The following is a 113,856-nucleotide window of genomic DNA, read 5'->3' as shown; positions in this document are numbered from 1 at the left end:
GCCTTCGGTGAAGGCAGGAACTTTAAAAAAAACTTGCAAACCCCTGTGTCAGAGACCGTGAGGGGGAAATGTCCTGATTTTGGGTGATTGAAGTATTTTGAGAGTGCTGAATCAGCGTCCTTTCTTTTGTGTCGACTCAGACAAGGTGATTTGGGAGAACTAGAGGATAAGAATCAGTGAAATGCAGCCTTTAAATACCCGATTTTTTTGGCATCAGACAAACCGATCCTTTGAAACCGTGTTTCTGAGAAAGTTATACTTTTCATGGGTTTCCTTCAGTGCCTGAAAGAATATGCGTGTGACCTGTCGTTGGTTGAAACGGAATGATCTATTTTTGGTCCTGCAGACCAGGTGGTAGGGTAATACTGTTTGAATGACTCTCAGAGGACGTCCCAGGCATGAGTGTTTGCATAGATGTTGCCAAAGTGCTCTGATACCAGATTCTCGGGATATTGACCATGACGCTTAAGACCACCTCATGAAACCCTCTACAACGACCACGGCCGCTGCCACGAAGGCATCCCGCAAACGGCTCGGTGTGATCCAGGGGCTGACTGCATACCTCGTATGGGGCGCCTTCCCCATATATTTCAAGGCGGTGGCATCCGTGCCCGCGTCCGAGGTGTTGGTCCACCGGATCATCTGGTCGTCGGTGCTCCTCCTTGCCTTCGTGATCATCACCGGGAGGATCAAAGAGTTCTCCGCCATTATCACCAACGGCCGATCGGTTGCCATCCTCTTTGCCGCCACCTTGTCCCTGTCTAGCGGCTGGCTCGTTTTTATCAAGGCGGTGGCCGACGACAGGGTCCTGGAGGCCAGCCTCGGGTACTACATCACCCCCCTGGTCAGCATTTTCCTGGGTTTCGTGTTCCTGCGGGAAAAGCTTTCGGTCCGGCAGACGCTCAGCGTTGCCCTGGCGGTGGCAGGGGTTGTTCTGCAGGCGGTCATGGTCGGCCGCCTGCCCATGGAATCCCTGATCCTGGCAGTGACCTTCGCTTTTTACGGCCTGGTCCGAAAGACTGTCAGGGTCCCTGCGGTGACCGGGTTAACGGTACAGATGCTCCTCATAAGCCCGCTGGCCCTGGCGTTTTCAGGCTTTGTCATGGTTCGAGGCGAGATGGTTTTCCTGTCCGGGGTTCCGGGGATGGACGCACTCCTCGTCCTGGCTGGAGCGGTGACCGTCACGCCCCTGCTCTTCCACGCCGCGGCCCTGCAACACCTTCGTCTGTCTACCCTTGGCTTTATGCAGTACATCTTTCCCACGGTATACTTTCTCCTGGCAGTATTCCTTTACGGTGAACCGTTCACCCCTGCCCACCTGGTGAGCTTCGGTTTTATATGGGCCGGGCTGCTGCTTTACTCCTACGATTCTTTAAACACCATGCGCTCCATTCCCTTCGCAACGGGGGCCGTTGAGGAACCGGAGGGATTCGAAATTTGAGAACTGATGGGATCAGACGGGACTAACTAGTAGCAGTAGGAGTAGTAGTAAAACCAATGGTGCCTTAACTGTTACTACTACTATCCCGCATTATTCATGATGCAAATGAGATGTCAGCTAACTGTGTGGCAATTAAAGATAAATGGGAATGGCGCTATAAGCATCATGAATTAGGCGGGGTTGAGCGGACATAGTCAGGAGAGGAATTTTTCGTTCCGGCAAGGCGACTGTGGAGTGAGCGCGGAGGCATACTTTAGTATTCCGCACAAGCGAACGACTCAGCAACGCCGCCGGAACGGAAAAGAACCTCGTGAATAGTCCGGGCTAGCCCTTCCTACTACTGCTACTAATACTTATACTAGTCTTTGCTCTGACACCGGCTACTTGAGCGAAGTAGATAACCAGATAACATAAAAGAAACAGGAGAATCCGGGATGATCGATATCTTCACCACCGGCGGCACTATCGACAAGGTCTACTTTGACGAAAAGAGCGATTATGAAGTCGGCGGTCCGCAGATTACCGAACTGCTGCATGATGCCAACCTGACGCTTGACTTCCGGGTGACTTCGCTGCTGCGCAAGGACAGCCTGGAGATGACCAACGACGACCGGCAACAGATCCGCGATGCGATCGAAGCCAGCGATGCCGAAGGGATCGTCGTCACCCATGGGACCGATACCATGATCGAAACAGGCAGGCGTCTGCAGGGGATCGCCGGGAAGACCATCGTGCTGACCGGCGCCATGCAGCCGGCCCGCTTTCGCAGTACCGATGCCATTTTCAATGTCGCCAGCGCCATCACCGCCGCGCAGACCTTGCCGCCGGGTGTCTATATTGCCATGAACGGGCGAATCTTCGATCCGCTCAGGTTGCGAAAAAATGTGGAGCTGAACCGTTTTGAAGAGCTCTGAAAGCTTCGTATGAAACCTTGGGATCGTTTCCTGGTGTTAAAAGTTTTGAAGGGGAAAGGTTAAAGGATAAGGGAAAAAAGAAAATAATAGTGCTTAGTACAATGTACTAAGTGATAAGTGATCGGTTTCTTCTTATCTCTTGGCACTTATCTCTTGGGACCTGGTCCATCCCCCTTTCTCCTTTTACCTTTTGCCTTTAACCTTTTTTAGTTAAAGAATCTGGCTCAGGAACAGCTTGGTCCGCTCCTGCTGCGGGTTGTCGAAGAAATCGTGCGGTTTGTTCTGCTCGATGATCTGCCCTTCGTCCATGAACAGCACCCGGTCGGCGACGCTCTTGGCGAAGCCCATTTCGTGGGTCACCACCAGCATGGTCATCCCCTCCTCGGCGAGGTCGATCATTACGTCGAGGACCTCCTTGATCATTTCCGGGTCGAGGGCGCTGGTGACCTCGTCGAACAGCATCACCCGCGGGCTCATGCAGAGGCTCCGGGCGATGGCGACGCGCTGCTGCTGGCCCCCGGAGAGTTGTCCCGGGTATTTCTTCGCCTGCTCGGGGATCTTGACCTTCTCCAGGTACATCATCGCCGTCTCTTCGGCCTCCTTCTTCGGCGTTTTGCGCACCCAGATGGGCCCCAGGGTCAGGTTATCAAGGATGGTCAGGTGGGGAAAGAGGTTGAAATGCTGGAACACCATGCCCACCTCGGCGCGCACCTTCTCGATGTTCTTGATGTCTTTAGTCAACTCGATGCCGTCAACGATTATCCGGCCTCGCTGATGCTCCTCAAGGCGGTTGATGCAGCGGATCAAGGTTGATTTGCCGGAGCCCGAGGGGCCGCAAATGACGATCCGCTCCTTCTCCTGCACCTGCAAGTTGATGTCGGCCAGGACGTGGAACTCACCGTACCATTTGTGCATGTCGACGATCTCGATGATCGGTCGGTCGGTGGTCGATGGGGTTTGCTTGATCCTTTTGTCAGTCATAGGTTGTCTCGTCTTAAAAATCAGTGGCCGGTATCCAGAGTTTTTTCAAGTGTGCGGCTGTAGCTCGACATAGCGTAACAGAAGATGAAGTAAAGCACCGCCAGAAAAAGGTAGGCCTCGGTGGAGGAACCCATCCATTTCGGGTTCGAGAGAGTAACCTTGGTCGTCTTGAGCACATCGTAGAGGGCGATGATGACCACCAGCGAGGTGTCCTTGAAGGCCGAGATGAGGATGCCGACACTCGGCGGAATGACGATCTTCAGCGCCTGGGGAAGGATGACCTTACCCATTGCCTGGCCGTAGTTGAGGCCGAGAGAGTCGGCCGCCTCGTACTGCCCTTTGGGGATCGCCTGCAGCCCGCCGCGGACCACCTCGGCGATGTAGGCGGCGGTAAAGAGGATGATCGCCACCTGGGCGCGAAGCACCTTGTCGATGTTGACCCCTTCCGGGAGAAAGAGCGGGAACATGATCGATGACATGAACAGCATCGAGATCAACGGCACGCCGCGGATCAGCTCTATGTAGAGCACGCACAGCGACTTGATCGCCGGCAGCTTCGAGCGGCGGCCAAGCGCCAACAGGATGCCGAGGGGGTAAGCGCCGACCATGCCGAACAGCGACAACATCAGGGTCAGCGGCAGGCCGCTCCACTGTGCCGCCTCGACCACCGGCAGACCCAGCCCGCCGTGCATCAGCCAGCCCATCACCACTAGTCCGATGGTCCAGATCGGGAACAGCGCGCGGTTCCAGCTTCTGCGGTTCTGCGTATAGAAGACCAGGGCGAACAGCAGGATCATCGCCGTGAACGGACGCCAATGCTGGTCCTCGGGGAAAAAGCCGAAGAAAATGAAGCGGGCGTTGGCCGGAATGATCGACCAGCAGGCCCCTTCGATATCACGGCAGGCGTCTGCGCTGCTTAACCAGAGGCTGTCGACGAAGGCCCACTTGAACAGGGGCGGAACGGTCAGGTAGAGTCCGTAGAGGGCGAGCAGGGTGAGCAGAGAGTTGAACCAGCCGTTAAACAGGTTCTGGCGGATCCAGCCGAGCACACCGACCTCGGTGACCGGCGGCTTCAGGTATTCTCTGGTTGTTGTGGAGTTGGGTTGTCTCATCCTCTCACCTCTCCACCAGGGCCATTTTCTTGTTGTACAAGTTCATGAACAACGAGGTCGAAAGGCTGAAGCAGAGGTAGACCAACATGATCAGCGCCACCCCTTCGATCGCCTGGCCGGTCTGATTGATGGTGGTGTTGGCAACTGAGACGAAATCGGCGAAGCCGATGGCGATGGCCAGCGAACTGTTCTTGATCAGGTTGAGCATCTGGCTGGTCAAAGGCGGGATGATCACCCGCAGCGCCTGCGGCATCACCACCTGGTACAGCACCTGTCCCTGGCGCAGGCCGATGGACATGGCTGCCTCGATCTGCCCGCGGGTGACCGACTGGATGCCGGCGCGGACGATCTCAGCGACAAAGGCCGAAGTGTAGAGCACAAGCCCGAGCAACAGGGCGCTGAACTCCGGGGTGACAGACAGCCCGCCCTGGAAATTGAAACCGCGCAGCACCGGCACGTCGAGTGCTGTCGGGGCACCGAAGGCCAGCCAGACCAGCGCCGGCAGCAGCAGGCAGAGGCTCAAGCCGCCGCGCACCACCGGAAAGCTCTTGCCGGTCAGGTGCTGACGCCTCTTTGCCCAGCGGGCCAGCAGCCACCAGAGTGCCAGTGCGACAAACAGGGCGACCAGCATCGGCAGGTGGGCGGAGTGGCTCGCGGGAACCGCCAGTATCAGCCCGCGGTTGCATAGGAAAATTCCGGGCAGCGGGTTAAGTGCCTGGCCCGGCGATGGAAAAGATTCGTAAAAGATCGCGTACCAGAAGAACAGCTGCAGCAACACCGGGATGTTCTGCATCACCTCGATGAAACCCGCCGCCAGCCGCGACACCAGCCAGTTGTGCGAAAGCCGGGCAATACCGATGAACACCCCCAGAATAATCGTCAGGATGATACCGATGAACGACACCTTGAGGGTGTTCAGGGCTCCGGCCAGCAGGGCCTTGCCGTAGGTGTCGGCGGCCGAGTATTCGATCAACGACTCGCCAATTTCGAAGCCGGATTCGGTCTGCAGAAAACCGAAACCGGTGGCGATGGACTGGCGCTTCAGGTTGGCCTGGGTGTTGGAAAAAAGGATGTAGCCGATGCCAAAGACCAGCAGCAGGGCGACAATCTGAAAGACCATCGCCCGCTTCTCCGGATCGCGCCAGAACGGCACGGTACTCGGCATGAGATCTGCGTCTGGACTGGCAGCTTTACTCATGTTGCTTTACTTCGTTTCTGAGGCTAGGCCGTGGCGCCGAAGGGCGCAGCGAAAGGAAAAAGGTGATATGCCTGTGTCGGCACCTCACCCGGTTGTTATACAGCGCTTACTTGAAGGGCGGGGAATACATCAGGCCGCCATTGGTCCACAGGGCATTAAGGCCGCGCTCAAGGCCGAGGGTGGTGTTCGGGCCGACGTTGCGCTCAAAGATCTCGCCGTAGTTGCCGACCTGCTTGATGATGTTGTAGGCCCATTTCTCGTCCAGGCCGAGGGCCTTGCCGTTGCCCGGGGTGACGCCGAGGAAACGCATGACGACGGGGTCCTGGCTCTTGAGCTTCTCGTCGACGTTCTTCGAGGTGATGCCGAGCTCTTCAGCGTTGATCAGGGCCAGCACGGTGAAGTCGACGATATCGCGGTACTGGTCGTCACCGTGGCGTACGACCGGGGCCAGCGGCTCCTTGGAGATGATCTCCGGCAGGATGGCGTAATCCTTCGGGTTCGGGGCCACGGCGCGGGTGCCGGCCAGCTGGGAGGCATCCGAGGTCAACACATCGCAGCGGCCGGCGAAGAAGGTCTTGGCCAACTCGGTGGTCGACTCGATGACCACCGGTTTCCACTGCATCTTGTTGTAGCGGAAGTAGTCGGCGACGTTCTGCTCGGTGGTGGTGCCGGGGAGGACACAGACGGTCGCACCGTCGAGCTCCCTGGCACTCTTCACACCGAGTTTTTTCGGCACCATGAAGCCCTGACCGTCGTAGTAGTTGACCTGCACGAAGTTCAGGCCAAGATCGGTTTCGCGGCCCAGGGTGCGGGTGGCGTTGCGGGTCAGCAGGTCGATCTCGCCGGTCTGCAGGGCGGTGAAGCGCTGCTGAGCGGTCAGCGGGGTGAACTTGACCTTGCTGGCGTCGCCAAAAATCGCCGCTGCGACGGCGCGGGCGGTGTCAACGTCCAGCCCTTTCCAGATCCCCTTTGCGTCCGGCATGCCGAAGCCGAAGACGCCGCCGTTGACGCCGGCCTGGATAAAGCCTTTCTTGCGCACGGCATCGAGATCCTTGCCGGCATAGGCGAGGCTGCACGACAGCAGCAACAGGCTAATAACAATGGACAGCAGTTTGACCGGTTTCATCTTTGTATCCTCCTTTAAATATGCTTGGGAAGTTTGGACCCACCATAAACAAAACCTCCCGTAAAATAATCCATGCGGTTCTCTGGCAACCTCCGGTGAGGTGGGGTCCGGTCCAGGGATCCAAGTTTGATGACTTCGCAAAAAGTCATCAATGCGCCCCGCGCGGGGCGCCCAAATCAATGACTCACTCCGTAAGTCATTGATTTGCAAGGAAAGGGAAAACGACGCTTTTCCCTTTCCTTGGAGCGAAAAGTTCCGGATTGAACTTTTTGCGACTCTATCAAGTTTAGTCTATTTTAAAACAACTTTTAAAAACCTCCGACCAGGTTATACAGAACAGCCCCATGATCTATTTGCTGCGGTTTGGCATATTTAAGGAAGATTGGCAAACGAGCCTAATAGAACAGTGTTTGTTAATTTAAGATTAGGGCAGCCGTTTGTCATTGTCAAACTTAAGTTTAGCTCTCAGGGAACCAAGGTGCCAGGGCGGCATTGAATTATTGGGGGCAGGGCGGGAATTTTGCAATAGGCTCAGGAACGTCAGGAATTGACAGTTTCCAGGTCTGGCCCCGTTAATCCTTCAGATAACGCGAAGAGCGAAAGGATAAAAGCCCATGAAAGAACCCACGCTGCGGAAGTGGCATCGTAATATCGGGGCATGTATCGCCCCCCTGGTATTAATCCAGGCCTTAAGTGGTTTTTTCCTGAGTTTCGAATGGCTGGCCGGGCTTCACACAATGGCTGGCCGGCTCCTGCCGGAAGCGTCTCCACTGGTGCAATTCCGGGATTGGGTGGCTGTCGGTGTGCACTACGGTAGAGGGAAGCTTGGAGCACTCTACCACGCACTGCTCGGACTGGGTCTGATATGGATTGCGTCCTCAGGCCTGTGGATCTTCTTCCGGATTCGGGCGCGCATGAAGAAGTTTTGAGCTCTTTTTTGATCTTATTAAAGCGCATCTGGAGGCCAGGCATATGGATTACAAAATACATCAGGTGGACGCTGGTGTGGAATTTAAAGTCTGTTCCGAGTGTGGTTACAAGGACGGTTTCCATAGCATGTTCAAGAATGGAGATGATTCCATGAAGTGGCTTTTCATTTGCCCTTCCTGCCACCAGGTTTTTGACATAGGGTTTAAAGTCAAAGGTTAAAAGCAGGTCGTTTTCAAAAGTCCCGGCCAATCATGAGATCGCATCACAGGGTTACAGGTTCTGTTTTTGGGGAAAGCAGGAACCTTGAAAGGTAAGATGCGTTCCCAGGATGACCGGGCTTTGTGGCTGGCGAACAGGACGCAAAGCTGAAGGCTTCACTCGACGGGAGAGAAACATGGCATTTGAGACTCTGAACCGGTGCTTCGGGAGGAGCTTTTCCGACCAGGGCGAGAATAAGGCGATCAGTTTCTACAGGGGTGATACACTGGAAACGGAAGTTTCCTTCCGGGATCTCGAAGAGGATTCCAACCGGATCGCCAACAGTTTCCTGGGCATGGGTATCGCTCCCGGTGACCGGGTCATCCTCTACCTCGACAAATCACTCATTTTCCTCGCAGCGTATCTTGCACTGCTGAAGATGGGCGCCATCGCGGTCCCCCTGAACCCGGGCTTTAAGGATTCGGAGATGGACTATCTGCTGCAGGACTCTGACGCTGGCCTGGTCCTGTGCGGAACCTTTCAGGAGGCCACGGTCAGGACTGTCGATCCTAAGGCGCGGACACTGGCCGTCGATACCGAAAGGCCGTACCAGGAACTGGATCTGTTCAGAACTGCCTCTGAAAAGGATCCCGGAATTGCCCTCCTGCCGGAGGATCCCGCGCTCATCATCTACACATCGGGAACTACCGGCATGCCCAAGGGAGCTGTCCTGACCCACGGTAACTTGGTCCACGACGCCCGGAACATTATTGATATATGGGAGATCAACGCATCGGACGTCCTGTGCCACGCTCTACCCCTCTTCCATGTTCACGGCCTTTGCTTTGCCCTGCACGCGGCCTTCATGACCGGGTCCCGGGTGATCATGCCGGACAGGTTCTCGGCCGGTGGTGTCGTGGATCACCTCGCAAGGAAAGAGGAAGGTCGTGCCTGTTCCGTGTTCATGGCGGTTCCCCAGATGTATGTCAAGCTGATGGACTGGATCGGAGACGATAAACTCGATTTTGAGCATGTCCGGCTCTGGACATCGGGTTCCGCGCCCCTTCCCGTAAACGACTTTAAAAGGATCAAGCGCACATTCGGCAGAGAACCTGTGGAGCGGGAGGGTATGTCTGAGACGGGAATGAACTTTTCCAACCCGTACCGGGGAGTTAAAAAGCCGGGTTCCATCGGTCTGCCCCTCCCCGGGCTCAAAGCGAGGATCGTGGATCCGGAGACCTTCCGGGATGCGGATCAGGGCCAGGAAGGTGAGCTGTGGCTCATGGGGCCGTCCATTACACCCGGGTACTGGCGCAAGCCCGGGGAGACAGCCGAGGCGTTTGTGGACGGCTGGTTCCGTTCGGGGGACCTGGGGAAGGTGGACGAGGACGGGTACTTTTATATCACTGACCGCCTGAAGCACATTATCATCTCCGGCGGTGAGAACATCTCACCCAGGGAGATCCAGGGGATCATCAACAAACTTGAAGGTGTCGCGGAGTCCGCCGTCGTGGGTGTGCCTGATGAGCAGTGGGGCGAAAAAGTCGTCGTAGCGGTGGTCGTCAGCGAGGGAGGGAAGCTGAGTGAAGATGAGATCCGGGCTTATTGCAAGCAGCATCTCCACGACTGGAAATGCCCCAAGGATATCCTTTTCCTTCGGGAACTGCCCAGAAACACCATGGGAAAGGTGCTCAACGAAGAGATCAAGGGGTTGTTCATTCATGGGGACCCAAGACCCTAGACCCTAGACCCAGGACCCCAGACTTTTACACCCTCTTCACCGCCTCAATAGTCGCCGAGATCACCGCGTCAGCGACGGCCATTTTTGAGCCCCACCTTTCAACGAGTGTCCGGCTCCGGTCCGTGGGAGTGATCGTCACATCCTCGAAACCGGCCTCTTCGAGCAAATGCCTCGTCTCGTCAACCGTTGACGCGCCTCCGATGCATGCACCGATGAGTTCCAGATCGCTCCTTAGTTCCTCCGGCAGGTCACTAACCGTGAGGATGTCGGAGATGGCCAGGCGTCCCCCCGCCTTCAGGACACGGTGCGCTTCCCGGAATACGGCCTCCTTTTCCGGTGAGAGGTTGATAACGCAGTTGGACATGATGACATCAACCGATCCATCGGCCACGGGCAGATGCTCGATCTCTCCGAGCCTGAACTCCACGTTCCCCGCTCCCATCTTTTCAGCGTTTGCCCTGGCCTTTGATACCATGTCGGGGGTCATATCCACACCGATGACGCGTCCTGTCTTCCCCACCTTCTTCGCGGCCAGAAAACAATCGATGCCGCCACCACTGCCAAGGTCGAGGACGGTCTGCCCCTCCTGGAGGGAGGCGATGGCCACCGGGTTGCCGCACCCAAGGCCCATGTCGGCTCCTTCAGGAAGCCGGGAGAGCTCATGGGTCGCATATCCCATGATTTCGGAGATCCCCTCAGGTGCAGTCCCGCTTGTCCCTGTCACGGTGCCGTCGCCACAGCACGAGACGTCCGGGGTGCAGCACGTGCCGCTTCCCTGGGCGATCTTACCGTAGCGCTCACTCACGTGCTGCCTGATGGATTCCTTGCTGTTTTCTGCCTTTCCCTTTCCCATGACCGTACCTCCCTTTCATATTGCTTCTATAATTCTAAAAATATCGAAATAGTGGTTAAAAAAAAGCTCCGCCGCTTTACTTTTCCGGAACAAAGAAAATCCTGAGACCTGCCAGGGTCTCTTCGTCGACGCGGCATTGGATCCTCTGGCCGTTGCGCTCCACCTTGATCAACCCCGCTCTTCGAAGCTCCTTGATGTGGTGGGAGATGGTAGAGGGGACGATGCCGAGGGCTTTTCCCACTTCCCCGACGCAGGCGTAATTCGGATCGTCAAGGTCCTTTTCCAGTAACTCCGTGGGAACCGGGCGGCAGCAAAGATCGTAAAGGCGCAGGAAGATCCTCAACCTGTTGGGGTTGGAGAGGGCCTTGAACTTCTCCGCGAGATCGTCGATCTGTTTATTGGTAATATTCGACATATTTCGAACTATAATAGTTCCACGCGCCCTTGTCAAGTCCGGAAATGGAGCATTTGCTCCCTGGTGTCATACGGCAGAAGGTTAAAAAGTAAGACCCCAGGTTTCCTTGTGGTTCAACCATTTCCAGAAACGCCCCTCGAGGGTGCGGGCGCGACGGTAACCTCCGGCTGCCCATTTTCCACCAGTTTCTCCTTGATAAAGCCGCTGGTTATCATTTCGTCGATAAAAAGGTCCAGATACTGCCTGCCGATCCCTCGACCTATGGGAACGCCCACGGCCTGCCTGATCAGCATGAAATGGCCATCGATCAAACGGACCTCACGATTGGATTCGGCGAACTGCTGCAGGCCGTATCTCACACCGGCGGCAGCTTCCAGCTTTTTCTCGAGGAAGAGGTCCACGGCTCCGGGTGTCGTCGGAACACGGACGAGCTGGGCGTGCTGCAAGGTTCTGGACAGGTAAAGGTCATAAGCGGCGTTGGCGCCGACGGCTATGCGAACGCCCGGCTGGTCGAAATCCTCATTTTTCTGATAGGGCGAATTGCGCGGCACCATGTAGCTGCCCTCTATGACAACGTATGGCTCCGTAAAGGCGATCTTAAGGGCGCGTTTGGGGTCGATGGCCAGAAAAGCGATGTCCCATTCGTCGTTCTTCAGAGCCTCAGAAACCTTTCCCGCGGACTCGTAGGTCACATATTCGAGGGGGAGGCCCAGGCGGGAGGCAAGCTCTTTGGCAAGCTCCACCGACACGCCCCTGGGTTCGCCGGTGGCGGGACTGGGCTGGACCAATACGGCGTTGCCGAAGTTAATAGCTGCTCTGAGCGTCCCACCGGGAGCAAGATCCTCGACGACCGCCTTAATGGAAAGTCCCGCGCTTTTCATGTTCATCATTTTCTCTCCCCGGGTTAATGGAACTACAGGATAAAGGTTAAAGGATAAAGGATAAAGTGGAAGATCCTGAGCGGTAAACTGTGGGGTCAAAGCCCAGATTCTCCAGAGGACCCGAGGGGAGGGATGAGGCACATCTTCCCGGGGAAGGCTAAATACCGGGAAGACTGGTGGAAAGTATATCCGCCTTCGCGTAAAGCTTCGTCGGACGAGAAATAAAAAGTGGAAGGCGATCTCTTTCCACCTTCCACTTGCCACTTAGCTTTTCCTTCAACCTGGTCAGACGACCTTGCACTGCAGGTCGGTCAGGCCATCGACATGTCCTACCAGTTGATCTCCCCGCTTGACAGGGCCGACACCGGAGGGAGTACCGGACTGGATCAGGTCTCCGGGTGCAAGGGTGAACAGGCCGGACAGGTAGGAGATCATCTCGGGAACCTTCCAGATCATGTGGTTCAGATCACCTTGCTGACGCATTTCGCCGTTTATCTTCAGCCAGATGGCGCCGTCCGTCGGGTGCCCTATTTCACTGGCAGGCACAAGTTCAGAGGCCGGGGCGGAATGATCAAAGGCCTTGCCGATCTCCCACGGGTGCCTTTTTTCCTTGCAATCGGCCTGCAGGTCACGTCGCGTCATATCAAGGCTGACGCCATATCCCCAGACATGGTCCAGTGCCGTCTCGATCGGGATGTTATAGCCGCCCTTATGGAGGGCAACGATCATTTCGATCTCATGGTGGACATCGCTGGACATGCCCGGATAGGGAAAATCAGCCCCATCAGTCAGAAGGTTGTCGGGGTTTTTCTGGAAAAAGAACGGAACTTGCCGGTCAGGGTCACCACCCATTTCGATGGTATGGGCGGCATAGTTGCGGCCGACACAGTAAACACGGCGAACGGGAAACCGTTCGTCGGAACCACGGATGGGCAGACTTGTCGTCGCTGGCGGTTCGATGACGTACCTGGTCATTATAGACCTCCAATTTTTGAGTTAGATCGTTGTTCGTTAATGTTAAGGAACTCTCACGACTTCACAGGTTCCTGAATGTTTAACGCTGTGCGGCGTAATACGCCACCTTTCTCTCCAGGTGGGAGAGAAACTCGGCAATAGTAAAAGAGATGCTGAACAGAACGATCAACACCGCCCAGAAGTGTTTCATCAGGAACTGCCCTGAATAGAGCTCAAACAGCGCACCAAACCCGACAATGGAGATCAGTAGTTGACCGATGATGACGCCCTTTACCCCACGGATAAATCCGATACGTACGCCGCTTAAGATCTCGGGAAGCGCCGCCCAAAAATAAACTTTTACAAAAGCATCCTTTGGAGTGGCTCCAAAGGAATGCGCCATTTCTATCAGCGACCGGTTAATGTGCATGACACCGGCACGTGAGTTCAGGACGATGATCCAGATCGCAAACATCGTCGTCGTTAAGATAATGGCTTTCATACCAAATCCGAATAGCACCATCATCACGGGCACCAATGCGGTCAGGGGTGCACTGAGAAACATATTCACCCACGGCAGCAGCAGCTCGTCGATGAGACGACTCTTCCCCATCAGGATGCCAACCGGAACGCCAATTACGATGGCCAGGAAAGTCCCGGCAAAGAAAGCGTATCCGGTTTCGGTAAGCGCTTTTAAAAACACCGGTGTCGTGCCGATCTCCATCAATGTCGAAAAGATAGCTGACAGCGGCGGGAGAAAGAAAGTCAATTCAAGTCGGCCGACGATTTCCCACAGGATCCCCCACAGGATCAACGACGTTATCGAGGGTAGCTGGTAACCTGAAATTTTCATTGGATTGCCTTATTCCACGTAGGTGCGAAGGGAAGCCCATATGCGGTCGACGATGTCGAGATACTCCGAATCCCGCCGGATGCTATCGGCATCCTTGTGCCTGAACCCCTCCGGCCTGATGATTTCCGAAACGCGGCTCGGGCGAGGTAATAAAATGGCGACCTGGTCTGAGACATAGACAGCTTCCTCGATGGAATGGGTGACAAAGATGAACGTCTTGTTCTCATGCTTGACCAGGTTAAGGAGGTCTTCCTGGAATTTGCGCCGGGTCTGCTCATCCACGGCCGCGAACGGCTCATCCATCAGCAAAACCTGCGCATCGACGCTCAGGGCCCGGGCGAGACCCACCCGTTGGCGCATGCCGCCCGACAATTGATGGGGATGCTTGTTCTCAAACCCTTTCAAACCGACATCGGTGATATATTTTTCGGCGATCGCCTCGCGTTCTGATTTGGCAACACCACGCAGCTCCAGTCCGAATGCGACATTGCGCAATACAGTGGCCCAGGGTAACAGGGCAAAATCCTGAAACACAAAGGCGCGATCGGGCCCCGGGCCGGTAACGGGGTGACCATTGACCGTGATCTCACCGCTGTCAGCAGACAAAAGTCCGGCTATGATCTTCAACAAGGTCGTCTTGCCGCACCCGGAGGGGCCAAGGAGTGATGTGAGTTGTCCCCGGGGAAAGTCGAGGGACAGGTCCCTCAAGGCCATGACATCGCCGTAGCTCTTGTAGACATCACGGACCGTCACCGCATGATCGTTATCATTTGTATTATGGCTCATCACTTACTTGTTACCTTTCATTACTTACCTGTTGCCGGTCCTTGTTACTCAGAGGCATAAACGTGCTTTGCGCCTTTGAAGAGAAAATTCTCAACTCGTTCCAAAACGTTCAGGAAAACCACGGCCAGAAGGATAATCGACATGATCGCGGCATACATGCTGGGATAGTCGGCAATGGAACGGCTGTAGGTGATAATGTCGCCGACGCCGGTGGGGGTGATTTTCAGCTCGGCCAGTATGGCACCGATAAATCCTGCCGACACGCCGAGGCGCAATCCGGCAAATATAATGGGTGACGCGGCGGGAAGTATGATCTTAAAAATAATGTCTCGTCTCGTCCCCAGGAATGCCTGGGCCATTTCAATAATTGATACAGGCGTATTGCGAACGGCACCACCGGTGTTGAGGACGATAACCGGCATCGCCATGATAATAACCACGGCCACCTTCGATGTCAGACCGATACCATAGATCATGACCAGAAGAGGGATGAGCGCTGCCAGGGGCGCCGTCTGCATAACGACAAAGATCGGTGAAAGCAGCCAGTCGGACATGCGGCTGAGGCCTATCGCCAAACCGATCCCGACACCCACGAAAGAGGAGATCAAAACACCTACGATAAGGGGCTTGAGGGTTTCAAAATAAGCCACAAACATTGTGCCGTTCTTCAGGAGTGTCCAGAAGGCGGCTATCGTTTCATGGAATGTCGGGAAGGCATAACTCACCGGAATGCTCCCGGCGATTTCCCATGAACCAAGCACGATGCAAGCCGAAAGGAATGTTAAAAGGTAGGAGCGATAGCGCATCATAAGTTGTTTACCTGGGACGGAATAGTAAAAGTTTACAAGCAGCGGGATAGAAAAATAAAGGCGCTGCCGGCAGTGGAGAAGGTTCCTCCACCACCGGCAGCACGACGGAAGGTTACTTCATTGCCCGAATCAGCGGGTCCATGTACCAGAAATCTTCAACCTTCAAACTGGCCGGGTCACCGGTAAGCTGCCCTGCCCTCGAATACCAATCCATATCAGCCAGGGCGGCCTTTTTGCCACCACCGTTAGGATCGTACAGGCCACCCGCGATGGCATCGGCATAAAATCCGTCCATCCCGGCGAGAACTTCTTTCGGCAGTTGTCCGATGGGACCGTTGGGGTTGGTTTCACGTCGAATGATGGTGGGGTCCTTTTGCATATCCTGGTAAACGCTTAAAAGAGCCTTGACAAAGATATCCACGTCATTGGCGTTGGCTTTGATCCAGTTGATATTGGCAAACAGGGCCTCATCGCTGGCATCGACTTCAAACATCGGAAGCACGTTGAATTTATCACCCGTCTGCTCGACGAGCTTGTTCTTGTTTCCGAGGTCGACGATGGTCAGGTCTGTCTGGCCTGCCATCAGCGCCACGATCCGGTTCTGTGAGCCGGGTACATAGGAGCGCTGGCCGAACTTGATACCCGCGCGGTCTTCGATCACATTGGCGATGGAGTCAGTGCCGCCGCCGCGCGAATGCAGCATGATCGGCGCACCGTTCAGATCCTTCAGTGACGAGTATTTCTTCGACGACACCGGGAAAAACTTCAACTTGGACAGCTGAAAGATGATCCGAACGGGAGCCTTGGATCTCTGCATTGCCGCATAAGGCGTACCGAAACCGATATCCATCTGGCCGCCCAGGACCGCCTGAATAGCCAACTCCTCGTCGGCGAAAGCCGTCCACTCGTAGTCAAGCCCCATAGCCTTGGCTCGGTCAAGCGCGAGGAAGAACGCGGCGACTTCATCGGATGGTGTTTCGGCTAATGCAATGCGTATCATTCCGGCATATGCGTTACCGGCGAATATCGCCACCACCAGTAAAAGTGACGCAAACACCACACCAAATTTTTTGGAAAAAAGTCTCATCATTTACCTCCTCCTTGTTTTCGGTTTTTCACCATGGCCGATCGATATCTCCCGGTTTTGTCAGACCTGCGAATGTCCGACATTAGACCTTCAGCCGGCGAATGAGTCCTAATATATAATAAAGGTTCCTGAATGCCCGGTTTTGATTCCCTACTTGTCAGGTAGAAATATCCAGGGAGAGCGATATTACCTAACTTTCAACCAATTGTAAATTGGTTTTAGGATTTTAAATGATTGGTTAAAAAATTTTTACAGATTGGTTTAATATGTGATAATGGTTTATCCTTATTGAATAGCGGAGGTATGAGATCATGAAGGGCAGTGTAGAGAGCGCATTAACGCAACTGAAAGCCTGGCTCGCGCAGTCAGATTTACCATCCGACGGCCGCTTGCCGCCTGAGCGTGAGCTATGCGCACTGCTGGGTGTTTCACGAGGTGTATTGCGCAAAGCTCTGGCGACGCTCGAACAAGATGGTGAACTTTGGCGGCAGGTCGGTAAAGGGACCTTCATCGGAACTCGTTCCGTTGAAAAATCTTTGTCGATCTCTACCATTGCGGAAGGATCGAATCCACTGGAAGTCATGGAGGCGCGTTTGTTGATAGAGTCGATGCTGGCACGTGAAGCCACTGTCCATGCGACCGGGGCTCATCTTGCAGAAATGCGCAGCTGTACCCGTATCCAACGCGAGGCCAAAACATGGCGACAATATGAAAACGCCGACAACCGACTTCACCGTACGGTAGCCGAAGCCACGGGAAATACGGTCCTGTTGGCTCTGTTTGACCAGTTAAATGCTATACGCCGGGCCATCGTCTGGGGCCGCCTGCGCGATAAACCGGACCACCCGCCTGCCGATCACAAAAGTTTCGTGCAGCATGAGGCCCTGGTGCGCGCTATCAGTGAACGTGATCAAGAGGGAGCGTACCAGGCCATGCACGATCACCTTATGACTGTGCAAGAGAAGCTGCTCGGGACTCGCTCTGCGGAAGGTCGGGAATTGTGAGTGAATGGGATCAGGTCCAACGTTGACAGGGTCGCAAAAAGTCCCTAATGGGCTTTTTGCTCCTCGGAAAGGGAAAAGCGTCGTTTTCCCTTTCCTTAAATGCTCCATTCTCACCCCCCTGGGACCTTAAAACCCCCTCAGGTGTTAAACCATTCTCCAGGGATCTTAAGGTCAGACCCCAATGAAAATATGCCAGGTTCATCAAGAGAGGCGGGGCGCTGACCGCCCCGCCCCGGATTTCGTTTTAAAGGCCCATGCAGTTGGCGTAGAAGGTCACAGTAGCGGGCCAGTCGGAGAAGATGCCGATGATACCCACGTCCTTGGCAAGCACGTCGAGGGCCGTGAACATGTCCCCGTCGTTGTCAATGACGTCGGTTATGGAATTGTAGTAAAATCCGCCTCCAGTTTTCAGGAACCCTGATCGCTCCAGGGTCCATGTGATGATGTCGAGCCCGGCGTCCCTGGCGTACATGGCGTACACCGAGGGAACGATCTGGTCGTCCCCGTCAAGGTTCAGCAGGATGTTCATGGGGGGGGCGATGATCTTCACGCCCATGTCCACGAGCTCGTCCATGGAGGGGTCCCAGGTGGTGGGGTCGGTCTGGTCAAATGCGGGGTCGCCGTAGCGGCCGTCGAGGAAAACCGCCTGCTTCCCGAATTTGGGCTCTGCAGCAAGCCAGTATTCCACGTCAAAGAGGTTAAAGGACTGGGCGAAGACCTTCTTCGGCGACACCCCTGCATCCTTGTACTCGTCGATCATCTGCTGGGCGTACTCCTCCTGGGTGTAGTCGCCCTCGTAGGGCATGGCGACGCCGGGAGACTTTAACTCCGGCGTGAATTTCACGCCAAGACTACTGAACAGTTCGATGCTCTCCGCATGGGTCATGAGCGTGCCGTCCGTTGAGTACAGGTCGGTACGGTAGTTCGGGGTGGCGTCCATGTACTCTTCCACGGTCGTGCCCCAGGGGTTACCAGCGTCCATTTTGCCCTTTAAACTTTTGAATTCCGCCAGGGTCAGGTCGGAGGTACAGCACATGACCTTGGCCGGTATGGTGCCATCGGAGGGCGTAAAGGGTACGCTGCACTTGTCTGCCAGATCCGTGGCCAGGATGTTGGTGGTCGTGTGCAGGTCGCACTGGGAATGGCGGCACACCAGTTCACGGTCCTTGGTGAAGGTGACGTCGCACTCCACGATGCCGGCTCCCATGCGGGCGGCGGCTACATAGGATTCGCGGGTGTGCTCCGGGAACTGCAGGGCGGCCCCACGGTGGCCGATGGAAAAGTCCGTTCTCTTGAAAGGCCCTTCGGTGCACTGCTTAAGGGTCTCCTTCAGGGGACCCTCGTCCATGTCCTGGACGAGGAAGAAGGGGCGCGGTCCTAACTGGACACTGTGCCCCTGCGTGTTGTTCCAGCCGAAGGCGTTCCCCTTCGGGTCACCGGCTTCGGAAGGGACCACAGCCGCCGCCGATACCAGGACGATCAGGACTGCGGCAAGGATAATTATGGCTTGCCTGTGTTTCATGACGTTCTCCTTTCTCGTTACGGAATAACTTTGGGATCCGGCTGGAAATGACTTTGCCTTGAGCATGGGTGAAAATGATTCCAGGCCGGTAAACGGCTGATCTCTTTTCCTTGAGAGGCTGCCGAAGGCAGCTGGGAAGATGGTCCAGGTCGCCTTGTCAGGATATGGGACGGCCAGGAAAGAACAGAAGTATGAGGAGTTCGCGCACGGTTCATGATCCCCCCTCACTCCCCTGAACGGCAAGCCCTTACCTCAAAAGAGGCCGGGCCCTGCCGGATAGATCTTATTTTCAAGTCGGTTCGTAAACTTCGCACTGCATGCTCCACACACACCCCAAAAGCTAACTACAAGTATACCGCTGATGGGAGCATGTGCCAGTAAAGTTGATGGGTATTTCTGGAAAATTTCGCCAGAAAAAGCGCGCCCCTTTTTCGGGGCGCGCCGCAGTGGTGTTTATTGTGAACCTACTCGCAGCCAAAACCGTCGGTAAGGGTTTTCATGAAGGTGACGATGGCATCCTCTTCGGGATCCGTCAGTCCAAGGTTTCCCAGCTCCTCGACGTTCATCGTTTCCGCAACCTCGATAGACCATTGGGGTCAGGCTGCCCGCCCTGCCTGCCTTGTCTGCCCCGCCTGCCCCGAGCCTGTCGAGGGGGCCTGTCGAGGGGAGTTTGTCGAAAGGAGTTACGCCTTGGGGTGATCTTGCGACACAAAAGAAGCGCGTCGAATGGGGAAATTTGGCTGTATCAGATATTTTTTGTCTGACTCCAGGGCCCCTTGCCGGTGCACACTTCAGCCCACCGTTCAAGGAACCGTATGAGTTCCCCGGGCGGCTTCAGCCAGGCTGCTGCTGCGGTTGGCCGCCACTGCTTGCGTACCAGGATACCCAGTCCCCTGCCTTGAAGTGCCTCAAAGGCGTCCTCATCGGTCAGGTCGTCCCCCAGGTAGGCACCCACCGCCTCGGGGCTCTCCTCTGAAAGGACGGTGCGGACAGCGTCACCCTTGTTTCGGGCTGGTGCGCGCAGCTCCAGGCCTCCGTCGAACTCCTTGAGGACCAGCCCTGTTTCCCGCGCAAGAGAGGCCAGTTTCTCCTCAACGCGGCTGATCAACCGGACACGGTCATTTTCATCCAGGCCTCTCCAGTGCAGGGCGAAACAGCCTGGTTTCTGCTCGCTGTGATGGGCATGACCGTTTGCAATGACCAGTTTGTCCGCCTCAGCCAGTCCCCGGACCTCCTCGTCACTCAGGGCAGCTACTTCATATTTGCCGTTGGGGAAAAGCCGCTCGAGACCGTGGGATCCCCAGATCTCGGGAAGTATTTTCAACCCCAGGAGAGGCGGCAGATCCTTTGTCCAACGACCGCTGATGAGAACTACCCGGCACCCCCCGGACTCAAGGATCTTTTCGAGGACCTCCCGGACCCCAGGGTAGGGGATCGCCTCGTGACGGTTCTCCCTGAAGGGGGCCAGGGTGCCGTCGTAGTCGAGAAACAACACCTTGTTCGGGGTGGCTTCGATATGCTTCCAGAACTTTTCGTCAGGTGGCGGGAGTGGCCTATGAGACATGGATCTCCAGGTAGGGGTCTTGCTCCTTACCTTTGAGGAGGCTGACCATCATGGCGAGGTAGTCTCGGAGGTGGCGGGTAATGAGGAAGTTGTCCCGCACAAACTTCCCGGCCTGGTTTCCCATCTGAAGCCGCACGTCGGGCCGGTGCAGAAGGTATCGGATCCTCAGGGCCGCGCCTTCCGGGGAGTTGACCAGGAACCCGGTGTGATGGTCCATGACCTGCAGCCCGATACCGCCCACCTCGCCGCCGATGACCGGTTTGCCCTTCCACATCCCTTCGGTCACGGTGAGCCCGAACCCCTCCTTGATCGACTTCTGGATGATGATGTCGGCCCGCCGCTGAAGGGCGTTGATCGTTTGGTGAGCATCGTTGGGTAGCTGGAGGACGTGGATATCGGGGTCCTCCCCGGCGGCCCGCCGCACCTCTTCGAGAACAGCTTCCCCCTCGGGATCATCGCTGGCGCCTCCCCCTGCCAGGACAAGCTGCACCGGTGTGAGTTTCCTGACCATCTTGTAGGCCTCAATGACCCCTATGGGGTCCTTGAACCGGTCGAATCTGGATACCTGGAGGAGCAGGGGAATGTCCGGGGTCAGGTTAAAGGGTGCGATCTCTTCCAGAATTTCCTGGGCGGACAGGTCCATGTTTTTTTCGCTTAAAGGATCGATGCTGGGAGGTATGAGGTACTGGATGTGGGGCAGTCTCTGCGAAAACCTCTGCATGGAAAAGATGCTCGAATCGTAGGCGACCACATGCTTCCTGAGATAATTCCAGACCGCACGTTGGGGCCGGCTGATGTCGATGTGGCACCGCCAGACCCAGCGCCCCTTCCGTTGGTGGATGTGCTTGATGGCGGCGGCGGGCTGGGGATCGTGGATGAAAACGACATCGGCCTCTGCCAGGGTTTCGTGCATCTGGTCGGCGAATTTCCGGTTGGTTTCCTCGTAAACGTTGAGAAGCTCCTCCGTTATGATCGACTTTTCTCCCTGCAAAGTGTTGTGCATCCCCTTGGTGCACTGGTAGAAGGCTGCATCACCGGTGATGGTCTCCCATTTGGCGTCGATGCCCAGGTCCTGCTTGAGGGGGATCATCTTGTGGAGGATCTCAGCCACACCTCCGCCCTCCTTGGTGGAGTTGACGTGGACGACCCGGACACCCTCAAGCTCGCGGGCCAGAAGGCGAAGCTGTCTGATGACACCCTTTCCGGCTATTTCTTCGTATCTATCGAGAAGTTGTGCCAAGTTGTAACCTCCGTAGTGTCAGGATCAGGTTTAAAGGCTGCAGTGCCGTCAGAACTGCGCGCAGCCCTGTCTGAAAAGATTTTCGAGGCGGTCGCGGATCTGGATGAGGGAGGAGAAGTAGGGATCGATAGCTGTCAGATCCACGCAGAGCTGATGATGATCAGCGGCTTTCGACTCGAGCCAGGCAGAGAAGTCGTCGCAGCGCTCCCCGGTCCGCCTGCGGGCCTCGATGAAATGGTAAAAGATGCTCCCATCCGACATTCCTTTGACTGTATCGGCCAGTTCGGAAGGGTCTCCGATCCTTATTCCGGTATCGAAAACCACCAGCTGAGAGCGGAGGAAGTGGAAGGGCTGCCGGGCTGTGGCGGTGTGGGATAATATATCCTCGTCAAGGCGTTCCTCGATGATGTCGATGATCCCCTGTTGAAGCGCCTCGACCTCGGTGTAATCGGTGGGGTAAATGACACTGAGCCGCTCTGCGAGCACCTTGTCGCTCAACTCCCGCCCCGCCCAGGCGGCGAAATCGTTGCTATACTCCGGTTCCTCCATCACCGGGCTGAGCAGCCGTCCCCAGAAGTGGTGCTGGAGGCTCCCGAGGTGGACGACGCGCAGGCTTTCGATCAGTTCCCGGAGGGTGAAGGCACGAATACCCGTAGCGATGAAGACAGGGGCGCAGTCGACCACCCTGAAGCTTTCATCGGATGTTTTTTCGGGTCGATCTTTTCCCTGGATCATTTGACACTATCTCCCTGTCGGTCCTGCTGGATGGGTCCAGCCGCGGGACTACTCTTCGAGCATGCTGGCGAAGTCCTCGCCGCTGATCCCCGGAACGTACTCTTCTTTTACCGGCAGAAAGTCGTTGAGGTTCCGGGCGAAGGCGGCCTGCAGGAAAGAGTCGACCCACCAAAAGATATCCCTGCGGCGGATAATCTTGCGCATTTTTTTCATCCGGGTCTGTTTCTCGTCGTAGTCTATAGTGAATGCGTAGTAAAGCGCGTCGGCGATCCCCTCGTAGTCGTGAGGATTGACCAGCAGCGCACCGCTGTGAAGCTCAGCCGCCGCGCCGGCAAACTCGCTGAGGATGAGGACTCCGTTGTTCTGAAGGCTGCAGGCGCAGTACTCCTTGGCCACCAGGTTCATCCCGTCTTTCAAAGGGGTGACCAGGGCGATGTCGGCGATGTGGTACAGGGCCAGCAGTTCGTCGTGGCCGAGGCTGCGGTAGTGGTAATGGATCGGGTCCCATCCCAGGGTTGCGAACTGGCCGTTGATCTCTCCGATGAGCCTGTCGATGCGCGCCTTGAGGATCTGGTAGCTGGTCAGGGAGTGGCGGCTCGGGACCAGGACCTGGGTGAGGGTCACTTTTTCCCTCAGATCCGGATAGCGCTCCAGGGCGTTCCGGTACCCTTCGAGCCGTTCCTGGAGACCCTTGGTGAAATCCATGCGATCCACTCCGAGGATGACGCTTTGATCACGGAACTTCTCCTTGAGGGACTCGTACCATTGCACGGTCCCCGCGGAGTTGGTGTCCTCGACAAAGCTCCGGTAGTCGATGCTGATAGGGAAGTAGCCCACCCGCACGACACGGTCCTCGAGAGTGACCTGGACAACCGTTCCCCGCCCGGTGACCCTGGCGGCGGGGTATGAGCGCTGAAGACAGTCGAGGAAGTTCTTCCGGTCACGGAAGGTCTGGAACCCAACCAGGTCGTACTCGATCAGTGCCTCGAGGATCTCAATCCTCCAGGGGAGCCTGACGAAGATATCCATGGGGGGGAAGGGAATGTGCAGGAAAAAGCCGATCCGGTGGCTTCGTCCCCGCTCCCGCAGAAACTTGCCGACGTGGAAGAGGTGGTAATCGTGAACCCAGATGTAGTCCTCGTCGGAAGTGTGGTTCAGGATCCGGTCGGCGAACTTGGCGTTGACCCGGATGTAAAAATACCAAAACTCCGGGTCGAAGGTGCAGTGGGACTGCATATCGTGGAAGAGGGGCCAGATTATCTGGTTGGAGAACCCTTCATAATAGTTGGTGACCTCTTCCTCGTCCATTTCCACCGGGATGAGATCGTATCCGGTGGCCAGAGAGGCGTCTCCAAGAACCTTGTTGAAATCAACCTTCTCCGAGATGCCGGGCCACCCGATCCAGAGCCCTCCCCGGTCCCTCAGGACAGGGGCCATGGCGGTCACAAGGCCGCCTAAACCGGGCTCTACCAACCACTTGTCGCCCTTTCTGCTAAGGGAGACAGGGAGGCGGTTAGAGATGGCGACAAGTCGGGTTTTCTTCGGTCGGGCCACGCTCTAAATCCTTTCCGTAGAAATGATCGGCGGCGCCTCGGCGGTAGGGATCCCTTCCCCGCTGCCTGGCACCGCTCATTATTCTAATATAGCATACCACCTCTAAACCCACAGGAGTGGCAAACCGTGGGGTCGGCAACCATTGGGGTCAGAGCTTCTACCTTCCCACGAGGCTGCGGCGGACAGGCAGGTAACATGTAAAAGGCAACAAGGTAAAAGGGATAAGGGACAAGGGATAAGTATCCGCGGGATCCACCAGGTAGGAACACCAACAATCAGGAACGTAGCGATATCTTTTGAGATGACCCCCATAAGTGTTGACAACCATAAATACAATAAATACATTGTATTTATGGAAGGCAAGCAGATTAACAAGATCCTCCTGTTACCTGCCGGCCCCCGGAAGACTGCGGCTCTCGCTGAGTGGCTACAGAACCTTTACCAGGCCAGGGAGACTCCGCCAGTCCTGGTGGGTGGTGGCGCCGTAGAGCTGTTTACAGGGGGAGCCTACGTCACCGGGGACATGGATCTCGTTGGTACGGTCCCTGCTGCAGTCGGAAAAGTTCTTTCGGATGTGGGTTTCACCCGGCACGGCAGGCACTGGATCCATGAGGAAGGAAGGATCTTCTTCGAGTTCCCCTCCACAAGCCTGTCGCCCTCTGAGAAAGCCGAAGACAGGATCTTTCATGGGCATCGGGTCCTCATCGTGAGTCCTGAGGATCTTCTTGTTGATCGGTTATCTGCGTGGTCACATTGGGAATCTGAATTGGATGGTGTGAACGCTTACCTTCTTTACCGGGCTCTTGTGGCGGAACTCGATCATGATCGGATCCAAAGCCGCTGTCTGGAAGAAGATGTTTCGGGTCCTTTTGATCGGCTGGAGAACTTCTTCAGGGAGCACCAGGGGGAAATACCGGATGGCAGCGAGTTGGAAGAGTGGGCAAGGAATCGAGAGGGAAAGAAAGGCGCAAGATGAGCAGTCTGCCGGAACTGAATCTATCCCGGGGTAAACCCCGCAATTTCCTGGAGTGGAAGACCCTGAGGCGTTGGGATCAACTACCTTCAGCGGAACGCTCTGTCCCCGGCTACCTTTTGAGGCTGGTCCGTGAGGAGGCCGGGCTTACCCAGAAAATTCTGGCCTCCCGCCTCAGGACCTCTCAGCAGGCCGTCGCCCAGGCGGAAAGATGGCGGTCCAATCCAACGGTAGCATTCATGATGGAGTGGTTCAGGATCTGTGACCGCAAACTGACACTGGATATTGGATAAGAATCGTGGGGTCTACCCCGTTGACCCCACGGCTGCTGAAAAAAGTTGCCAATAGCTGTTCTAGTTTCCAGGGCCTGGTTCTCCTGGATCCGAATCGGCGTACTTTGGCAGGCTGCAGTGAACACAGATTCTGGTAAAGGGATGATTTGTCGGAAATTGGATGAAAAACCACTCCTGACAGCGCGGGCAGCGGAAAAAGTAAAGCCAGGCCATTGAAACGGTGAAAGAAAGGAGCCATGCACAAACCAGTGCTGTCCAAAGCCGCCCCCCTATGCCAGACAGGTGAATGATAACAGGGGGTATCAGCCTGCGCCCAGGGTGGTCCGAGCGCGGCGCCGATAGGACCTCCACTCCTTACGATAGTCGCTCATATATTTCTGTTTCCCTCCCTCCCTGACCCCCACGCCTTATTCCTGCGAAATCCTTGAAACACAGTAGGTACTCCGTTAAAATAGTGCCGGGTGCCCCACTGGCCCACGAACCACCAGAGCCTCCCGACAACAAACCGCCGGTCCAGGCAGTAGAATAATTGAAAGAACACTATGGTTGAAAAGTGGAGTTTCCAGGATTGTATCCTGGCTTTTAATGTTTTTTATATAAATAGCGTGATCAGAGCACCAAAGCACTACAAAGTTTAAAAAACAAGATGCGACCCCTTAATTTCCGCGAATGACAATTCAAAAACAAAGCACTCCTGGAAAAGATGATAAAAAATGACAACGGATTTTGAGGAAAATAAAATTGACGGTCTCTCTTCTGTGCAGGCTGCAGAAATACTCAAAACCGAGGGCTATAATGAACTGCCAACGTCCAAAAAACGCAGCATTTTTGCCATTACACTGGATGTTGTACGTGAGCCGATGTTCCTGTTGCTCGTTGGCTGTGGGACGATCTACCTGGTATTGGGTGATCTGGAAGGGGCGCTCATACTTCTGGCTTTTGTTTTTGTTGTTATAGGGATCACCATTTACCAGGAGCGCAAAACTGAACGGGCGCTGGAAGCCTTGCGTGATCTCTCCAGCCCTCGCGCGGTTGTGATCAGAGACGGTCAGCCGCAGCGCATTTCAGGCCGTGAGGTGGTTCGCGGGGATACATTGGTTCTGACCGAAGGTGATCGGGTTCCAGCCGATGCCGTGATAATCCACAACACCCACCTTCTCACCGATGAATCGCTTTTAACCGGCGAGTCTTTGCCGGTGGGCAAATCCGTCTGCGATGGGCGTGCAGAAATGGGTCCTCCCGGTGGAGATAGTCTGCCGTTTGTCTATTCCGGTTCTCTGGTGCTTCAAGGACAGGGCATGGCTGTCGTCAAGGCGACCGGCATCCGTACGGAACTGGGAAAGATCGGCAAAGCATTACAAGCCATAGAAACCGAACAGACCCCTTTACAAAAAGAGACCCGTCGCATGGTGCGTAGGTTTGCATTGTTCGGGTTGGTTTTAAGCACGTTGGTGGTCATCATTTACGGACTTACCAGAGGGAACTGGCTGGATGGCGTTTTATCCGGCATCACTTTGGCCATGGCCTTGCTACCCGAAGAATTTCCCGTGGTGTTGACAATATTTTTGGCATTGGGTGCCTGGCGGATCTCACAGAGACACGTTCTGGCTCGACGCGTATCAGCAGTGGAAACATTGGGAGCAACAACAGTTTTGTGCGTCGACAAAACAGGTACGTTAACCCTTAACCAGATGTCCGTCAGCGAGTTGTTTGCCAATGGTGAATTCTTCCAGGTGCCAGCCAATGATCGCGGACAGCTACCTGAAAAGTTCCATACACTGGTGGAATTCGGGGTCCTGTCGGGCCGAACAGATCCTTTTGACCCAATGGAAAAAGCACTCAACAAGCTGGGGATTCAGTCTCTGAGAAACACCGAACATCTTCACGCGAATTGGGTTCTGGAGCGTGAGTATCCTTTGTCGAAAGCGCTATTGAGCCTTTCCATGGTTTGGGGATCGCCGGATAGTGACGGGCATGTGATCGCAGCTAAAGGCGCACCTGAAACTATTACAGACTTGTGTCACATGCAAAAAGAACAGGTTCGCGAAATCGACGCTCGCGTTCAAAAAATGGCCGGACAAGGATATCGGGTTCTGGGGGTGGCTAAGGCCGTTTTCACCCAGTCGACCCTGCCTTCCGGGCAGCATGATTTCCAGTTCGAATTTCTGGGGCTTATCGGTTTCTCAGATCCGGTCCGCCCGACGGTTGCGGCGGCCATCGCGGAATGCCACAACGCCGGCATAAGGGTGGTTATGATCACCGGTGACTACCCGGTAACAGCACAGACCATAGCTATGCAAATCGGTTTGAAACCGGCAGATGAGGTCATCACCGGACAGCAGCTCAATGAGATGGACGATGCACAGTTGCGACAACGAATCCGTTCGGTCAATCTGTTCGCTCGAGTCGTACCCGAACAAAAGCTGCGCCTGGTCAATGCGTTGAAGGCCAACGGCGAGATCGTCGCAATGACCGGGGATGGCGTTAATGATGCGCCGGCACTGAAGTCGGCCCATATTGGCGTGGCGATGGGCGGACGGGGTACGGATGTTGCCCGTGAGGCCTCTGCGCTGGTTATTCTGGACGATGATTTTTCTTCCATAGTACAGGCCGTCAGGCAGGGACGCAGGATCTTCGACAACCTGAGCAAAGCCATCGCCTACATTTTCGCCATCCATGTCCCGATTGCCGGCATATCGTTGCTTCCGGTCTTGTTTCAATGGCCGCTGGTGCTCTTTCCGGTTCATATTGCCTTCCTGGAGCTGATTATCGATCCGGCGTGCTCGTTCGTTTTCGAGGCGGAAGCCGAAGAGTCTGACGTAATGGATCGTCCCCCGCGAGATTCTCAAAAACCTTTGTTCGGAAGGCAGATCGTAGGTTGGGGTCTCCTGCAGGGATTCGGCACACTTGCTATCATTTCAGCTGTCCTGGTAATCGTTTTATATCGTGGACAAGGCCCTCTTGAAGCAAGGGCTCTGACCTTCACTTCCCTGGTTTTTGCCAACCTCGCGCTGATCACCACCAATCGCACATGGTCAACAGGCTTTATTGGTACCCTTCGCAGACCCAATGCAGCCCTTTGGTGGGTCATTGGCGGGGCGGTGCTCTTTTTAAGCCTTGTCCTTTATGTACCTTTCTTGCGGGGCCTGTTCCAATTTACGGTGATGCACCCCATGGACATTGGAGTCTGTTTGGTGGCAGGGATAGCCAATATGATCTGGTTTGAATTTCTTAAAACAGTTCGCAACCGGCGTACACAAACAGTGGGGTCCTAGGTTGAATTGTGTTTTACCTGATACAAATGATCTGGCTGCAAAACCCTGATAGTCAGGGTTTTAAGCCCAAGATGGTATATTTAACCCGAACAATAAATATGTCTGGACCTGCGGACAGGAGTTTGGGCGGTCTTGCCTGGTTTTCAAGCATTTTGGAATTTCAGCAGTTACCGTAAGCTGCTGTAATATAAATATTTTTTAATTTTTGTTATATATAAAGACAGTGAGCAAAGATTTACAGGTATTCAGCTATTTCAGATCTTATATATTCAACGGCGGCCTCTTTATCTTCCACCAGTGACCAGACCTCCTCCAGGTTCTTGAACCTGGTCTCTTTGCCGTTCTCAATATCCACTACGATGACCGTGTTGTAGAAAAAGTTATATTTTTTTTCGTATTGACCGGATCCTTCCCCATCAAGATCCAGGACCGAAAATACCAGCCTGCCCGCTTCCAGCTCTTCAGGGAAGTGGTTCTTGATAGCTTCATTGATCGAGGCTTCCAGCTTATAGCAGGCTTCACAGCGGAAACGCCTGTGAAACTGGTAGACGATCACTCCATTTTCCGGTACGGGGGCCGCCTGCAGTTTTGCCACACCGGTATAGAATCCAGGAGGGGCGCTTGATATCCAGAAAGCGGTCAATGCAGCCAGAAAGAGAAATTTGAAAGTACTTCGCTTTGCCATGTAAGGTCCTTTTAGCTTTGAATTAATGGCTTTAGCTGAACCTGGTGTTTTTTTCAGGATAACAGCCTTGCCATGAGACCCCAACATGTTTTGTCGGGAACCAGGTGTGTATTCTAATGATTAATTATCTTAAGGCAAGGAGGGAAACCAGTGCGGGGTGCGTGTCGCGGCCAGGCAAGGAAAAGCGACTGACGCGGGGTGGATTGAAATTCCTGTGACACGGGGACACGGGGTGGATTGAAATTCATATGACGCGGGGACATGGAGACGCGGCGTGGGAGCATGGGAGCGTGGGGGTAATGCTCATGTATCCAGGTCTCCAGCCGAGATTGCCGCGCCCACTGAAAAGGCACAGGGCTCGCAATGACATAGGCTTAAGTCATCGCCAACCGTCACCCATGTGACTTGTCGCGGCGAAGTGCGGTGAACGAAGATGGAAAAACCGCGGAGAAAATCAATATCTTCGTGCTTTGGCTCAGTCATTTATCCATTACATGATACAGTGGCATTGATTGATAATTAAAAATGATTACAATATAAGGTATGCACATCTGACCAGGAGGCAGGGTGAACAACCCGACAAAAAAACATACGATTATCCTTACCCTAATGGCTGTTATGGCGATCTTTGCCTTTGCGGTCCTTCATGTATCGTGTCATTCGGGGGCTGGTTCCCTTTGTCTTTTGACAATGTGTGCCTTTATTCTCACCTCTTTCAGTATTCCGTTCCTGGCTGGCGTAAATCCTCTGCTTGTCAACATTCCTGCCAGGCGCGGCGTATCCATCCCCTTCCGTTTGGAAAGACCTCCCCGTATCTGACAGAATATCCTTTTTTTAGCGGTTCACATAAACCATGTCGTTACCTAGAAGGGAGGCTGACCATGGAAACACGCAAGGAAGTCGGGTTCTGGAAGTGGGTCAACGAGAACGTAACCCGGATCCTCGAGGAACTCAAAGAGGATTCGGTGGCTGGCAATCCGCGCAAACCGGTGGACTGCTGTAATCCACCCACATCTCCACCAACCAGATAAAGGCTCAAGTTCTGAGAACGGGACAAACTGAACTCAAACCAGGTTTTCTGACACTTATTATCGGAGGTAAAATTGTGAAACCATTCAATTACAGAACACTTCTTTTTACTGCAGCACTTCTCTTCACTTTCGGGATGAACAGCTCCGCTATGGCAGAAGGTGTTCCCTGGAAAGACCATCAGGCGCCTTTTGATTTCCTTTTCGGGAACCACTTCGACACGCATCAGCAGACAAAGCCCATGCCCGACGGCAGTCTTTCCGGCTATCTCTACGTAAAGTTCACCGGGGATCTCACACCTGACGGAGTTCCTGTAACGAGGCACGCCGATGCCGGTGATCCCATGAACGAGGTTTCAGTGGGCTGGAAGATCAAGGCCGTCCCGGCCGCTGCCACGGTTGTTTACCACCAGACGGGTGACCATCCCATATGGCTTGTCGATGACCGTAACGACATTCCCCAGCCCGGCGGATACAGCCATTTCCACTGGCTGGACGGGCCCCTGAACGCCATGGACCTGATCATCGGGGAAACCTATGAGGGATATATTCTCGAACTCACCGCGAAGGACACCTTTGCTTTCATGCACGGTTCCGACAAGGTTTACGTCACCAACGGTCTGGATCTGGCGACCCATACCAACATCGTGACCAGCTTCCCGGGGTTTACCGATGGAGACCAGGACGGAGGTAATGGCGGAGGCCATTAAAAGAAATGCGCATCGGGGACAATTTCAGGGGGGATCTTTTCAACTGTTGTGAAAAGATCCGCCCGGTCCCCCTTAATAAATGAAAAAGGGGATGGAAAGCCCCGGAGGCAACTATCATGAAAACAGGAAAATTTTTAACCTGGATATCCATCGGTCTCTTTATGGGAACCGTTCTCACAACAACTGCCATGTCCGGTATGGACGGCGGGAGCAGCGGGGGCGGGATGGGAGGATCGGGAAGTGAAAACGGTGATAAAGGAATGGACAGTGCAGACAGGGAAACGGACTCTCATCAGGATCGTCAGCCCGGTGCTGGTATGAAAAGCGATCCTGCTGCTCACGAATTCAAATCCCTGCCCAGGTTTTCCACCGGAACCATGGATGATGGCGGTGTGAAAATGGAGCTGGAGCCTTATTCCTATGAAAATGGGGTTTTCCGGGTGAAATTCTTCGCCAACACCCACACGGCCAACCTGGGTGACTATGACATGATGGAGTTGATGCACATTGAATTTAATGACACTGAATATAAACCGGTATCGGCGGACCGTATGCGCGGACATCATGCAGGAGGGGAGGTTACGTTTAACCTTCCGGAGGCCCCCGATAGCTTTCGCATCATCGTTCGTGACCTTCCAGGAATGGAAAAGCGCATTTTTGAATGGTGAATAGGTGATTTGTCAGCTGCCAAGTTAGCGAAGATTGGAGGAATGAGTGTATCCTGAATTGATTCACCTTGGACCGCTTACCATCCACACTTACGGCGCCCTGTACGCCTTGGGGATCCTCACCGCCGTCGCGCTGTCGGAATATTTGTACCGGCGCGACGGTGGCAAGCCGGAAACGATCATGGATCTGGCCCTTCCCGTTGTCATCGGGACCCTTATGGGTGCCAGAGCCCTTTTCATCATAGTCGAGCACAAATATTATCTTCAGAACCCGGCTGAGATCATCATGGTCTGGAAGGGCGGGCTGGTCTTCTACGGAGGGCTCATGGGCGGCGCCCTGGCGTTCATTATCACCGCCAGAGTGAAGAAGCTCGATCTGTGGCACCTGGCCGACACTGTAGCTCCCGGCGTTGCCCTTGGTCATGCGTTGGGCCGCCTGGGCTGTTTCTTCGCCGGTTCCTGCTACGGTCGTCCCACTGATGTGCCCTGGGCCGTCATATATTCAGACCCTAACTCTCTGGCCAGAGATATTATCGGCGTTCCCGTTCACCCCACCCAACTCTACTCGGCGGCCTTCCTCATCTTTTTGTCTGTTATACTTATCTTCATTGGAATCAGGTCCACTTTCAAGGGCCAGGTCATCGCTACCTACGGGATCCTGTACGGCACATTCCGCTTTTTCATCGAGTTCCTTCGCGGTGATCCACGAGGAACTGTTGCCCTGGCTGATGTGACCCTTTTCACCAGTCAGGCGGTGAGCCTGGTGCTGGCGCCGATCTCTATCGCGGCCTATATTTATCTGAGAAGAGAAGGAGCAAGTCATGATTGAAGAGAGATACTATTTCAAGACTACCGTGGACATGCCCTACGACCAGGCTGTAGAGAAAGTTCGAAAGGCTCTTGCTGGTGAAGGGTTCGGCGTTCTCACCGAGATCGATGTCAAGGCGACCCTTAAAAAGAAGCTGGATGTGGATTTCAAGCCCTACGTGATCCTCGGAGCCTGCAACCCGCCCCTGGCCTACAAAACACTCCAGGCAGAGGAGCAGATCGGGCTCATGCTGCCGTGTAACGTCGTGGTCCAGGAAGGAGCGGACGGGGAAAGCATCGTGGCTGCCTTAAACCCCTTGGTGGCCATGGAGTCGGTGGGCAACCCCGACCTGGAACCCACCGCCAGAGAGGTGACCGGAAAATTAAAAAGGGTTATCCAGTCCCTTGTTTGACCTTTACGAGGAGTTGAGGGGAACAGGGAACTCCCTTTTCGAAGAAATTACCGGCAGTCAGCCGGTCAACTTAAGGAAAGGTGAATCATATGATGGGTTGGGGAAATCATGGTTACGGGATGTGGGGTGGTGGAGGATTCGGAGGAATCGTTATGATACTGTTCTGGGGCCTTATCATCGTGGGCGTTGTCCTGGTCATCCGGCATTTCACGGCAGGGCTGGTTTCAAGCAGAAAGGATTCTTCACCCTACGAGGCTCCTTCAGAACCCCTGCAGATCCTGAGGGAGAGGTACGCCAGGGGTGAGATCGACACCGAAGAATTCGAGGAAAGGAAGAAAATCCTGGAGGGGGAAAAATGAGGTCCGGGGATCCAAAAAGGACCCTCATGTGGGGAGTCGGGTTGATCCTCCTCGGGTTTGCGGGTCTCCTGCTTTTTAATGGCGCCGGTTCCCGTATGACCTCCTTTACAGGCTGGGGAGGGGGCGGCCTTTACGACAAGGGCTCCTATGCTTCCAGCGGCGAGAGGATATATTACCTCGGCATGGACAGTGACGGGAAACGTTTAAGGACGCGGGACGGTCCGCATTGGTTGAATTCAATGGGCGGAAGCTGCGTAAATTGCCACGGTGCCGATGGCCGGGGCGGATTCCCTGTCATGATGGGAACGAAGGTGCCTCCGGATATCCGGTACAAGGCTCTGGCATCAGGAGCGCGGGAAACCAGGGGCGAAGCGGCTGAAATAGAGCAGCCTTACACCGATGAGGATATCCGGCGGGCCATAACGGAGGGTGTGGAGCCGGACGGCAAGCGGCTCGACCCTACCATGCCCAAGTGGAAAATGAGCGATCAGGACCTTCAGGATCTTCTGGAATTTCTCAAGACCCTGGACTGAACCCAATGGACTGAACCGGCAGGTGGGCGCCCCTGGTGGCGGGAGATGCCTGGCAGCTTTCCCGGCGAAGTTGCTGCGGCCGCACTTGCATACCATAGGGGGGTATGGTATAATCCTATACGGATTGCGGATTACGGAGGGCTTATGGATCATTCGACACAGATACCCAGGCTCAACCGGATAGAAGGCCAGATCAGGGGCATCACCAGGATGATCCAGGAGGGGCGCTACTGTGTCGACATCCTGACCCAGGTCAAGTCAGCGTCAAATGCCCTTGCCAAGGTTCAGGAGAACATTTTTAAAGCCCACCTGGAAGGGTGCGTGAGGAATTCTCTAACAGGGGATGACCAGGGAGAGAGGAAGGCCAAGGTTGATGAAATACTTGAGATCCTCTCGAAGTTCCGCTGAATTTGAAGTCAGGAGAGAAAATGGCAATTGATCCCGTATGCAATATGGAAGTGGATGAAAAGACAGGCCTCTCGGGGGAAAAGGACGGGAAGACATTCTATTTCTGCAGCCCGGGATGTAAGGAGAAATTTCTGGGGACGGAAATTTCTCACGAGCACGCAGCACGCAGTACGCAGCACGCAGAAGAAGAGCAAGACGATAATGCATCCGAAATCCATTCCCAGGGCGAGGCTTGCGTTATTCCTCAGCCAGGAGACAAAGCAGCAGAAGCCTGTGAGATACCACTGGCCGGGGATCAGGCCGAACCGGCGACGAAGACCGTCACGATGGGAATTACCGGGATGCACTGTGCTTCCTGTGCCTCGACCATCGAAAAGGCGCTTTCCAAGCTCAACGGTGTGTCAGAGGCCAACGTGAACTTTGCAGCCGAATCGGTGATGGTCCGGTTTGACCCTGCCTCGATCTCTCTGCAGGACCTTGAAAAGACCATAGTGGGAGCGGGGTATACACCTTTTGTGAGAGAGGAGACCGCTGCCGGGCACCTTGATCTGAAGGTGGTCGGCATGGACAACCCCCACTGCCTCGGTACGGTGAAAGGTGCCCTGAACAGCCTGAAGGGGATCAAATCCAAGGAGCTCTTTATTAACGAGAGGGCAAAGATCGATTTCGATCCCTCGGTTATTACAAAGGAGCAGATCTTTCAGACCATACGGGACGCCGGATATACCCCTGTTGAGGAGACGGGTGAGACACTGGACAGGGAGAAGGAGGCGAGGGAACGGGAGATCAAAACCCTCAAGTTCAAGTTCATTTTTTCCGTTGTCATGGGTATTCCCCTGGCGCTCTTTGCCATGGGTCCCATGGTAGGCATTACCATACCCGGTATCTCCGACAGGTGGGGGGCTGTTATCCAGTTCCTCCTGGCCACTCCCATACTCATCGTCAACTATCAGTTCTACACAAGGGGTATCCTCTCGGTCATCAAGACGAAAATGGCCACTATGGATACCCTGGTAGCGCTGGGTACCGGCGCCGCGTGGATCTACAGCACGGCCATCCTGATCGCCATCTGGGCCGGCAGGCCCGGATATTCGACCCATAATCTTTACTACGAAACTGCCGGTCTCCTTATCGTGTTCATCCTCCTGGGTAAGTGGCTCGAAGCCATCGCCAAAGGGAAGACCTCCGAGGCCATAAAGTCCCTCATGGGGCTGCAGGCTAAAACCGCCCTCGTTGTAAGAGACGGCAAGGAGATTGAGGTTCCCATAGAAGATGTGCGCACCGGAGACGAGGTGCTGGTGAAGCCGGGCCAGAAAATTCCGGTAGATGGGATCATAGTCGATGGATATTCGGCCGTGGACGAATCCATGCTCACCGGCGAGAGCATCCCGGTAGAAAAAACTAAAGGCGACCAGGTGGTGGGCGCTACCATAAATAAAACAGGTTCCTTCAGGTTTAAAGCCACCAAGGTGGGTAAGGACACAGCGCTAGCCCAGATCATCAAACTGGTGGAGGAGGCCCAGGGTTCCAAGGCTCCTATCCAGGCGCTGGCGGACCTAATTTCCGCCTATTTTGTGCCGGTGGTGGTGGGTCTTGCCATCGTGGCTTTCGGTATCTGGATGCTTGCCGGACAGAGCTTTATTTTCGCCCTGACCGTTTTCATTGCTGTTCTCATCATCGCCTGCCCATGCGCCCTGGGGCTGGCAACGCCCACTGCCGTCATGGTAGGAACCGGGCTGGGTGCGAAAAACGGGGTCCTTATCAAGAGTGCCGAGGCTCTTCAGATGGCCCACAAGATCGACACGGTCGTGTTCGACAAGACCGGGACCCTGACCAAGGGGGAACCCGAACTCACCGACGTTGTCACATTCGGCGAATGGAACTCTGATGAAGTGCTCGCCCTGGCCGCGGCCGTCGAGAAAAGCTCCGAACATCCGCTTGGAGCGGCCATCGTCCAGGGAGCCCTTGCCCGGGGTCTGGAGCTAAGCCCACCAGTGAACTTCAACTCCATCACAGGAAAAGGGGTCGAGGGTACCGTCAGCGGCCGAAAAGTGGTCATAGGGAACAGGGCCTGGTTCACTGAGGCGGGCCTGGACCTGAAAAGCACAGACGAGGCGATGACCGGGCTCGAGGACCAGGGCAAAACAGCCATGATCGTCGGACTGGATAATGAGATCGCCGGGATCCTCGCCGTGGCCGACACCCTGAAGGAACACTCCGCTGCTGCGGTCAAAGCGCTGCAGGAGATGGGCAAGGAAGTGATCATGATTACCGGAGACAACCGGCGGACAGCTGAGGCCATCGCCGCCCAGGTGGGTATAAAAAGGGTGCTCAGCGAGGTGCTTCCCCAGGACAAATCAGCTGAGGTGAAGAAGCTTCAGGACTCCGGCCTCAAGGTGGCCATGGTGGGTGACGGCATCAACGATGCTCCGGCCCTGACCCAGGCTGATATCGGCATCGCCATAGGCAGCGGGACCGATGTGGCCATCGAATCCGGGGACATCGTGCTCATAAAGGACGACATCAGGGACGTGGTCATGGCCATGGATCTGTCAAGCTTCACCATGCGCAAGATAAAGCAGAACCTCTTCTGGGCCTTTATCTACAACTCCCTCGGTATCCCCATCGCCGCCGGAGTGCTTTACCCCTTCACCGGGTTCCTTCTCAGTCCCGTTATCGCGGGAGCGGCCATGGCGTTCAGTTCCTTTTCGGTGGTTTCCAACTCACTGCTGATGCGCAGGTACAGGCGAAGGATATGAAAACCGGCTCTCGTCAACCCGGGCCGAGACCGTAGATGCGAAAATAGTTCCTGCCCTTCCGGTAAATGACATAGGCTTCCGACAAGATCTCCCAGAGGACGAAGCTGCCGGCCAGGGCCGGCAGCAGGGGTGGGGAGAACGGGAACAGCAGGGCGCCGGCCAGAACCATCAAAGGCAGCGATTGGAGATGCCCCAGTTCGTGAAGGATCTGCAAGTGGATAGAGTCCCCTTTGGAAGCCCCATGCGCAGGAGCATATTAACCAGTTGGGGATGGGGAGGCAGGGGACCGACGGAGGCCCAGTGCGCGCCGTAAAAGCGCAGTGTCAGAGAAAGCCCGTACCATGTCTTAAGCTCTCTGGTCAGAACAGGTTTCATGTTTACAATTTACGCTAACCACCAGGCTTTTACATGGAAAATCCTGGCTGGCTCCTTATAACCCCCAAACGGAGTCTGTGGACAACCGGTTCGGAAATAATATGCCTCATGCCTTCAGGTTATTTGAAGGCGCAGCCAGGTGTTGCGCCCACCTTTTTCAGCACGATGGCCAGTGGGCAGAACCCGGTAAATGCCGCCTGGAACATATTAAGTCCGACAAACGCCGCCATGAGCAACCAGTACGGGTGAACCGCGTAGCCGAGGACAAGGCTGGTAGTGATTACGGTTCCCGCGAAAGCCATTACGATCCGATCGATATTCATTTTTTACTCCTCAAGGTTCAGGTTTATGTTTAAATCACACTTTATTATTTAACTATTATAATCTAAAAAACGAATATAGCAAATATAATCTGAGAGTCAATCCCCTGGATTATTTAATATTCGCAGGTTAAACCTAACTTGTTAAAGGTTTTACTCCGTGTCCCCGCGTCTCCGCATCCCCGTGTCATATGAATTTCAATCCACCCCGTGTCACCGGGTCTTCGTGTCAGGCGGATCGTCTGCGTTCCGTCGCCTTCTGTTCAGGAACAACTTAACAGCCACGGGAATGACGGTCATGAACCCCAGGAGCAGCACGGTGAGGCCGATGTGTCCCGGGTCCTTGGTGCTCATAATGCTGCCGAAATGGGCAAGCACGAAACTGGTCGGGATGATCCCCACGGTTGTGGCAAAAAGGAACCGCCACCATGTAATGGAGGTAAGTCCTGCCGCGTAACTGACAATATCAAAGGAGATGAAGGGCAGCAGCCGGAAAACAAGAATCATCCCCATAAGCCCCATCTGGGAGCCGAGAAGGCCCACCTTCAGCTTTTCCCCGAACCACCTGTAGAGGATGTCATGACCGAGAAGCCGGGCAATTATAAAGGAAATAAAGGCGCCGCTCACAGAACCGATGACGACGTAAAGCGTCCCCCAGGTGTGTCCGTAGGCAAAACCGGCAGCAAGAGCGATAGGAGCGCTGGGAAGCGGATTGATCACAACGGCGATCATGAAAAAGCAGATGATGACCAGGGGTCCCATACTACCCGCTCTTTCAATCACAGCGTGGAGTTTTTTGCTGTCCATGAACAGGGATACGGTTCCTGTGCGGTGAAGTAAAATGTAGGTGAGGATAATTACCGCAATGAGCAGCAGCCCAAGGAAGATGTGCCGCCGAAGCCGGTCCTCCCGGGCCTGGGGAGCGCCATTGCTGTTGGCAGGTTCCCGATCTTGCTGTTTTATGCTGTTCATCATCCGGATTATAGGGGAATATCGATGGTTGAACAATCGAAGGGTTTGAAATCGTGAATAGGGGGTAGGCAGGTAAAACAGAGACAATGAAAATGGAGGTGTGGAAAACAGGATGAAAATCGACTGCTATTTTTCCATGGGATGCACTTCGGATGTTGCCCTCAGGCAGAACCTCAATGAGGCGCTGCAGGCTGAAGGTGTCGAGGCTGATGTAAGCTACCATCGTATCGGGGACGATGAAGCCACAAGGCTGGATCTGAAGGGTTCTCCCACCATCCTCATAAACGGTGTTGATCCCTTCCCCTCTGACATCGACGGGTTCTCATGACGGGTCTATGAAGACGAGTCCGGGAGACTCGCCAACGTCCCCTCGGTGGCCGCCTTTCGTCAAGTAATAGCCGGGCTGTATACTTCGGGCAGCGACCTGGGAAAGGGGACAAGGTAAAAGGGAAAGGGCAATGAGCTTTCCTGTCCCTTGTATCTTGAGCCTTGTCCCTTAAGTTTAATACCTTCCCTTGCGCCGCCGACGGTGGTTGTCGTCTCCCCAGTCGTCATCGTGAAAATCGGGGGCTACGAAGAACCAGAATTTGCCCCTGGGATGCCACTGCCGCCGGTAACCGTGCCGCTCGTAGTCTCTATAGTATTCGCCCCGGTAATACCTGTAAACGTCATTGTCATCCCATTTGTCGGGGCCGATAACGTATCGGTAGGGGATCATCCCAAGTCTGCGCGTCGTCCTGAAATCGGAGGGCAGGTCTGCCAGGGCCGCGGGAACGCTTTTGGTCATAATACCGCTCCACGGGCCGTCAAAGTTACCGCTCATTGACCAGGAGCCTCCTGAATTCCGGTACCACTTGCCCAGATTAAAGAAGATATCTTCATCAGTGCCAGGCAGAAAATAGGATCCGGTGCCTTCGATATTGTAAAGGTACTCCGGCTGGCCGCTCTGGTCATGTTCGTCATAACCGGTAGCGTAAACAGAGCCTCCGGTGATTGATATAAGCAGCACGGCCAGTGCTGCCGCAATAAGGGACCTTATAATCAGTTTATCCATAACTTTTACCTCCTCCGCACTCCCCTTATCCTGTTAAGACAAGTATAAGGCAGAGTTGTTACAAAGAAGGGGATGAGGGATAAGGGATAAGGAATAACCATCCTCATAGGTGTGTAACAGACATATCATACTTGCACTGCCCTGATTGCGGTCGTCTGCCCGTTCCGTTTAATATAGTGAAACTTTCCAACCGGTTTCCACAAACCGTTTACCTGAACTATTGGATCATTAACATAGTCTGGAGGGGGAAGAAGATGTCCAGAAGCCTGTTCGCCGCACTGCTGCTTTTTGTTCCTCATTTCCGTACCCTGCCTTGCCGCCGATATCCCGGAATCCCTTAAACCCTGGGAGGGCTGGGTCCTTCACAACGAGGAGGAGAATGTGTGTCCTCCCGTTTTCAACAACGGGAACGACCACAGGTGCTACTGGCCCACCGAGCTTTTACTGGATCTTGACGGGGCAGGCGGCAGGTTCGACCTGAACGTTACGCTCTACGCCGAGTCCTGGGTATCCCTCCCGGGTGGACCAAAATCATGGCCCCAGAAGGTCAGCGTGAAAGGTACCCCCCATACTGTGACCCTGAACCAGGGCCGCCCGGCTCTTTTGCTCCCCACCGGGCAGTACAGTATCCGCGGAGAGTTTACTTGAGAGCGGCTGCCCGAATCCCTTCCGGTCCCCCCGGCCAGCGGACTGGTGCGCCTGACTTTCGACGGCACCGAAGTGACCTTCCCGGATTTTCGCACGAACAGGTTATGGCTCAAGGACCATAGCAGTGAAGCAGTCTCGGCCGAGGACCGTCTGGAGCTCCAGGTCTACCGCCGTGTGGAGGATATGGTTCCCATGCAGATGATCACACGCATGGAGATCGACGTGGCAGGCCGGCAGAGAGAGGTGGTCATTGGTCCTGTGCTGCCTGTCCAAAGTGAAGGCGAGCTATTTATCCCTGTGAAGCTTACAAGCCCCATCACCGCCAGGCTGGAAAACGACGGTTCTCTGCGCCTGCAGGTACGCCCGGGGCACTGGGTGGTAGAGGTGGCAGCCCGATCTACCGGCGCCGTTGAGGTACTCCCTGTACCCGAGGTCAAGGCGCCCTGACCGTCCGAAGAGGTGTGGGTCTTTGCGGCACACACTGACCTTCGGCTCGTCGAGCCAGGTGGTCTTCCGGCTGTGGATCCGAGGCAGACCACCTTGCCCGAGGGCTGGCGTGAGTTACCGGCCTTCCTGGTAAAATCGGGAAAAGCCCTGTCCCTGAAACTTGTTGGTCAGGGCGACGCGGACCCGGCCATGGATCAGATCTCCATCAAACGGGAGTTGTGGCTCGATTTCGACAACAGAGGTTACACGGTCCAGGATGTCATCCAGGGAACCATGTCCCGCACCCATCGGCTGGAGGCATCTGAAAGTCTGCTCCTTGGCCGCGTCAACGTGTCCGGCGAAGATATGCTCATCACTACCAGGAAAGGGACCGACACCAAAGGTGTGGAGGTGTGGCTCGGGCAGATAAAGACCGTAGCCGCCAGCCGCGTGGAGGGAAAGATCTCCCGGCTCAAAGCCACCGGCTGGGACCACGACTTTACCTCCGCTTCGGCAAAGATAAACATGCCTCCGGGGTGGGAGGTACTGGCTGTCACCGGCGTGGACAACCGTCCCCGAACCTGGCTGTAGAACTGGACCCTGCTGGACCTGTTCCTCCTCCTGATCATCTTCATAGCGTCCTTCCGCCTGCTGGGCCCGCAGACAGGGGCAATAGCCCTTGTCTGCGGGCCCTGTCCTGGCAAACGACTTTCGCGCCCCGCACGATCTGGCTGCACATCCTCGTCGCCGTGGCCCTGCTCAGGTACCTCCCGGAGGGCCGTCTGAAAAAAGCCGCCAAAAACTACCGTGCCCTGGCCTTTTTCCTGCTCATTCTCATGTTCATCCCCTTCGCCGTGGACCAGGTGAGAACGGCCGTTTACCCGCAGCTTGAGAATATGGGTGTCCTGCCCATGTTCGGTATGGCTAAAAGTGCATCCACAGTCCAGCGCTACGATCCCAACGTTCAGGTTAGTGGTGAGTTCTATGATGAAGTACAGGAAATGCGTGCAACGGAGGAGCCGGAATATGACCAAAACCTGGCTCGCCAATTGCCGGAGCTGGCTCCCACCCGGCAGGCTTTAGATAAATCCAGATCCTACCGGAGCTCCGACCTGTTCAGCCTCCCGAGCAACACCATGCTGCAGAGTATCGATGAGGGTGCCCTGGTCCAGACCGGTCCGGGGCTGCCGGGTTGGTACTGGGACAGCGTCAACCTTTCCTGGAACGGACCTGTGAGCCGCGGCCAGGAAGTAAGTATTTATTACCTGCCACCATGGGCTAACTCCGTGGTCAAGGTGGTGCGCGTCATCCTCGTGGGGCTTTTAGGACTTCTCCTCGCGGGGATACGCTTGCCCGCCCTGCGCACTTCGACTTCAGCACTTGGCACTGTTTTTTCAACACTTATCTCTTCAGCACTTGTATCTTCAGCACTTCTCATTCCCTCTCCCTCTCCCTCTCCCGCTATCGCTAATGAGTTTCCGTCTACCGAACTGCTGCAGGAACTGCAGACCAGGCTCCTCGAACCCCCCGAGTGCCTCCCGGATTGTGCCCAGACAAGCCGCTTGAGGCTTGATGCCGATCCCGGGATGCTCAGACTGCGCCTGGAAGTGCACGTCATGGAGGAGGTGGCTGTGCCCCTGCCGTGTACCGCGGAACAGTGGCTGCCCCAGACGTTACTTGTGGACGGCAAACCGGTCCGTGCGCTGTCACGAAGCAGTGACGGCGTTTTGTGGGTAAACCTTGAAAAGGGTATCCACCAGGTGCTTCTGGAAGGCCATCTCCCGGGCCGCAGTACGGTGCTCATCCCCCTGAACCTGCCGGTGCACCGTGTGGATGCCAAAGTGAAAGGCTGGGCCCTGGAGGATGTGCACGAAAACGGAGCGGCGGACAAACAGCTCCAACTCACCCGCATCAAACAAGAGACAACATCGGATATGCCGTCTCTTGAGGCAGAGGCGCTGCCGCCCTTTGTCCTGGTGGACAGATCCCTGTTTCTCGGCCTTGAATGGCGTGCCCTGACCAGGGTGCACCGAATTTCTCCCCCTGGTACGGCGGTGGTCCTGGAGGTGCCTCTTTTAAGCGGGGAATCGGTGATCACAGATGGCGTTCGGGTCAAGGACGGCAAAATCCTGGTGAACATGGGACCTGCCCAGAGTTCCATGACCTGGGAATCTGCCCTCGAGGAGGCCGAAAATGTCGATCTGGTGGCCCCCGACACAACCGGGTGGGTCGAGGCCTGGCGTGCGGAGGTCAGCCCCATATGGAATATGGAGCAGACGGAAGGTATCAACGTGGTCCACAGGGCGGATCCGAGAGGGGTCTGGGCTCCGGTCTGGCGTTCCTGGCCGGGAGAATCGGTGAAGCTCAGAATAACCCGTCCGGAGGGTGTGTTCGGCAGCACTTTTACCATCGATACGAGTCAATACCTGTTAAAACCCGGGAAACACGCCACTGACGTCACCTTAAGTTTCGTTGCCAGGAGCAGTCTGGGTGGTCAGCATATCCTTGGTCTCCCCGAGGGTGCGGAGCTGACCGGGATCACCATCGACGGCGCCCTGCAGCCCATTCGCCCCGAAGGGGATAAGCTCACTCTTCCGGTGAGCCCCGGCAGACAAGCTTACGATATCAAATGGAGACTGCCCGAAGGGGTTGGCACCAGGTAACAGGTACTGCTATTAAGGCGGCCTTCGGGCCGCCTTCTTTATTGCGTAAATATTGACTGAAAACTGTTCGTTTGGTAATATTAGTACAAATTGGGCAAAATATCCGGGAGAACAAATGAAAGAAGAAAAAAACAGGAAGGGTGGAAAGCCTTACGTCCATGAAGCCATCGACACCAGTGTTGCCAGGGAGGGATTGTCCGACACACTGAACCGGGTTTCCTATGGGAAAGAGCGCATAATCATAAAGCGGCATGGAAAGGAGATCGCTGCCCTTGTTCCCGTGGAGGACTTGAAGTTCCTCGAAGAACTGGAGGACAGGATGGATCTGGAAGAAGCGCGCGCCGCACTGGCTGAGGCTGAAAAGGAGGGGACCATTCCCTGGGAAAAGGTCAAGAAAGACCTCGGGCTTTAGGCTGATCTGTGGCCACCTACCGGCTCGAATTTGCTTCCACGGCCGTCAGGCAGCTTGGATCACTGCCCCTAAAAATCCAGCGCCGGGTCAGCACAAAGATCGAGGCTCTCGCAACTGAACCCAGACCGGCAGGCTGCAGAAAACTCAAGGGACCTGACGACATCTTCCGGGTTCGTGTCGGAGACTACCGGGTCCTTTATCAGGTCGGAGACGATGTTCTTCTCGTATTGGTAGTGAGTGTAAGGAAGAGGAAGGAAGCGTATAAAAAATAGTTCCAGGTACCTGGTCCGGGTATCTGGTGTTGGCACCAGGTACTGATCTTGGGGCGGCTCGAAAGGGCCGCCTTTAATTTCAGACAAGGACAATCCCTACTTCATCTTAACCTTCTCCGCCACCAGGCGGATGCCGTAGGTGATGACCCCCTCTTTTTTGACCTTCGGCTGGTAATATTCCTCAACTGACCTCAGGGCCGGGTGGTAGACAATACCTGTATCCAGGTCCACCAGGTTCCAGAGGGAACGTTCATTATATTGAGCGTCTTCCCTATTCTTGATAAAGGGAGAAAAGGGCGTGAAGGTGGTCCTGCCGGTGGGCAGATGTATCAGGTTGAGGCCGATCCAGTCACCTTCCACGTGGGACCGCCAGGCATAGTCCCCTGACTCTGATGCGGAGTAGGCTCCCAGGATCTTGTTTCGGATCAGGCTGAGCCTGGCGATCTCCTCACGGTCCCTGGTAACAGACTTTGAGATCATGGCGTTCTTAAGCCCCTCCATCGCGGAGAAGAAACTTAACTGCGCTTCTGCCCTGGCAAATGCACTGTTCATTCGTGACTGGTTCTGAAGATTGGCCGCTTTCCAGGAATTACTTTCCGCCGCCAGGTTATTGGGGGTGCCAGCACTCAGGCGGTAATTGCGAGCCTGGTAGGAATAGTTATTGGACAGGTTCCGGGAGTTGGCCGACATGCTGCTGAAGGCGTCGCTTGCCCCGCCCGCACCGCCGAACCAGATGGCCTTGGGAAGCTTTCCGATACGGTTTTGCAAAACGGATATCCAGTTGTCCAGCGCATCCAGATGAGCCTCCTGGGTCACTGGAGGCATTCCCACCTTGTAAACAATTTTTCCTGACTGGGCGTCGAAACCTGCGATCATCAACTCCCCAACGTAGATCACCTTGCTGCCGTATTTTCGGATTCTTACCGGGAACGACTGCCCGGTGAGGGTAACAGAGGAAGCAAAGATCTCCCTGCCTGTCCCGCTGTCGAGGCACAGCACCTTCGCGGAGGTGGCCACTAAAGGCGATCGCCGTCTTCTATGAGATTGCTCACCGTGGCCTGGGTGCTGCTGTACTTCCATAGGGCCTGGCCGCTCTTCGGGTCATGTTTGGCCAGGAACCAGCTGCCGCCCTCATCCTGGCCGCGGAGATAAAGGGTGTCCCCGGCAGGGTAGATGTTTGTGTATCGGGATTTTTCGTCTAAAGGAGCTGTGAGGATCGATTCACCCGTCTCAGGATTGAGGAAATGCAGCGTTTTCTCCTTGTCGATGATGTAGAGTTTGTTCATTTCCAGCTTCGGAGGGGGGGCAAGATTGTCGGGTACGATGTCCTTTCTTTGCCACAGAACCGCTCCTGAGGCCGGGTCAAGGCGCATGGCGTGACCATAGAAGCTCCACACATTCCGCGGTGTGACCAGGGGCGGTGTGGGGTGCCCTCCCTTCTGGACCTTGAACGTCTGCTTTTTCCTCTCCTTACCGCCCATGAGTGTGAGAGCGGTCATGTTCACTTTCTTTTTCTCCATTTCCAGGACCAGGATCGTATCAGCCGCGGGGACCGGGAGGAATTGGAAGGACCGCTTCTTGTTTATATACTGCACATACCATTGCTGTTTACCGGTCTCAGCATTCATGGCCGCCAGGGTAGTAAGGCCATCTCGCTGATCGTCTTCTCGAAGCAGAACCAAGTCTGAAAAGGCTGCAACAAGGTCATAGTAAGTGATGGCCCACCCCTCCGGTGAGTATTTCCAGAGGATCTTGCCGGTGCTGCTGTCCACCGCTTTGGCCTGCATGCTATCCAGGATCGTACGCGGTGCGTCCTCGGCGACAAGACCAAGTTTTCTCAGCGACTTCTCCACTGACTCGGCGACGTTCTTTTCGAGCTCTTCCAGATTAATATGGACCGCGTAAGCGGGGGAAGGTAATCCCGTCCAGAGCAGGAGAGCCAGGATCAGGGGGGAAAACCTGAGGTTGTTTTTTCATCTGGCTTTTTTAATTCTTGAGAGAACGCAGGACAGCGATAAAATCGCTCTTGATCTCTTCCGTGTTCTCCAGGGAGGAGCTGCGGGCCAAAACGATATAGTCACAGTTATTAAGGGAAAAAGTTCCCAGCATCTTTTCACCGAACAAAAAAGGTAAGCCTTTTTTTCTCACCCTTTTCGACAATGGAAGAGGTGTACTCGTAAAATACCGGGTCCCGGCCTGATGAGTGGATCTGCAGACCTCCGTTATCCACCGCCACAGCCGACGGGGATATCTCATAAATAGTTTGTTCAATGAGATAATTGGTGTTTTCCATAGTCCGGCAGAACAGGTGCATGGAGCCGCTGTCGCCTTTTCGGTAGGTGACGGGTCCACCATAGGCAGAATAACGCTCACGTGGAAGTTCCAGGCTTTCCGGCAATGGCTCATCCCGGGGAACTTCAGTCCAGCCCGCGGGGACCATAAAGTCAAACTTCTTCGCGTCGTCCTTCACCGGGGTCATCCCCTGGGTGTTCACGCCCAGAGGGCCATCATAGTAGGCCTGCTGGATGACACCGGCGCAGCCGGAAAGGATCATGATCAGGGTTAACAGGGTGAAAAGACATATCCGCACAGATGTAACGGTGAACGAACGCTCCATGGCACACTCCCTTGTGAAAGGCCCCTTGTTTAAGTCGGGAAAGTTTATGACTCTTGTGGGCGGACAGTCAAGGGCGCGTTGACAGGGCGGGTTGCCGGTGTAATAGGAAAAGTAGTGTACGAGTGCGCTCGCGTGCCCGGCGGGTGCCCGGGCGGTAGATCTGGACCAGGACCAGGACTTGGACCGGAACTTTCCTCCCCTCCTCTAAAGCGCCCAGCGGTAAGCGACGATCACCGATCCGTCAGCGATGCTGTATTCGTAGGGGCCCTTTTCCGCAAAGAGAACACCGACAGGATGCCGGCACCCAGCCCAATTCCTATTTTGAAGTCTTTTGACGCGTCCCAGGTGAGGGTCGGTACCACCTAGAGAAACCAGCCTTCAGCCGAGGTGCCCATGTCGGTCGCTTTCGCCGTGGAGAACGGTTCCTACTGCCTGTCCATGCGGAATCCGGAGAGGCCATATTCGATCAGCACGCCAAACCGGCTCTCCTCGATATATCTGGTGGGGCTCCGAAAGCTGAGATATGGCCAGGGCCAGAAATAAAACGGCCGGGATGAGTCTCGACCGAAACGTTTCCATGGTAATGGACCACCTCTCGCCACCCGGTTTCAAATCGTTAAAGCATTATGCCATAACGGGGTAGCAGGTAGATGCCCTATATCCGTCGGACATTGGACAAATTTCCTCGCGACCCGAGACTTTTCCTGTCCTCTCTTCATTTGATATGCAACGTTTCTCCGGCGCGCGGGGCGATGACATTGAACCCTTCCCCTTTCAGGAATTGGACGAAGGCCAGTGTCTGCTGCTCTTCGCCGTGGACAGCGGCGATCTTCCTGATGTTCAGGTTGGACTCCTTCAGGAATCGCAGCATCTCGGTTTGATCGGCATGGGCGCTGAAGCCGCCAAGTTCAACCACCCTTGCCTTCAGGGGGTACTCCTTTCCCAGGATCCTGACCATTGGCGGCTCGCCCGATTTTTGGGAAGCCAGGTCCCGGGTGCCCATTTCGAGGATGCGGCGGCCCAGGGTGTGCTCAGCCATGAAACCGATGATGAGGATGGTATGTTTCGGGTTGTGGATCTTGTGCCGGAGATGGTGCAGGATCCTCCCGCCTTCACACATACCGGAGGCCGAGATCACGATATGTGGTGTTTCATCACGATTCAGCGCCATGGATTCCTCAACCGAGGAGATGAATTTGACCTGAGAGAACCGGAAGGGGTTTTCCCCCTCCTCAAGAAACACCTTGTGGGTCTCCCGGTCGTAGACTTCCGGGTGCTCTCCGAAAACCTTGGTCAGTTTTGTTGCCAGCGGGCTGTCGATGTAGATGGGAACCCGGGGAACCTCTCCCTCGTCATATAATTCGTGGAGCCGGTAGATCAGCTCCTGGGTCCTGCCGTAGGCAAAGGCCGGGATGATCAGGGTGCCGCCCCGCCCCACCGATTCGACCAGGACCTGTTTGAGTTCGTTTTTCGTGCTGGAAACCGGATCGTGGAACCGGTTTCCATAGGTGCTCTCCATGACGAGAAGGTCCACATCCATCCGGTTGTCCTGAAACGTCAGGGTGGGGTCTTTAAGGATCGGTTTTCCGAAACGACCAAGGTCGCCCGTATAGCATACTGTGTAGGAACGCCCGTTTTCCCGGGCCTCAATTATTGTGATGGCCGAACCCAGAATATGGCCGGCATCATAAAAGGTGCATTGGATGTTCTTTCCTATGTTAACGGCCTGGCGGTAGGGATAACCGTCAAAATAGGAAAGGGATTTTTCAGCATCCTCCATGGAATAAAGGGGCGCAATAGGTTCCATGTTATACCGGTCCATCTGCTCGCTAATGGCATCCATGTTCAAGTCGTTGCGGTTTTTTTTCAGCATTTTCTTTATTTTTTTTGCAGCCCTTGCCGAGACCCGATGAGTCAGTGCGGAAGTCTTCGTCTGGTGGAGAAGGGAGCGGACAGCCTTGTAATTCAGATATCGGGCATCGGATTCCTGGATGTGGGCCGAATCGAGGAGCAGGTACTCGCAGGCTGCGGCCGTGACTTGGGTGCAGATGACCCTGCCGTTGAAATTCCGGTTTGTAACCAGAGGAATCCGGCCTGAATGGTCGATGTGTGCGTGGGACAACACGATGTTGGTCAGGATACGGGGGTCGAAAGGCAGAGTCCTGTTTTTGGCTTCGGTCTCCTTGCGTCGTCCCTGAAACATGCCGCAGTCTAAAAGGATGCGGTCAGAATCGGTGGTAAGCATATGCATGGAGCCGGTCACTTCTCTCACACCGCCGTAAAATGTGATATGCATGTTTTTCGCCTCCCTTTGTCGGTCTCACTCCTGGCCCAATTTGGAGATCAGGGAGAGAAGAAACAGGCTAAAAGCTTAAAGCGAAAGGGTCAGGTGAACCGCGCGTTCCCCTTTTACCTTTCTCATTTATCCTTCAACCTCTGCAGCATCGTTGCACACTTCCACGGATACCATGCATCATATCACAGGAGCAATCCGCGGGGTCAGGTTCCGTCTTCGCCTTGGGGCGTCGCCGATGGCTTCCGTCGCCGCCTTTGGCTATGCCGTGACAAGATGCCCTCACAAGCCGGCTATGATGTGACAAGTCACCGTGACAAGACGCCGTGACAAGGACAAGCCCACCGTTTAATCTTTTGCCAAAGTGCACTGACACCGGGTTGTATTCTGGTACACTTTAAACCGGTCAGATAACGGTTTCTTCAGAAAGGAGATATTGAGCATGATGGGCTGGGGACAGCACGGTTACGTAATGGGGTGGTTCGGGGGTATTTTCATGATCTTCAGTACCTTCGGCAGGCAGTTCCTGGCGCCTGGTATCTGGAACCTGATAACTATGCCCCAGGCACTGACCTTTGCCAATTTGTTTTGACACACGGCCAGACACTGGGACATTCTGTAAAAGGACCACGTGCATCGAAATATAGATGGAAATGATCATGACCGTTGAGATCACTATTGTTCTGGCTATCCTCGGCGTCACTATCGTTCTGCTGGCATTGGATGTGCTCAGGATGGATGTTGTCGCCATCCTCTGCATGCTGGCATTGGGATGGACGGGGATACTGAAATCCCTGGAGTCGCTGTCCGGATTTTCCAGCAACGCGGTGATCGCCATGATGGCAGTGATGGTAATGGGAAGGGGTATGGAAAAGACCGGTATTGTCGATCGTTTTTCCCGTGCGATCCTCAATGTTACCGGGAACAGCAGTTTGAAAATTACCGGCCTGGTGTCGGCGGCCGTCGGATTGATGTCGTCCGTTATTCAGAACGTCGGTGCGGCGGCACTCTTTCTGCCGGCAGTGTTGAGCATTTCGCGCAGGGAGAAAATACCAGCGTCAAAATTGATCATGCCCATCGGGTTTGCCGCTATCCTGGGGGGCACCCTGACCATGGTTGGCTCGGGCCCCCTCATCCTGATCAACGATTTTCTGGGCAATGCCGGTCTTGAGCCCTATGGCCTTTTCGCCGTTACTCCGGTAGGCCTGGTCCTGCTGGCTGCCGGCATTGCGTTCTTTCTCTTTATCGGTAAATATGTCCTGCCTGATTCACCATCAACAGATGACCGCATATCCGCACAAAAGGGACTGATCGAAGCCTGGAACCTGCCTTTTTCCACCTGGCATTACAAAATCCCCGAGGGGAGCACGATGGTCGGCAAGACACCCGAAGAAACGGGTATCTGGGATCGATATCATCTCAATATACTGGGTATTTCCAAGGGAAAAACGGTGGAGTATGCGCCCTGGCGGCAAACAAGGTTCGAGGTTCATCATGAACTTGCCTTGCTGGGGGAGGAAGGTAACGTTCGGCAATTCGCAGCGGATTTCGGGCTGTCTTATATGGAACCGCTGGGGAAATTTGAAAAACTGAACGATCCTGACAGCGCCGGTTTTGCGGAGGTCATCATCCCGCCGCGTTCGAGCCTGGTGGGCGAAACCATTCGGAAGTTTGGACTGCGCAAACGCTACGCCGTTGAACCTGTGGTCCTGTTTCATCAGGGAGAAAATATCCGGGGTGACTTTTCGGACATGCCCATAACCCCAGGTGATACATTCATCGTGCACGGGCTGTGGGACAACATCATTGAACTGAAAACAGACAAGGATTTTGTGCTGGCAACCCCGGTTTCGGCCGACAAACGTGACCAGTCCAAGGCGTGGGTCGCGACGATCTGTTTTGTCCTGGCCATCGGCCTGGCCCTTGCCGGGTTTCCCATTTCCACGGCATTCCTTTCCGGAGCCATTGTTATGGTATTGACCCGGGTGCTGCGTATGGAAGATGCTTACCAGGTCATCGACTGGAAAGTGGTATTTTTCCTCGCCGGCCTCATTCCCATGGGTATCGCCATGCAGAAAACGGGCACCGCCGCGTTCCTGGCCGATGGGATCATGGGAGCCGTTTACGGAGGACATCCCCTGCTTCTGCTTTTCGCCGTTGCGGGCATGTCCACGGTTTTTTCCCTCTTCATGTCCAATGTAGCATCCACCGTTATCCTGGCGCCTCTTGTGATCAGCATGGCACGGATCGCCGGGATTGATCCCCGGCCCCTGGTGCTGCTGGTGGCGGTGTGCGCCGCCAATTCCTTTATTTTACCCACACACCAGGTCAACGCCATGCTTAAGACGCCGGGAGGGTACCGGAATGCCGACTATTTAAAAGCGGGAGGGGGTATGACGCTGATTTTTCTGGCGGTCGTCGTCCCCATGTTTTATTTCTTCTATCTGTGAGGAGACTATGCATGCTGCTTAAACATTTCTTTCTCGAAAAGATCGCCCACAGCTCCTACATCCTTGCCGGGAAAGAAATCTGCGCCGTCATCGATCCCCGGCGGGATGACGGGGTACGGTGCTGCGGGATACGTAAGGCATTGTTCCGTCTGCGAGAACCCGCACGGTTGGAGATTCAGTGCAATTTAATTCAGAAACCGTCAGGAGGATTTTTTTATGAACTGGTTAACGGAAGTCAGGTGGTCGCCTTATGTCGTTGGTATCGGCATCGGTGTCCTGAGCTGGTTCACCTTCCTCATATCCGGTAACGCTCTGGGCTGCTCCACTTCCTTTGCCCGTTCCGCCGGAATGATGGAAAAACTGTTCCGGGGCAAGAAGGTGGAATCCAAACTTTACTATCAGGAAATCGAGCCCATTGTGGACTGGCAGTGGATGCTGGTCGCCGGCATGGTCATCGGCGCGCTCATCTCTTCGCTGCTTTCCGGTGATTTCCAGTGGCAGTGGATCCCCCCGCGGTGGGAGGCTGCATTCGGTGCCAACCGGCTCATCCGGATCGTGGTTGCCCTGCTCGGAGGCATTCTCCTCGGCTTCGGCTCTCGGTGGGCCGACGGCTGCACCAGCGGACACGGCATCAGCGGTACGATGCAGCTCGCGATATCGAGCTGGATCTCGGCGATCTGTTTTTTTATCGGCGGTGTTCTGGCAGCGCTGTTTATTTTCAAGGTCCTGGTTTGACGAGGTGAAATATGAGAACGGATAAATTACCACTGTTCTGGGGTTTACTCTTTGGCATCATATTCGGTTTCCTCCTTCAAAAAGGCGGCGTGACCAAATATGACGTGATCATCGGCCAGCTCCTTCTGGAGGATTTCACGGTCGTGAAGATCATGCTGACCGCAGTTGTGACAGGCGCGGTTGGTCTCCATCTGATGAAAGGCCTGGGATTGGTTCAATTGAAGCCAAAGTCAGGTTCCTGGGGCAAAAATGCCATAGGTGGGTTGATCTTCGGTCTGGGGTTTGCCGTGCTCGGGTACTGCCCGGGAACCATCGCGGGAGCCACGGGCAACGGATATCTGGATGCTATTGTCGGAGGTCTGTCCGGGATAATCATCGGCTCTGGACTCCTGGCTGCCGTTTACCCCAGGCTGAAGGACGGGGTCCTGAAAAAAGGTTTTTTTGGAGACATGACTTTGCCGCAGCTTCTGAAAGTCAATGACTGGGTGGTGATCGTGCCCCTGTCCATCATCCTGGTCGTCGCCATGTATCTCATGGAGCGAGCGGGGGTATGAATAGCATGACGTTTGATGTTTGAAGTTAAGACCCGTGATTGGAAAGTTGGGATCGGGGGTTAAATTGCAGCGCATCCGATAAGGCTTATCAGAAATACCCCATCTCACCCTTCCCCTCGACGGGCTCGGGACAGGCAGGGCAGACAGGACATAATGCCTGACCCCGATCTGTCCCCAAATCCTGCAGCTCAAATTTCAAAAAAGGCAGCTGCTGACAGGAAAGATCAATGTGGCTCTGGGCACCTTCCCTTGTCCACCTGCAAACCGCCCGGGATTCCAGGTTTCGTTGTGGATGATCAACCACTATCTGGCTAAGATTTGGGGTACAATAGACTCCATGTTGGTAATAGGTTAACTTGATAATTTATCGCAGACCGTTGACCTGTCTTATCATTCCCACGCCTGGTAAAAGTGAAAACCGTTGGAAAAATTTAACACTCTTTGGCAGGCCCACCCCAAGGTCCAGACTCTGGTCTGGGTGGCTGTTGTTGCACTCGTCGTCATGCTCCTTGTCAAGGTTTTACAGCACATCCTGGTAGGGCGGATAAAGGAAACCGAAACCCGTTACAGGATGCGCAAGTTCGTTTCCTTTTTTGCCTACCTTATCATAATCCTCTATGCCCTCTCCGCCTTCAGCGACAAACTGCAGGGGTTCGCCGTGGCCCTGGGCGTGGCAGGTGCAGGGATCGCCTTCGCTCTCCAGGAGGTAATCGCCAGCGTTGCGGGGTGGGTGTCCCTCTCTTTCGGCCACAGCCTCAAGACCTGCGACCGGGTGATGGTGGGGGGGCTCCGCGGCGATGTCATCGATGTAGGGGTCCTGCGCACCACGCTCATGGAACTGGGGGACTGGGTCAACGCGGACCAGTACAACGGGCGTATCGTTCGTGTTTCCAACAGTCTCGTCTTCAGGGAACCCGTCTTCAACTACTCGAGTGACTTCCCTTTTCTCTGGGACGAGATCACGGTCCACATCCGACACGGCAGCGATCTGCTCGAAGCCGGCCGGATCCTGGAGCGGGTGACGCAGGAGGTTGTGGGGGGATACATTCCGGAGGCATCCCAATACTGGGGTCAGATGGTGAACAAGTACTACATCGATAAGGCGAGTGTGGAGCCTGCCGTAACCATGACCGCCAACGAGAACTGGGTTACCTTCGCTGTCAGGTATGTGGTGGATTACAAAATGCGGCGCAGTACCAAGAACCTCCTTTTCAAGAGCATCCTCAAGGAGATCAGCGACAGTGGAGAGCGAGTGAGTCTGGCAGTGTCATCCATTGAACTTTCAGCGGCACCCTATTTCGACGTCAGGATCCTGGACCGCGACCCCGATGAAAAATAAGAGCGATAAAAAAACCGAAACGGCTGCTGAAAACCTGAAAAAAAAGTTCCAGCAGCGGGCCGACGCCCACATCTTCCTGGGACTAGCGGATGAGCAGTCGAGGGTAGACCAGTTTCTCAAGGAGCTGGACACGGCTTTCAAGGTCGCGGAGGAGGATGTGCTCCAGCGCATTACCAAGGTCCTGGCGGACGTGGGCGAGGTCATGGAGGAAACGGCCAGCCGTCTGGATGAATGCCGGGAGACGATCAAGGGAGCCCTGGAGAAAACCTGCGACCCATGGCCCCCCGACCAGAAGGCGCTGCGGGATCTGGCTTACCAGGTGGAGGCTCAACTGAAGTTCCTGCATGTGATGGTCCGGGCCCGTACAGATAAATATCTCGACCGGTTGTCCCCTCATAGTGGTTTTATGCCCGGTCTCCTGCAGATCTTTGCCGACCGGTACGGTGAATCGGTGAAGGACCTCCCCCGGATAATTTACCGCATCAATCCAAGGGACCTCAACCTGGCTCCCCTTCAGGGCCGCAGCGTGGCTCAGGCAGAGAGCCGATCCCTCCTTGATTACGTCTGCAGAGGAAAGTTCTTTCCCCTTTGCCTGTTGAGGTTTTACCTCTGGGCTCTCCGGAGCCGATGGCGCTACCGGATACGGCGGGTCCCTTTGCAGGAAATTGCCAACCGCTGCCTGCCGACCCGTTACAAGCTGGCCGGGCATCCCATTGTCCTGAAATGGGACGATGTCCACGCCAGGCCGGAATCCCAGTTAGCCGACCTATGGCGAGGGATACGGTACAACCTGGAAAACACCATCAAGGACCTGAACGCAAGAGCCGCCGGCATGGAGGCTTCACCGGAAAATGGAGAGGGCACGGACGGCCTCAAGGAGATGCTGGACGGACTCGATGTGCTTCTGGAAAACCTGTTCTCAAGATCGGCGGAGGTTTTGCCGGAACTGGAATCCCAGGTCCGGGAGAACCTCCAGTCCATTCTGCCCCGTCTCGAGGAAGGCCATAATGACCTGAAAGCTGTCGTTCTCAGTGATGTATCCAAATCCCAGAATCTCGAGGCCCGATTCCTGCTGTTTCAGCAAGACGCTTTCTCCCTTGCTGGTGGTGTCTTCACGAGGTTGGCGGGCATCTTACTGCTCCGGATGCGGAAAAGGGTACATTCAGCTGAGGCCCTGAAGGATCGCTGGCAAACCCTCCAGGGCTGGGTCTTTCGTTTCCTGGGAGTCCCCCGCGCTGTGGTGGAAGACATGCTCAAGTATTCCGATCTGCCGTCCACAGCCGAGGCAGACGCTTTTATCGAGAGCTTGCCGCCAGTCTACCGCGGCCTGTTTTCTCTTGGTCCTCTCCAGTCCAGGGAGTTCCTGGTGGGCCGGGATAAGGAACTCGAGACCCTTGGCCAGCTTGTTAAGCGGTGGGAGCAGGACCTCCTGTGCAGCGTAGCTGTGGTAGGCCCGGCGGGAAGCGGCAAGATGTCCCTGCTAAACTGCCTTGAGAACGAATGCGATTCCACCATCACCGTCAAACGGTTGGAAATGACCCGACGCCTGCGCACCGAGGAGGATATACTTAAACTGTTTGCGGAGTGGTTCCAAAGAGAGAAGGACTTTGGCAGCGTGACGGAACTAATGAACTATCTGCGCAAACAGCCTCGTGCAGTTCTCATCGTGGAGGGGGGCCACAACCTGGTGCTGAGAACAGGGGGGGCAGCGGACTGTGGAATTTTTTCTCACCATCCTTCTCCAGACCCGTGAGCATTTCATGTGGATCATGGCTTTCCGTAAATCCCCCTGGAATCGGTTGGACTACCTGGTGGGGATCAGCCGGTACTTCACCCACCAGGTCCACACCCTTTTTCAAAAGCAGGCTGAGATAAAGGAAGCCCTGCTTATCCGCCAGCGTACATCGGGATATCCCCTCGTCTTCTCGTCAAAGATACAGGAGGAGAAGGAGAAGGCCACCCTTACGCAGGCCGCCCGGCAGAAAGCTGAACACGGGCGCGAGAGCCGTTTTTACTCCGACCTTTTCGCGGCCAGCAGCGGGAACTTCGAGGCGGCCATGTATTACTGGATGGTTTCCGTGACCTGGGATAAGGAGGACGACCTCTTCCGCATGGCCCCGTTGGGGTGCCTGGACTTTATCTTCCTGCGCAGCCTGGACCGGGCCACCTTTTTGGTCTTGCGGAAATAATCAGTCACGGAGGCATGAAAGCGGAAGAGTTCGCCGAGGTCTTCATGATCGATATTCAGCAGGCCCATCTCATCCTCGGTTATCTCCTGCAGCTTAATCTCTTTCAGCGAACGATCGGGGAAGGTTACCAGCTTGACAATTATATCCTGAATCCGGCCTTCTTCGCCCCGGTAACGGCTACCCTTGAGTCCATGAATATCCTTTATTGATGGATTTATTGCCAGTCTATCTCCATTGAGAGGTATAACCACCATGCAGCCGAACAGCCTTTCGAACCTGACCAACCTGGTCACCACCAGCAAGATCTTCACTATGGTCATCATCCTCGTTGGGACGATCCTTTTCCTCTACGTCCTGAACCTGGTCTTAATATTCCTGGCTCGGAAGTTCAGCCGGTATCGCCTGCTCATCCTGGGGTTCTACCCTATTATGAGGCTGGCAACATGGGTGGGAGCGATAGCTTTTGTCATCGTTGATGTATTCAAACCTCCCATGAACACAGTTCTGGCATTGTCCGCTTCGGTGGGTCTGGCCGTTGGGCTGGGGGCCCAGGACCTGATCCGCAACATTATCGCGGGGATCATCCTGCTCATGGAAAGGCCCTTTCGGGTAGGGGACATGATCAAAGTGGGGGAGGATTACGGTGAAGTAGTTAACATCGGCCTGCGGTCGGTGGCCATCTACACCTTCGATGACAGCGTTGTCACCCTTCCCAACGCCATGGTGCTCAACATGGCGGTCTCCAACTCCAACAGCGGCGACCTGTTCGAGATGGTGGTGGTAAAGATCAACCTCCCGGCGGGTGTGGATATCGATCGCGTCAAGGTCCTTGCCAGGCAGGCGGCAACTTCTTCCCCCTACGTCTACCTGAAAAAACCGGTCCTGGTGCTAGTGGAGGACGTTTTTCAGGAACGTTTGGTGACCCGTTTCAGGATCAAGGCCTATGTTCTGGACGTACGCTATGAAAGACTGCTCGCCAGCGATATCCTCGAACGCGTCAAGAAGGCCGTTATCAGGGAAGGCGTCGTCACCCAGCAGGACTTCCTGACGTTTCTGGATGCAGGTGTGACGAGTTGAGGGGGCCTGTTGGGGGCAGGTAGCCGACTCTTACTATAATCTGATCCACAGTTGAGGTTTTATGTGAACATCCCGGAACTTTTTAATTATTCTGCGGAACAAACCAGAGAGTGGATCAAAAAGGAAAGTGGACTGGATGAGGTTTATTCCGAGGCGCTGCTTGCCGAAGAAACACGTCCCAGGACCACAGTCATTGGTGACGCTGTTCTTCTGGCACTGCGTGAAGTGAACATGAATCCAGGTTCGGACGCCGAAGATATGGTGTCCATAAGGGTGTGGGTTGAAGGGGATCGAATTATCAGTACCAGGAACAGGAAAATTCTTTCCGTTTCGGACATCGTCGATTCACTGGGAAAGGCTAAAGGGCCCCAAAAGCCTGGAGACCTCATCGTTGAGTTAGCCTGTCGAATGACCTCGCGAATGGAAGACACGATCGAGGAGATAGAGGATCGTGTCGCCCAGTTGGAGGAACGTATCGTCGAGGGGGGCAGCCACGCTATACGCAGTGAGATTTCAGCTATTCGCCGTGAATCGATCATGCTGAGGCGATATCTGGCACCGCAGCGGGAGGCAATGCAGAAACTGAGCAGTGAAAAGTTATCGTGGCTAAGCGAAAATGACTACATGCGCCTGCGCGAGGCAAGTGACAAGCTCATACGCTACATTGAGGATCTTGATTCGGTAAGAGACAGGGCCTCCGTCACCCAGGAGGAACTCGTTAACAGACTCTCCGAACAAATGAATTCGAGAATGTACGTTCTTTCTGTCATTGCCGCGATCTTTCTGCCTCTCGGATTCCTGACGGGTCTGCTGGGAATCAACCTTGGGGGACTCCCGGGGGCGGAAAATAATATGGCGTTCCTGCTTTTTTTGATCTTCCTGATCGCTGTGGTGGTGGTACAGGTTCTGTACTTTAAAAAGAAAAACTGGTTCTGACACATGGGAATCCCAGGGAAAACCGTGGGGAAGAGGTTGGGGTCAGGCCGCCAAGGCTTCCACCGTCGCTATTCGAGCTTCCGATTTCACCTTTCAGGTTACGATGAGCAAGATGGTGGACAAGAGGCTACGGCTTGGCAAGCAGAGTTATGTGGATAATCTCATCTTGTCTCCACAGGCGCATGCGCGGCCCCCATGTGCCGGCGCCCCGTGTAACGATCACAGGCATACCGTCCACCTCGTAAAGGCCTGCCACCAGGGGGTATCTCCTCTGTACAAGGTAGTTAAAAGGCCAGATCTGGCCGCCGTGGGTGTGTCCGGATATCATCAGCCCCGCCCCGGCTTCCGCCGCCCTTTCCGCCTGCAGTGGCGAATGGGAGAGAAACACCGTCCCCCCTTGAGGGTTCCCCGACAGTGCTGCTCCCACCGGGTCGCCTCCCTTTTGCCGTCGCCCTCGAGAGGTCAGGTCGCTCACACCGGCCAGGACCAGTCCCGGCCGGACCTCTTTCCAGATGTCGTCCAGTCGATGGAACCCCGCCCTGTCCAGGACCTCTCCGTTGGCCTGCCTGTCCCCGTGGCCCTCGTGGTTGCCGCTGACGAACCACACACCGAGGGGCGCCGATAACCTTTGTAGAGTTGCCAGGGCTCCGTCCTCCGGCCCGCCGTGACCTTCGAAGATGTTCCCCACCAGGGCAACGATGTCAGGAGAAAGGGCACGGACCTGCTGAATCCTGGCCTCCAGCCAGCGCTCACCAAGGATCTTGTTCAGGTGCGTGTCTGACAGGGCTACAAGCACAGTCCCGTCCAGTTCTTCAGGCAGGCCGTTTAACTGGACCTCGTATCGCACGACGGCCGGCGCCCTGTGGCCCTGTATCAGTACGAAGATGACAAAAAAGGCTGAAAGGAGCAGGGCCCAGATGGCGGTTCATTACCGCAACGCAGGCGGCATTCCCGAAAAAGTATGGCGATTCCAGACCATCCGCACCCGATAGGGGATGGGGTATAAGGGGTGTACCAATGTTGGAGTTGACCCCAGGGGACTTCATTTTTCCTTCGGCTTCCTTTCCCGTTTCTGGCACCCGCCGTTGTTCGTGCCGTGGGGCGACATAACAATCACTGAAAAACAGATACTCAAATTAAAGATGCTGGAATTACGGTTCCAGAAAATTGAGGTTCTGCCCTTACGTATCTTTGCCGAGCTCGGACATCGTCTTGCCCAGGCTGCCGGTTCAAACTGGCCGAGTATAAAAAATGCCTGACTATACCGGTTTGCCCGGATAAGTGGTAATATCCTGATATGAATTCCAGAAAATCGGGTTTTTTGCTTGTGTCGGCGGTCCTCGTCTGGGACGGAGTCTCCAAGGTGCTGTCAGGGGTACTGTACGGCAGAGTGAGGATGGAGGGTATTCCCCCGGTGGCCACCGGTTGGCCTGTGCGCAGCCTGGGAGGGCTGGAGGTGGTGATCGGCCTTGCCCTGGGGTTCTGGCTCATCCGTGGTTGGTTGAAAACCAGACAAGCCCCTGCGTTATCGAGGCCGAAGGATGAATTTTGATGTTGCCGATTCCTATAGCTGGAAATGCCGCAATTCAACCCGGCACCCCAATGGTTACCCTGGTGAGAAACGCGGGCTAAAGCTGCGTCGGACAAGACCACGGACAAGCAGGACCGGCGGCATGACCCCATAGGTTCGCTTATCATTCACCAGTAAAGGAGAACAGCCATGAGTACACCGGAATATGTCAGCAGGGAAGAGGTCCGTAAAGTCTGTGAAGAGTTGGGGATCAGCGACTGGTCCGTGCGGACCGGGACAGATGTTCCCGAGGAGGAGGCGCGTATCATCTTCGAGAAGGTGGACTCTCCCGGAATGGGCATCAACCTGGAGGAATTCCAAAAGGGGCTGGAGATCGAGCTGGAGCACGGCACCATGTTCGAGGACGCCAATATTACCAATAACCATCCCCTGCTCACGGGCAAGATCGTCATTGCCCATTTCAAGGAGATGCTCGACTACTATCTGCGGCTGGAGGTGGCGGAGATCCAGGGGGACATCTTTAAGGCCCTCTTGGCCGGGGACGCCCAGAAAATAGCCGCCAAGCAGAGGAAACTCAGCCAGGCCCGTCTGGAGCTGGCCCAGTGGGAGAAAAAGCACCTGGAAAAGGCCGGGAAGTGAGAGGACAGATCAGGGCCAGGCCGCCTGTCCTGCCTGCCTAAAGCTAGTCGAAAGGAGTCACGCCGTTGGCGTGATCTTGCGACACAAAAGAAACGCGTCGATGGGGGAATTGTGCCGCGCCTGAGCCCTAGATCCCCCTATTCCCTCCCCGGCGGGGCCATAAACTCCGGTCCGACAGGATCGCGGATCGTTTCCGCAAGGATACGATCGATCTCCCTATAGTCCTCTTCTGTCACTGACCACCCCATGGCCTCGTCCACAGCGTCCAGTTGGGATGGATGCCTGGCTCCCCAAAGGGCGATCTCAACCCCCTGGTCCAGGATCCAGCGCACGGCCAGCGCCATGACGGTCTTGCCGTGGCGTTCCCGTGCAAAAGCGTTGAGCCGGTTCACCGCTTCCAGGTAATGCCCGAATCTGGGTTCCTTGAACTTCGGGTCCCATTTTCTCAGGTCGTCCCCCACAAATTGTGTGTCTGGTTTCATGCGGCCTGAAAGCAGCCCTCGGCAGAGGGCCCCGTAGGTGAGTAAGGCGGTCCCCTTGTTCTGGCAATAGGGAAGGATGTCTTCCTCAATGCCTCTTTCAAAAAGGTTGTACGGAGGCTGGGCCGTCGATAGCCTCACGGCTTTGCCAAAGGCATCCATCTGCTCCGGAGAGTGGTTGCTCACCCCCACAGCCCTGACCTTGCCTTCATCCACGAGCTTTTTCATCTGTTCGGCAGCGTCTTCCATGGGCACCAGCGGGTCCGGCCAGTGGACCTGGTAGAGGTCGATGACATCCACACCGAGCCGGCGCAGGGAGTCCTCCACTTCCTGGCGGATCCGTTCCCTGGTGGAGTTGCGGAAGACCTTGTTCCCTTCCCACTCAAGCCCCAACTTGGTGGCGACCACAACCTTGCTCCGGTCCAGGCCCTTGAGAGCTTTGCCCACGATCTCTTCGGATCTTCCGAACCCGTAGATCGGCGCCGTGTCAATGAGCGTAATGCCTGCCTCGAAGGCCTTGTGTATCGTGAGGATGGATTCGGACTCGTCGGTGCCGCCCCACATCCACCCCCCGATGGCCCATGTCCCCAGCCCTATGCGCGAGGGTTTCAGGTCGGTTCCAGGAATGGTGATGTACTCCACGATATACCTCCTTGGGTGATCAAGGGGTCAGGCCGGTGAATTGTGGCGTGTCTGATAAAAAAGGTTGGAAATGCCAAAATCCACGACCTGACCCTGATCTGATACAGGAATTCCGCGATCAGGCGAGGTCGAAGCGGTCAAGATCCATGACCTTGCTCCACGCCGCTACAAAGTCGTGCAGGAACCGCTCCCCGGAGTCCTCACATCCATAGACTTCCGCCACAGCTCGTAGCAGGGAGTTCGAACCGAAGATGAGGTCCACACGGGTGCCGGTCCACTTGAGTTCGTCCGTTGCGCGATCACGACCCTCGAACACGTCGTCGGCTTCCGAGGCCGCCTTCCACGTCGTGCCCATGTCGAGCAGGTTCACGAAGAAGTCGTTGGTGAGCGTCTCCGGCCGCATGGTGAAGACGCCGTGCGGGGACTGTCCATAGTTGGCATTCAAGACACGCATGCCGCCAATGAGGACCGTCATCTCGGGAGCGGTGAGCGTCAGCAGCTGCGCCCGATCAACCAGCAGCTCCTCTGCCGACACGCTGTGTCTGGCTTTGAGGTAGTTGCGGAATCCGTCCGCGGCCGGTTCGAGCACTGCGAAGGCCTGAACGTCGGTTTGCTCGGGCGACGCGTCCGTGCGTCCCGGTGTGAAGGGCACGGTCACATCGTGGCCTGCATTCTTGGCAGCCTGCTCGACACCTGCACATCCCCCAAGAACGATCAGGTCGGCCAGCGAAACCATCTTCCCGCCTGACTGCGCGCTGTTAAACTCTTTACCGATCCCCTCGAGGGTCTTGAGCACTGCCTTGAGCTGTGCAGGCTGGTTAACTTCCCAATCCCTCTGGGGTGCGAGGCGGATGCGCGCTCCGTTGGCTCCGCCACGCTTGTCAGAGCCGCGGAACGTAGAGGCCGAGGCCCAGGCGGTGGAGACCAGTTGGGAGACGGACAGGCCCGAAGCGAGGATCTTGCCCTTGAGGGCGGCGATGTCTTTTGAGTCGATCAATTTATGAGAGACCGCCGGGACGGGGTCCTGCCAGATGAGCTCTTCCGTGGGGACCTCCGGGCCGAGATAGCGCGAACGCGGGCCCATGTCGCGGTGGGTCAGCTTAAACCACGCCCGGGCGAAGGCATCCGCGAACTCTTCCGGATTTTCCCGGTAGCGCCGCGCGATCGGCTCATAGATCGGGTCAAAGCGCAGCGAGAGGTCCGCTGTAGTCATCATCGGCCGCTGCTTCTTCGACGGGTCGTGGGCGTCAACCACCATGTCCTCTTCGGCTACGTCTTTGGCCAGCCACTGATTGGCACCGGCCGGGCTCTTCACCAGCTCCCACTCGTATTTGAACAGCACTTTCAGATAGCCCATGTCCCATTTGGTCGGGTTCGGCTTCCAGGCGCCCTCGATGCCGCTGCTGATCGTATCGCCGCCTTTGCCGCTGCCGAAACTGCTCTTCCAGCCGAGGCCCTGCTCCTCGATGCCGGCGCCTTCCGGCTCAGGGCCCACATGGGACGCATCGCCGGCGCCGTGACATTTGCCGAAGGAGTGCCCGCCCGCGACCAGGGCGACGGTCTCTTCGTCGTTCATCGCCATGCGTGCGAAGGTCTCTCGAACGTCACGGCCCGACGCCACCGGATCCGGCTCGCCGTTGGGCCCTTCCGGGTTCACGTAGATCAGGCCCATCTGCACGGCGGCAAGAGGGTTTTCAAGTTCCCGGTCACCGGAGTAGCGCTTGTCTCCCAACCATTCGTCCTCAGCGCCCCAGTAGATGTCCTCTTCGGGCTCCCAGATGTCTTCGCGCCCCCCGCAGAAGCCGAAGGTCTTAAAGCCCATGGACTCAAGAGCGCAATTGCCGGTGAGGATCATCAGGTCGGCCCAGGAGATCTTCTTGCCGTATTGCTGCTTGATGGGCCAAAGCAGACGGCGCGCCTTGTCGAGGTTCACGTTGTCGGGCCAGCTGTTGAGCGGTGCCAGACGCTGGTTGCCGGACCCCGCGCCCCCGCGGCCATCGCCCATGCGGTAGGTACCTGCACTGTGCCACGCCATTCGAATAAAGAGACCCCCGTAGTGGCCGTAGTCGGCCGGCCACCACTCCTGGGAGTCGGTCATGAGCGCATAGAGGTCCTTCTTTACAGCATCAAGGTCGAGTTTCTTGAATTCCTCGGCGTAGTTGAAATCCTCGCCCATGGGATTGGACAGGGAGGAATGCTGGTGCAGAACTTTAATGTTGAGCTGTTCCGGCCACCACTCCCGGTTCGGGGTGCCGCCGCCGGCAATGGGTTTGCTTGTCCTGCCCGTGACCGGGCACTTGTTATCGTCTTTCATAGCGTTTTCTCCTGTTTTTGTATGAATTCATTGGCTGTGCTGCCGCGAATTGGGCGCTTCAATCGTTTGAGGTCAGGCCGCGAATGGGATCCTCCTGGGGCTGCCAGGGGGCATACCAGGTGGCCAGCCCACTGAACGGTCTTTATGTCCTGGCCGGTGTTTTTCTGATCCTCCGGGGGCAGGCTTTTCAGCCAGGCACCAACAGGTTCCTTTCCACCCTCACATCCCGAAAAGTTAACCTTCAGGGATGTCATTACTTCACTTCGGTGGTATCCAAAAAGATAGGTTTGTCAATTTAACTTCCAGTTGATATGAAATGCAAGTGAAAGGCCAATGGGCGACCCCAGGGTGTTCAATGGTCGGCTACCCATCAGCCCGGTAGGAGAATGCCATGAGTCCCAACCTTTCCATCCCCATTTTCCAGACCGCAGAATCGGTCACCCAAGGACATCCGGACAAGGTGGCGGACAGGATCTCGGATGCTGTCCTGGACGCATACCTCGCCCTGGACCCGACATCGCGCATCGCCTGTGACACCCTGGTCACAAGGGACCGCGTTATTGTTGCCAGTGAGATCACTTCCAGCGCCACGTTGGACCTTGAGGATGTTGTCAGGAAATGCATCAGAGAGATCGGATACGATCGCCCGGAGGAGGGTTTCTCGGCTGACTCATGCGAGGTCCAGATCCTGATCCATCCCCAGAATGAAGATATATCACGAGATGTGGACACGGGCGGTGCCGGCGACCAGTGTGTGATGGTGGGCTATGCCTGTGATGACACTCCGGAGCTGATGCCTCTTCCCATTGCTCTCTCCCATGCTTTGACGAGGTGCCTTTTCAGGGAAGGATCCAGGCAAGGTGGACCGCTCGGCGGCTTACATGGCCAGGCTGGCTGCCAAGAGCCTTGTCGCCTGGGGGTATACCCGAAAGGCCACGGTCCATGTCTCCTTTGCCTTTGGGAAAAGGTCAAGGGCTCGCAGGATTCAAGGCATAGAGAAGAATAGGAAGCCAATGGTGTCAGGCTTCCTGCCCTGAGCCCAGCCGAAGGGTGAATTGTGGGGGAGGTTCAGTGCACCGATGCACAATTTAAATCGGAAGCTAAAGGGGTTAGGCCGTACAATGCACGACCTGACCCCAATAATTACATTCAGAACAGCTACAGGTTTTTCCACCTCAAGATGCCTAAGCCGGTAGTGGTGTGCTTTCCTTGCCTTGCCGGCGCAGCTCGAAGTTTTCCTTAACCCATTTTTCAGCGTCCTCCTTCAGCTGCAGACGGACCGCAACTTCATCAGCTCCACTGCTCATTCGATTAGGGAATGTTCTCATAATCCACTTGGCGGATTCAGTCTGGAGTTCCCTTAAAATCTGATCATCATTTACAGGTATCGTGCTCATTTTTTTCTCCTCTCGAAAATCCAACTATAATAGGGTCGCAAAAAGTCCGTTATCGGCTATTTGCTCCTCGGAAAGCGAAAAGTGTCATTTCCGCTTTCCTCACGAATCAATGACCCACGATGCCGGTCATCGATTCGGGCGCCCCCCACGGGGCGCGTTGATGACTTTTCGCGAAGTCATCAACGTTCCTGGCCTGAGTTTTTCAGTGTTTTGTGTTCCAGAGATAGCCTCTTTCTCTAGATAGCGAGTGCATCCTACCAGAGGCAAAAGAATAATACTTTGTTGAAAAGCCGGACTTATTGTTTCAAACGCCTGAAAAAGGATGTTCACCTCGTAAATTTCTCGGTGGAAAGCCGAAGTGGGACGAAAAGCGGTGGCTGAATGAAGAGGCATCGAAGTAACCGACCATCTCTGCGATGATGCCGATGGGATAATCGGTGTTAACCAGCAGGGCCTTGGCCTTTTCCATCCGCAGGTCCCGTAAAAAACCACCCGGGGTCTTTCCGGTCTGTTTTTTGAACAGGGCCTTGAACTGGCTCAAACTCAGGCCCGCGAGGGAGGACAGTTCATCCAGTGATGCCGAAGAACTGGGGTCCCTTTCAAAAAAGGCCATCACCCGTGCAATGCGGGGATCAACCCTGGGCTGAAAGTCAAGCTCTCTGAACAACTCGTCAACCAGCTCACCCATACGTTTTTCCAGGGACATATTGACGCGATAGTCCAACTGCTTCTCTGCAAAATAAATAAAGGCCTGTAGTAGGGGAGGCACTGGAACCACAAGGTGTTCGAAATCCTGTAACTTCTCCGGCAACTCATCAAGGTCCACGACCAGGTATTTGGAATTGTCGTCAGGGATGCAGTAATGCTCAATACCTGCCGGGTACAGGATGCACTGTCCCAGTCCTACCTTGTAGATCTCTTGAGAGATAACACAGGTGGCCCCACCGAGCAGAGGAAAGAAGAGCTGGTGATAATGGTGGATATGCTTTCGAATCGTAGAGGAATAAACGCGTATTGATAGTTTAGTCGCCATAGCTACCCCATAAGGAAAATCGGGATCGAGCAGGTCAAGGCGCCTGCCCTGCTTGTCCGCCATAGCCTCAGGCGACGGCGGAAGGTTGTCGCCAGCCCTGCCTGTCCGTTATAGCTCGCAGAGCGAAGACGGAAGCGTGTCGAGGGGAAGGGTTAAATGGGGCGTGTCTGACAGGGAAGTTTGTAAATTCCACAATTCGCTACCTGACCCCTATAACCTGATTGTATTATTTTTTTGTTCCTTTGTGACACATTTCCATCTCGTAACGCTGATAGGGTCGCAAAAAGTCCGTAATCGGCTTTTTGCTCCTCGGAAAGCGAAAAGTGTCATTTTCACTTTCCTTACAAATCAGTGACTTACATCCGCAGTCATTGATCTGGGCGCCCCCTCCGGGGCGCATTGATGACTTTTTACGAAGTCATCAGCATTGTAACGTCTGTTTTTAAATTATAAAGGAGATAACTGACCTTAATATCTTCACTATCTTCCCATTAAGGAGTCAGATAGCGAAAGGATCGATCATGTATTCAGAGCGCAGGGAATTTATAAAATTACTCCTGAGAAGTTCCGCCTTTCTGGGACTGACATGGAGTCCTCTGCTTCCCATGATGATCAGGCCCGGCAATGTCATGGCCAGCGGCGAAGGAGGGGAAATCTTTTTCTGGGGGATCTTATTGTATGTCTTGCACACCCATCATGAATATGACCTTTCAAATAAAAGGCTGGTGGTTGAGAAGTATATTTCCTCAAACAGGACTCCCAGGGAAATTCAAATAACTTCAGACGGTATTGAGGTACTTAAATACGCTCCATCAAATAACACTCCAAAGTTAGTGAAACTCACTCCAGACAGGATTGAGGTAAAAAGATACGTTGGGGGGGACTTGTCACCACGGTTGATCAGATTTGAGTCCCTTTGAAATCAAAAGAAACCGGGATAAGCCCTGACCCCACGGTTTGCCTGCCATGGGATCTGCAGAGTCCTTGCCAAAGTGCTCTGACACCGGGTATTCTCCACAAAGTGAGATGTGAGGTGTCTATGAGGATTCCACTACTCGAATACTGAGGAAAAATAATGATCACCGTTACCGGGGCTACCGGCCAGCTTGGCCGTCATGTAATTTCCGCTCTGCTGCAAAAACTTCCCCCATCCGAAATCGTCGCCGCGGTCCGAAATCCGGGCAAAGCAGAAGATCTGGCGGCTCTCGGTGTGCAGGTTCGCGCGGCTGACTACGATCAGCCTGCCACCTTGAAAGCCGCTTTCAAGGGTACCGACAAGCTGCTGCTCATCTCATCCAACGAGGTGGGTCAGCGTGTCCGTCAGCATAGCGCGGCCATAGACGCGGCCCGCTATGCCAAGGTGGGTTTTTTAGCCTATACCAGCGGGCTTCATGCCGACACCTCACCCCTGGCGCTTTCCGTTGAGCACAAGGAAACCGAGGCAATAATTCGCCAATCGGGCCTGTCCTTCGTACTGCTTCGAAACGGCTGGTACACCGAAAACTATACCGCGAGTATCCCGGCTGCTTTAGAGCATGGTACTTTGCTCGGCTGTGCCGGCGAAGGGCGCATCTCATCCGCTGCACGCGCGGACTATGCCTCCTTACCCTTTCTTCCTTAGACTCAGCCAACTCTCATCCGCTGCACGCGCGGACTATGCTGCGGCCGCCGCTGCGGTACTGCTCCTCGATGATCAGGCGGGACGTGTTTACGAATTAGCCGGTGATTCTGCCTACACCATGACGGAACTTGCCGATAAGGTCACCAAACAGGCGGGGAAGAAGATCGTTTACAAGGACATGACGGAAGCTGAGTATAAAGCAGTCCTTGTAAGCGCAGGTTTACCCGAAGGTCTTGCCGCTCTGCTCGCCGATTCTGATACAGGCGCATCGAAGAGCGGGCTGTTTGATGACAGCCGCCAGCTCAGTAAGCTCGTTGGCTGCCCGACCACACCGCTGAGTGAAAGTATCGCCGCGGCGATCAATGGTTGACCGCGCATCTCGGGGACCTTCCGGGGGACAGGCCGGAAACCGTGGGGTCAGTTCCAACCTGCGTACGAGACTTCGGCTGACAACCTCGTTTTTCAATCACGCCTTTCGCGTGACTTCGCACTGACGAATCAACGGCTCTTCGTTATCGGGGCCGGAGGTTGAATTGCGATGTCCCCCATTCCTATTGCTGGAAATTCCACAATTCAACCGACGATCTCAATGGCTGCGAATTGTCTTGCTATTGTTGGATATCAGAGTATGATCGGGGGTGCTGGTGGAATTTACTTCCGGCTTGTTGATAAAATGTAGGTGCGGAAAAGCTTGATGGAGTACGTTCAACGGTCCTGAGCTTATAAGCTACAGGGCTTTTTTTTGGATGAACCGGGAAAAGCTGATCCAAAGGCTACAAAGATGAAGGAGAAGTACAATGGTAGATGGAACAGTAAAGTGGTTTAGCGATGCAAAAGGTTTTGGTTTTATTGAGCAGGCTGACGGCCCGGATGTTTTCGTGCATTTTTCGGCCATCGGCGGTGACGGCTTCAAGACCCTTGAAGAGGGTCAGCGCGTAACTTTCGACGTTACAGACGGTCCCAAAGGCCCCCAGGCCACCAACCTTCAGAGCGCGTAACTTTTAAGGTAAAGACCACAAAAGCCCCGCTGGCGATAACGCCGGCGGGGCTTTTTTTTTAATAAAGGGTGCCGGAGTATGAATTATGACTGAGATGCAGATGATAGAATCCAGACACTGCTTTTCGGCAAAATGCCCTGACACCGGATTGTGAGTATTTCTCATTCTGGTTTGTGGAGATTGTGGGCAGGCCCTGAATTGTGGTGTGTCTGATCAAGTCTTTAGGAGATTATGCCACAATTCACCACTTGACCCCCTTTCGTCGACCCCCCTTTCTTCCCGTTAATTTTTTCAAACTGTCTTCACTGTTTCTAATGACACTTGTGTTCCGTCCGGATAAAGTGTTGATAAAAATCTTGTAGATTAATCCGGAGATGAAGAGGACAATCAGGAGAAGAAGGAAGAGGAAAGGAGAGAGCAATGGGAGACAAGGGCCAGAAAGATAAGGACAAGAGTAAAAAACAGATGAACAAGAAACATGATCAAAAGGTCAAAAAAGCACAGGATAAGCAGCCGAAAAAGAAACAGTAGCAGAGGGGAGCCTTGCAGGTGTGTCCAGCTTTCGCTCTTCGTGCTACGACGATAAAACGTGGGGTCAGTTATAGTATTTCAAGGCCACCCGCGCTCCCCGCGTCCTGGGCATTGGATCGCCACGCCCTGGCACAAGGGCCGTTCCACCTGATATTACTCTGACATCTGTCAGGAAAGGAAAGTAGGAATGCGGCCAAGGTTTTGGTCGGGGGAACATTACTCAAAAGGCAAGAAGGCAGGCTTGCGACCCGTAGCCTTGGCGACTGGTCCTCGGCAGCTTTGGGGGAAGGGTTGACCTGACCCCACGGAGCTTCTGACCCCGCAGGGCTCACGTAAGCCCCTTATTCCGTCAGCAACCGTCTCCAGTTGGCAGAGTGTCGTTTCTCGTCCTCCAGGAACTCACCGATAAATGCCTTTTCTTCCTCCGTAAAGTTCTTCTCTTTCCTGAGGAATTCAGCGTATTCCCTGGAGGCCTTGTCCTCGAAAGCGATATCGCCCCGCAGGACAGCCTTCCTTCCGAACAGGGAGGTGGTCCTTCCGAGGGTCTGGCCCACAACCCAGTAGAGGGCATGGAGGGGTGATGGCGCTACATTCCGGGCCTGCAGCAGAGAACGAAAGGTGTCTCTGTGATGCTCTTCGTTCTCCATGGCGGCCAACATCATGGAACGTTCCCCTGCCTCAGTCATGGCACCGAGCTGGTTCCCGTAGATCTGTACGGCCATGACCTCGAGGTTGAAGAGTTTTTTCAGGATCCGAACGATCTGGCGGTTTGCCGGCATGATCTCCCCCTTAATTATTACCTGCGTTCCATTTTAACATAAAACTCCTGTTGTCAAAAGCCGGTGGTTCAAGTCTGCCTCGGAACCTTCGGAGTCAGGCCTGGAATTTAGAAATAACTAACTTTTTATGCCGGGAATTGACAATTTCCTGCCCTGACCCCCTTGTCCAGGACCTCCTCCAGTTCCACGAGGATGACCACCGGCCGCTCGAGACCCTTGAAGCGGCGGATCGAGTCGAAAACCACCTTGCCCCTCTCGGCGGTGCGCCCGCAGCACACAGAATAAGCCCCGATCACATCGTCCTTGCCAAGAACGCTCTTCTCCCGCGACCGGCCCGTGAGAACGGCGATATCCTCCGGATGCACCTTCTCCTCCCCGACGAGAGTCTTGAGAATACGGCTGACCTCCCTGACGACAGCCTCATCGGAATCGGCTTTGACCAGCTTCGGTTCCCTGCCCTCGGGCCCGGCGCCCACCAGTTTGCCCCCCGCATAATAGGTGCTGGCCAGTTGGTGGATCGGTTTTGTGTTCCTGAGGTTCCTCGTCAGGGGAAAGACGTCCAGGTCCTGCGGCAGGGAGTCGCTGTGCCCGTACAGGCGCTGGTTGTCGTCAAAAAAAACGTAGAGGACCCCTCCTGCCTTTTGATCACGGTTTTGGCGTGACTTCGCCCCGAAGACCCACCATCTCAGCCTCCGGAAAGTGGTGGTGTTGGACCCCGATCTATCCCCTGATTGTAATGATGCAGGACTTGCTGGCGGGAAAGGATAGCTCTTGTCCTTATTCTGCGTAGATCATCCGGCGGGTCATGCCGCCGTCTACGATAAAGTTCTGCCCGGTGATAAAGGTGGATTCCCCGGACAGGAGGTAGGCAGTCAGCCCCGCCACGTCATGGGGTGTCCCGACCCTTCCCGCGGGATGCTGGTCCCGATCAATGTCGCTGTGTGAAGGTTCGCGCCGCAGGTCCGATCTCTTCCAGTCGGACACCTCGATCCACCCGGGGCTGATGCAGTTCGCCCGGACGAGGGGGCCCAGGCTCACTGCCAGGGCGTGGGTCAGCGCGATCAGCCCGCCTTTGGAAGCGGTGTAGGGCTCTGTGTTGGGCTCGGATTGCAGGGCGCGGGTGGAGGAGATGTTCACAATCGCCCCGCCCCGCTCCTTCAGGGAGGGTACGGCGTGCTTGACGCAGAGGAAGGCTCCGGTGAGGTTGGTACCCAGCACGCGGCTCCATTCCTCCAGCGGAAGGTCCTCTACCGGGGCGAAGCCTGACCGGGCGATGCCGGCGTTGTTCACCAGGGCGTCAAGGCGGCCGCAGCTGGAAAGGGTCCAGGCCAATGCCTCGCGGACGGAGTCCTCGTCGGAAACGTCAAGAGGGACGAAGTGAACCTCACCCGCGCCTTCTAACTCCCGGAGGGTTTCCTCGCCTGCTTCCCGGTTCAGGTCTCCCAGGACCACGACCATCCCCTCGCGAAGGAGGCGAAGGGCGATGCCCTTTCCGATCCCCTGAGCCCCTCCCGTCACCAGAACCGTCTTTCCCTTAAGATCTGAAAAGCTCACGACACTCCCTCCTCTACACCCTTAGATATTCAAAAAAAAAGCCCTCATATGAGGGCTTTTTCGGGCCTTTTAGCGTCCTGCCCAGGACTTTACGCGCAGCCTTCGGAGCAGTGAGCCAAACGTGGGAGCATAAATCGCTTCATATCCACACCTCCATTTATAGTTAGCCAGTTTTTGACGACCCAACTTCAGTGTTGAACCGCCTTTGTTACATTAATCTAAGTCGTTTTGAATAAATTTCAACCCCTTTTTATAATTGATGGACTCGCAAAAAGTCATCAATGCGCCCCGCGCGGGGCGCCCAAATCAATGACTCGCACTGTAAGTCATTGATTTGTAAGGAAAGGGAAAACGACGCTTTTCCCTTTCCGTGGAGCGAAAAGTCCCGGATTGGACTTTTTGCGACTTTATCATAATTGGATCAGGGACAACCTCATTTAACCGTAAGCTCACGACCAAACCCCGATTTATAGCGTATAATATAAAGAAACGGTCTACCAGGAGGTGCCTGCGGATGAAAAGGTTGTCTGTTGTTGATGCGGAAAGATGTGTCGGTTGCCAATGCTGCATGTTCGCGTGTTCGAGGAGAACCAACAGCCATGGCCTTTCGGAGGCGTGCATCGGGGTCAGATCCAGCGGCGGGGTGGAGCACGGGTTCACCGTTGTGACCTGCAGGGTCTGTGAGGATCCCCCTTGTGTCAGGGCCTGCCCCATGGACGCGCTTGAGCGAACCGAAAAGAGAGGGATCCACCTTACCGGGGAGAAGTGCACCGGATGCGGCAGTTGTGTGGATGCATGCGTGGTGGGGGCCGTGTACTGGGACGGCGAGATCAACAAACCCATGATCTGCATTCAATGCGGTTTCTGCGTCGATTTCTGTCCCCACGGTGTCCTCAAGCTGAGGGAGAGAAAGGCGGCCAGCCATGCTGAGTAGCGATCCGATCAGTAACGTTCTTTACGTGGATCTTACCCGGAAACGGTTCAGGGTCGAACAGAGACAGAACCTCTTCGACAGGTACCTTGGTGGTGCGGGTGTGGCTACGCAGCTCCTGCTCCAGTCCTGTCCGGAAGGGTGCGATCCCCTCGGGCCGGACAACCCCATCGTTTTTGCCGTCGGTCCGCTAACCGGGCTGTTCCCGCTAGCCTCCAAAACGGTGGCCATGTTCAAGTCACCCCATACAGGAAACCTCGGCGAGAGCCACTGCGGGGGAAGGAGCGCCGTAGCCATAAGGATGGCCGGTTACGGAGCCATCGTCATCGAGGGGAGGAGCGAGATCCCCGTCTACCTGGCCATTCACGGCAGCGAGGTGCACTTTAGAGACGCCTCCACCCTGTGGGGCATGAGCAGCAGCCTCACCGCCGGCCATATCATCAGGGAAAGGGAGGCGGGATCGGGCCTGCGTACGATCATGCGTATCGGCCTCGCAGGCGAGAAGATGGTGACCTATTCATGTGTCGCCGCTGAAACCTACCGGCACTTCGGGAGGCTCGGTCTGGGTGCCGTGTTCGGAAGCAAAAACCTCAAGGCTGTCGTTGTATCCGGTAAAAGATCATTGCCTGTGGCGGACAACAAGGCCTACCGGAGCGTATACAAGGGCATTCACCAGACGGCCACCTCCTCGGAGATCATGAAAAAGTACCACGATCTCGGCACGGCCCAGAATGTCCTTCCACTCAACAAACTGAGCGGTTTTCCCACCAGAAATCTGCTGGAGACGAAGTTCGAGGCGGCCCGGGAGATCTCCGGCGAAGCCTATGCCGAAAAGTACCTGGGAAGGCGGCTGGCCTGTTCCCATTGCCCCGTGGCCTGCATCCATATCGCTGCTCTCAGGGAACCCCACGAGGCCGAGCCGTACTTCTTCAAAACCTCCATGATCTCCTACGACTACGAGCCCATCTACGCCATGGGCTCTATGCTGGGGGTGGGAGATCCCGAGGGCCTGCTGCGCCTGCTGGACCGGGCCGAGGTCCTGGGCCTGGACCTCATGACCACCGGCCCCGTTCTGTCCTGGGCCACTGAGGCCCAGGAAAAAGGGCTCATTTCTAAAAAAGACACGGGGGGACTCAACCTTTCCTGGGGTGACTGGAAAACCTACCTGGAGGCAACCCGGAGGATCGTCGAACAGCCCAACGACTTTTTTGCCGCCCTGGCCAGGGGAGTGGACCACGCGTCGTCCATTTACGGAGGCGAGGAGTTCGCCCTTGCTCTCGGAGGGAACGAGATGCCCGGCTATCACACGGGCCCGGCGGCCCACGTGGGCTGCCTGATGGGCGCCAGACACAGTCACCTGGACAATGCGGGCTACAGTGTGGACCAGAAGGTCCTGATAAAGGGGGAGCTCAGTCCCGAGGCTCTTGGCGACGTTCTGCTGGAAGAGGAAAGCTGGAGACAGGTCCTCTCCTCCATCGTCGTATGCTTTTTCGCCCGGGAGATCTACGATGTGGACACGGTTCTCGATTGCCTCAAAGCGGCCGGGTTTGAACTGGACGCGAACCGGCTGCTGAAGATAGGAAGAAATATCCACCGGGAGAAGTTCAGGTTCAAGACGCGGGAGGGGTTTACTTTCGAAGGGCTGCGGATACCGGAGCGGATCCTGAAAACCAGGGCACCGGCAACCGGGCTCAGTGAGGAGTACATCAGGTCGGCCCTGGATCACGTGCGCAAGGCGCTGATGTAAAATCAGTCCAGAGTCCAGAGGGCAAAGATCGTTCAAGGTTTCATGCTCAATGTTCAGCGATAACCCTTGACAGGGCAGATGGCAGGTACACATTCTTCCTTGAACCTTGGGAGGTAATTTGTGAGAAGGGCCAGGATCGTCTGCACCCTCGGTCCGGCGACAGGTTCGGAGAGGATGCTGGAAAAACTTCTGAGGGCCGGTATGGACGTGGCACGGCTCAACATGTCCTACGGCACCCATGAGGAGCATCGAGGTTATATAGCGCGGTTGAGGGCCCTCGGCAAAAAGATGGGCCGGCCGGCGGGCATCCTTCTCGACCTTCAGGGGGTCAAGATCCGGATAAGCGACGTAAAGGATCCGGGTGTGCTCCTGAAGGGAGGCTCCAGGGTGTGGCTGCGCCAGGGCGACAGGCCCTCCACAGCTGAGACCGTTTTCATCTCCTACGCCCGTCTTCTGGGGGACGTCAGGGAGGGCCACCGTGTTCTCGTAAACGACGGTCTCGTCGAGCTTCTGGTCACGGGGAGAAAAGGCAACGCCCTGGAGGCCAGGGTGAGGCGGGGCGGTTTCCTCACCTCCCGAAAAGGGGTGAACCTGCCTGATTCCGTCATCCGGGCAGGGTCCATTACAACAAAGGACCTGAGAGACCTCCAGTTCGGTATCGAAGAGGGAGTCGATGCCTTCGCCCTTTCCTTTGTCACCAGGGCCAGGGATGTTTCAGCCTTGAAGAGGCATCTGGACCGCGCCGGATGCGCGGCTCCGATCATCGCCAAGATAGAGAGACCCTCCGCCGTGGACCACATCGAGGAGATCCTGAACGTCGCCGACGGGATCATGGTCGCGCGCGGTGACCTGGGAGTGGAACTTTCAGCTGCGGCAGTCCCCATCCTCCAGAAGGACTTGATCCGGCGGGCCAACAGGAAACAGCGGCTCGTCATAACCGCCACCCAGATGCTCGAGTCCATGCGAACCAGCCCTGTCCCCACCCGCGCCGAGGCCGCCGATGTGGCCAACGCCATCCTGGACGGTTCCGACGCTGTCATGCTCTCCGGCGAAACCTCCGTAGGGAGGTACCCTGTTGAAACAGTAAAGACCATGGAGGATATCATTCTGGAGGCCGAGGGACAGGGGAGTTTTTTTCAGGCCATCCTCCCGGTCCCGGAGCCGGTCCTGGGGAAAGATCCGGACCGTTTTAGTTTTGCCGTGGCCCACGCCGCTGTCAGGGCCGCTGCCGACATCAAGGCCAAATGTATCGTTGCCTTTACCCGTTCCGGATATACGGCGGGGCTCCTTGCCAAGTTTCGCCCCGGTTTGTCCATCGTCGCCTTTACGTCCGATACCGCGACCATAAACCGCATGAAGTTCTACTGGGGGGTCGTGCCCCATTACATGAAGCATCTAGGCAGCACTGACGCCATGATTGGGGAGGTGGAGAGGACACTCATGAAGACCTGTCACGTAAAACGGGGCGACGACGTGATCATCACCGCCAGTCTCCCTATGGCAGACACAGGCAAGACCAATTTTCTCAAGGTTCACCGTATCTCCTGAAGGTCCGTCCGAGGGGAAGGGTTCCGAGGGTCGCAGGTTGGAAAACCATGGGTGCCGGGGTATAGGAAAGGCAAGTAAAGACAAGTTTTGGAAATAGGAGAAAGTAACAGGAAAAGCTCAATTCGCGCCATTACACATTTCTATTACTTTCTACCATTACCTGATTTTACCCCGATGCCGGAGACCAGAAAGGCTGAAACCGGCCATGGCCACCATAACCTGTGCTATCATCTGAAGAGAGCATAAGGTTCCAGTGCACCTGTGCACTTTATTTCTGAGGATTCCTTATGAGCAGTGTCGAAAACAAATATTCCATAGTCGATGCGAAAAAATGCGAGGCTCTTTGCAGCTGCGGGCACAAGCACGAAATTCCTTCGGTCAAAGTTGTTTTGGATAAAAATGCCTACAACCTGCTCGCCAGAGATTGTGCCAAAACATATGCCAAAGAGTCCGTATTGCTCCTTGATGATGAAAACACTCACTTGGCGGCAGGGGCATTGGTATCGGAACTTCTCGAAAAAAGTTCCGTCGTATTTAAATCGGTCACGCTGCCGGGTGATACGGTCGCAACCGATAAGCTGGCGGATGAGATCCATGATCTGAGTGTCGGACACAGTTTGATCATTGCTGTCGGGGCCGGGACTATAAACGATCTGGGAAAGTACGTTTCCGATAAAAGGGGGATCCCATTCTGGTCGGTACCCACAGCACCCTCCATGAACGGGTACACATCGTCCATCGCAGCGATAAAGGTCAAGGGCGTAAAAAGGACACTCCCTGCGCTGCCCCCTCAGTTTATCTATGTTGATCCCCGGGTCATCCAGGATTCTCCCTTAAAGCTCCGACAGGCCGGATTCTGTGATGTGCTGGCCAAATCCGTGTCAGACTTTGACTGGCGGATCGAGTCTTTACTTCTTGATGGCGCCTATTGCAGCCTGCCGTCAGCGATTGCCGGTGAACCGGAAAGTAAATACATCGATCATCCGGAAAAGATCCTTCAGGGTGACCAGGAAGCCGTGCTTGGGCTTTTTGAAGGGCTTTTGTTCTCCGGTGTCGCGATGAGCCTTGCCGGTTCAAGCGCCCCGGCATCCGGGGGCGAACATCTAATTTCCCATTTTCTGGACATGCGTGAAAGCTTGACCGGGGTAAAGCCGAACCTGCATGGTCTTCAGGTAGGCACGGGGGTTGTTCTTTCCACCGTATGCTATCAGAAGTTGGCAAGCCTGGAAGAAAAGGAGTTGAAAAATTGCGCTAAAGAGGTTTTTGAGGCCAACGTTGGCAAGATCCCTGCTGTCTGGGGTAACCTTGCATCCGAAGTGGAAAAACAGTTCGCAAATAAACGTGATCGGCTTTTGCAATTCGATTCCGCCTTGCCGGCAAACTGGCAAGAACTCAAAGCGCTTTTCGGACAGATCAGAACACCGGACTTTATTGTCGATCTTATCCGGAGGACAGGGCTTGAAATGACACTGTCATCCCTTGGTATTTCAAAAGACGAATTTTACCTGGCCGCGACCTCGGCCCGGACGATCAGGGACAGGATCACCGTACTCGACCTGTCGGCTCACGCGGGCACTCTTGAAGCTGCTGCCAAAGAGACGATAAGAATGCTGTCGTGAAAAGGAAATCGCACAGGTGCACCAGTGCACTGAGTTTATATTTCTTTCTTGACCCGGATTCCAACTCCCGGGGATTTTGGGGGAAATCATCAAAACCTTTACAATAATGTTGTGATGACGGGGAATCACGTAGTAGATTAACTGTATACAGTATTGTAGATGATATGCCGATAAAGCCAAACTCGCTGTGAGGCGAGGGCGGAAAACATCGGGTCTTCTCAATTCATCATTAATACACATCTTTTGGGGAAGAAGATTGCCGGGCTGCCGAAGCAAATAACTGCTGGGATACGTCCGGTTTTTTTGTGTCTGGATTAATCTAACAGGTACTTTACAGAAAGGAGGTGATGGCGGGGGATCACGCAGGAGGTTGGGGTAGAGGAACTATTTGTTCTTTTAAATGTGACAGTGATGCTTATGGGGAGGTCAAAATGAGAAAGTTTATATCGCTCACAGCGATCGTAACAGCACTTGGAATGCTGCTGCTGTTGCCAGCCTTTGCGACGCAGGCACAGGCCGCAGATAAACTCGGCTGGGTCGGTCCCGTTTACAAGGAGTTATCCGCCAGCCTGACCGAGGGTTTCAAAGCGTACTACAAGGAGACCTACGGTAAGGATGTGGACATAACCTTCGTTCGGCCGGGCGGTTGGCCGGTGTGCCTGGATAAAGTGAGATCATGGAATGGCAAACCGGATGCTGACATTTTCCTGGGCGCAGGAGCTCCGGCCCATGAAGTTTTAAAGAAAGAGGGGCTTATTGTACCGTACAAGGCAAAGGGTTCAGATAAGGTTCCTGCCGCATGGCACGGTATGAAGGTAAAGGATAAGGGTGATCTGTGGACCTGTTTCGCGCCCTGGATCGTTACCAACCTGTACAACGAAAAGGTATTAAAATCCTTAAAATTGCCGCCTCCGAAAACATGGAACGATCTGCTCAACCCCATCTACAGGGGCAACATCGTGCACACGCTGCCCTATGCCTCCGGCACAATGCATGAAGCCATTGAAATTCTCATACAGGGTTTTGGCGAAGATGAAGCATGGAAATATCTCAGATTGCTGGCGGCGAATTTAGCGCGCTTTTCCACCGGCAGCACGGATACGACGCAATTAGTGTCCCGCGGCGAAGTTCCCATCGGATTGGCGCAGCCGCAGATGAACGCAATGGCCGCACGCAAAGATGGTTTTCCTGTGCGGGACCTGCTCCCGGAAAAAACGATCCTGGTTCCGGAGGCTGTGGCTTTGCTTAAAGGCGCGCCCAACGAGGCGGTGGGGAAGATCTTCCTGGACTGGCTGTTCAGCATGGACGGGCAAAAATACGTACTGAAAGGCCGTTACTTCGCAGCCAGCACGGACGTTAAATTTTCCGAACTGGAAAAGCAAGGCGTCGAGATGGCCACCCATGCCGCGCAGGCGCTGGGCGTCGATTCCTTCTGGGACCTGAAGGTCGACTTCATAGAGTACGACCTGGACCTCGCCGCAAATAGGTGGGACGAAGTCAACAAGAAGTATGAGGACGAGATCTACCGGAAGTGGGGCGAGCTGAAAAACAGCCTGTTCCTGATAGAGGAAGTCGAGGGAGAGATTCAGGCGGCAAAAGCTGAAAAGATTAATGTGACAAAGGCTGCCGCGAAAATAGCCGAAGCCCGAAAACTTTTCGAATATGAGGGCAATTATGCCGCGGCACGCCTGGGTGCAGTCAAGGCCCGCGCACTGCTTGTCTCGCCGTAACGGCAATACGGGCAGCGAAATTTTTTCAACTGGATAATTATATTTCGAGCTTTAGATACAGGCCCGTCCTGTGGAATTGCGCTTTGCGGTCCTGAAGAGGATTCTGCAGGGCGGGCCACTGCATACAAGTCCGTCAACCGGCTGACAAGTTGATGGCCTCGTAAAAAGCCCCACGGACTTTTGCGATTAACAGTAGCCGCGCCTGGAAGTGGCGCCCGGATCGATGACCGGGAAAATGTCAGCGATCCGTGAGGGAAGGGCAAATGACACTTTTCCCTTCCCGTAGAGCCAAAGTCCCGCCCGGACTTTGGCGACCCTATTAAAGATAAGGTGTGATATGTCCCGAGGCAACGTCATTCTGGCAGCAGTCCTGTGGTTGATCATTGCTTTCCTTATAATTTATCCGCTTTCCATTCTGCTCAGTGAAAGTTTAACCCTCACCGGGACTGACGGCCGGGGTATAGGTAATTACCTGGAGTTCTTCAAGGACACCTATTATCTCAAGATCTTTGGCAATACCCTGCTGCTCAGTACTCTTTTGCTCGTGACGACCACTGTGTTCGGGGTGCCACTGGCATACATCCTGGCAAGATACCGGCACAGGGGAAAGACTGTTTTTACAGCTCTCATCCTTTTGCCCATCGTCCTGCCCGCTTTCGCCGGCGTATTCGCGTTCATCATCTTTTTCGGCAAGTACGGTACGATGAACCTGCTGCTCATGCAGATAGGGCTCATCGAGAAGCCCGTAAATTTCATATACGGACTGCACGGGCTGGTATTCGTCCAATCCCTGCACATGCTTCCTTTCATTGTCCTCGGTCTTTCGGCGGGTTTTACCAACATCGACCCTTCCTTTGAGGAAGCTGCCGAAGTGGAGGGGGCCAGCGGCTTTCGGCGATTCATCACAATAACGCTGCCTCTGTGCACCCCCAGTTATCTGGCGGGTGCCGTCCTCGTATTCCTGTGGCCCTTCACGGACTGGCTCACACCAATGATCCTGGGGCAGACGGATCTCCTTCCCTCGGTGGCGTACATTAATATCGCCTATCATTTTACAGATATGCACCGCAAGTACATGGGGATCGTGGCGGTGGTTGTTTCTGCCGTTATCTGCATCTCCCTCTTTCTGCTCGCCAGGTGGTGGGTCGAAAAGAAAAAGTATACCGGCCTTTCCAAGGGAACTACCTCTGAAGGCAGGGTGATCGAACCGGGCCCGCTGCTGAAAGCGGGCGCATACGCTTACCTGATATTTATCGCCGTCGTTGTCCTGCTGATCCCCATCGTGCTGGGTTTATCCGCCTTTTCCAGAAGATGGGTCTTTGAACCGTTTCCCACCTACTGGACCCTCGATAACTTCAGACTCATTCTCCTGGAAAGCCCGCTCCTGATCAAAAACTCTTTCCTGTTCAGCGGACTGGCCCTGGTCTTCGGGGTCGCCTTTGGACTTCCAGCCGCCTATATCATCGTCCGCACCCGTGTCCCGGGCAAAGATGCCCTCGACTTTGTCATCACCCTGATGCTGGCTTTCCCTGGTATCGCCATTGGTGTAGGTTACATGCTGGCATTTTGGGATACCATACCCCTGGCCAAGTACTGGATCATCATGCCTCTGGCCCTGTTCGCTCGCCGACTCCCATACTTTTTGAGGATGGCGCACGCCTCTTACCTGCAGCTGGATGTTTCTCTTGAGGAGGCCGCGGAAGTGGCGGGCGCGGGCAGACTCAGAACTTTTATGACCATATCTTTGCCTCTGCTCCTCAAAGGCGTGCTCGTCGGTGTGATGATGTTCTTTATCATGGCGTTCCAGGAGATCTCTACTGCCATATTCCTTTACCGGGGAGGCTGGGAAACGCTGCCCATCGGTATTTATCTGAACTGGCACCGCGGCATGGAGTTTGGTATCGCCGCCGCCATGGCGTTCCTGATGATCGTGATCACCTTCATCCTCCTTTTGATCGCATCGAGGATCGGCGGGAATATGCTAAAGGCGGCATGGAGCACTGATGAATAGGGCAGCCGATCCTCGATGCGCCCTTGTGAGGAAAACGAAAATGACACTTTTCGTTTTCCGAGGAGCACAAAGTCCCGCCAGGACATTGTGCGACCCTACCAAAGGAGAAAAGTTCCATGGGATTTATCGAGATCAAAAACCTGGTCAAGCGCTACAAGAAGGTGGTGGCGGTCAACCATATACACCTTGAAGTGGAAGAGGGAGAAATTGTGACGCTTCTCGGTCCCAGCGGGTGCGGCAAAACAACCACCTTGAGGTGCATCGCCGGGCTGGAAATACCGGAAGATGGGGATATCGTCATTGACGGCAGGCCGATGCTTTCGGAAGGGTTTGTCCATGCGTCACAGCGGGGGATCGGCATGGTTTTCCAGAACTATGCCGTGTGGCCGCATATGAGGGTCTTTAATAATGTCGGTTACGGCCTGAAACTCAGGAAAGTTCCCAGGAAGGAAATCCAGGAGAGAGTGCTGGAGGCACTGGAACTGGTGGGTTTGGGGGGGTTAGGGGAGAGGTATCCATCCCAGCTGAGCGGCGGACAGCAGCAGCGGGTGGCCCTGGCACGGGCGCTGGTGGGAAATCCCCAAGTGCTGCTGCTCGATGAACCTCTGAGCAACCTGGACGCGAAGCTGAGGGAGAAGATGCGGTTCGAGATAAAGAGCCTGGTAAAACGCATGGGTATCACGGCTGTCTACGTCACCCACGACCAGGCTGAGGCCATGGTCATTTCCGATCGGATCGCCGTCATGGATTCAGGGGACATCGTTCAGATCGGCACAGCTACAGAGATCTACAAAAAGCCCGCCAATAAATTTGTGGCCGATTTCATCGGCACCATGAACTTTATATCCGGTGAGATCATACAGGCCCCCCGGGACGCCCCATCGGTATCCGGGGCGGTTTGCGTTCGCACTGAATTCAGCGAGGAGATTTTGTGTACAACGGACGGCGTTACGGAAGCAACGCCGGGGAAAAAAGTCTATGTATCTATTCGTCCTGAAGACGTGGAGGTTTTTGCTGAGCCGAATCAAGACAGGGAAAACCTGTTTACGGGTGTTGTTGCCCACAAGGCGTACCTGGGTAATTTCTTGTATTTCTTCATAAATGTGAACGGAACGATGATCCAGGCGCAGGTTCCGCACGACTTGTCTCAAGAGGAAGGACAGGAAGTCCATCTGTTTTTAGATCCGCAAAAATGTATGATCCTGTTCTAACTGAGCACCCCTCCCGAAGAGCGGAAGACATCCGGAATTCCCTGGATCAAAATGCTGTCGCCCATTTTGGCTGCAGGTGTCGGGGTGTTAATTATGGGAGATGTGCTATTCCTGGTACTTAGTGCCTTGTACCTGGACCAGGCACCAGGCACCATGCTCTGAGTTCAGGCAGCAGGAGACTGCAATGCTACAAACCATTTTTAAAAAGCAGTACCAGGTGGAATCCCTCGTTATCAAATATCTGGAGGCCATCGAGATGGCCCAGGAAAATTTTGCCCTCGCTCTTGAAACGTGCCTTATGGATGACAAGGCCTGCGGGGATTTTTCTTTTCTTTCCGATGAGACCCACCGGTTCGAGTCCCAGGCAGACGATGTCCGCGAGGAGATCAAGACCCTCATGTACGACAAGGTTCTTCTTCCCGAATCCCGGGGCGACATCATGAGGCTTCTCGATGGGATAGACTACGTTCCGAGGTACATGGAGATCGTCCTTAATATACTCAAGACCCAGATGCTGGTCATCCCCGATTTTCTTATCCCGGACATCAGGGAACTGGTGGCCGCTTCCCTGGAAGCGTGCGCACTGATGAGATGGCAGGTGGAGGACCTGTTCAAGCGCAAGGGCCGGATAAAGGAGTTGCTTGCCGTCATCGATCTTAAGGAAAGTCAGTGCGACAAAATAGAAAGGCGCCTCATCTCCGCTATCTTCGAGTCGGACCTGGATGGATTCCAGAAGCTGCAGCTTAAAGAGCTGGTCATCTTCCTCGGGGACATATCCGACCAGGTGGACACGATCTCCAAGCAGATCAATATCATGAGCCTCAAGAGGCGCGTGTAGATGTTTTCCCTCCTGGGGGGGGTCTTCCTGGGTTGGGCCCTGGGCGCCAACGATGCTTCCAACGTCATCGGGCCAGCGGTTTCAACAAAGATGCTCCGGTTCCGCACAGCTGCGGGTATTGCCGCCCTTTTCGTCCTTGCCGGGGCTCTCCTGCAGGGAAGTTCCGGTGTCCACACCCTATCGGGTCTCACCGATATGGGCCTCACCCGTGCGGTCATCTCCTCCGTGGCCGCCGCCGCTGCGGTGACCATCATGACCATCTTCCGGCTGCCGGTGTCTTCATCTCAGGCGGTGGTCGGGGCCATCCTGGGGATCGGGTTTTTTAACCGGAATGTCAATTTTACCGGTCTGGGAAAGGTTGTTGTCTGCTGGATAGGGACACCCATCGGGGGGACTGTCGCGGCCATTCTGGTCTACAAGGTCATCGCCCTGCTTTACAATCGCCTCAACCTGCCCATAGTCCTATCGGACGGCCTGCTCAGAGTGGGTATTCTGGCCGCGGGGGCATACGGAGCCTACGCCCTGGGAGCCAATAATGTGGCCAACGTCACCGCTGTCTTCGTGGGAGCTGATTACCTGAGCATGACCCTTGCCCTGCTCATCGGGGGTTTGAGCATCGGATTGGGTATCGTGACCTTCGGACGACCGGTCATGAACACGGTGGGATCTCGCCTGGTGCGGCTGGACAGCTTTTCGGCCTTCGTGGTCCTGCTCGCCGAGGCTCTCACCGTGCACTTTTACACCTTCCTCGGCGTCCCGGTATCCACCTCCCAGGCCATTGTGGGAGCCGTGCTGGGGATCGGTGTCCTCAAGGGGGCCAGCACGGTGAGCCGGAAAACTCTTGCGGGTATTTTGTTCGGGTGGTTCCTGACGCCCGTAATTGCTGCCTGTATCGCCCTGGCCGGCGCCGCTGTTTTCCTCTGAGCCCGGCAGTTCTCCCGATCTCCACAGGACAGCCACTAAGCAAACGGGAAAAATATCAGACAAAAGGACCTCACCCCACGGTTTGGGCTAAAATTATTTTTCTGCGCACCCTTTTGTCCGGCGGGCTTTGGAAAGCTCAGCGTAGAGGGTTCGGTGCCAGGCACCAACCCTGTCTGACCTCATCCTCATCTCCTCCAGGGCCTTGTCAGGATGGGGGTTCTTCGAAGCAGGGCAGCCGTGATGAAGGCCCTGAATACCCTCGGGCATGTATTCGTAAGGATATAATCTGCACACCAGGGGACGGGTTTCAAGGTCCAGGACACACCCCTCATCTCCCAGAAGGTGGCAGGAACCGTCCCGCCCCCTTTTGAGGACCCGGCGTCTGGAACTACCCAGGACATGCTCCTTCCACTCCGCGTCCAGACCGTCCCTTTCGCACCACGACCACGGCCGCTCATATCTGAAAAAGCTCCCATGCCCCAGTGCTTGACTGATCCTTCCGATGTCTCCGGTTGTCAGGTAGATCTGCATGTTGACGCAGCACGACCCTCCGGATGACGCGCATGTCCAGCAAATGTTCTGAATCTTCATGGCCAACGGATTACCCTCCGGCCGGCGGTGGCCGGCCCAACGCAAAAGAGGATGGAAAGGTTCACCACCTCGATAGGAGAATTGGGACTATAGTCCCTTTTTACACCAGTAAGAAGGGGAGTTTTCGGAGAAATTCCGGGGGTCAGGCCGCCTGTCCTGATTTCTATTCAACTCCGGAATTAAATGAATATTTGAGGATATCAAATTCGCAGCCGTCGACACAGCTGCCGCAGAGGATGCACTCGGCGTTTTCCATCTTCCCTTGCTTGATCATCGTTTCCACCGGGAGGCTCATGGGGCAGTTATCGGTACAGGTGTGACAGTGGGTGCACCCTTCAGAGGCTGCCGACAAACGCAGTGAGGACCATCCCACCGTGTTTCTCACTTTTCTTCCCAGGATCATGAAAGGAGCCATCCAGCAGAGATGGTGGCAGAAGGAACGTTTACCGACAGCGGATGCTGGAAACACGATGAGAAGAAAAAGGACGGTGAAGTAGGCTGTGAGGCTGGGGACATCCGCAACGGAAAAGCCGTAGGTGGTCTCGTAGAGGAAATCAACCCTCTCGTAGCCGCCTCTTCTGAAAACAAGAAAAGCAATGGCGCCGAGCCAGGGCGCCCAGATGACCCACTTGATGAAGTCCCCTCGGGTCACCTTACGGTCCCTTGCCAGAAAGAGCGCTTCCTGGCAACCGGCCGCGGGACACACCCAGCCGCAAAAGGCCCTGCCAAGGAGAAGGGCGGCCGCAAACTGCAGACCGAACACGATAAAGCTGCCGTTTATGATTCCCTGTGACGCAGTCTGTAAAATGAGGACCGGGGACAGGTAGTAAAAGGTCGCGGGAAACCAGAAGAAGGAAAACAGGATGATCCCCATCCGTAATTTCTGTCTTTTCTTCATCTTGTTTCTCTCGGGTTCTATGGGAGCAAGGCCAGAAAGCAGAAAGAGCAGCAATTCATTGCACTAGCGCACTTTGCTCATTCCTCGGGAATTTCCACCGGCAGCAGAACCCACATCTTGAGCGGTTGTTTCATCCGGCCGGCTTCGTTCCCGGCGTCATCACCCATCCCCCAGAAGAAGTCGGCCCGAACCGGCCCCTTGATCGCCCCGCCGGTATCCTGAGCCATCATCAGTCGGTAAAGCGGTCGGTCGGTGTTGGGCCAGGTCGTGGCCAGAAAGACCGGGGCGCCCAACGGTGTATACTGGCGATCCACCGCGACACTTCGGCCCGGGGTGAGGGGCACACCAAGGGCACCTGGAGGGCTTTCGGTGTCGGACGGCGCTTCCCGGAAGAATATGTAGCTGGGGTTCGTGCTGAGCAGGTCAGCCACCTGGGATGGATTGTCCCGCGCCCACGCCTTGATGTTCTGCATGGACATCTCATCCCGTGTCATGATTCCCCGTTTGATGAGCCACTGGCTTAGGGAGCCGTAAGGATGGCCGTTCTGATCAGCGTAGTTGACCATCGTCCGGCTGCCGTCCTCAAAAAGGATGCGACCCGACCCCTGAATGTGCAGAAAGAAAAGCTCTACCGGGTCTTCCACCCAGAGCAGTTCATTTCCCTCAAGAGGGTTACGATCCCCTTCGATCTCCCCCCGGTCCCAGTAAGGGACCACGCGCTGCTCATCGAGGCGGCCGCGCAGCCGGTACTTGCCGAGTTCCGGGTAGGAGTCACTCAGATCGATGACAAGGAGATCGTCGGGACGGCGATAAATGGGGTAGGGATAGTCCGGGGAGGCTTCCCGGCTGCCTCTCAGGTCGGGAACATAGTAGCCGGTGACCATGCCAACCCGGTTATTGTCGGGTTGGCTCAGCTGGTAGGGGGTGAAACGGCCTTCGAAAAATGCCCGTACCTCCGCTTCGGATCCATCGGAAAGCGTAGTCACCTCGGCACAGACCTGCTGCCATTGCTGGCGATAACGCAAGGTCGAACAACTCTGTCCAAAGGCGTCCAGGACCAGCCTGGGATCGTCCTCCAGCCAGCCTTCCACCTGATTCCAGTCCACTGGCACCAGGGGAGGGGTGGATACCGGCGGACCCTCCGGGCGCGGTGACCAGGAACACGCAGCGACCAGCACTATGATCAAGGTCACGCTCAGAAGTTTGAATATGCGTGTCAGCATGGGAAACACCTTAATATCCCGGCAGGAGTCGGTCAACCCTGATTAGCTTAAGCACCACTTCATTCCAAATTTCGTGTTTATGCTAAAATGCATATTCCGGCATGTGAAGTTCTGCCTGGAAGTTTGAAAGAACGTTAAGGATGAGCATAATGAATAATTCATTAAAAGGAGCTCTGTTATCCGGATTAATTTTCCCAGGCCTTGGCCATGTTCGTTCAGGATATTATAAACGCCGCATTGCTTTGATGTTTACGGTGTCCGCCAGCATGGCGGTGATGGCATTAAAAACTGTCCAACAGGCATTTATCGTTCTCGAAAAGATCGAGTTGGAGGGAGGGGTCATTGATATAAAGACAATTACGGACACAGCCACCCAGGCAGTTTCCGCTAATGACAGCTTCATATACAATCTCGGATTGTTATTGATAGTTGTCTGCTGGTCAAAATAAAACCGGGGGTCTTGCCTGTCTTCATTTCAACAAAGCCTCTCGGCTGGAAGGAAAAACTGGCAGAGGGAAGTGTCGCCGTTCCCCGCCGGTTCCACCACCTTCACCCGGCAATCGAGATCAGGCGTGGGCCCAGGCTTTGGCGTTCAGGAGCACAAGTGCCCAGCGACTCACCCGGATGCCAGCCCTCTCAGGGTCGGCGTGTACCGCAATGAGTAAAAGCCCGCCTTTCTGCAGGATCAATTACAGCAGATGTTTCCACGATAGGGGGTACCCTTGTGGAATCGGGTTCAGTCTTTTATTTACGAGCTCCCGTCTTCGTTCTTTGGACTTCCGTCATCGCCTGCGGCTTCCGGCTTCGCTTCCAGCTTCCGTCTTCGGTTCCAGCTTCGTCAGGTCATCGATGATGGCCCGCCCTTCGCTGCCGAGCCGTTCTCTCAGATCAGGGTTCTTAAGGAACAGGAAAAAAGTTCTGGTGCGATCCCTTATGTCCCCCACCCGGTCACGGTACAGGATGGTGAATAGTCCGCTAACAGGCAGGGAGACGGCGTATAGCAGAATCCACACCGGGGGCAGGAAGAACCAGGCGGCAGCTATCTGGATGACGTAGAAAAAGGGGATGATCACGAAAGAAGGCAGGATGACGTTGGAGGCCCACTTGTCCTTTTCTACGGAAAAAGTTACTGCAACCATCCTGATAATGGCAGCCGGGATGAGGTGGTTAAGTGCCCCCCAGGCGGCGATGGGCAACCCCACCACAAGGATCACAAGTTCTCTGACGATAAAACGCACAACCCGCCATGCTGGCATCCGGAGGTATACCTCGGAGGGTTTTATCCCCAGGTCGCGAAGCTCCACCCGGTATGCCTGAACCCGCTTGCGAAGCTCCGTTATGTCTTCGGCCTGGTCCTCCTTTAACTGCTAATACCCTTGGTTAAGGAGCTGAATCAGTTTCAGCCACCTGCCCGGGTCGAGGGGCTTCCCGAAGCGGACCCAGACATCCGAGCGGAACCGGTCTTTTTCCGGGAAGTGCAGGCCCACCGGGATGATCGCAAGGTTCGCGGCCATTTCTCCGGAATCCAGCGCGGATGTAAGCCCCGGGCCAAGCCCGGGATCCAGATAGTCCAGGGCAATGCGGGCCGCGCCGGTGCGCAGGGGCCTCAAGCTCGGGTCGGAGTGGCTCTGGCCCTCGGAGAAGATGAGTATGGCTTCACCCAGTTCAAGTCTTTCCCGGCATTGGGCTATGGCGCCGGCATTCCTGGATGGATCCGCGCCCTTTGCGGCGTCTTTTTTGCGGTGGAACAAAATGACGTTGGTGGATTTTATCATCTGCCTCAGGATAATGATGTCGGCCAGGGTGCTCTTTGCTGTAATGGAAATGGGCCGCTTCAGGTGCATCAGGACCACGAGAGCGTCCACCAGGGCGTTGGGGTGGTTGGGCACAAGGAGAACAGGGCCCGACTCGGGCACGTTCTCGACCCCCTCCACCTCGATGCGCCGAAAGAAGATACGCACCGAGAAATATGCGAGATGACGCAGTATCCTGTAGATCATCAGGCGAACTCCCTGATCAAATATGGTTTTGAGTCCATTTTTTTAAGTCCAGGTCCGGAGTTGGGGCAAAGTCCAAACACAGTTGCAGTATAAGAGGAATACCGGGAATAAGGGATACTCAAAACGACCCTTGGACAAACTGGTGATGGTGAATGATAATCGGGAGAGAGAGGAAAGTGGAGAAGAAAGTGTTAAGGCAGTGAACAGTGAACAGTGAACAGGGCTCCCAGGGGGACGGTTCATTATAGTTTTGAAATGACCCCCCAATCAGGAGTCGCAGTGTAAGCAAAAGCTGAAGGAGCACGTCATCGGCGACCCGGTGAACAGCGTTCTGCGGATAACGACCAACATCTGGTATGACGGAGAGCCTTCCCTAAACGGAGATGTGGCCGTGTGGCGGGCCTACTACGGAAACGACAGCAATTATGTCTATCGGTACAAATTCTCAACGGGCGAGCTCATCCGCCTGTCCGATGAAACGTTCCGCGATGTAAGCGGAAGCTACATCGTGACCTCGGGCGGCAATACCTACTGGCTGACGACCAGCGAGAACTACCGCCTGTACGCCGCCCCGGTGGACAGCAGTTCCCCGGTGAGGACCGTTACCCCTCCGGACCTGGAAGCCTATAACGTTGATATAGACGACGGGATCATCGCCTACCAGACCTACGGCGACTATTACGAGATCCACTACGCGGATATTAACGCCGTTGCTTTCACAACCGTCCAGATCACCCACGGCACCGACTACAGCGAGAACCCGGCCATCAGCAACGGGGTCATCGCGTGGGAGGAGTACGTGGATGCCCAGGGCAACTACGAGATCTTCTACTACGACATCAACGCCGCGGCGCCCACCCTGGTCCAGGTGAGCGACAACCCTGACTACGATGACAAGGACGTTGATATTGACGATGGCATCATCACCTGGAGGGCCTCTGACGGCAGCGATCCGGAGATCTACTACGCCGATATCAGTGTAGGTGCCTCCACCTTTGTGGTGGTTCCGGTGACCGACAACGCCATCTATGACTATTATCCGCGGGTGGACAACGGTCTTATCACCTGGTGCGCCGATGGCGACGACACGGACTACGAGGTCTATTACTACGACCTGAACGCCGCTTCGCCGGTGGTGACCCAGGTGACAGACAACCTGGTCGACGATCACTACCCTGTCAGCGCAGGCGGGGTCATTGCCTGGAGCACCGAGTTGGCGCCCTATATCGCCGCTCCCTAGGCGTAAACCGTTCATAGTCATCTCTTACGGCCCCGGGGTATCTTTCCCCGGGGCCGTTCCTGTGTCCGTGGCGATGTGAAGGGTACCAGAGGCCACAAGGGGAGCCTTGAACAGATGGAGTGAATTATGTTAAATTTTAAAAAAATGACAACAAGGAGAAGCTATGTCCAGGGAAGACAGACTCAAGTGGATCTACTCTTCAAAGAACAATGAGGAGCTGGCTGAGCGGTACGATGAGTGGGCGGAAAGTTATGACCAGGAGCTGGAAGAGGACTACGGTTGGCAGATCCCTCAGCTGATCGCGGAGGAGCTATCCCACTTGACTCCCAGAAGCGGCAGGATCCTGGATGCGGGTGCCGGAACAGGGCTGGTGGGGCGATATCTCGGAGCGCTGGGCTACGGTGACCTGGTAGCTATGGATCTCTCCAATGAGATGCTTAATAAGGCCCGGGAAAAAGGCGTCTATGGAGAGTTTCACCAGATGGACCTGGCTGAGACGCTTGGTTTCCCCGATGATTCCTTTGACGCTGTCGTGTGTGCGGGTGTCCTTACCTTCAGCCACGCTCCCGCCAAGTCCCTGAACGAGATGGTCCGGGTGACAAAACCCGGGGGACACCTCCTGTATTCTCTCAGGACAGACGCTTACGATTCCATGGGGTTCGAGGATATTATCAAGGATCTGGATGCTGAAGGTAAGTGGCAACTGCTGGAAAAGAAGGGCCACCAGTCTTTCGCTGAGAAGGAGCAGGAAGTGGTCCACGACATCTGGGTGTACAAGGTGCTGTAGTAACCCCGGGTGGCGCAGTATGCATTATGGTGACATCACAATAAAAGGTAACAGGTAAAAGTGGAAAGCCGTCCCGGGTTCCGGGACACAAGAGACAAGGAAGTTTTGGGCCTGGCGTCTGTCTCCTTGAACTTGTGGTTTACCGATCTCTTGGTACTATTAATATCATGTACCCGGAAACCATGATCTCGGGTGACCCATCGGGTCCCCTGCTGTTTTTCCTCTCTGCGGGTGTGGCGCTGGCTGCAGCAGCTCCCATCGGTCCCATCAGCATACTGACCATCCAGCGCGCCATGACAATGGGGTTCTGGCTGGCTTTCTGGCCCACTCTCGGGGCGGCTGCCGGTGATGCTGTTTTCGGAGTTATCGCGGCTCTGAGCGCCGGGTACATTACGACAGCCATCCTGGGTGCAAGGTTCTGGCTCAAGCTTATCGGCAGCGCCCTCCTGATCGCCATGGGCGTAAAGCTGTTTACTCTCCGGTCGCTTAAACAAAACGGCATTAAAGAGAATTTCGGACCGTGGCAGCTCGGGTTTCTAAACTTCACCCTGGTCCTTTCCAACCCCTTTACCCTGACTTTTTATCTGGCGGCCTTCGCCTTCCTGGGGCTGAGTTCGGGGCATCTGTTTGCCAGGCAGTCTTTTTTTATCGGTGGAGGGATCGTTTTCGGAGCCATGACCTGGTTCGTGCTCATTTGTACTGTGGCAGGGAAGTTCCACATGAAGGTGGGTGAAGTGCTGCTGGGCCGTGTTCGCACGGGGATCGGGGCCCTGTTTGTTATCCTCGGCATCCTGTCAGCCGTTTCCGTTGCCCTGGGGAAATAAGAGAAGGTAGTAGAAAGGACGGGAGGTCCGGGTGCGCGGCGCCTGGTTCTGTGAACGGTTACTTAACTGTATCTGCTTCTGGAGCAAGGTGGCAAACCGGGCCCTCATACGGTTTTTCCGGAACCAGAACTTGAACTGGATCTTTGACCAGGTCCAGGACTGTCCAGGACAGGACTTGGAACCTGGAATAATTTACCCTATACTCTCGCCATGATCATTAACCGTCTCGTAGGCGGCTGTCTGGCCGCCGCTTCCTTTATCCTCTTTGGGCTGGTTATATCATCCCGGGGATCCTCCACCCTGGGGATCGAGGTGATGGACCGTCTCGGGCTGCTCTTCGTCCTCCTGTTTTTGGCTGGGCAGGCAGTTGCCTGTGTGGTCTTTATCCGGCGAAAGGATCTGCTGGTGCCCCTGCTTCTCTTTGCGGGGGGTGCGATCCTGTACGGCGTGATGACCGGCACCGGTGGCGGCGCGGCTGAGGCAGTGCGAGTCCCCTTGAACCATGCCCTCATGGCCGGAGCCAGTTTCAGCGGCCTCGCTTCAGGAGCCCTGGTGATGATGGGCAATGGGCCTACCGGGACCGGGAAGTGAAGTGGGGGTATTCAGTATGAGTAGAAGTAGAAGTATGAGTAGTAGCTAATCCTGCCTGGCTTTCCCGCACCGCGTCCCCGCGTCTCCGTGTCATTTCCCACGCTCTCACACCCCCAAACCCCCACACCTCAGGTTTAAGGTTTCGGGTTATTGATCGCACAGTCTGCGGGTTTCTTCTGCGTTCTGCATTCTGCATTCTGCTTTTCCCCACGCCCCTCTTGCCACGAATACTGTCAGAGCGTATCGTCTGACATCATGGAAAATACCCAACGAAAAAACATAACGCTGTGGTCTGATGTGAGGCTCGGGTTCCTGCATTTTCTGCCGGTAGGGGTGGTGATCTTCGGTTATGCCCTGGTGTTCGGGGTCCTGGCGGTAAACAGCGGGCTTACGGTGGCGGAAGCCTGCCTCATGTCCCTCACCATCTTCGCCGGGGCATCCCAGTTCATCGCTCTTCCCATGATCCAGGAGGGTGCCACCACCTGGGCTTTGGCCGCCATGGCCCTGGTGGTCAACCTGCGCCACCTCCTCTACGGTCTTAATATCGGAAGGAAATATCCGGATGCGAACACCTGGAAGCTCCTGGGTGTTTCTCTTGGGATCGTGGACGAGACTTACGCCTTTAACACCATCGGTCCGGGAGGTCCCATAAAATCGATCCCTTACTTCGCGGGAACAGCGATCTGTTCATATATAGTCTGGAACGTGGGCACTTTTGCAGGAGCACTGGCAGGAAAAGCAATGGCGGCGCTTAGTACCCCTGGTACCGGGGAGCTGGATTTCGCCATGCTGGCTGTCTTTATCTCCATGGTGGGATCCTCCCTCCGAAGGAGAGCCGATTGGTTCGTTATCGGGCTTTCTGTCGTAACGGCCTTACTGGTTTTTACCCTGGCGGGGGGACACTGGCATCTTTTCGCCGCCGGACTTCTGGTACCTTTGGCAGCCGCGACGTTATTCAGGGAGTCGAAAAATGAGAGTTGAACTCATCCTCGCCTGCCTAGCCATGACGGCGGTGACCTATCTGTGCAGGGCACTTTTCACTGCATCAGTATCCAGGGTGCGTATCTCACCGTGGTGGGAGCATTATCTGACATTCATTCCCTTCGCGGTCCTCACAGCCCTTGTCACTCCTTATCTTCTGCTGCCAGGCTCGGCCGTGACACTGTCCTTAATAAATCCCTACAGTCTGGCGGGGGTGGTAACTTTTATTGTCTCTTACAGGTCAAAAAATCTGATCCTGTCTGTGGGGGTAGGGATGGTATTGTTTCTGGTGCTGGGGAAGGTTCTTTAAAGGCAGTTTGGGGTTTACTGTTTGATGTTGAGGATCCTTTTAGATGAGTTGGTAAGTCAGGCGTAACGCGAAAAGCTTGACTATATCATCCAAACACGTAGTACTCTCCTGGCTCCTGTCTACTGTTCGTCAAACCCCTCCGCCACCTTGAACTTTTCCATGATGATCCAGGCATCGTCCTCTTTTACCAGGAAAAACTTCCAGGTGGCCCAACCCGGCTTTTTTTCTTTTGAGACAGGCAGGGTTGCACCAATGACGAGGTCGCGGTGCACGGCCCAACCCTCTACACGGACCTCAACTTCCACCTGGTCCTCGTATCCCGTCGTGTTGACAATGCTGATATTCGTGACCTCCTCCCTGAACTCCATCGCGCGGTCCACCAGAACCATTTTTTCCACATTGTCCTGAAAGAGTTCGATGGGGGGTTTGCCTGACGAGCAAGAGAAGAGGAGGGGGACCAGGATCAGGATCGGAAGAAACACTTTTCTCAATTTTTCATCCTTTGGTTTTCAGAACGGCCGGATCATGATTTTACCAGAAAAAGGACCGGCTGTGGAAAAAGGGTGGTGGGTGTTTGTGTGCGAGTATAAACATGGTCATTTTTGAGATCTGAGATCTGGAACTAAAAAGACCGCCCCGGGTAAGAGGCGGCCTTTCAAAAATTCGGCTGTGTCAGCAGTGTGACAGGCGGATCAGGGAATCTATTCCTCTTCCGCTTTCTCAGTCACGAGCCTCGTTTCGATGCCCCGGAGCATTTCGTAGAATCGGTGGATCACGTTAACCTCATGCTCGAATTCCTCGTTGGTTTTGGGGCAGAGGTATTTACCTTCGATGGGGGTAGAACATTTATCTGCCTCTTTATTATCGGTGAGCATGACCTGCATGGGTTTGGTGATCAGTTGAATGTCGTATTCATGAACTTCGGTGCAACACGGACATTCCCTAATTGTGACTCTTCCATCATCAAAATACATCCTTTTATCTCCTCAGTATTATAATATTGGGTTCCATTGAACGAGGGCACATTATACGGAAGAATAGATTGAAATCAAGACAAACAAGAACCGACCGATTTGAGTCGGTTTTCCTACATGATTCTATCCCCCGCAGTTTATTTTGTGCTTTAGGTCCCCATTATATGGTATAAAGCTGGCATGGGGGAAATCAGGATCCGTTGCCACGGGTTTCTTCCACAAAGTGTTTACGGGGACGCCTATGTTTAAACCTGTTAAAAAAACCAGAATTTACGAAGAGATCGTTTTCAAGATCAAGGACATGATCGAGCAGGGTAAGCTTAAAACCGGAGATCAACTGCCTGCCGAGAGGGAGCTTGCCGCAGCATTCAAGGTGAGCAGACCGTCGGTAAGGGAAGCTCTCAGAGCCCTGGAGAGCCAGAGGTTTCTGGTGAGCAGGCAGGGGGACGGGACATACATCTCCCAACAGCCCATTGAACTATTAATCGAACCTTTCGCAGCTGTAATAATGAAGGAGAAGTTCGATCAACTGGAACTGTTCGAGATGCGACGGCTCATTGAACCTCAACTGGCCGATCTGGCTGCCCAACGGGCCACCCCGGCTGAAATAGATGAGATGGAACAGATCGTGAACATGCAGGAACAACTACTGACCATCAGTGATCCCCAGCTAACCCCTGAGAAGACACTTCACGATCTCATTTTCAAGGCTGCCAAGAACAAGATCCTCATCAGCATTATGGACAGCCTGCTGGATTCCCTGGCGGAAACCCGTGACAAATACCTGCAGCTTGAAAGCAGGCCGCAGATGTCACTTGCCCGCCACAAGGAGATCCTTGCTGCCATCAAGGCTGGTGAAGGGGGACTCGCCGCGGACGTTATGCGCGAGCACCTGGAGGAGACTGAGGGCATGCTGTTCGAGGTGTTAAACGGGGAAAAAGGGAGAGAGCAGTGACAAAAGGCCAGGCTTCAGATCTTTCCCCCACATCCTCCATCCCTACACTCCACACTCCCGCAAAAATTCCCTCTCTTTTACGCTCTGCGTACAAGCGATTAAGAGTTCTTTGTGATCAAAACTCCGAACCCCAAATTCCCGGACTGCCCTTTAAAATGCTCTGACACCAGCATTCCTAATTTCTCGTTCTTCATCTTTTACGGCCGTCTTGCTATAAACTCCCAGTCTCCAATGCAAATATCGCCCAGCGACCCTCCCTGGCATCCGAACGAACCCCCACACCAGGACTCTTATCCTTTACATCGCTCATCTTCGCTCCTCCCTTCCGCAGCTTCCGCTGCCATGGAGGAGGCATTTACTCCAGGGGTTTTACGAATTTAAATGACTGGCTTTACGGGGAAGGGGACAACTTTCTGCCCAACCTGACCTGCGTTAACACCCTGACCTTTAAAAGGCTCAAGGGGATCCTCCCGGACGTTTCTTCCCTGAAGCAGATCCTGAGGGTGTCACGCACCTACAGTGTTATGAATCGATCGGACAGGCCCAGCGGGCAGGTGGTGGTGGAGATCAAAATACCGACCCCGTTCTGCGTCCCCCTGGAGGATGAGCCCGAGGCCATCCAGACCCTGGTGGACGCTGTGCTGGAGGACATCCGCTTCACGAGGATGGTGGATCAGGTCACTATTGAGTCGTACTCGCCCGAGATACTGGATCTGGCCAAGGCGGGGGAGTCTGATATCCCCCGAATGTTGGCTGTGGACGCGCTGCAGCTGCTCCCCCGTGAGTTAATAGAGCTGTATTCGGACTACAAGGTGCAGATCATCGAAAAAGATTCCTTTGGTCTTACCTGGGGAGAGGTCGGCATCGAACCGGCGCCTGGCTATCCGATCCTCTGGCTGTTTCGTGTACCAGGGTATTTTCCGGAAGGAGGCGGGGATGCTCTGGGCAACTACATCGCCACACTATTCGCCACGGGATCGAGCATCGCGTCACTCGATAAGAACCTTCTCTTTATGACCGCGGATCCGCCGCACCCTTTCCGCGGCCGCTTTGGTGGTTGCTGCGCTGCACTATTACGGTTTCAGTGTTCTGGTCTTTACCATCGACAATCAGCTGGAGTGGCTGTTCATGTCCGAGGCCGGGGTCGACGGGATGTACATCGATGACATTCCCATGGGGCTCATGATGGAGGGTTACTGACGGCAAAGGGACGACATCGGTTATGCTAATTTGACCTTACAGGTAACATGCCCTTCCCGCATCGCGCGGGAAGGGCCTTGTTTTTAATAGGGCGCTGTTATCGGTGTTTTCGCTGATCTAAAAGGTTCAGAACTGCCCGTACGGCCTTGAAATGGGCCTGATCTCTGATATTCTTATCCTTATCAAGATAACAGAGGGGTTTCCTGGTGTTTTCTCCTTTGTTACGTTAATACGGCGGCCAGGCAGAAGACCGCCGCATCGCTTCAAGGGGGTAAAGCCGTGAGAAACAAAACAGCTATCCTGATTGCTCTTCTCTTTGTCGGCATGGTTATCCTGCCGGGGTTTAGCATGTCCAGCGACGGCAGCAAAAAACCGACCATGGGGTGCGGAAATCCCGCCGCGGTTTTTGATGACTGGGCCGACTCGGATAATGTGGCCCACCTCTATTTTCACCAGGTGGATGAACCCTTCAAGGGCAAGAAAGACAGTGAAGCATGGGCCAGGATATCCTACACCTTCTGCGGTGTGCCCTCCCGGTTTGTTTTTAACGGCCACGGTCTCGAGAGGGAGATGCTCTATGCTCTCATCGCTTCACCCAGGATCCCCGAGGGGATGATGATGCCTCAGCCCATGCCCACGCTTCTGGGTGAGGCCATGTCCAACGGCGGCGGCAACGTCCATATCAAGGGCGCACTCCCCGAAGAAGAGCTTTTCCCGTGGGACCTCTACCTTGTGCGGGGCGACCTGTGGGAAGAGGTCATTCTCGCAGCCGATGAGCCCATAACCTGGACACCGGCCTGCGATGCGCAGGAGGTGTGTGATGAGGGAGTCCTGCTGGCTGAGCTTTCAGGGGCGTCCGCAATCCCGTCTGTCATGACTGAAGCCTCGGGCAAAACCATCTTCTACGACAACGGTAGCGGAGACCAGCTGGCCTTTATTCTTCAGGCTGCCCACATCGGGACCGTAATTGGGGCTCACATCCATTATGGAGCCATGGGTTCCAACGGGCCTGCGGCAGCGACCCTCTTCAACGGTTCTGATAACTCGGGTGAATTTCTCATGGCAGGGATGGTCCTGGAGGCCTCGCTCATGGGTGATTTCGCCGGCTCTCCGGTGAGCGCTCTCGTCGCCGCCATGGACGAGGGGATGACCTACGTCAATATCCACACTGAAACCTGGCCCGCCGGAGAAATAAGGGGCCAGATCGAGCGTATCGATATCGGCGGTTTCTGTCACGATGACGACGATGACTGGTATAACGATTGTGATGATGACTGCATTAATGACTGTATGGAAGAATGTCTGGAAGGGTATCCGGAAGTTTCCATGGAGGTCTGCAAGGACGAATGCAAGGATTTTTGTGCCGACGATGACAGTGATGACGAGTGCGAGGCGACAGTGAATCCGGAAGACCCATACTTAGAGCGCTTCGAGGGGATCGGTTTTGACAACAGCTGCGAGACTAACGAAGACGGCATCGTTGGAGGATGCAGTTTAGAGATCTGTGCAGCAGAATCACTTGGGTCGACCTGCGAGGAGCTGCCTTACCAGCCTGAGGGCGGCTGCCTGTGCGTTGACGGCGTCTGTCAGTGGTCTGTCTGCCCTGAGTGACGGGGAGGCAGCTTGTAACTGCACCTTTTAAAGCGAGCGGGACCTGCCGGGTTCCGCTCGCTTTGTGTAAAGGGGGGTAAAATAGGCCAGGGGAGTGAAGACCTGGCTGGTCCTGTATTGTAGTGCAAAACGGGATGTGGAATATGAAGCGTGGGTTGATGGTTGGACTGGGAATCATTCTAACTGTATTGGTGGTCGCATGAGTGATCTCCTGCGGAGACGAATATGATGAAAGCGGTATTTTCATCATGGACCCGAACGGGCGGACTGCTAGCAAAACCTCATTCTATACGGATCATTTTCCAGGTGAATGCAATGGAACCTGCTGGGATACCCTGTCCCGTGCGATGGATGAGAAGGGTAGGTGTAATAATCAATCAAGGATTGCGGATCACGGATTGAGATCCATAACCGCTGAAGTCAATATGTAACCACGGGCGGCCTTCGGGCCGCCTTTATTCGTATGTGCGTAGAGCGTGGATGTGTATGTGCGTCAGAACTTTTTCCTTTACGGCCTGCGGACGTACGGACACAAACCCCAAACCCCAAACCCCAAACCCCAAACCCCAAACCCCAAACCCCAAACCCTTCCTTCCCTTTACATCCAGGCCTAGCTCCATTAGGTTTTAAATATGGACAAATGCGATGCCCTGGCGCTGCACGAAGCCTACGTCAACGGTGATCTGGAGAGGATCAAATACCTCCTCAACGATCCCCCTGACTTCCCCAACTGCCGTGGACCGCGCGGTATAGGCGAGATCGTCCTGGAATACGCCATCTACCACAGTTTTTTTGCTTTTATCCGCACTCTCCTCGACCTGGGCGCTGACCCCAACTATGGAGACCATGCCGGTTTCCCCTCCCTCATCGCGGCTCTGTCCACTGACCGGGATGACAGGCTCCACGTCGTAGAGCTTCTGCTCTCTTACGGCGCCGATATCCAGCAATACGGGCACAACGGCTACACCCCCTTGCACTGGGCGGCTGCGGGGGATGATGTGCAGGCCATCGAGCTTCTCATTAAAAACGGCGCAGATACCACCGCAAGGACGCTGGTGGACGATCACAACACACCGGAAGAGGAGGCAGAGCTCCTGAATTGTCAACAAGCGGTCACTGCGCTGCAAGAGTCGGTGAGAAAGGACCAGGATTAGGACCAGGATTGGGAGTACCTTTTTGGGGCTCCCCTGGAAAATGGCTGCGACAAGGAAGGGAGATCCTTTTACCAGGTGGTTTCAAGCTGCCTGGGTCACAGATTCCGGGGGTCCCGACCGCCCGGGAATTCAGTTTAATTAATACCTTGGGACATTGTGCTGTCTGAGGGTTTACTTGAATTTCCCCCTTGTTTCGAAGTACATTCGAGTGAATGCACCGTGAAACTCAAACCATGAAACCTGGCGGGTCCTTCAACTGGGTCCCGCGCCGCTACAGCCTTATCGATCTCACAAACCTGTTAATGGTCGGCGTCCTGTTTCTTTTCTATCTCTTAACCCTTCAAGATCTGCCCAATCTGCTCCCGGCGCCCTTCCTGTACCTCTTTCTGGTCCTCCTGGTGGAAACGACCGTATTCTTAAGGGATCGGTACCGGGGCCGCAGCCTGGCGGCTCCCCTTGTGCTCCTGCTGACAGTGCTCTTTCTCTTCGTCGCTTTTGAATCCCTGGCCCTGACCCTGCCCTATTTCAATCCCCGGCGTTACGACTGGCTCATGACGGCAGCGGATCATGCCCTGTTCGGCCTTCACCCCACGGTCTGGCTGGAGGGAGTCACCCATCCCGCCCTCACGGAAGGCATGTACATCCTTTACGCCTTCTATTTTCCAATGCCTGTCATACTCCTTGGCTGGATGCTGGCCAGGCGCCGGTACAGGGCCGTGTCGGACGGTGTTTTCCGCTATCTGCTTTGCTATTACGGGGCCTATGTGGTCTATTTCCTCGTGCCGGTCCAGGGGCCCCGTTTCCACCTGGCCAACCTGCAGAGTGTGGAGCTTAAGGGCTGGTTTCTGTCCGACCCCATCCGCGGGCTTATCGATCTGCTCGAGCCTAACAAACTCGACGCATTTCCAAGCCTTCACGCAGCTATTTTACTGGTCACCCTGATACTCGCCTTCCGGGAGAACAGGGCCATGTTCCGTTGGTTCCTGGGGATTGGCTCCGGAATTCTTGTTTCCCTCGTGTACCTCAGGTATCATTACTTTTCGGACGTCATCGCCGGCCTGGCGTGGGGGTGGGTCAGCTGGCGGTTGGGGGGCCGACTCAGCAACAGATACGATTCCGCCATGGCATCACATTTTGGAGACGAGATTTGAAGGATCAGGAAATTTCCATCGGGGATGGTCGGGAGCAGGCATCCACCTACGTGATCCTCCTCTCCGCTCCTGTCCTCCTCACCATATACCGCACCTGGGGATGGGCGGACCGGTTCCCGGAATGGTTCCCGGCTCTGTCCGGCGGCCCCCTGGCAGGTTTTCATGCGGTCCTTTTCCAGTGGCTCTCCTTTTTCCTCCTGGTCATGGCGATCCCCTTTCTTGTGGCCAGGTTCGGGATGGGCCTTAAGCCGGGAGAACTGGGGCTGAAGTGGGGCGACCGGCGCTTCGGGCTTATCTTCACAGCTGTCGCCCTTCCTCTCCTCGTGGTCCCTTTTTCCCTCCTGGCGTCCTCCATGCCCGAGGTCCATCTGGAATACCCCCTCGCCATGATCGTGGCAACCCGCACCGACCTGTTGATGATCTACGAGACCGCCTATGTCCTTCTTTACTACCTGGCCTGGGAGTTTTTCTTCCGGGGGTTCCTGCTGTTTCCCCTTGCGCGCACGTTCGGGGGGGTGAACGCCATCCTGATACAGACGATCCCCTCCTGCCTCATCCACATAGGTAAGCCCGAGGGGGAGCTCATCGGTTCCATCATCGCGGGGCTGATCCTGGGGGGCCTGGCCCTGAGGACCGGTTCTATCTGGTACGGGTGGATCATTCACGCTGCCCTCGGCGTCCTGGTAGACCTTCTCGTGATCTTCGGATGACACCGGGATGGAAATGAGAACCGCCCTGATAACCGGGATCAACGGTTTTATCGGCAGTCATGTAGCCGGGAAACTCCTGTCCACGGGGTATCAGGTCAGGGGGCTCGTCCGGTCGACCTCGGATCTGTCGCTTATCAGCGATCTTGACCTTCATCTGTTTACAGGGGACGTGACCGACAGTGCCAGTCTTACGAAACCCATGGCAGATGTGGATACTGTCGTCCACGTGGCAGGCCTTGCTTCCGATTGGGGGCCCTACAGCAGGTTTTACGAGGTCAACGTCACCGGGACACGAAACACGGCCGCCGCTGCCGCCGGCGCCGGGGTGCGTCGTTTCGTCCACATAGGAACCACCGCGGTGCACGGTTTCCCCGGTTTCCGGGACCTTAAAGAGTCGTCTCCCATGGCCAGAACCCCATTTCCCTACTGCGAGACCAAGAAGATCGCCGAGCGATGGCTCTTCGACTTTTCCACTTCGGTTCCCATGGAGGTGACGAGCATCCGGCCGGGCAACGTCTTCGGTCCCCGGGACCACACATTCATCGATAAGTACCTCGATGCCATGATAACGGGCAAGGCGGGATACATCGGAGGGGGACGCAGCTGGACCTGCCCCACCTATGTCGAGAACCTGGCAGAGGGGATCCTGGCAGCATGCACGATACCGCAGGCGTCTGGCGAGGCGTTTTTCATCACCGACGGTCTTGACATCACCTGGCGGAAGTTCACGGAAAGTCTCGCCTCTGAACTGGATATCCGTCCCCCGAGACTCTCCATTCCCTTTCCCCTGGCCTACACCGCAGGAGCTGTGTGGGAAGGAGCTTACAGGCTCCTGGGCATCTCAACACCACCGCAGCTCACCCGGTACCGCGCATCCAACGGGGGCCGGGACTATCACTTCTCCATCGATAAGGCCAGGCGTCTTCTGGGCTACAGTCCCGTCGTCGGTTTCCCTGAGGCCGTGGCGAGGACCGTGGCGTGGTACCGCCAGCGGAAAGGGTGATGACCCCCCTCCGGCATGGAGGCGGGCTGCCTGTCTGCTGATCCTTTTCCTTTCGGGTTCGGAACTGTGAAGAGCCAGGACACGGGTGAAAAGGTCGGCGGCCGGCTGTTTTGCCCATTCATGCCGATATAAGCCGGGTATGCTCACAGGATGTCCGGGTTTGATCCCTGGTGAAAACTTCGGGTTTTGCGGCCTGCCGGGAGAATTAAACTCCCGCAGGCTCCCGGGCGCGGAAAACCGCCTGGAATGTGATCGCACCGAGAATTACGGAACCCCCGACCATGGCCCATTTTCCCGGCACCTCCCCATGGGCGAGAAAAGTCCACACGGGGTTGAGGAGCGGTTCGAGGAGCAGGATGAGGGCCGCCTCGATGGCGGTGATATATCTGCTGGCCACTGAATACAAGGAATAGGCGACTCCCAACTGAACGACTCCAAGCAGCAGGAGGGCGGCAAGATCCTTACCGCCGGGAGACCCCTGGAACATGAAGGGTATGCAGATTATCCCGGCCAGGACATTCCCGATAAACAAAGACCCGTAAGGCGCATGTTCCTTCTGTCGGCGGAAAAGTAGAAAGACCCAGGCAAAGGCAAAGCCGCTGGCGACAGCTGCCATGTTCCCCCAAAAACCGCTGAAGCTGAGCTTGTCCATAAAGAACAGAACGATCCCGCCCGTGACCAGGGATATGGTCACCCAGTCGGAGCGTCTTATTTTCTCCTTGAGAAACCAGACGGAAAAAAGGGCCACCCAGGCCGGAGCGGTGTACTGGAGCAGGACGGCATTGGCGGAAGTGGTCATCTTGTTGGCGACCACGAAGGTGATCATGTTTGCCGCGTAGGCTCCGGCGCCGGCGAGTTGGTAGAAGGACCACGTAAATTTCATCCGCGGGAAGGCGATCCATACGAAAACAGCAGCGATCAAGCTGCGCACCCCTGCAATGGCCATGGGGTTCCAGTCCACCCACTTGATGAGCACCCCCCCCAGGCTCCAGCACAGGGCTGCTCCTACGAGCAGAAGGATTGAGTTTTCCCTTCTCACATATCCGTCCTTCACTCCGAGTGATCCCTCAATTACAGAACTTCCAAGCTCCGGTTTAGCACGGGCAAAACAGGAAATACATTGCGAATTGCGTATTGAGGATTGAGAATGAAAGACTTTAATGCACAATCGGGAATTTTAAAATGGAAATCGACCTCCTCAGTGGCCCTTTACGACGACGCCTTGGAGGCAACGCTACCTGTGACCTTCTGGTATTATGTTTTGTTTTTCAGGAAACGGTCAATGCTGTAATGTAGGGTCATGCTGAAGAAACTGTTCATGGTTAAAAACTGTTAGCTGTCAGTTTTTTCTCCGGGTCCACGTGTCAAACGGTTTTCACCAGGGTTTCCACCAGGTACCCCTGTCGTCCCTGCAAACTGGAATTACTCGGGCGTCAAATCTTCTCGTTTCGTTTCTTTAACTCCTCCATGCGCCGCGCCAACTCCCCATCGATCCAGTTTTCAACCTCGTTCTGAATCTCCTCTCTGATACTTTCCCGCAGGGTTTCCAGCCGTTTTTTACACTCCTCCTCGACCATGGCTATTGCCTTTTCCTCCAGCTGGAGCCGGATCTTGCTTTCAAGATCCATTAGCTGCTTCTGAAGGATCTCCTCGATCTGTGCTCCGAATTCCAGGTCCATATCGCCCTGATTTCCAGTCTCCCTGGCGTCCGTACCCATGATTCCCCCCTTTGCAGCGTCACGGTTCCGACATTGAAATATGCATATTTACAATTATAACTCGATAGGAAGGATTTGGGCCAGGAATGCTCTGACAGGGTGACTCGGAGGCAAGGGGAAAAGGGCGATGGGGAGGATGGGTGAAGGGCAGTCCAAAGTCCAATGTCCAATGTCCAAAGGAAAGGCAGGGCGGGGGGCCTGGGAGCATGGGGGCGTGGGGGCATGGGAGTGAACCTGGAACCTGAGGCGCGGCAGCGCCGAGCGTGTCTCGGTAATTTAAATGTCGAAGAATAACCTCCGTGACAGTCATTCCGGGTAAATCTGTTCCTAAGTATCCAGGTATCGAAGTGTCTAAGTAAATCCTGGGAAAGAATAGTTTCTATATAGGCAAGGTTTTTTTCACCACGGAGACGTTGAGACAGGGAGGCAAGCGGAGAAAATATAAGCCTGATAAAACGCTCACCAAAGTCATTCCGGGCCGAGCCATGATTCAATCCATTCCAAACTCTTCCCCTCCCTTGAGGGGAGGGGATTGAGGGGAGGGTGAAATAAACGCGAGGACCCGGAATCCATTAGAATCCTGAATCAGGGATCCTCAGTTCTCAATTGTTCAAACCAATTACGGCCTGTCCCCTTGATTTGATCATCCCCTGCGTTATTTTACTTCTTCTGTGTCCTTTGCGGTTTCCTTATTTTTCCGCCGTTGTATAATCTTTGCCGTGCGAGAATGGCGGAACTGGCAGACGCGCAGGATTTAGGATCCTGTACCTTGCGGTGTGGGGGTTCGAGTCCCCCTTCTCGCACCATTCGACGCGCCATGAAATACCAGTGGGCTTGCTCATGGCAGGCCACTGGCTCAAAGGGGGACGAAAACCTTTATAAAGCCGGGCGAAGGGCTTTTTGTTGGGAGTTCCAGGTTCCAGGTCCCGGGTGAAAGAATTGGAATACCTGATCTATGATTTTTTGTGAAATGTTAAGAAAAAATGACAAAAAACTGTTATTCACCTTCAAAAAGTACTGATATCTGCAACAAAAAGGATGTTTTTTCCCCTGACTTGCCCAATCTTTAGAATTCAGGTAGCATCGGCACTCTTTTTCAGGGGTTTTATTAAAACTCGAAACTCGAAACCGATTTTCCGAGTTGCAAGCACTAAACATATTATAGAAGCGAGGAAAATACATGAAAACCACCGTTGAAGTAACAGGCGAAGTAGAACGCAAACTTAACATCGAGGTTCCCTGGGATAAATACCAGGAGGAGCTGGACCGTCAGCTGGTTCAGATCCGTAAAGGTGCCGCGATAAAGGGGTTCAGGAAGGGCAAAGCCCCCATGGAGATGGTACGCCGGATCTATTCTGAGGACTCAGGCAAAGATGCGGTCAACGCTCTTGCGGGGGAGGCGGTCAGGGAAGCTCTGGCCGAACACGACCTGAAACCTTTTGGCAGCCCTTATCTGACGGGTGTTAACACCGAGGAGGGTAAGTTCGTTAAAATGGAAGCCATGGTGGAACTGGAGCCCACCTTTGAACTTGCTGACTATAAAGCTCTGGAACTCGTCAAGCCAGGTTCCGAAGTGACTGATGAAGAGGTTGAAAAGTTCCTCCAGAACATGCGACAGAATCAGGCCGAGACCGTAAGCGTTGAAGAGAAGCGCGCTTTAAAGGACGGTGACGTCGCTAATATCGATTTTACCGGTAGTATGGACGGTGAGCCTGTCCAGGACCTGAACGGCACCGATTACCTGGTCCACATCGGGAGTTCTGAGACTGTTCCCGGCTTTGAGGAGCAGGTCCTCGGTATGGAGGCCGGCCAGAAAAAAGAGTTCGATCTGACCTTTCCAAAGGATTTTTTCAAGCCGGAGCTGGCTGGACAGCTGGTTCACTTTGATCTTCACTTGAAGGATATCCGTGAACTCCACCTTCCTGATCTGGACGACGATTTTGCCAAAGAACAGGGGGAATTTAAAAATGTCGAGGAGCTCATGGCAGCCATCAGGGAGAACATGGGCCGGATGAAGGCCTCGGACTCTGAAAAGGCTCTACGGCGGAACCTGACCCAGCGTCTTGTAGATGACAACGTTTTCGAGGTGCCTCCATCTCTCGTGGACAGTGAGCTGAGGCGCATTGTTCAGGAGTACGGCGACAACATGATCCAGTCCGGGCTTGACAACAATAAGGTCAAGGAGTCGATTCTCGAAAATGAGGAACACTTGAGGAAGACGGCCACTGAGACCATCAGGCTTCTGTACATCATCACGGCCATCGGGGAAAAAGAGGAGATAGTCGCAAGTGAGGAAGAGATCTATAGCGTGGTGAAGGGGATGGCTTCCCGAATGGGCAAAAACGCCGATGAGCTCGTAGCGGAATACAGTAAAGAAGGGACTCTGAGCGAAGTTGGTTTCAATGTCGTCAGGGAAAAGGTTTTTGCTATGGTTCTGGACAACGCGACTGTAAAAGAAGTGGGAGCGGAGACGGAGAAGCCGGCCAAGGCGAAGAAAGAGAAGAAAACGAAGGCGAAGAATAAATAGCGGAAAATCACATGTATCGGAGTGTCGGAGAACCGGTGTGTTGGAGTGAGACCTGACACAATCGCCGTAACAATATATTAAATAGTTTTTTCACCGATACCCCTATACGCCGTTACACCGATACATATAGTTCAGGAGGCTTTTTTTATGAATCTTATACCTATGGTGATCGAACAATCAGGACGGGGCGAACGAGCTTATGATATATATTCCCGGCTCCTCAAGGACAGGATCCTCTTCATGGGGACCGCTATCGATGACCAGGTTTCCAACCTGCTCATAGCCCAACTTGTCTATCTCGAGTCTGAAGGGCCAGAGAAAGATATCCACCTGTATATAAACAGTCCGGGTGGTTCTGTATCGGCTGGCCTTGCGATATACGATACCCTGCGTTACATTAAACCCGAAATCGAGACAATCTGCATCGGGCAGGCTGCCAGTATGGCGGCGGTGATCCTCTCGGCGGGAACAAAGGGCAAGCGGTTAGCCCTCCCCCACTCGAGGATCATGATCCATCAGCCTATGGGCGGATTCTCAGGGCAGGCCTCGGATATTGATATCCACGCAAAGGAAATTCTGAGGCTCAAAGAGGAACTTAACAGGATCCTGTCCGATAACACGGGTCAGCCCATGGACAGGATCGAGAACGATACCGACCGGGATTTCTTCATGTCCGGTGAGCAAGCCGTTGAATACGGTATTGTGGACACCATTATTTCCACCAGGCTCACCGAAAATAAGGAATAACCAACGGGGAGACCAGATGAGCGATACTAGAAATAAAGATGCTGGAATACTGAGGTGCTCCTTCTGCGGCAAGACGCAGGACGAGGTCCGCAAACTCATTGCGGGTCCTACTGTCTATATTTGTAATGAGTGTGTTGATCTGTGTACTGACATAATTGCGGAGGAGTGGGACCGGGAGGAGAGCGAGCGTATTTCCAGCGGCCTCCTCAAACCGGACCAGTTAAAGGCCGCTTTAGACGAATATGTCATCGGGCAGGAACGGGCCAAAAAGGTCCTTGCCGTGGCTGTGTACAATCACTACAAGAGGATCGAGTCGACCCAGGAAGATGTGGAACTCCAAAAGAGTAACGTTTTCCTCATTGGACCCACAGGATCAGGAAAGACTCTCCTGGCACAGACACTGGCGCGCATTATCAACGTCCCCTTTGCCATAGTGGACGCCACTACCCTCACAGAGGCCGGATACGTCGGCGAGGATGTGGAGAACATCATCTTGCGGCTGCTCCAGAACGCCGATTACGATGTTGCCCGGGCCGAGAAGGGGATCGTATATATCGATGAGATCGACAAGATTGCCCGCAAGAGTGACAATCCATCCATCACCAGGGACGTTTCCGGTGAGGGTGTCCAGCAGGCTCTACTGAAGGTCATCGAGGGAACCATCGCCAACGTTCCGCCCCAGGGCGGGCGCAAGCATCCTCAGCAGGAGTTCATTGCCGTTAACACCAATGATATCCTTTTTATCTGCGGTGGAGCGTTCGTGGGGCTGGACGATGTCATCGGGCAGAGGGTCGGGGCGAAGAACCTTGGCTTCGGCGCCGAGATCAAAGCGGAAACGGAAAAGAACATCGGGGAGATCCTGGGGAAGATGCAGCCGGAAGACCTGATCAAATACGGTATGATCCCGGAGTTTGTCGGGCGGGTACCGGTGGTGGCGACTCTCCACGACCTTGACAAGGACGCGCTTGTCCAGATCCTTACGCAACCGAAGAATGCACTGGTCAAGCAGTACCAGAAATTCTTCGAGTTCGAGGACACGAACCTGAAGTTCACCGATAGCGCCCTGGACTCCGTATCCATTGAAGCGATCAAAAGAAAGTCCGGCGCACGCGGACTACGGGCCATCCTCGAAGAGGTCATGCTCGATATTATGTATGATCTGCCCTCCCAGCCTAACGTCAGGGAGTGCATCATTAACGAAGAAGTCGTTAACAATAGAACAGATCCTATCCTGCTTTACGAGTCGGGTGATAGTGAGGGAGAAGGGGTGAAGGAGAAGGAGAAAAAAGTCTCCTGAGTACCAGGGTCCTTTGGATGCCCGTATACGTCAAAAATAGTTTCCTGCCGCCCGGACTTGAGTGACCGGGCAGGCGATCGGAGTGTGATAAATCATGTCAGAAGGCAATGATAATGTTTTAACCACGGAATCCCTGCCGGTTCTGCCGCTGAGGGATATCGTTGTGTTCCCACATATGATAGTTCCCCTATTTGTGGGCCGGGATAAATCCATCCGGGCTCTGGAAGAGGCCATGGCGGCGGACAAGAACATCCTTCTGGTAGCCCAGAAAGATGCCCAGATCGATGATCCTGAGCCGGATGAGATCAATCTTGTTGGTACCCATTCCTCGATCCTGCAGATGCTGCGGCTGCCCGATGGAACCGTTAAGGTTCTCGTTGAGGGGCAGAAAAGGGTGCGGCTTGCCCGGTACAGCATCATGGATGACTACCTTTCCGCCACCTACGAAGAGATCGATACCTCCATTCCCCTTTCTGCCGAGCTGGAAGCCATGATGCGCAGCATTATAGATCGGCTGGAAAGGTATGCCAAACTCAACAAGAAGGTTCCACAGGAGGTCCTGGCCACGGTTTCCACTATCAACGAGCCTGGAAAGTTCGCCGACACAGTGGCGGCACACCTTATCATAAAGCTGGAGGACAAGCAGGATATCCTCGAAACCATCGAAGTTGCCCCGAGACTTGAGACGGTCCTCCAGATACTGGAATCGGAGATAGAGATCCTCCAGATCGAGCGAAAGATACGCAGCAGGGTTAAACGCCAGATGGAGAGGACGCAGAAGGAGTATTACCTTAACGAACAGATGCGAGCCATCCAGAAAGAGCTCGGGGAGAAGGACGAGTCCAAGGCCGAGCTGCAGGAACTGGAAGAGAAGATCGAAAAGGTCGGGATGCCTGAGGATGTTCTCGAGAAGGCAATGAAAGAGCTCCGCCGGCTCAAGATGATGGCTCCCATGGCTGCAGAGGCCACAGTTGTCCGAAATTACATAGATTGGCTGATATCAGTACCGTGGGACACATACACCGAAGACAAACTGGACATCCTCGAGGCGGAAAAGATCCTGGATGAGGATCATTACGGACTTCAGAAAGTGAAGGAAAGGATCCTCGAGTACCTCGCGGTTCATCAGTTGGTGGGCCAGCTGAAGGGTCCCATACTGTGCTTCGTGGGCCCTCCCGGTGTTGGGAAGACCTCCCTCGCAAAATCAATTGCCAGGTCCATTGGCCGGAACTTCGTGCGGCTGTCCTTAGGCGGAGTCCGCGACGAGGCCGAGATCCGCGGGCACAGGCGGACCTATATTGGAGCCCTTCCGGGCAGGATCCTTCAGTCCATGAAACGGGCTGAGAGCCTGAACCCTGTTTTCCTCCTGGACGAGGTCGACAAGATGAGCATGGACTTCAGAGGGGATCCCTCTTCGGCACTGCTCGAGGTCCTCGACCCGGAGCAGAACGGGGCCTTCTCCGACCATTATCTCGAGGTGGATTACGATCTCTCCAAGGTGATGTTCATCACAACTGCCAACTCACTGGATCCCATCCCGGCGCCCCTGAGGGACCGCATGGAGATCATCCGGATCGCTGGCTACACCGAGCTCGACAAACTCAACATTGCCAAAAGTTTCCTGGTGAGTAAACAGATGGAGGTCAACGGTCTTACCGAGGACAACGTCAATTTCACCGATAAAGGGATTTTGGAGCTCATCCGCGGGTACACGCGGGAGAGTGGTGTCCGAAACCTGGAGAGAGAGCTGGCATCCGTGTGCCGTAAGGTGGCTCGTGAAGTGGTCAAGGAAAAAGAAAATGGCAAGCGAATAACCATTTCACCCAAGATGGTGGGAGAATTCCTGGGTGTGCCTAAGTTCAAGCACGGTCTCATCGAAGATAAGGACCGGGTTGGTCTGACAACCGGCCTTGCCTGGACCGAGGTTGGAGGAGAGATCCTGCAGACTGAAGTGACCATACTGGAGGGTAAGGGGAACCTGATCCTCACCGGTAAACTGGGTGATGTCATGCAGGAATCGGCTCGGGCAGCTCTCAGTTATGTCAGGTCCAGGGCGGAAGATCTTGGTTTGCCAAGGGATTTTTACCAGAAGGTGGATATTCACGTTCACGTGCCTGAGGGTGCTATTCCCAAAGACGGCCCGTCCGCCGGTATCACTCTTGCCACGTCCCTGGCTTCGGCTCTGACAGGAAGGCCGGTCAGGCACGATATAGCCATGACGGGTGAGATCACCCTGAGAGGCCGGGTACTTAAGATAGGCGGACTCAAGGAGAAACTTCTGGCAGCTAACCGCGGCGGAGTCTCCCATGTGATCATTCCCATTGAGAACGAGATGAACCTGAAAGAGGTCCCCAGGGAGATTCTCAAGGGACTCAGCATCCACCCGGTGGAGAGCGTTGATGAAGTGCTTGCAATAGCTCTGTGTGAGGCTCGGGAAGAGCAGCCGATCCCTGCGCTGCGGCCTTTTGACACCGATCCCACCAGCGCCGTTACAGCAAAGGTGGATCCTGTTCAGACGCATTGACATATTGTTCCAGGTTCCAAGTTTCAGGTTCCAGGCAAAACCCTGGACACTGGACATTAGGCGCCAGAAACTAAACAGTAGTTGACAGCAGTACCCAAGAAGAATATAAGTAATTCCCTGTCGGGCGGTTAGCTCAGTTGGGAGAGCATCGGCCTTACAAGCCGGGGGTCACAAGTTCGAGCCTTGTACCGCCCACCAGTTCTCTAAAAAAATGTTGAAGATAAATAGGGGTCGTAGTTAAGTCGGTTATAACGCCGGCCTGTCACGCCGGAGGCCGCGGGTTCGAGTCCCGTCGACCCCGCCAAAGATCACGAGGGGCTGCGGATGCAGCCCCTTTTTACGTAATGGTGAACTGATGAAAAAAATAACAGTTGGCTCATTGATATGGTGTACTCTGTTGTTCTCCTGCGTTTCCACCCCGCCCCCTTCAGTTCAGGAAAATGTTATCATTCAGCATGCCAGAGAAGATCTGGTGCGGGGTGACTATGACTGGGTTGTTCACGATATGGAGAAATATCTTCAAAATTATTCACGAAGCAGTCTTGCTGCTGAGGCATACCTCCTGCTGGGTGAAGCTACCAAAGGTCAGATCGATACAGCAAGGAAAGAAAAGAACATTACAGGAATGTTCCTCACCACCTATACAGCCCCCCTGATCCAGAAAGCTTATGAAAATTATATGCTGGCTGCAGAGGAAGCGATAAACGATCAAATTGCTTCTGAAGCCTTGTTCAAGGCAGCGGTCATGCTCGATATTGGATACATGAAAATTTTTGACAAAGCTTTAGTTGTGTATGGAGATGTCATCAAGAAATTCCCGGGAACGACCTGGGCCGAGACGGCTCAAGTGAGGTATGATAACCTTGCTGGAAAGTTCCGTTCCCTGCAATCAGGTCCTCATAAGATCCCAGTCCAATAGTAATAGACCCGACCTTTAATTTTCATATGCCAGCGCTTATCCGTTTCAAGTGATGGCTGATTTTGCCCCTGACAACTGATATAACCACTATAATGCCCCGCAACGTAAAACTCAGACAAGGTTTTACAAGATCGAGGCGTTTATTTAATGGGCGACCCAGTATCGGACCCTGCTGGACAAATCTGGCGGTGTCAACAAGTCATCGCCGGGAGACTGATCGGGGGGAATATGTCTACTGTAAAAGGTAACATCACAAAGGTTCTGGGCCGGATAAGGGTGGCCGCTGAAAAAACCGGCAGGCTGGCCGACGACATCATGCTCCTCGCCATCAGTAAGACCATGCCCACAGAGCGGATCGAGGAGGCAGCTCTGGCGGGGCAGGTTCACTTTGGCGAAAATAGGATCCAGGAGTCACGGGAAAAGATCCCGCAGCTGCCGGAGGGTCTGATATGGCACCTGGTGGGGCATTTGCAAAGCAATAAGGCCAAATACTGTCCCGCCCTTTTTGATTGGGTCCACTCCATCGATTCTGTCCTCCTTGCCAGGGAAGTCTCCCATCGTTACCTGGAAGAAGGGAAGGTGTGTAAGGCTCTTGTCCAGGTGAACGTATCTGGTGAGAAGGTCAAGTACGGCTGTGAGCCGTCCGAGACCGGGGACATCATTGCAGCTCTTATGGAAGAGGAAGGTACCCAGCCTGTGGGGCTTATGACCATGCCTCCCTTTGATCCCGACCCGGAGAGGTCCCGCCCCTGGTTCAAGGCCCTTAGAGAGCTCAGGGACAATCTGGTGGCCGAGGGTCACCCGGATAGCTCCCTGAAGGAGCTGTCCATGGGAATGACAGGAGATTTTGAGGTTGCCATTGAAGAGGGCGCCACTATCGTGAGGGTCGGGACCGCCATTTTCGGTGTGAGAGGTTTTTAAAGACACGGGGACACGGGGACACGGAGACGCGGGGACGCGGAGACATCCAGGCTCATACCCACCCGCCATACAAAGCATATGAAAAGACTGAAGTTCCAGCACTCCCGTCGTGATCTATACGACATTATCCGCATTACAGCTTCCCAGCGTCCATTTAGACGGGTGGCCATGCCCGCATTGGCGGGATTTGTTTTTCTGGGACATGCCATTGACGGCAACTACGACAAAGGACTGGTCTGGGCCGTATTGATGGGAGCCCTTTACTGGAGCATCTCCCATATCATGTTCTGGATCAACGTCTTCGGTGCCGGTAACGTGACGCTTCTCGCGCCCCAGGAGATAGAACTTCAGGATGACCTTATGGTGGTCACCAGCGAACATTCAACGGAGAAGTTCCTCAAACCGGATACAGCCGACGTCAAGGTCACCAATGAACACCTGGTGATCACCACCAGCACGGGGAAGCTGGTGTTTCTGGAACGCAGCTTCGAAATACCCGGAGACTTTGAGATTCTGAAGGCCTGGTTGATGTCCGGGCCGTCAGGACACGGAGACGCGGTGATACGGTGAGAAAATCATGACGCGGGGACACGGAGACGCGGAGACACGGGGAATACCGTGTGCATAGGTGCTTGGGGGCATGGGCGTTTGGGAGAAAAATCAAGGCACCAGGTTTGTCATCGCGAACCGTTACCCGAGTGAAGCGATCCCGTTTTTTATGTTGCCTTTGCCCTTGCGCTTGTCGTTGCTCGTCCATCGGCTGGGAACCTTCCGACAGTAAG

The 113,856-nt window shown here is 54.9% G+C and carries 117 protein-coding genes, 3 tRNA genes, 1 pseudogene and 1 riboswitch (1 of these 122 only partly in view); of the genes and pseudogenes, 77 read left to right on the top strand and 44 right to left on the bottom strand.

Going from position 1 to position 113,856, the window contains the following annotated elements; genetic code table 11:
• The 3 genes from P1S59_03370 to P1S59_03360 all read left to right on the top strand — a co-directional run.
• Positions 1-87: the 3' portion of an MBL fold metallo-hydrolase gene (locus P1S59_03370; GenBank protein ID MDF1525299.1), read on the top strand. The gene continues 987 nt to the left of window position 1, outside the view; the window shows 87 of its 1,074 coding nt (coding positions 988-1,074); its start codon lies off the left edge, out of view; its stop codon occupies positions 85-87.
• A gap of 391 nt (positions 88-478) precedes the next feature.
• Complete coding sequence (rarD, locus tag P1S59_03365) at positions 479-1,441, top strand: EamA family transporter RarD (GenBank protein MDF1525298.1); 963 nt, start codon at positions 479-481, stop codon at positions 1,439-1,441.
• A 434-nt stretch (positions 1,442-1,875) separates the two neighbouring features.
• Positions 1,876-2,355: an asparaginase domain-containing protein gene (locus P1S59_03360; protein ID MDF1525297.1), complete on the top strand. Its 480-nt coding sequence runs from the start codon at positions 1,876-1,878 to the stop codon at positions 2,353-2,355.
• 210 nt (positions 2,356-2,565) lie between these two features.
• Here P1S59_03360 and P1S59_03355 read toward each other — a convergent pair whose 3' ends face one another.
• The 4 genes from P1S59_03355 to P1S59_03340 form a co-directional block, all read right to left on the bottom strand.
• Entirely contained in the window at positions 2,566-3,336 is a 771-nt protein-coding gene (locus P1S59_03355; protein MDF1525296.1) for an amino acid ABC transporter ATP-binding protein, read from the bottom strand.
• A 20-nt stretch (positions 3,337-3,356) separates the two neighbouring features.
• Positions 3,357-4,448 (bottom strand): amino acid ABC transporter permease, encoded by a 1,092-nt coding sequence (locus P1S59_03350; GenBank protein MDF1525295.1) that lies wholly within the window; start codon positions 4,446-4,448, stop codon positions 3,357-3,359.
• Positions 4,449-4,452: 4 nt separating this feature from the next.
• Positions 4,453-5,646 (bottom strand): ABC transporter permease subunit, encoded by a 1,194-nt coding sequence (locus tag P1S59_03345; GenBank protein MDF1525294.1) that lies wholly within the window; start codon positions 5,644-5,646, stop codon positions 4,453-4,455.
• Between the two features lie 106 nt (positions 5,647-5,752).
• Positions 5,753-6,772, bottom strand: a complete 1,020-nt coding sequence (locus P1S59_03340; GenBank protein ID MDF1525293.1) for an amino acid ABC transporter substrate-binding protein — start codon at positions 6,770-6,772, stop codon at positions 5,753-5,755.
• A 614-nt stretch (positions 6,773-7,386) separates the two neighbouring features.
• On the opposite strand from P1S59_03340, the gene P1S59_03335 reads away from it, so the two are divergent.
• The 3 genes from P1S59_03335 (at position 7,387) to P1S59_03325 (ending at position 9,641) form a co-directional block, all read left to right on the top strand.
• Positions 7,387-7,701: a hypothetical protein gene (locus P1S59_03335; protein MDF1525292.1), complete on the top strand. Its 315-nt coding sequence runs from the start codon at positions 7,387-7,389 to the stop codon at positions 7,699-7,701.
• A 43-nt stretch (positions 7,702-7,744) separates the two neighbouring features.
• Positions 7,745-7,921: a hypothetical protein gene (locus tag P1S59_03330; protein ID MDF1525291.1), complete on the top strand. Its 177-nt coding sequence runs from the start codon at positions 7,745-7,747 to the stop codon at positions 7,919-7,921.
• 175 nt (positions 7,922-8,096) lie between these two features.
• The gene (locus P1S59_03325) at positions 8,097-9,641 is read left to right on the top strand and encodes an AMP-binding protein (protein MDF1525290.1); all 1,545 of its coding nucleotides are present in this window, start codon (positions 8,097-8,099) and stop codon (positions 9,639-9,641) included.
• A gap of 25 nt (positions 9,642-9,666) precedes the next feature.
• Here P1S59_03325 and P1S59_03320 read toward each other — a convergent pair whose 3' ends face one another.
• The 8 genes from P1S59_03320 to P1S59_03285 all read right to left on the bottom strand — a co-directional run bounded on the left by P1S59_03320 (position 9,667) and on the right by P1S59_03285 (position 16,282).
• Positions 9,667-10,494: an arsenite methyltransferase gene (locus P1S59_03320; GenBank protein MDF1525289.1), complete on the bottom strand. Its 828-nt coding sequence runs from the start codon at positions 10,492-10,494 to the stop codon at positions 9,667-9,669.
• A 76-nt stretch (positions 10,495-10,570) separates the two neighbouring features.
• Positions 10,571-10,909 carry a metalloregulator ArsR/SmtB family transcription factor gene (locus P1S59_03315; GenBank protein ID MDF1525288.1) on the bottom strand — a complete coding sequence of 113 codons (339 nt, stop codon included), beginning with the start codon at positions 10,907-10,909 and terminating at the stop codon, positions 10,571-10,573.
• A 113-nt stretch (positions 10,910-11,022) separates the two neighbouring features.
• On the bottom strand, positions 11,023-11,790 hold the full coding sequence (locus P1S59_03310) for an ABC transporter substrate-binding protein (protein ID MDF1525287.1): 768 nt from the start codon (positions 11,788-11,790) through the stop codon (positions 11,023-11,025).
• Positions 11,791-12,075: 285 nt separating this feature from the next.
• Positions 12,076-12,765 carry a fumarylacetoacetate hydrolase family protein gene (locus tag P1S59_03305; GenBank protein ID MDF1525286.1) on the bottom strand — a complete coding sequence of 230 codons (690 nt, stop codon included), beginning with the start codon at positions 12,763-12,765 and terminating at the stop codon, positions 12,076-12,078.
• A 79-nt stretch (positions 12,766-12,844) separates the two neighbouring features.
• Positions 12,845-13,597, bottom strand: a complete 753-nt coding sequence (locus P1S59_03300; GenBank protein MDF1525285.1) for an ABC transporter permease subunit — start codon at positions 13,595-13,597, stop codon at positions 12,845-12,847.
• 9 nt (positions 13,598-13,606) lie between these two features.
• On the bottom strand, positions 13,607-14,383 hold the full coding sequence (locus tag P1S59_03295) for an ABC transporter ATP-binding protein (protein ID MDF1525284.1): 777 nt from the start codon (positions 14,381-14,383) through the stop codon (positions 13,607-13,609).
• Positions 14,384-14,427: 44 nt separating this feature from the next.
• Positions 14,428-15,192 (bottom strand): ABC transporter permease, encoded by a 765-nt coding sequence (locus P1S59_03290; GenBank protein MDF1525283.1) that lies wholly within the window; start codon positions 15,190-15,192, stop codon positions 14,428-14,430.
• Between the two features lie 112 nt (positions 15,193-15,304).
• Positions 15,305-16,282, bottom strand: coding sequence for an ABC transporter substrate-binding protein (locus P1S59_03285; protein MDF1525282.1), 978 nt, complete (start codon positions 16,280-16,282; stop codon positions 15,305-15,307).
• A gap of 308 nt (positions 16,283-16,590) precedes the next feature.
• Between P1S59_03285 and P1S59_03280 the strand changes: the two genes are divergently transcribed.
• Entirely contained in the window at positions 16,591-17,283 is a 693-nt protein-coding gene (locus tag P1S59_03280) for an FCD domain-containing protein (protein ID MDF1525281.1), read from the top strand.
• A gap of 244 nt (positions 17,284-17,527) precedes the next feature.
• Here the strand turns inward: P1S59_03280 and P1S59_03275 are convergent, their stop codons facing one another.
• The 5 genes from P1S59_03275 to P1S59_03255 form a co-directional block, all read right to left on the bottom strand.
• Complete coding sequence (locus tag P1S59_03275; protein ID MDF1525280.1) at positions 17,528-18,805, bottom strand: glycerophosphodiester phosphodiesterase family protein; 1,278 nt, start codon at positions 18,803-18,805, stop codon at positions 17,528-17,530.
• Positions 18,806-19,550: 745 nt separating this feature from the next.
• Positions 19,551-20,369: a trehalose-phosphatase gene (otsB, locus tag P1S59_03270; GenBank protein MDF1525279.1), complete on the bottom strand. Its 819-nt coding sequence runs from the start codon at positions 20,367-20,369 to the stop codon at positions 19,551-19,553.
• On the bottom strand, positions 20,359-21,609 hold the full coding sequence (locus tag P1S59_03265; GenBank protein MDF1525278.1) for a glycosyltransferase: 1,251 nt from the start codon (positions 21,607-21,609) through the stop codon (positions 20,359-20,361). Before P1S59_03265 ends, otsB begins: the two co-directional genes overlap by 11 nt.
• Positions 21,610-21,657: 48 nt before the next feature.
• Positions 21,658-22,344, bottom strand: coding sequence for a DUF5752 family protein (locus tag P1S59_03260; protein ID MDF1525277.1), 687 nt, complete (start codon positions 22,342-22,344; stop codon positions 21,658-21,660).
• A gap of 48 nt (positions 22,345-22,392) precedes the next feature.
• On the bottom strand, positions 22,393-23,898 hold the full coding sequence (locus P1S59_03255; GenBank protein ID MDF1525276.1) for a trehalose-6-phosphate synthase: 1,506 nt from the start codon (positions 23,896-23,898) through the stop codon (positions 22,393-22,395).
• A gap of 142 nt (positions 23,899-24,040) precedes the next feature.
• Here P1S59_03255 and P1S59_03250 point away from each other — a divergent pair, with 142 nt between their 5' ends.
• The 3 genes from P1S59_03250 to P1S59_03240 all read left to right on the top strand — a co-directional run bounded on the left by P1S59_03250 (position 24,041) and on the right by P1S59_03240 (position 28,439).
• On the top strand, positions 24,041-24,874 hold the full coding sequence (locus tag P1S59_03250) for a hypothetical protein (protein ID MDF1525275.1): 834 nt from the start codon (positions 24,041-24,043) through the stop codon (positions 24,872-24,874).
• Positions 24,871-25,164: a helix-turn-helix transcriptional regulator gene (locus P1S59_03245; GenBank protein ID MDF1525274.1), complete on the top strand. Its 294-nt coding sequence runs from the start codon at positions 24,871-24,873 to the stop codon at positions 25,162-25,164. Before P1S59_03250 ends, P1S59_03245 begins: the two co-directional genes overlap by 4 nt.
• 713 nt (positions 25,165-25,877) lie before the next feature.
• Positions 25,878-28,439 (top strand): cation-translocating P-type ATPase, encoded by a 2,562-nt coding sequence (locus P1S59_03240; GenBank protein MDF1525273.1) that lies wholly within the window; start codon positions 25,878-25,880, stop codon positions 28,437-28,439.
• Positions 28,440-28,674: 235 nt separating this feature from the next.
• Here the strand turns inward: P1S59_03240 and P1S59_03235 are convergent, their stop codons facing one another.
• A complete protein-coding gene (locus P1S59_03235) occupies positions 28,675-29,124 on the bottom strand; it encodes a nitrophenyl compound nitroreductase subunit ArsF family protein (protein ID MDF1525272.1) in 450 nt (149 codons plus the stop codon).
• An 881-nt stretch (positions 29,125-30,005) separates the two neighbouring features.
• Between P1S59_03235 and P1S59_03230 the strand changes: the two genes are divergently transcribed.
• The 9 genes from P1S59_03230 (at position 30,006) to P1S59_03190 (ending at position 36,809) form a co-directional block, all read left to right on the top strand.
• Positions 30,006-30,155: a hypothetical protein gene (locus tag P1S59_03230; GenBank protein ID MDF1525271.1), complete on the top strand. Its 150-nt coding sequence runs from the start codon at positions 30,006-30,008 to the stop codon at positions 30,153-30,155.
• A 74-nt stretch (positions 30,156-30,229) separates the two neighbouring features.
• A complete protein-coding gene (locus P1S59_03225; GenBank protein MDF1525270.1) occupies positions 30,230-30,862 on the top strand; it encodes a hypothetical protein in 633 nt (210 codons plus the stop codon).
• Positions 30,863-30,978: 116 nt separating this feature from the next.
• Positions 30,979-31,530 carry a hypothetical protein gene (locus P1S59_03220; GenBank protein MDF1525269.1) on the top strand — a complete coding sequence of 184 codons (552 nt, stop codon included), beginning with the start codon at positions 30,979-30,981 and terminating at the stop codon, positions 31,528-31,530.
• Positions 31,531-31,576: 46 nt separating this feature from the next.
• Entirely contained in the window at positions 31,577-32,359 is a 783-nt protein-coding gene (gene lgt / locus P1S59_03215; protein ID MDF1525268.1) for a prolipoprotein diacylglyceryl transferase, read from the top strand.
• Complete coding sequence (locus tag P1S59_03210; protein MDF1525267.1) at positions 32,352-32,750, top strand: DUF302 domain-containing protein; 399 nt, start codon at positions 32,352-32,354, stop codon at positions 32,748-32,750. Before lgt ends, P1S59_03210 begins: the two co-directional genes overlap by 8 nt.
• Before the next feature lie 152 nt (positions 32,751-32,902).
• Entirely contained in the window at positions 32,903-33,109 is a 207-nt protein-coding gene (locus P1S59_03205) for an SHOCT domain-containing protein (protein MDF1525266.1), read from the top strand.
• The gene (locus P1S59_03200) at positions 33,106-33,642 is read left to right on the top strand and encodes a cytochrome c (GenBank protein MDF1525265.1); all 537 of its coding nucleotides are present in this window, start codon (positions 33,106-33,108) and stop codon (positions 33,640-33,642) included. The genes P1S59_03205 and P1S59_03200 overlap by 4 nt, the downstream gene beginning before the upstream one ends.
• 144 nt (positions 33,643-33,786) lie before the next feature.
• Positions 33,787-34,050 (top strand): metal-sensitive transcriptional regulator, encoded by a 264-nt coding sequence (locus tag P1S59_03195; protein MDF1525264.1) that lies wholly within the window; start codon positions 33,787-33,789, stop codon positions 34,048-34,050.
• Between the two features lie 20 nt (positions 34,051-34,070).
• The gene (locus tag P1S59_03190; protein MDF1525263.1) at positions 34,071-36,809 is read left to right on the top strand and encodes a heavy metal translocating P-type ATPase; all 2,739 of its coding nucleotides are present in this window, start codon (positions 34,071-34,073) and stop codon (positions 36,807-36,809) included.
• Positions 36,810-36,822: 13 nt separating this feature from the next.
• On the opposite strand, the gene P1S59_03185 is transcribed toward P1S59_03190, so the two are convergent.
• The 3 genes from P1S59_03185 to P1S59_03175 all read right to left on the bottom strand — a co-directional run bounded on the left by P1S59_03185 (position 36,823) and on the right by P1S59_03175 (position 38,476).
• On the bottom strand, positions 36,823-37,023 hold the full coding sequence (locus P1S59_03185; protein MDF1525262.1) for a hypothetical protein: 201 nt from the start codon (positions 37,021-37,023) through the stop codon (positions 36,823-36,825).
• Positions 37,024-37,303: 280 nt separating this feature from the next.
• The gene (locus tag P1S59_03180) at positions 37,304-37,507 is read right to left on the bottom strand and encodes a DUF2892 domain-containing protein (GenBank protein MDF1525261.1); all 204 of its coding nucleotides are present in this window, start codon (positions 37,505-37,507) and stop codon (positions 37,304-37,306) included.
• A 210-nt stretch (positions 37,508-37,717) separates the two neighbouring features.
• Positions 37,718-38,476: a TVP38/TMEM64 family protein gene (locus tag P1S59_03175; protein MDF1525260.1), complete on the bottom strand. Its 759-nt coding sequence runs from the start codon at positions 38,474-38,476 to the stop codon at positions 37,718-37,720.
• A gap of 112 nt (positions 38,477-38,588) precedes the next feature.
• On the opposite strand from P1S59_03175, the gene P1S59_03170 reads away from it, so the two are divergent.
• Positions 38,589-38,804, top strand: a complete 216-nt coding sequence (locus P1S59_03170) for a hypothetical protein (protein ID MDF1525259.1) — start codon at positions 38,589-38,591, stop codon at positions 38,802-38,804.
• A gap of 174 nt (positions 38,805-38,978) precedes the next feature.
• Here P1S59_03170 and P1S59_03165 read toward each other — a convergent pair whose 3' ends face one another.
• Positions 38,979-39,530, bottom strand: a complete 552-nt coding sequence (locus P1S59_03165) for a hypothetical protein (GenBank protein ID MDF1525258.1) — start codon at positions 39,528-39,530, stop codon at positions 38,979-38,981.
• A gap of 288 nt (positions 39,531-39,818) precedes the next feature.
• On the opposite strand from P1S59_03165, the gene P1S59_03160 reads away from it, so the two are divergent.
• The 6 genes from P1S59_03160 (at position 39,819) to P1S59_03135 (ending at position 43,951) form a co-directional block, all read left to right on the top strand.
• Entirely contained in the window at positions 39,819-40,178 is a 360-nt protein-coding gene (locus P1S59_03160) for a hypothetical protein (GenBank protein ID MDF1525257.1), read from the top strand.
• Between the two features lie 45 nt (positions 40,179-40,223).
• On the top strand, positions 40,224-40,625 hold the full coding sequence (locus tag P1S59_03155) for a hypothetical protein (protein MDF1525256.1): 402 nt from the start codon (positions 40,224-40,226) through the stop codon (positions 40,623-40,625).
• A gap of 72 nt (positions 40,626-40,697) precedes the next feature.
• The gene (locus tag P1S59_03150; GenBank protein ID MDF1525255.1) at positions 40,698-41,195 is read left to right on the top strand and encodes a hypothetical protein; all 498 of its coding nucleotides are present in this window, start codon (positions 40,698-40,700) and stop codon (positions 41,193-41,195) included.
• Positions 41,141-43,267: a hypothetical protein gene (locus P1S59_03145; GenBank protein ID MDF1525254.1), complete on the top strand. Its 2,127-nt coding sequence runs from the start codon at positions 41,141-41,143 to the stop codon at positions 43,265-43,267. The genes P1S59_03150 and P1S59_03145 overlap by 55 nt, the downstream gene beginning before the upstream one ends.
• 115 nt (positions 43,268-43,382) lie before the next feature.
• Positions 43,383-43,679 carry a type II toxin-antitoxin system Phd/YefM family antitoxin gene (locus tag P1S59_03140; protein MDF1525253.1) on the top strand — a complete coding sequence of 99 codons (297 nt, stop codon included), beginning with the start codon at positions 43,383-43,385 and terminating at the stop codon, positions 43,677-43,679.
• A gap of 8 nt (positions 43,680-43,687) precedes the next feature.
• Positions 43,688-43,951, top strand: coding sequence for a type II toxin-antitoxin system RelE/ParE family toxin (locus tag P1S59_03135; protein MDF1525252.1), 264 nt, complete (start codon positions 43,688-43,690; stop codon positions 43,949-43,951).
• A gap of 96 nt (positions 43,952-44,047) precedes the next feature.
• Here the strand turns inward: P1S59_03135 and P1S59_03130 are convergent, their stop codons facing one another.
• The 5 genes from P1S59_03130 to P1S59_03110 all read right to left on the bottom strand — a co-directional run bounded on the left by P1S59_03130 (position 44,048) and on the right by P1S59_03110 (position 48,864).
• Positions 44,048-44,968 carry a hypothetical protein gene (locus P1S59_03130; protein MDF1525251.1) on the bottom strand — a complete coding sequence of 307 codons (921 nt, stop codon included), beginning with the start codon at positions 44,966-44,968 and terminating at the stop codon, positions 44,048-44,050.
• Positions 44,968-45,804 (bottom strand): PQQ-binding-like beta-propeller repeat protein, encoded by an 837-nt coding sequence (locus tag P1S59_03125; protein ID MDF1525250.1) that lies wholly within the window; start codon positions 45,802-45,804, stop codon positions 44,968-44,970. Before P1S59_03125 ends, P1S59_03130 begins: the two co-directional genes overlap by 1 nt.
• A 133-nt stretch (positions 45,805-45,937) precedes the next feature.
• Complete coding sequence (locus P1S59_03120) at positions 45,938-46,060, bottom strand: hypothetical protein (GenBank protein MDF1525249.1); 123 nt, start codon at positions 46,058-46,060, stop codon at positions 45,938-45,940.
• 4 nt (positions 46,061-46,064) lie between these two features.
• On the bottom strand, positions 46,065-46,568 hold the full coding sequence (locus P1S59_03115; protein MDF1525248.1) for a hypothetical protein: 504 nt from the start codon (positions 46,566-46,568) through the stop codon (positions 46,065-46,067).
• 715 nt (positions 46,569-47,283) lie between these two features.
• The gene (locus tag P1S59_03110) at positions 47,284-48,864 is read right to left on the bottom strand and encodes an MBL fold metallo-hydrolase (protein ID MDF1525247.1); all 1,581 of its coding nucleotides are present in this window, start codon (positions 48,862-48,864) and stop codon (positions 47,284-47,286) included.
• A 439-nt stretch (positions 48,865-49,303) separates the two neighbouring features.
• On the opposite strand from P1S59_03110, the gene P1S59_03105 reads away from it, so the two are divergent.
• The 10 genes from P1S59_03105 to P1S59_03060 all read left to right on the top strand — a co-directional run bounded on the left by P1S59_03105 (position 49,304) and on the right by P1S59_03060 (position 58,141).
• Positions 49,304-49,453 carry a hypothetical protein gene (locus tag P1S59_03105; GenBank protein MDF1525246.1) on the top strand — a complete coding sequence of 50 codons (150 nt, stop codon included), beginning with the start codon at positions 49,304-49,306 and terminating at the stop codon, positions 49,451-49,453.
• A gap of 67 nt (positions 49,454-49,520) precedes the next feature.
• Positions 49,521-51,311 (top strand): SLC13 family permease, encoded by a 1,791-nt coding sequence (locus P1S59_03100; protein MDF1525245.1) that lies wholly within the window; start codon positions 49,521-49,523, stop codon positions 51,309-51,311.
• A gap of 216 nt (positions 51,312-51,527) precedes the next feature.
• The gene (locus tag P1S59_03095) at positions 51,528-52,046 is read left to right on the top strand and encodes a YeeE/YedE thiosulfate transporter family protein (protein MDF1525244.1); all 519 of its coding nucleotides are present in this window, start codon (positions 51,528-51,530) and stop codon (positions 52,044-52,046) included.
• An 11-nt stretch (positions 52,047-52,057) separates the two neighbouring features.
• Positions 52,058-52,600, top strand: a complete 543-nt coding sequence (locus P1S59_03090; protein MDF1525243.1) for a YeeE/YedE thiosulfate transporter family protein — start codon at positions 52,058-52,060, stop codon at positions 52,598-52,600.
• 421 nt (positions 52,601-53,021) lie between these two features.
• Complete coding sequence (locus tag P1S59_03085; GenBank protein MDF1525242.1) at positions 53,022-53,939, top strand: mechanosensitive ion channel; 918 nt, start codon at positions 53,022-53,024, stop codon at positions 53,937-53,939.
• Complete coding sequence (locus P1S59_03080; GenBank protein MDF1525241.1) at positions 53,929-55,692, top strand: ATP-binding protein; 1,764 nt, start codon at positions 53,929-53,931, stop codon at positions 55,690-55,692. Before P1S59_03085 ends, P1S59_03080 begins: the two co-directional genes overlap by 11 nt.
• On the top strand, positions 55,655-56,128 hold the full coding sequence (locus P1S59_03075) for a hypothetical protein (GenBank protein ID MDF1525240.1): 474 nt from the start codon (positions 55,655-55,657) through the stop codon (positions 56,126-56,128). Before P1S59_03080 ends, P1S59_03075 begins: the two co-directional genes overlap by 38 nt.
• Before the next feature lie 14 nt (positions 56,129-56,142).
• Positions 56,143-56,337 carry a hypothetical protein gene (locus tag P1S59_03070; protein ID MDF1525239.1) on the top strand — a complete coding sequence of 65 codons (195 nt, stop codon included), beginning with the start codon at positions 56,143-56,145 and terminating at the stop codon, positions 56,335-56,337.
• 43 nt (positions 56,338-56,380) lie between these two features.
• On the top strand, positions 56,381-57,205 hold the full coding sequence (locus tag P1S59_03065; GenBank protein MDF1525238.1) for a mechanosensitive ion channel: 825 nt from the start codon (positions 56,381-56,383) through the stop codon (positions 57,203-57,205).
• A 63-nt stretch (positions 57,206-57,268) separates the two neighbouring features.
• Positions 57,269-58,141: a zinc transporter ZntB gene (locus P1S59_03060; GenBank protein ID MDF1525237.1), complete on the top strand. Its 873-nt coding sequence runs from the start codon at positions 57,269-57,271 to the stop codon at positions 58,139-58,141.
• Between the two features lie 127 nt (positions 58,142-58,268).
• On the opposite strand, the gene P1S59_03055 is transcribed toward P1S59_03060, so the two are convergent.
• Complete coding sequence (locus tag P1S59_03055) at positions 58,269-58,988, bottom strand: metallophosphoesterase (GenBank protein ID MDF1525236.1); 720 nt, start codon at positions 58,986-58,988, stop codon at positions 58,269-58,271.
• 148 nt (positions 58,989-59,136) lie between these two features.
• On the opposite strand from P1S59_03055, the gene P1S59_03050 reads away from it, so the two are divergent.
• The 3 genes from P1S59_03050 (at position 59,137) to P1S59_03040 (ending at position 60,311) form a co-directional block, all read left to right on the top strand.
• Complete coding sequence (locus P1S59_03050; GenBank protein MDF1525235.1) at positions 59,137-59,400, top strand: hypothetical protein; 264 nt, start codon at positions 59,137-59,139, stop codon at positions 59,398-59,400.
• A gap of 38 nt (positions 59,401-59,438) precedes the next feature.
• Entirely contained in the window at positions 59,439-59,693 is a 255-nt protein-coding gene (locus tag P1S59_03045) for a hypothetical protein (GenBank protein ID MDF1525234.1), read from the top strand.
• A gap of 168 nt (positions 59,694-59,861) precedes the next feature.
• Positions 59,862-60,311 carry a hypothetical protein gene (locus P1S59_03040; GenBank protein ID MDF1525233.1) on the top strand — a complete coding sequence of 150 codons (450 nt, stop codon included), beginning with the start codon at positions 59,862-59,864 and terminating at the stop codon, positions 60,309-60,311.
• Positions 60,312-60,448: 137 nt separating this feature from the next.
• Here P1S59_03040 and P1S59_03035 read toward each other — a convergent pair whose 3' ends face one another.
• Entirely contained in the window at positions 60,449-61,435 is a 987-nt protein-coding gene (locus P1S59_03035) for an aldo/keto reductase (protein ID MDF1525232.1), read from the bottom strand.
• 115 nt (positions 61,436-61,550) lie between these two features.
• Positions 61,551-63,746, bottom strand: a complete 2,196-nt coding sequence (katG, locus tag P1S59_03030) for a catalase/peroxidase HPI (GenBank protein MDF1525231.1) — start codon at positions 63,744-63,746, stop codon at positions 61,551-61,553.
• 83 nt (positions 63,747-63,829) lie between these two features.
• On the opposite strand from katG, the gene P1S59_03025 reads away from it, so the two are divergent.
• Both P1S59_03025 and P1S59_03020 read left to right on the top strand, forming a co-directional pair.
• Positions 63,830-64,045, top strand: a complete 216-nt coding sequence (locus tag P1S59_03025; GenBank protein ID MDF1525230.1) for a hypothetical protein — start codon at positions 63,830-63,832, stop codon at positions 64,043-64,045.
• Positions 64,046-64,137: 92 nt separating this feature from the next.
• Positions 64,138-64,752, top strand: a complete 615-nt coding sequence (locus tag P1S59_03020; GenBank protein MDF1525229.1) for an S-adenosylmethionine synthetase N-terminal domain-containing protein — start codon at positions 64,138-64,140, stop codon at positions 64,750-64,752.
• Positions 64,753-64,930: 178 nt separating this feature from the next.
• Here P1S59_03020 and P1S59_03015 read toward each other — a convergent pair whose 3' ends face one another.
• Both P1S59_03015 and P1S59_03010 read right to left on the bottom strand, forming a co-directional pair.
• Positions 64,931-65,143 carry a hypothetical protein gene (locus P1S59_03015; GenBank protein MDF1525228.1) on the bottom strand — a complete coding sequence of 71 codons (213 nt, stop codon included), beginning with the start codon at positions 65,141-65,143 and terminating at the stop codon, positions 64,931-64,933.
• A 304-nt stretch (positions 65,144-65,447) separates the two neighbouring features.
• Positions 65,448-66,239, bottom strand: a complete 792-nt coding sequence (locus P1S59_03010) for an AraC family transcriptional regulator (GenBank protein ID MDF1525227.1) — start codon at positions 66,237-66,239, stop codon at positions 65,448-65,450.
• A gap of 542 nt (positions 66,240-66,781) precedes the next feature.
• Between P1S59_03010 and P1S59_03005 the strand changes: the two genes are divergently transcribed.
• From P1S59_03005 to P1S59_02995, 3 genes and pseudogenes are all read left to right on the top strand, one after another.
• Positions 66,782-67,096, top strand: coding sequence for a hypothetical protein (locus P1S59_03005; GenBank protein ID MDF1525226.1), 315 nt, complete (start codon positions 66,782-66,784; stop codon positions 67,094-67,096).
• Between the two features lie 155 nt (positions 67,097-67,251).
• A pseudogene (locus P1S59_03000) lies at positions 67,252-68,167 on the top strand (SDR family oxidoreductase).
• Positions 68,168-68,594: 427 nt separating this feature from the next.
• On the top strand, positions 68,595-68,795 hold the full coding sequence (locus P1S59_02995; GenBank protein MDF1525225.1) for a cold-shock protein: 201 nt from the start codon (positions 68,595-68,597) through the stop codon (positions 68,793-68,795).
• Between the two features lie 872 nt (positions 68,796-69,667).
• On the opposite strand, the gene P1S59_02990 is transcribed toward P1S59_02995, so the two are convergent.
• The 3 genes from P1S59_02990 to P1S59_02980 all read right to left on the bottom strand — a co-directional run bounded on the left by P1S59_02990 (position 69,668) and on the right by P1S59_02980 (position 71,659).
• Positions 69,668-70,105 carry a demethoxyubiquinone hydroxylase family protein gene (locus P1S59_02990; protein ID MDF1525224.1) on the bottom strand — a complete coding sequence of 146 codons (438 nt, stop codon included), beginning with the start codon at positions 70,103-70,105 and terminating at the stop codon, positions 69,668-69,670.
• A gap of 125 nt (positions 70,106-70,230) precedes the next feature.
• Positions 70,231-70,581, bottom strand: coding sequence for a hypothetical protein (locus tag P1S59_02985; GenBank protein MDF1525223.1), 351 nt, complete (start codon positions 70,579-70,581; stop codon positions 70,231-70,233).
• Positions 70,582-70,882: 301 nt separating this feature from the next.
• Positions 70,883-71,659, bottom strand: coding sequence for an SDR family oxidoreductase (locus tag P1S59_02980; protein ID MDF1525222.1), 777 nt, complete (start codon positions 71,657-71,659; stop codon positions 70,883-70,885).
• Between the two features lie 514 nt (positions 71,660-72,173).
• Between P1S59_02980 and P1S59_02975 the strand changes: the two genes are divergently transcribed.
• The 9 genes from P1S59_02975 (at position 72,174) to P1S59_02935 (ending at position 84,218) form a co-directional block, all read left to right on the top strand.
• A complete protein-coding gene (locus tag P1S59_02975; protein ID MDF1525221.1) occupies positions 72,174-72,593 on the top strand; it encodes a 4Fe-4S binding protein in 420 nt (139 codons plus the stop codon).
• Entirely contained in the window at positions 72,583-74,337 is a 1,755-nt protein-coding gene (locus tag P1S59_02970; protein MDF1525220.1) for an aldehyde ferredoxin oxidoreductase family protein, read from the top strand. The genes P1S59_02975 and P1S59_02970 overlap by 11 nt, the downstream gene beginning before the upstream one ends.
• A 120-nt stretch (positions 74,338-74,457) precedes the next feature.
• Positions 74,458-75,885, top strand: a complete 1,428-nt coding sequence (gene pyk / locus P1S59_02965) for a pyruvate kinase (GenBank protein ID MDF1525219.1) — start codon at positions 74,458-74,460, stop codon at positions 75,883-75,885.
• 287 nt (positions 75,886-76,172) lie between these two features.
• Positions 76,173-77,504 (top strand): iron-containing alcohol dehydrogenase, encoded by a 1,332-nt coding sequence (locus P1S59_02960; protein ID MDF1525218.1) that lies wholly within the window; start codon positions 76,173-76,175, stop codon positions 77,502-77,504.
• A 165-nt stretch (positions 77,505-77,669) separates the two neighbouring features.
• Positions 77,670-77,776: riboswitch (cyclic di-GMP riboswitch) on the top strand.
• 159 nt (positions 77,777-77,935) lie between these two features.
• A complete protein-coding gene (locus tag P1S59_02955; GenBank protein MDF1525217.1) occupies positions 77,936-79,234 on the top strand; it encodes an extracellular solute-binding protein in 1,299 nt (432 codons plus the stop codon).
• Between the two features lie 337 nt (positions 79,235-79,571).
• Complete coding sequence (locus P1S59_02950) at positions 79,572-81,245, top strand: iron ABC transporter permease (protein ID MDF1525216.1); 1,674 nt, start codon at positions 79,572-79,574, stop codon at positions 81,243-81,245.
• Between the two features lie 116 nt (positions 81,246-81,361).
• Positions 81,362-82,456 (top strand): ABC transporter ATP-binding protein, encoded by a 1,095-nt coding sequence (locus P1S59_02945; GenBank protein MDF1525215.1) that lies wholly within the window; start codon positions 81,362-81,364, stop codon positions 82,454-82,456.
• A gap of 184 nt (positions 82,457-82,640) precedes the next feature.
• Complete coding sequence (locus P1S59_02940; protein ID MDF1525214.1) at positions 82,641-83,294, top strand: DUF47 family protein; 654 nt, start codon at positions 82,641-82,643, stop codon at positions 83,292-83,294.
• Entirely contained in the window at positions 83,295-84,218 is a 924-nt protein-coding gene (locus P1S59_02935; protein MDF1525213.1) for an inorganic phosphate transporter, read from the top strand. It begins immediately after the preceding gene.
• Between the two features lie 93 nt (positions 84,219-84,311).
• On the opposite strand, the gene P1S59_02930 is transcribed toward P1S59_02935, so the two are convergent.
• The 3 genes from P1S59_02930 to P1S59_02920 all read right to left on the bottom strand — a co-directional run bounded on the left by P1S59_02930 (position 84,312) and on the right by P1S59_02920 (position 86,930).
• A complete protein-coding gene (locus tag P1S59_02930) occupies positions 84,312-84,809 on the bottom strand; it encodes a YkgJ family cysteine cluster protein (GenBank protein ID MDF1525212.1) in 498 nt (165 codons plus the stop codon).
• Between the two features lie 163 nt (positions 84,810-84,972).
• Complete coding sequence (locus P1S59_02925; GenBank protein MDF1525211.1) at positions 84,973-85,707, bottom strand: 4Fe-4S binding protein; 735 nt, start codon at positions 85,705-85,707, stop codon at positions 84,973-84,975.
• A 77-nt stretch (positions 85,708-85,784) separates the two neighbouring features.
• A complete protein-coding gene (locus P1S59_02920) occupies positions 85,785-86,930 on the bottom strand; it encodes an MltA domain-containing protein (GenBank protein MDF1525210.1) in 1,146 nt (381 codons plus the stop codon).
• Between the two features lie 149 nt (positions 86,931-87,079).
• Here P1S59_02920 and P1S59_02915 point away from each other — a divergent pair, with 149 nt between their 5' ends.
• On the top strand, positions 87,080-87,379 hold the full coding sequence (locus P1S59_02915) for a hypothetical protein (protein MDF1525209.1): 300 nt from the start codon (positions 87,080-87,082) through the stop codon (positions 87,377-87,379).
• Positions 87,380-87,712: 333 nt separating this feature from the next.
• Here the strand turns inward: P1S59_02915 and P1S59_02910 are convergent, their stop codons facing one another.
• Together P1S59_02910 and P1S59_02905 are read right to left on the bottom strand one after the other, a co-directional pair.
• Positions 87,713-88,234 carry a hypothetical protein gene (locus P1S59_02910; GenBank protein ID MDF1525208.1) on the bottom strand — a complete coding sequence of 174 codons (522 nt, stop codon included), beginning with the start codon at positions 88,232-88,234 and terminating at the stop codon, positions 87,713-87,715.
• A gap of 63 nt (positions 88,235-88,297) precedes the next feature.
• On the bottom strand, positions 88,298-88,930 hold the full coding sequence (locus tag P1S59_02905; protein MDF1525207.1) for a lysophospholipid acyltransferase family protein: 633 nt from the start codon (positions 88,928-88,930) through the stop codon (positions 88,298-88,300).
• A gap of 319 nt (positions 88,931-89,249) precedes the next feature.
• Here P1S59_02905 and P1S59_02900 point away from each other — a divergent pair, with 319 nt between their 5' ends.
• The 6 genes from P1S59_02900 (at position 89,250) to P1S59_02875 (ending at position 93,663) form a co-directional block, all read left to right on the top strand.
• On the top strand, positions 89,250-90,170 hold the full coding sequence (locus P1S59_02900) for a hypothetical protein (protein MDF1525206.1): 921 nt from the start codon (positions 89,250-89,252) through the stop codon (positions 90,168-90,170).
• Between the two features lie 163 nt (positions 90,171-90,333).
• On the top strand, positions 90,334-90,957 hold the full coding sequence (locus P1S59_02895) for a class I SAM-dependent methyltransferase (GenBank protein MDF1525205.1): 624 nt from the start codon (positions 90,334-90,336) through the stop codon (positions 90,955-90,957).
• A 167-nt stretch (positions 90,958-91,124) separates the two neighbouring features.
• Positions 91,125-91,781 carry a LysE family transporter gene (locus P1S59_02890; protein MDF1525204.1) on the top strand — a complete coding sequence of 219 codons (657 nt, stop codon included), beginning with the start codon at positions 91,125-91,127 and terminating at the stop codon, positions 91,779-91,781.
• A 210-nt stretch (positions 91,782-91,991) separates the two neighbouring features.
• On the top strand, positions 91,992-92,372 hold the full coding sequence (locus P1S59_02885) for a hypothetical protein (GenBank protein MDF1525203.1): 381 nt from the start codon (positions 91,992-91,994) through the stop codon (positions 92,370-92,372).
• 255 nt (positions 92,373-92,627) lie between these two features.
• Positions 92,628-93,353, top strand: a complete 726-nt coding sequence (locus P1S59_02880; protein MDF1525202.1) for an AzlC family ABC transporter permease — start codon at positions 92,628-92,630, stop codon at positions 93,351-93,353.
• Complete coding sequence (locus tag P1S59_02875; protein MDF1525201.1) at positions 93,343-93,663, top strand: AzlD domain-containing protein; 321 nt, start codon at positions 93,343-93,345, stop codon at positions 93,661-93,663. Before P1S59_02880 ends, P1S59_02875 begins: the two co-directional genes overlap by 11 nt.
• A 119-nt stretch (positions 93,664-93,782) precedes the next feature.
• Here P1S59_02875 and P1S59_02870 read toward each other — a convergent pair whose 3' ends face one another.
• Together P1S59_02870 and P1S59_02865 are read right to left on the bottom strand one after the other, a co-directional pair.
• Positions 93,783-94,154, bottom strand: coding sequence for a hypothetical protein (locus P1S59_02870; GenBank protein MDF1525200.1), 372 nt, complete (start codon positions 94,152-94,154; stop codon positions 93,783-93,785).
• A 210-nt stretch (positions 94,155-94,364) separates the two neighbouring features.
• Positions 94,365-94,637 carry a hypothetical protein gene (locus tag P1S59_02865; GenBank protein MDF1525199.1) on the bottom strand — a complete coding sequence of 91 codons (273 nt, stop codon included), beginning with the start codon at positions 94,635-94,637 and terminating at the stop codon, positions 94,365-94,367.
• Between the two features lie 241 nt (positions 94,638-94,878).
• Between P1S59_02865 and P1S59_02860 the strand changes: the two genes are divergently transcribed.
• The 7 genes from P1S59_02860 to P1S59_02830 all read left to right on the top strand — a co-directional run bounded on the left by P1S59_02860 (position 94,879) and on the right by P1S59_02830 (position 102,421).
• Positions 94,879-95,592 carry a FadR/GntR family transcriptional regulator gene (locus tag P1S59_02860; GenBank protein MDF1525198.1) on the top strand — a complete coding sequence of 238 codons (714 nt, stop codon included), beginning with the start codon at positions 94,879-94,881 and terminating at the stop codon, positions 95,590-95,592.
• Between the two features lie 503 nt (positions 95,593-96,095).
• Positions 96,096-96,758: a hypothetical protein gene (locus P1S59_02855; GenBank protein ID MDF1525197.1), complete on the top strand. Its 663-nt coding sequence runs from the start codon at positions 96,096-96,098 to the stop codon at positions 96,756-96,758.
• Positions 96,759-97,071: 313 nt separating this feature from the next.
• Positions 97,072-98,403, top strand: coding sequence for a CHRD domain-containing protein (locus tag P1S59_02850; GenBank protein MDF1525196.1), 1,332 nt, complete (start codon positions 97,072-97,074; stop codon positions 98,401-98,403).
• Positions 98,404-99,035: 632 nt separating this feature from the next.
• On the top strand, positions 99,036-99,557 hold the full coding sequence (locus P1S59_02845; protein MDF1525195.1) for an ankyrin repeat domain-containing protein: 522 nt from the start codon (positions 99,036-99,038) through the stop codon (positions 99,555-99,557).
• A gap of 233 nt (positions 99,558-99,790) precedes the next feature.
• A complete protein-coding gene (locus P1S59_02840; GenBank protein ID MDF1525194.1) occupies positions 99,791-100,708 on the top strand; it encodes a phosphatase PAP2 family protein in 918 nt (305 codons plus the stop codon).
• Positions 100,705-101,418, top strand: coding sequence for a type II CAAX endopeptidase family protein (locus tag P1S59_02835; GenBank protein ID MDF1525193.1), 714 nt, complete (start codon positions 100,705-100,707; stop codon positions 101,416-101,418). Before P1S59_02840 ends, P1S59_02835 begins: the two co-directional genes overlap by 4 nt.
• 7 nt (positions 101,419-101,425) lie before the next feature.
• Positions 101,426-102,421, top strand: a complete 996-nt coding sequence (locus P1S59_02830; protein ID MDF1525192.1) for an NAD-dependent epimerase/dehydratase family protein — start codon at positions 101,426-101,428, stop codon at positions 102,419-102,421.
• A gap of 205 nt (positions 102,422-102,626) precedes the next feature.
• Here P1S59_02830 and P1S59_02825 read toward each other — a convergent pair whose 3' ends face one another.
• Both P1S59_02825 and P1S59_02820 read right to left on the bottom strand, forming a co-directional pair.
• Positions 102,627-103,460 carry a DMT family transporter gene (locus tag P1S59_02825; GenBank protein MDF1525191.1) on the bottom strand — a complete coding sequence of 278 codons (834 nt, stop codon included), beginning with the start codon at positions 103,458-103,460 and terminating at the stop codon, positions 102,627-102,629.
• Between the two features lie 394 nt (positions 103,461-103,854).
• Positions 103,855-104,139, bottom strand: a complete 285-nt coding sequence (locus P1S59_02820; GenBank protein MDF1525190.1) for a hypothetical protein — start codon at positions 104,137-104,139, stop codon at positions 103,855-103,857.
• Positions 104,140-104,860: 721 nt separating this feature from the next.
• Here P1S59_02820 and P1S59_02815 point away from each other — a divergent pair.
• The 10 genes from P1S59_02815 to P1S59_02770 all read left to right on the top strand — a co-directional run bounded on the left by P1S59_02815 (position 104,861) and on the right by P1S59_02770 (position 113,644).
• Positions 104,861-104,945 (top strand) — tRNA-Leu (locus P1S59_02815).
• A gap of 374 nt (positions 104,946-105,319) precedes the next feature.
• On the top strand, positions 105,320-106,666 hold the full coding sequence (tig, locus tag P1S59_02810; protein MDF1525189.1) for a trigger factor: 1,347 nt from the start codon (positions 105,320-105,322) through the stop codon (positions 106,664-106,666).
• A 147-nt stretch (positions 106,667-106,813) separates the two neighbouring features.
• Entirely contained in the window at positions 106,814-107,413 is a 600-nt protein-coding gene (gene clpP, locus P1S59_02805) for an ATP-dependent Clp endopeptidase proteolytic subunit ClpP (GenBank protein MDF1525188.1), read from the top strand.
• Between the two features lie 16 nt (positions 107,414-107,429).
• Positions 107,430-108,710, top strand: coding sequence for an ATP-dependent Clp protease ATP-binding subunit ClpX (gene clpX, locus P1S59_02800; protein ID MDF1525187.1), 1,281 nt, complete (start codon positions 107,430-107,432; stop codon positions 108,708-108,710).
• Positions 108,711-108,804: 94 nt separating this feature from the next.
• The gene (gene lon / locus P1S59_02795) at positions 108,805-111,234 is read left to right on the top strand and encodes an endopeptidase La (GenBank protein ID MDF1525186.1); all 2,430 of its coding nucleotides are present in this window, start codon (positions 108,805-108,807) and stop codon (positions 111,232-111,234) included.
• Between the two features lie 122 nt (positions 111,235-111,356).
• A tRNA-Val gene (locus P1S59_02790) sits at positions 111,357-111,432 on the top strand.
• 29 nt (positions 111,433-111,461) lie between these two features.
• Positions 111,462-111,538: transfer RNA gene (locus P1S59_02785), tRNA-Asp, on the top strand.
• A gap of 51 nt (positions 111,539-111,589) precedes the next feature.
• The gene (locus P1S59_02780; protein ID MDF1525185.1) at positions 111,590-112,153 is read left to right on the top strand and encodes a hypothetical protein; all 564 of its coding nucleotides are present in this window, start codon (positions 111,590-111,592) and stop codon (positions 112,151-112,153) included.
• A gap of 228 nt (positions 112,154-112,381) precedes the next feature.
• Positions 112,382-113,074: a YggS family pyridoxal phosphate-dependent enzyme gene (locus P1S59_02775; GenBank protein ID MDF1525184.1), complete on the top strand. Its 693-nt coding sequence runs from the start codon at positions 112,382-112,384 to the stop codon at positions 113,072-113,074.
• Between the two features lie 78 nt (positions 113,075-113,152).
• Positions 113,153-113,644, top strand: a complete 492-nt coding sequence (locus P1S59_02770) for a hypothetical protein (GenBank protein MDF1525183.1) — start codon at positions 113,153-113,155, stop codon at positions 113,642-113,644.
• Positions 113,645-113,856 lie beyond the last annotated feature (212 nt).

Source organism: bacterium, assembly GCA_029210965.1.
In the GTDB taxonomy this organism is placed as follows: Bacteria; BMS3Abin14; BMS3Abin14; order BMS3Abin14; family BMS3Abin14; genus JALHUC01.
Note: the sequence above shows the minus strand (reverse complement) of the source record. Positions and strands in the feature narration are given on the sequence as shown.

Bases quoted from the DNA above. Each gene is read 5' to 3' on its own strand.
- P1S59_03040 (MDF1525233.1), top strand. From the start codon at position 59,862: ATGAGTACACCGGAATATGTCAGCAGGGAAGAGGTCCGTAAAGTCTGT.
- P1S59_03305 (MDF1525286.1), bottom strand. From the start codon at position 12,765: ATGACCAGGTACGTCATCGAACCGCCAGCGACGACAAGTCTGCCCATC.
- P1S59_02885 (MDF1525203.1), top strand. From the start codon at position 91,992: ATGATCATTAACCGTCTCGTAGGCGGCTGTCTGGCCGCCGCTTCCTTT.
- P1S59_03350 (MDF1525295.1), bottom strand. From the start codon at position 4,448: ATGAGACAACCCAACTCCACAACAACCAGAGAATACCTGAAGCCGCCG.
- P1S59_02975 (MDF1525221.1), top strand. From the start codon at position 72,174: ATGAAAAGGTTGTCTGTTGTTGATGCGGAAAGATGTGTCGGTTGCCAA.
- P1S59_03330 (MDF1525291.1), top strand. From the start codon at position 7,745: ATGGATTACAAAATACATCAGGTGGACGCTGGTGTGGAATTTAAAGTC.
- P1S59_03095 (MDF1525244.1), top strand. From the start codon at position 51,528: ATGAACTGGTTAACGGAAGTCAGGTGGTCGCCTTATGTCGTTGGTATC.
- P1S59_03165 (MDF1525258.1), bottom strand. From the start codon at position 39,530: ATGGATAAACTGATTATAAGGTCCCTTATTGCGGCAGCACTGGCCGTG.
- P1S59_03100 (MDF1525245.1), top strand. From the start codon at position 49,521: ATGACCGTTGAGATCACTATTGTTCTGGCTATCCTCGGCGTCACTATC.
- P1S59_02775 (MDF1525184.1), top strand. From the start codon at position 112,382: ATGTCTACTGTAAAAGGTAACATCACAAAGGTTCTGGGCCGGATAAGG.
- P1S59_03205 (MDF1525266.1), top strand. From the start codon at position 32,903: ATGATACTGTTCTGGGGCCTTATCATCGTGGGCGTTGTCCTGGTCATC.
- P1S59_03290 (MDF1525283.1), bottom strand. From the start codon at position 15,192: ATGATGCGCTATCGCTCCTACCTTTTAACATTCCTTTCGGCTTGCATC.
- P1S59_02875 (MDF1525201.1), top strand. From the start codon at position 93,343: ATGAGAGTTGAACTCATCCTCGCCTGCCTAGCCATGACGGCGGTGACC.
- P1S59_02770 (MDF1525183.1), top strand. From the start codon at position 113,153: ATGAAAAGACTGAAGTTCCAGCACTCCCGTCGTGATCTATACGACATT.
- P1S59_03285 (MDF1525282.1), bottom strand. From the start codon at position 16,282: ATGATGAGACTTTTTTCCAAAAAATTTGGTGTGGTGTTTGCGTCACTT.
- P1S59_02995 (MDF1525225.1), top strand. From the start codon at position 68,595: ATGGTAGATGGAACAGTAAAGTGGTTTAGCGATGCAAAAGGTTTTGGT.
- P1S59_02890 (MDF1525204.1), top strand. From the start codon at position 91,125: ATGTACCCGGAAACCATGATCTCGGGTGACCCATCGGGTCCCCTGCTG.
- P1S59_03260 (MDF1525277.1), bottom strand. From the start codon at position 22,344: ATGATCCAGGGAAAAGATCGACCCGAAAAAACATCCGATGAAAGCTTC.
- P1S59_03180 (MDF1525261.1), bottom strand. From the start codon at position 37,507: ATGAATATCGATCGGATCGTAATGGCTTTCGCGGGAACCGTAATCACT.
- P1S59_03010 (MDF1525227.1), bottom strand. From the start codon at position 66,239: ATGGCGGACAAGCAGGGCAGGCGCCTTGACCTGCTCGATCCCGATTTT.
- P1S59_02960 (MDF1525218.1), top strand. From the start codon at position 76,173: ATGAGCAGTGTCGAAAACAAATATTCCATAGTCGATGCGAAAAAATGC.
- P1S59_03190 (MDF1525263.1), top strand. From the start codon at position 34,071: ATGGCAATTGATCCCGTATGCAATATGGAAGTGGATGAAAAGACAGGC.
- P1S59_02920 (MDF1525210.1), bottom strand. From the start codon at position 86,930: ATGCTGACACGCATATTCAAACTTCTGAGCGTGACCTTGATCATAGTG.
- rarD (MDF1525298.1), top strand. From the start codon at position 479: ATGAAACCCTCTACAACGACCACGGCCGCTGCCACGAAGGCATCCCGC.
- P1S59_03345 (MDF1525294.1), bottom strand. From the start codon at position 5,646: ATGAGTAAAGCTGCCAGTCCAGACGCAGATCTCATGCCGAGTACCGTG.
- clpP (MDF1525188.1), top strand. From the start codon at position 106,814: ATGAATCTTATACCTATGGTGATCGAACAATCAGGACGGGGCGAACGA.
- P1S59_03045 (MDF1525234.1), top strand. From the start codon at position 59,439: ATGAATTCCAGAAAATCGGGTTTTTTGCTTGTGTCGGCGGTCCTCGTC.
- P1S59_03315 (MDF1525288.1), bottom strand. From the start codon at position 10,909: ATGTCGAATATTACCAATAAACAGATCGACGATCTCGCGGAGAAGTTC.
- katG (MDF1525231.1), bottom strand. From the start codon at position 63,746: ATGAAAGACGATAACAAGTGCCCGGTCACGGGCAGGACAAGCAAACCC.
- P1S59_02820 (MDF1525190.1), bottom strand. From the start codon at position 104,139: ATGGGTACGGACGCCAGGGAGACTGGAAATCAGGGCGATATGGACCTG.
- P1S59_03210 (MDF1525267.1), top strand. From the start codon at position 32,352: ATGATTGAAGAGAGATACTATTTCAAGACTACCGTGGACATGCCCTAC.
- P1S59_02880 (MDF1525202.1), top strand. From the start codon at position 92,628: ATGGAAAATACCCAACGAAAAAACATAACGCTGTGGTCTGATGTGAGG.
- P1S59_03340 (MDF1525293.1), bottom strand. From the start codon at position 6,772: ATGAAACCGGTCAAACTGCTGTCCATTGTTATTAGCCTGTTGCTGCTG.
- P1S59_03295 (MDF1525284.1), bottom strand. From the start codon at position 14,383: ATGAGCCATAATACAAATGATAACGATCATGCGGTGACGGTCCGTGAT.
- P1S59_02830 (MDF1525192.1), top strand. From the start codon at position 101,426: ATGGAAATGAGAACCGCCCTGATAACCGGGATCAACGGTTTTATCGGC.
- P1S59_03020 (MDF1525229.1), top strand. From the start codon at position 64,138: ATGAGTCCCAACCTTTCCATCCCCATTTTCCAGACCGCAGAATCGGTC.
- P1S59_03195 (MDF1525264.1), top strand. From the start codon at position 33,787: ATGGATCATTCGACACAGATACCCAGGCTCAACCGGATAGAAGGCCAG.
- P1S59_02935 (MDF1525213.1), top strand. From the start codon at position 83,295: ATGTTTTCCCTCCTGGGGGGGGTCTTCCTGGGTTGGGCCCTGGGCGCC.
- P1S59_03245 (MDF1525274.1), top strand. From the start codon at position 24,871: ATGAGCAGTCTGCCGGAACTGAATCTATCCCGGGGTAAACCCCGCAAT.
- P1S59_02930 (MDF1525212.1), bottom strand. From the start codon at position 84,809: ATGAAGATTCAGAACATTTGCTGGACATGCGCGTCATCCGGAGGGTCG.
- P1S59_02925 (MDF1525211.1), bottom strand. From the start codon at position 85,707: ATGAAGAAAAGACAGAAATTACGGATGGGGATCATCCTGTTTTCCTTC.
- P1S59_03240 (MDF1525273.1), top strand. From the start codon at position 25,878: ATGACAACGGATTTTGAGGAAAATAAAATTGACGGTCTCTCTTCTGTG.
- P1S59_03065 (MDF1525238.1), top strand. From the start codon at position 56,381: ATGCAGCCGAACAGCCTTTCGAACCTGACCAACCTGGTCACCACCAGC.
- P1S59_03355 (MDF1525296.1), bottom strand. From the start codon at position 3,336: ATGACTGACAAAAGGATCAAGCAAACCCCATCGACCACCGACCGACCG.
- P1S59_02940 (MDF1525214.1), top strand. From the start codon at position 82,641: ATGCTACAAACCATTTTTAAAAAGCAGTACCAGGTGGAATCCCTCGTT.
- P1S59_03110 (MDF1525247.1), bottom strand. From the start codon at position 48,864: ATGCATATCACATTTTACGGCGGTGTGAGAGAAGTGACCGGCTCCATG.
- P1S59_02780 (MDF1525185.1), top strand. From the start codon at position 111,590: ATGAAAAAAATAACAGTTGGCTCATTGATATGGTGTACTCTGTTGTTC.
- P1S59_03015 (MDF1525228.1), bottom strand. From the start codon at position 65,143: ATGAGCACGATACCTGTAAATGATGATCAGATTTTAAGGGAACTCCAG.
- P1S59_03005 (MDF1525226.1), top strand. From the start codon at position 66,782: ATGATGATCAGGCCCGGCAATGTCATGGCCAGCGGCGAAGGAGGGGAA.
- P1S59_03310 (MDF1525287.1), bottom strand. From the start codon at position 11,790: ATGAAAAGCGCGGGACTTTCCATTAAGGCGGTCGTCGAGGATCTTGCT.
- P1S59_02970 (MDF1525220.1), top strand. From the start codon at position 72,583: ATGCTGAGTAGCGATCCGATCAGTAACGTTCTTTACGTGGATCTTACC.
- P1S59_02860 (MDF1525198.1), top strand. From the start codon at position 94,879: ATGTTTAAACCTGTTAAAAAAACCAGAATTTACGAAGAGATCGTTTTC.
- P1S59_03360 (MDF1525297.1), top strand. From the start codon at position 1,876: ATGATCGATATCTTCACCACCGGCGGCACTATCGACAAGGTCTACTTT.
- P1S59_03090 (MDF1525243.1), top strand. From the start codon at position 52,058: ATGAGAACGGATAAATTACCACTGTTCTGGGGTTTACTCTTTGGCATC.
- P1S59_02895 (MDF1525205.1), top strand. From the start codon at position 90,334: ATGTCCAGGGAAGACAGACTCAAGTGGATCTACTCTTCAAAGAACAAT.
- P1S59_03105 (MDF1525246.1), top strand. From the start codon at position 49,304: ATGATGGGCTGGGGACAGCACGGTTACGTAATGGGGTGGTTCGGGGGT.
- P1S59_03140 (MDF1525253.1), top strand. From the start codon at position 43,383: ATGAAAGAAGAAAAAAACAGGAAGGGTGGAAAGCCTTACGTCCATGAA.
- P1S59_03300 (MDF1525285.1), bottom strand. From the start codon at position 13,597: ATGAAAATTTCAGGTTACCAGCTACCCTCGATAACGTCGTTGATCCTG.
- P1S59_02950 (MDF1525216.1), top strand. From the start codon at position 79,572: ATGTCCCGAGGCAACGTCATTCTGGCAGCAGTCCTGTGGTTGATCATT.
- P1S59_03235 (MDF1525272.1), bottom strand. From the start codon at position 29,124: ATGGCAAAGCGAAGTACTTTCAAATTTCTCTTTCTGGCTGCATTGACC.
- P1S59_03115 (MDF1525248.1), bottom strand. From the start codon at position 46,568: ATGGAGCGTTCGTTCACCGTTACATCTGTGCGGATATGTCTTTTCACC.
- P1S59_03220 (MDF1525269.1), top strand. From the start codon at position 30,979: ATGAAAACAGGAAAATTTTTAACCTGGATATCCATCGGTCTCTTTATG.
- P1S59_03320 (MDF1525289.1), bottom strand. From the start codon at position 10,494: ATGGGAAAGGGAAAGGCAGAAAACAGCAAGGAATCCATCAGGCAGCAC.
- P1S59_02865 (MDF1525199.1), bottom strand. From the start codon at position 94,637: ATGTATTTTGATGATGGAAGAGTCACAATTAGGGAATGTCCGTGTTGC.
- P1S59_03050 (MDF1525235.1), top strand. From the start codon at position 59,137: ATGGGGTATAAGGGGTGTACCAATGTTGGAGTTGACCCCAGGGGACTT.
- P1S59_03200 (MDF1525265.1), top strand. From the start codon at position 33,106: ATGAGGTCCGGGGATCCAAAAAGGACCCTCATGTGGGGAGTCGGGTTG.
- P1S59_03080 (MDF1525241.1), top strand. From the start codon at position 53,929: ATGAAAAATAAGAGCGATAAAAAAACCGAAACGGCTGCTGAAAACCTG.
- P1S59_02845 (MDF1525195.1), top strand. From the start codon at position 99,036: ATGGACAAATGCGATGCCCTGGCGCTGCACGAAGCCTACGTCAACGGT.
- P1S59_02990 (MDF1525224.1), bottom strand. From the start codon at position 70,105: ATGCCGGCAAACCGCCAGATCGTTCGGATCCTGAAAAAACTCTTCAAC.
- P1S59_03230 (MDF1525271.1), top strand. From the start codon at position 30,006: ATGGAAACACGCAAGGAAGTCGGGTTCTGGAAGTGGGTCAACGAGAAC.
- P1S59_03325 (MDF1525290.1), top strand. From the start codon at position 8,097: ATGGCATTTGAGACTCTGAACCGGTGCTTCGGGAGGAGCTTTTCCGAC.
- P1S59_02905 (MDF1525207.1), bottom strand. From the start codon at position 88,930: ATGATCTACAGGATACTGCGTCATCTCGCATATTTCTCGGTGCGTATC.
- P1S59_03280 (MDF1525281.1), top strand. From the start codon at position 16,591: ATGAAGGGCAGTGTAGAGAGCGCATTAACGCAACTGAAAGCCTGGCTC.
- clpX (MDF1525187.1), top strand. From the start codon at position 107,430: ATGAGCGATACTAGAAATAAAGATGCTGGAATACTGAGGTGCTCCTTC.
- P1S59_03120 (MDF1525249.1), bottom strand. From the start codon at position 46,060: ATGCTGGGAACTTTTTCCCTTAATAACTGTGACTATATCGTTTTGGCC.
- P1S59_03025 (MDF1525230.1), top strand. From the start codon at position 63,830: ATGGGATCCTCCTGGGGCTGCCAGGGGGCATACCAGGTGGCCAGCCCA.
- P1S59_02840 (MDF1525194.1), top strand. From the start codon at position 99,791: ATGAAACCTGGCGGGTCCTTCAACTGGGTCCCGCGCCGCTACAGCCTT.
- otsB (MDF1525279.1), bottom strand. From the start codon at position 20,369: ATGTCTCATAGGCCACTCCCGCCACCTGACGAAAAGTTCTGGAAGCAT.
- P1S59_02955 (MDF1525217.1), top strand. From the start codon at position 77,936: ATGAGAAAGTTTATATCGCTCACAGCGATCGTAACAGCACTTGGAATG.
- lon (MDF1525186.1), top strand. From the start codon at position 108,805: ATGTCAGAAGGCAATGATAATGTTTTAACCACGGAATCCCTGCCGGTT.
- tig (MDF1525189.1), top strand. From the start codon at position 105,320: ATGAAAACCACCGTTGAAGTAACAGGCGAAGTAGAACGCAAACTTAAC.
- P1S59_03335 (MDF1525292.1), top strand. From the start codon at position 7,387: ATGAAAGAACCCACGCTGCGGAAGTGGCATCGTAATATCGGGGCATGT.
- P1S59_02915 (MDF1525209.1), top strand. From the start codon at position 87,080: ATGAATAATTCATTAAAAGGAGCTCTGTTATCCGGATTAATTTTCCCA.
- P1S59_03170 (MDF1525259.1), top strand. From the start codon at position 38,589: ATGAAAATCGACTGCTATTTTTCCATGGGATGCACTTCGGATGTTGCC.
- P1S59_03070 (MDF1525239.1), top strand. From the start codon at position 56,143: ATGAAAGCGGAAGAGTTCGCCGAGGTCTTCATGATCGATATTCAGCAG.
- P1S59_03275 (MDF1525280.1), bottom strand. From the start codon at position 18,805: ATGAAACACAGGCAAGCCATAATTATCCTTGCCGCAGTCCTGATCGTC.
- P1S59_03175 (MDF1525260.1), bottom strand. From the start codon at position 38,476: ATGAACAGCATAAAACAGCAAGATCGGGAACCTGCCAACAGCAATGGC.
- P1S59_02945 (MDF1525215.1), top strand. From the start codon at position 81,362: ATGGGATTTATCGAGATCAAAAACCTGGTCAAGCGCTACAAGAAGGTG.